The organism is Bacillus sp. BS98 (genome assembly GCF_008432245.1).
Taxonomy (GTDB): domain Bacteria; phylum Bacillota; class Bacilli; order Bacillales; family Bacillaceae_G; genus Bacillus_A; species Bacillus_A toyonensis.
This window is the reverse complement of sequence record NZ_CP043830.1, coordinates 4802856-4918198: the sequence shown is the minus strand read 5'-3', so window position 1 is coordinate 4918198 and position 115343 is coordinate 4802856. Positions and strand designations below refer to the sequence as shown.

Annotated in this window: 105 protein-coding genes, 1 tRNA gene, 1 other RNA gene and 5 pseudogenes (2 of these 112 cut by a window edge); 84 read left to right on the top strand and 28 right to left on the bottom strand. The window is 36.7% G+C overall.

Going from position 1 to position 115343, the window contains the following annotated elements; translation table 11 throughout:
- A protein-coding gene (gene cydA / locus F0362_RS25710; RefSeq protein WP_000381963.1) for a cytochrome ubiquinol oxidase subunit I crosses the window boundary here: on the bottom strand, nt 1–1033 show its 5' portion. The gene continues 323 nt to the left of window position 1, outside the view; the window shows 1033 of its 1356 coding nt (coding positions 1–1033); its start codon is at nt 1031–1033; its stop codon lies beyond the left edge, outside the window.
- A 253-nt stretch (nt 1034–1286) separates the two neighbouring features.
- On the opposite strand from cydA, the gene F0362_RS30645 reads away from it, so the two are divergent.
- Both F0362_RS30645 and F0362_RS25705 read left to right on the top strand, forming a co-directional pair.
- Nucleotides 1287–1436 carry a hypothetical protein gene (locus tag F0362_RS30645; protein ID WP_000283176.1) on the top strand — a complete coding sequence of 50 codons (150 nt, stop codon included), beginning with the start codon at nt 1287–1289 and terminating at the stop codon, nt 1434–1436.
- A gap of 90 nt (nt 1437–1526) precedes the next feature.
- Nucleotides 1527–2612, top strand: coding sequence for a hypothetical protein (locus tag F0362_RS25705; protein ID WP_001231685.1), 1086 nt, complete (start codon nt 1527–1529; stop codon nt 2610–2612).
- 109 nt (nt 2613–2721) lie between these two features.
- Here the strand turns inward: F0362_RS25705 and F0362_RS25700 are convergent, their stop codons facing one another.
- Nucleotides 2722–3606, bottom strand: coding sequence for a LysR family transcriptional regulator (locus tag F0362_RS25700; protein WP_000421933.1), 885 nt, complete (start codon nt 3604–3606; stop codon nt 2722–2724).
- A 135-nt stretch (nt 3607–3741) separates the two neighbouring features.
- Between F0362_RS25700 and F0362_RS25695 the strand changes: the two genes are divergently transcribed.
- A complete protein-coding gene (locus tag F0362_RS25695; protein ID WP_149890026.1) occupies nt 3742–5742 on the top strand; it encodes a YhgE/Pip domain-containing protein in 2001 nt (666 codons plus the stop codon).
- Between the two features lie 40 nt (nt 5743–5782).
- Here F0362_RS25695 and F0362_RS25690 read toward each other — a convergent pair whose 3' ends face one another.
- The 3 genes from F0362_RS25690 to F0362_RS25680 form a co-directional block, all read right to left on the bottom strand.
- Nucleotides 5783–6163 carry a VOC family protein gene (locus F0362_RS25690; RefSeq protein WP_000609842.1) on the bottom strand — a complete coding sequence of 127 codons (381 nt, stop codon included), beginning with the start codon at nt 6161–6163 and terminating at the stop codon, nt 5783–5785.
- 42 nt (nt 6164–6205) lie between these two features.
- Nucleotides 6206–7363 carry an acyltransferase gene (locus F0362_RS25685; RefSeq protein ID WP_000194326.1) on the bottom strand — a complete coding sequence of 386 codons (1158 nt, stop codon included), beginning with the start codon at nt 7361–7363 and terminating at the stop codon, nt 6206–6208.
- A gap of 287 nt (nt 7364–7650) precedes the next feature.
- A complete protein-coding gene (locus F0362_RS25680; RefSeq protein ID WP_000649369.1) occupies nt 7651–8868 on the bottom strand; it encodes a dicarboxylate/amino acid:cation symporter in 1218 nt (405 codons plus the stop codon).
- A gap of 223 nt (nt 8869–9091) precedes the next feature.
- Here F0362_RS25680 and F0362_RS25675 point away from each other — a divergent pair, with 223 nt between their 5' ends.
- The 3 genes from F0362_RS25675 to F0362_RS25665 are packed head-to-tail and all read left to right on the top strand — an operon-like array spanning nt 9092 to nt 11037.
- The gene (locus F0362_RS25675) at nt 9092–9394 is read left to right on the top strand and encodes a PTS sugar transporter subunit IIB (RefSeq protein WP_001023559.1); all 303 of its coding nucleotides are present in this window, start codon (nt 9092–9094) and stop codon (nt 9392–9394) included.
- 14 nt (nt 9395–9408) lie between these two features.
- Nucleotides 9409–10710, top strand: a complete 1302-nt coding sequence (gene celB, locus F0362_RS25670) for a PTS cellobiose transporter subunit IIC (RefSeq protein WP_000617765.1) — start codon at nt 9409–9411, stop codon at nt 10708–10710.
- Nucleotides 10711–10719: 9 nt separating this feature from the next.
- The gene (locus F0362_RS25665; RefSeq protein WP_000379629.1) at nt 10720–11037 is read left to right on the top strand and encodes a PTS sugar transporter subunit IIA; all 318 of its coding nucleotides are present in this window, start codon (nt 10720–10722) and stop codon (nt 11035–11037) included.
- A gap of 110 nt (nt 11038–11147) precedes the next feature.
- On the opposite strand, the gene speD is transcribed toward F0362_RS25665, so the two are convergent.
- The 3 genes and pseudogenes from speD to F0362_RS31460 form a co-directional block, all read right to left on the bottom strand.
- Nucleotides 11148–11519, bottom strand: coding sequence for an adenosylmethionine decarboxylase (gene speD / locus F0362_RS25660; RefSeq protein WP_000456812.1), 372 nt, complete (start codon nt 11517–11519; stop codon nt 11148–11150).
- Nucleotides 11520–11546: 27 nt separating this feature from the next.
- Nucleotides 11547–12698, bottom strand: a pseudogene (locus F0362_RS25655) (polyamine aminopropyltransferase); the annotation flags it as partial.
- Nucleotides 12699–13181: 483 nt separating this feature from the next.
- Nucleotides 13182–13502: pseudogene (locus tag F0362_RS31460) on the bottom strand (spermidine synthase); the annotation flags it as partial.
- Between the two features lie 400 nt (nt 13503–13902).
- On the opposite strand from F0362_RS31460, the gene F0362_RS25645 reads away from it, so the two are divergent.
- The 5 genes from F0362_RS25645 to chbG all read left to right on the top strand — a co-directional run bounded on the left by F0362_RS25645 (nt 13903) and on the right by chbG (nt 18119).
- Nucleotides 13903–14205, top strand: a complete 303-nt coding sequence (locus F0362_RS25645; RefSeq protein WP_001023563.1) for a PTS sugar transporter subunit IIB — start codon at nt 13903–13905, stop codon at nt 14203–14205.
- Between the two features lie 16 nt (nt 14206–14221).
- Complete coding sequence (celB, locus tag F0362_RS25640; protein ID WP_001168852.1) at nt 14222–15529, top strand: PTS cellobiose transporter subunit IIC; 1308 nt, start codon at nt 14222–14224, stop codon at nt 15527–15529.
- Nucleotides 15530–15711: 182 nt separating this feature from the next.
- Nucleotides 15712–16035, top strand: coding sequence for a PTS lactose/cellobiose transporter subunit IIA (locus tag F0362_RS25635; RefSeq protein ID WP_000989050.1), 324 nt, complete (start codon nt 15712–15714; stop codon nt 16033–16035).
- Nucleotides 16036–16038: 3 nt separating this feature from the next.
- A complete protein-coding gene (celF, locus tag F0362_RS25630) occupies nt 16039–17364 on the top strand; it encodes a 6-phospho-beta-glucosidase (protein WP_000145770.1) in 1326 nt (441 codons plus the stop codon).
- Between the two features lie 50 nt (nt 17365–17414).
- Nucleotides 17415–18119: a chitin disaccharide deacetylase gene (gene chbG / locus F0362_RS25625; protein ID WP_149890025.1), complete on the top strand. Its 705-nt coding sequence runs from the start codon at nt 17415–17417 to the stop codon at nt 18117–18119.
- Nucleotides 18120–18157: 38 nt separating this feature from the next.
- On the opposite strand, the gene F0362_RS25620 is transcribed toward chbG, so the two are convergent.
- Nucleotides 18158–19339, bottom strand: coding sequence for a chromate transporter (locus tag F0362_RS25620; protein ID WP_000794690.1), 1182 nt, complete (start codon nt 19337–19339; stop codon nt 18158–18160).
- Nucleotides 19340–19528: 189 nt separating this feature from the next.
- On the opposite strand from F0362_RS25620, the gene exsM reads away from it, so the two are divergent.
- Complete coding sequence (gene exsM, locus F0362_RS25615; protein WP_000207040.1) at nt 19529–19942, top strand: exosporium regulatory protein ExsM; 414 nt, start codon at nt 19529–19531, stop codon at nt 19940–19942.
- A 170-nt stretch (nt 19943–20112) separates the two neighbouring features.
- Here exsM and F0362_RS25610 read toward each other — a convergent pair whose 3' ends face one another.
- From F0362_RS25610 to F0362_RS25600, 3 genes are all read right to left on the bottom strand, one after another.
- Nucleotides 20113–22788 carry a sigma-54-dependent transcriptional regulator gene (locus F0362_RS25610; RefSeq protein WP_000820945.1) on the bottom strand — a complete coding sequence of 892 codons (2676 nt, stop codon included), beginning with the start codon at nt 22786–22788 and terminating at the stop codon, nt 20113–20115.
- Between the two features lie 104 nt (nt 22789–22892).
- The gene (locus tag F0362_RS25605; RefSeq protein ID WP_000597144.1) at nt 22893–23630 is read right to left on the bottom strand and encodes a polysaccharide deacetylase family protein; all 738 of its coding nucleotides are present in this window, start codon (nt 23628–23630) and stop codon (nt 22893–22895) included.
- A gap of 208 nt (nt 23631–23838) precedes the next feature.
- Nucleotides 23839–24912: a glycosyltransferase family 4 protein gene (locus F0362_RS25600; RefSeq protein ID WP_000378305.1), complete on the bottom strand. Its 1074-nt coding sequence runs from the start codon at nt 24910–24912 to the stop codon at nt 23839–23841.
- 435 nt (nt 24913–25347) lie between these two features.
- Between F0362_RS25600 and F0362_RS25595 the strand changes: the two genes are divergently transcribed.
- Together F0362_RS25595 and wecB are read left to right on the top strand one after the other, a co-directional pair.
- Nucleotides 25348–26718: a UDP-glucose dehydrogenase family protein gene (locus F0362_RS25595; RefSeq protein ID WP_000287620.1), complete on the top strand. Its 1371-nt coding sequence runs from the start codon at nt 25348–25350 to the stop codon at nt 26716–26718.
- 74 nt (nt 26719–26792) lie between these two features.
- Entirely contained in the window at nt 26793–27908 is a 1116-nt protein-coding gene (gene wecB / locus F0362_RS25590) for a non-hydrolyzing UDP-N-acetylglucosamine 2-epimerase (protein ID WP_000140136.1), read from the top strand.
- Nucleotides 27909–27948: 40 nt separating this feature from the next.
- Here the strand turns inward: wecB and F0362_RS25585 are convergent, their stop codons facing one another.
- Complete coding sequence (locus F0362_RS25585; RefSeq protein WP_000392748.1) at nt 27949–29073, bottom strand: LCP family protein; 1125 nt, start codon at nt 29071–29073, stop codon at nt 27949–27951.
- Nucleotides 29074–29146: 73 nt separating this feature from the next.
- Nucleotides 29147–29782, bottom strand: coding sequence for a YigZ family protein (locus F0362_RS25580; protein WP_053446249.1), 636 nt, complete (start codon nt 29780–29782; stop codon nt 29147–29149).
- Nucleotides 29783–30020: 238 nt separating this feature from the next.
- On the opposite strand from F0362_RS25580, the gene F0362_RS25575 reads away from it, so the two are divergent.
- The 16 genes and pseudogenes from F0362_RS25575 (at nt 30021) to F0362_RS25500 (ending at nt 48227) form a co-directional block, all read left to right on the top strand.
- On the top strand, nt 30021–30863 hold the full coding sequence (locus F0362_RS25575; RefSeq protein ID WP_053446248.1) for a DegV family protein: 843 nt from the start codon (nt 30021–30023) through the stop codon (nt 30861–30863).
- Nucleotides 30864–31034: 171 nt separating this feature from the next.
- Nucleotides 31035–31349 (top strand): winged helix-turn-helix transcriptional regulator, encoded by a 315-nt coding sequence (locus F0362_RS25570; RefSeq protein ID WP_000400852.1) that lies wholly within the window; start codon nt 31035–31037, stop codon nt 31347–31349.
- Between the two features lie 160 nt (nt 31350–31509).
- Nucleotides 31510–32905: pseudogene (locus tag F0362_RS25565) on the top strand (NlpC/P60 family protein).
- 126 nt (nt 32906–33031) lie between these two features.
- The gene (comFA, locus tag F0362_RS25560) at nt 33032–34381 is read left to right on the top strand and encodes an ATP-dependent helicase ComFA (protein ID WP_149890023.1); all 1350 of its coding nucleotides are present in this window, start codon (nt 33032–33034) and stop codon (nt 34379–34381) included.
- A complete protein-coding gene (locus F0362_RS25555) occupies nt 34381–35085 on the top strand; it encodes a ComFC family protein (protein ID WP_000543523.1) in 705 nt (234 codons plus the stop codon). Before comFA ends, F0362_RS25555 begins: the two co-directional genes overlap by 1 nt.
- 126 nt (nt 35086–35211) lie before the next feature.
- Nucleotides 35212–35409: a cold shock protein CspC gene (gene cspC, locus F0362_RS25550; protein ID WP_002045823.1), complete on the top strand. Its 198-nt coding sequence runs from the start codon at nt 35212–35214 to the stop codon at nt 35407–35409.
- Between the two features lie 318 nt (nt 35410–35727).
- Nucleotides 35728–36270 (top strand): ribosome hibernation-promoting factor, HPF/YfiA family, encoded by a 543-nt coding sequence (gene raiA / locus F0362_RS25545; RefSeq protein ID WP_000671188.1) that lies wholly within the window; start codon nt 35728–35730, stop codon nt 36268–36270.
- Between the two features lie 274 nt (nt 36271–36544).
- A complete protein-coding gene (gene secA / locus F0362_RS25540) occupies nt 36545–39052 on the top strand; it encodes a preprotein translocase subunit SecA (RefSeq protein WP_000579396.1) in 2508 nt (835 codons plus the stop codon).
- Between the two features lie 134 nt (nt 39053–39186).
- Nucleotides 39187–40285 (top strand): peptide chain release factor 2 gene (gene prfB, locus F0362_RS25535; protein ID WP_096001583.1). Its coding sequence is split into 2 segments (ribosomal slippage): nt 39187–39258 and nt 39260–40285, totalling 1098 coding nucleotides; the frame shifts between segments, so codons are not numbered across the junction.
- 564 nt (nt 40286–40849) lie between these two features.
- Nucleotides 40850–41173: a cytochrome c551 gene (gene cccB / locus F0362_RS25530; RefSeq protein ID WP_000727967.1), complete on the top strand. Its 324-nt coding sequence runs from the start codon at nt 40850–40852 to the stop codon at nt 41171–41173.
- Between the two features lie 320 nt (nt 41174–41493).
- A complete protein-coding gene (gene ftsE, locus F0362_RS25525) occupies nt 41494–42180 on the top strand; it encodes a cell division ATP-binding protein FtsE (RefSeq protein WP_000594334.1) in 687 nt (228 codons plus the stop codon).
- Nucleotides 42170–43063: a permease-like cell division protein FtsX gene (gene ftsX / locus F0362_RS25520; protein WP_000645031.1), complete on the top strand. Its 894-nt coding sequence runs from the start codon at nt 42170–42172 to the stop codon at nt 43061–43063. Before ftsE ends, ftsX begins: the two co-directional genes overlap by 11 nt.
- Before the next feature lie 70 nt (nt 43064–43133).
- Nucleotides 43134–44618 carry a S41 family peptidase gene (locus tag F0362_RS25515; RefSeq protein WP_002039941.1) on the top strand — a complete coding sequence of 495 codons (1485 nt, stop codon included), beginning with the start codon at nt 43134–43136 and terminating at the stop codon, nt 44616–44618.
- 109 nt (nt 44619–44727) lie between these two features.
- A complete protein-coding gene (locus F0362_RS25510) occupies nt 44728–45912 on the top strand; it encodes a PDZ domain-containing protein (protein ID WP_000388629.1) in 1185 nt (394 codons plus the stop codon).
- Nucleotides 45913–46134: 222 nt separating this feature from the next.
- Complete coding sequence (locus F0362_RS25505; RefSeq protein WP_000944601.1) at nt 46135–47850, top strand: ABC transporter ATP-binding protein; 1716 nt, start codon at nt 46135–46137, stop codon at nt 47848–47850.
- A 65-nt stretch (nt 47851–47915) separates the two neighbouring features.
- Nucleotides 47916–48227: a heavy metal-binding domain-containing protein gene (locus F0362_RS25500; protein WP_000637523.1), complete on the top strand. Its 312-nt coding sequence runs from the start codon at nt 47916–47918 to the stop codon at nt 48225–48227.
- A 205-nt stretch (nt 48228–48432) separates the two neighbouring features.
- Here the strand turns inward: F0362_RS25500 and abc-f are convergent, their stop codons facing one another.
- The 4 genes from abc-f to F0362_RS25480 form a co-directional block, all read right to left on the bottom strand.
- The gene (gene abc-f, locus F0362_RS25495; RefSeq protein WP_097859567.1) at nt 48433–50067 is read right to left on the bottom strand and encodes a ribosomal protection-like ABC-F family protein; all 1635 of its coding nucleotides are present in this window, start codon (nt 50065–50067) and stop codon (nt 48433–48435) included.
- A 273-nt stretch (nt 50068–50340) separates the two neighbouring features.
- Nucleotides 50341–50877, bottom strand: a complete 537-nt coding sequence (locus tag F0362_RS25490; protein ID WP_000497639.1) for a flavodoxin family protein — start codon at nt 50875–50877, stop codon at nt 50341–50343.
- A 4-nt stretch (nt 50878–50881) separates the two neighbouring features.
- Entirely contained in the window at nt 50882–51250 is a 369-nt protein-coding gene (locus tag F0362_RS25485; RefSeq protein WP_001219224.1) for a MerR family transcriptional regulator, read from the bottom strand.
- A 51-nt stretch (nt 51251–51301) separates the two neighbouring features.
- On the bottom strand, nt 51302–52195 hold the full coding sequence (locus F0362_RS25480) for a LysR family transcriptional regulator (protein ID WP_001099965.1): 894 nt from the start codon (nt 52193–52195) through the stop codon (nt 51302–51304).
- A gap of 152 nt (nt 52196–52347) precedes the next feature.
- On the opposite strand from F0362_RS25480, the gene F0362_RS25475 reads away from it, so the two are divergent.
- The 21 genes and pseudogenes from F0362_RS25475 to F0362_RS25375 all read left to right on the top strand — a co-directional run bounded on the left by F0362_RS25475 (nt 52348) and on the right by F0362_RS25375 (nt 72472).
- Nucleotides 52348–53370, top strand: coding sequence for a YeiH family protein (locus F0362_RS25475; RefSeq protein ID WP_000438410.1), 1023 nt, complete (start codon nt 52348–52350; stop codon nt 53368–53370).
- Between the two features lie 252 nt (nt 53371–53622).
- Nucleotides 53623–53820, top strand: a complete 198-nt coding sequence (locus F0362_RS25470) for a helix-turn-helix transcriptional regulator (protein ID WP_097936114.1) — start codon at nt 53623–53625, stop codon at nt 53818–53820.
- 148 nt (nt 53821–53968) lie between these two features.
- Complete coding sequence (locus tag F0362_RS25465; RefSeq protein ID WP_097936106.1) at nt 53969–54199, top strand: hypothetical protein; 231 nt, start codon at nt 53969–53971, stop codon at nt 54197–54199.
- A gap of 99 nt (nt 54200–54298) precedes the next feature.
- A complete protein-coding gene (locus F0362_RS25460) occupies nt 54299–55060 on the top strand; it encodes a MerR family transcriptional regulator (protein WP_000268449.1) in 762 nt (253 codons plus the stop codon).
- Nucleotides 55057–55677, top strand: a complete 621-nt coding sequence (locus tag F0362_RS25455) for a hypothetical protein (protein ID WP_000025214.1) — start codon at nt 55057–55059, stop codon at nt 55675–55677. The genes F0362_RS25460 and F0362_RS25455 overlap by 4 nt, the downstream gene beginning before the upstream one ends.
- Before the next feature lie 240 nt (nt 55678–55917).
- Nucleotides 55918–57894 (top strand): excinuclease ABC subunit B, encoded by a 1977-nt coding sequence (gene uvrB, locus F0362_RS25450; RefSeq protein WP_000401005.1) that lies wholly within the window; start codon nt 55918–55920, stop codon nt 57892–57894.
- A gap of 11 nt (nt 57895–57905) precedes the next feature.
- A complete protein-coding gene (gene uvrA, locus F0362_RS25445) occupies nt 57906–60776 on the top strand; it encodes an excinuclease ABC subunit UvrA (RefSeq protein WP_000030986.1) in 2871 nt (956 codons plus the stop codon).
- Nucleotides 60777–60835: 59 nt separating this feature from the next.
- Nucleotides 60836–61284: pseudogene (locus F0362_RS25440) on the top strand (DUF4275 family protein).
- 114 nt (nt 61285–61398) lie between these two features.
- On the top strand, nt 61399–61779 hold the full coding sequence (locus F0362_RS25435) for a phage holin family protein (RefSeq protein ID WP_001267312.1): 381 nt from the start codon (nt 61399–61401) through the stop codon (nt 61777–61779).
- A gap of 156 nt (nt 61780–61935) precedes the next feature.
- The gene (gene hprK / locus F0362_RS25430) at nt 61936–62865 is read left to right on the top strand and encodes an HPr(Ser) kinase/phosphatase (protein ID WP_001127251.1); all 930 of its coding nucleotides are present in this window, start codon (nt 61936–61938) and stop codon (nt 62863–62865) included.
- Between the two features lie 24 nt (nt 62866–62889).
- Nucleotides 62890–63702, top strand: a complete 813-nt coding sequence (gene lgt, locus F0362_RS25425) for a prolipoprotein diacylglyceryl transferase (protein WP_000924230.1) — start codon at nt 62890–62892, stop codon at nt 63700–63702.
- A gap of 67 nt (nt 63703–63769) precedes the next feature.
- Nucleotides 63770–64420 carry a pyrophosphatase PpaX gene (gene ppaX, locus F0362_RS25420; RefSeq protein ID WP_001166732.1) on the top strand — a complete coding sequence of 217 codons (651 nt, stop codon included), beginning with the start codon at nt 63770–63772 and terminating at the stop codon, nt 64418–64420.
- A gap of 17 nt (nt 64421–64437) precedes the next feature.
- Nucleotides 64438–64944, top strand: a complete 507-nt coding sequence (locus F0362_RS25415) for an acyltransferase (RefSeq protein ID WP_001255056.1) — start codon at nt 64438–64440, stop codon at nt 64942–64944.
- A 145-nt stretch (nt 64945–65089) separates the two neighbouring features.
- Nucleotides 65090–66601, top strand: a complete 1512-nt coding sequence (locus F0362_RS25410) for a tetratricopeptide repeat protein (protein WP_000517711.1) — start codon at nt 65090–65092, stop codon at nt 66599–66601.
- 85 nt (nt 66602–66686) lie between these two features.
- Nucleotides 66687–67643, top strand: a complete 957-nt coding sequence (gene trxB, locus F0362_RS25405) for a thioredoxin-disulfide reductase (RefSeq protein WP_001288066.1) — start codon at nt 66687–66689, stop codon at nt 67641–67643.
- A gap of 162 nt (nt 67644–67805) precedes the next feature.
- Nucleotides 67806–68612 (top strand): DUF368 domain-containing protein, encoded by an 807-nt coding sequence (locus F0362_RS25400; protein ID WP_000455191.1) that lies wholly within the window; start codon nt 67806–67808, stop codon nt 68610–68612.
- 230 nt (nt 68613–68842) lie between these two features.
- Nucleotides 68843–69301: an NUDIX hydrolase gene (locus F0362_RS25395; protein ID WP_001190080.1), complete on the top strand. Its 459-nt coding sequence runs from the start codon at nt 68843–68845 to the stop codon at nt 69299–69301.
- Between the two features lie 20 nt (nt 69302–69321).
- Entirely contained in the window at nt 69322–70203 is an 882-nt protein-coding gene (gene rapZ / locus F0362_RS25390) for an RNase adapter RapZ (RefSeq protein ID WP_000138467.1), read from the top strand.
- Nucleotides 70204–70206: 3 nt separating this feature from the next.
- The gene (gene yvcK, locus F0362_RS25385; RefSeq protein WP_000712174.1) at nt 70207–71160 is read left to right on the top strand and encodes a gluconeogenesis factor YvcK family protein; all 954 of its coding nucleotides are present in this window, start codon (nt 70207–70209) and stop codon (nt 71158–71160) included.
- An 89-nt stretch (nt 71161–71249) separates the two neighbouring features.
- Nucleotides 71250–72200, top strand: a complete 951-nt coding sequence (gene whiA / locus F0362_RS25380) for a DNA-binding protein WhiA (protein ID WP_000006570.1) — start codon at nt 71250–71252, stop codon at nt 72198–72200.
- A 23-nt stretch (nt 72201–72223) separates the two neighbouring features.
- On the top strand, nt 72224–72472 hold the full coding sequence (locus tag F0362_RS25375; protein ID WP_000250298.1) for an HPr family phosphocarrier protein: 249 nt from the start codon (nt 72224–72226) through the stop codon (nt 72470–72472).
- Between the two features lie 413 nt (nt 72473–72885).
- Here F0362_RS25375 and clpP read toward each other — a convergent pair whose 3' ends face one another.
- The 8 genes from clpP to F0362_RS25335 all read right to left on the bottom strand — a co-directional run bounded on the left by clpP (nt 72886) and on the right by F0362_RS25335 (nt 77487).
- Nucleotides 72886–73467 carry an ATP-dependent Clp endopeptidase proteolytic subunit ClpP gene (gene clpP / locus F0362_RS25370; RefSeq protein ID WP_001049156.1) on the bottom strand — a complete coding sequence of 194 codons (582 nt, stop codon included), beginning with the start codon at nt 73465–73467 and terminating at the stop codon, nt 72886–72888.
- Between the two features lie 241 nt (nt 73468–73708).
- Entirely contained in the window at nt 73709–74578 is an 870-nt protein-coding gene (locus tag F0362_RS25365; protein WP_000018941.1) for a DUF421 domain-containing protein, read from the bottom strand.
- A gap of 20 nt (nt 74579–74598) precedes the next feature.
- Nucleotides 74599–74805 (bottom strand): DUF1657 domain-containing protein, encoded by a 207-nt coding sequence (locus F0362_RS25360; protein ID WP_000215895.1) that lies wholly within the window; start codon nt 74803–74805, stop codon nt 74599–74601.
- An 11-nt stretch (nt 74806–74816) separates the two neighbouring features.
- Complete coding sequence (gene spoVAE / locus F0362_RS25355) at nt 74817–75167, bottom strand: stage V sporulation protein AE (RefSeq protein WP_000575919.1); 351 nt, start codon at nt 75165–75167, stop codon at nt 74817–74819.
- A complete protein-coding gene (spoVAD, locus tag F0362_RS25350) occupies nt 75164–76180 on the bottom strand; it encodes a stage V sporulation protein AD (RefSeq protein WP_000938949.1) in 1017 nt (338 codons plus the stop codon). The genes spoVAE and spoVAD overlap by 4 nt, the downstream gene beginning before the upstream one ends.
- Nucleotides 76181–76657, bottom strand: coding sequence for a stage V sporulation protein AC (spoVAC, locus tag F0362_RS25345; protein ID WP_000095411.1), 477 nt, complete (start codon nt 76655–76657; stop codon nt 76181–76183). It abuts the gene before it with no gap.
- 28 nt (nt 76658–76685) lie between these two features.
- Entirely contained in the window at nt 76686–77174 is a 489-nt protein-coding gene (locus tag F0362_RS25340) for a YhcN/YlaJ family sporulation lipoprotein (protein ID WP_001228527.1), read from the bottom strand.
- 106 nt (nt 77175–77280) lie between these two features.
- The gene (locus tag F0362_RS25335; RefSeq protein ID WP_000216160.1) at nt 77281–77487 is read right to left on the bottom strand and encodes a DUF1657 domain-containing protein; all 207 of its coding nucleotides are present in this window, start codon (nt 77485–77487) and stop codon (nt 77281–77283) included.
- Between the two features lie 204 nt (nt 77488–77691).
- Here F0362_RS25335 and F0362_RS31020 point away from each other — a divergent pair, with 204 nt between their 5' ends.
- The 3 genes and pseudogenes from F0362_RS31020 to F0362_RS25325 all read left to right on the top strand — a co-directional run bounded on the left by F0362_RS31020 (nt 77692) and on the right by F0362_RS25325 (nt 78261).
- Nucleotides 77692–77868 carry a hypothetical protein gene (locus tag F0362_RS31020; protein WP_000522891.1) on the top strand — a complete coding sequence of 59 codons (177 nt, stop codon included), beginning with the start codon at nt 77692–77694 and terminating at the stop codon, nt 77866–77868.
- Between the two features lie 15 nt (nt 77869–77883).
- Nucleotides 77884–78030 (top strand): annotated as a pseudogene (locus F0362_RS31015) (YxeA family protein); the annotation flags it as partial.
- A gap of 155 nt (nt 78031–78185) precedes the next feature.
- Nucleotides 78186–78261, top strand: a tRNA-Arg gene (locus F0362_RS25325).
- 90 nt (nt 78262–78351) lie between these two features.
- Here the strand turns inward: F0362_RS25325 and F0362_RS25320 are convergent.
- On the bottom strand, nt 78352–79830 hold the full coding sequence (locus F0362_RS25320; protein ID WP_149890022.1) for a glycosyltransferase family 39 protein: 1479 nt from the start codon (nt 79828–79830) through the stop codon (nt 78352–78354).
- 349 nt (nt 79831–80179) lie between these two features.
- Between F0362_RS25320 and rpoN the strand changes: the two genes are divergently transcribed.
- The 8 genes from rpoN to eno all read left to right on the top strand — a co-directional run bounded on the left by rpoN (nt 80180) and on the right by eno (nt 88899).
- Complete coding sequence (gene rpoN, locus F0362_RS25315; protein ID WP_149890021.1) at nt 80180–81484, top strand: RNA polymerase factor sigma-54; 1305 nt, start codon at nt 80180–80182, stop codon at nt 81482–81484.
- A 9-nt stretch (nt 81485–81493) separates the two neighbouring features.
- On the top strand, nt 81494–81739 hold the full coding sequence (locus F0362_RS25310; RefSeq protein WP_000869744.1) for a glutaredoxin family protein: 246 nt from the start codon (nt 81494–81496) through the stop codon (nt 81737–81739).
- Nucleotides 81740–81875: 136 nt separating this feature from the next.
- Nucleotides 81876–82904 (top strand): gapA transcriptional regulator CggR, encoded by a 1029-nt coding sequence (gene cggR / locus F0362_RS25305; RefSeq protein ID WP_001258184.1) that lies wholly within the window; start codon nt 81876–81878, stop codon nt 82902–82904.
- A 26-nt stretch (nt 82905–82930) separates the two neighbouring features.
- Nucleotides 82931–83935 (top strand): type I glyceraldehyde-3-phosphate dehydrogenase, encoded by a 1005-nt coding sequence (gap, locus tag F0362_RS25300; protein WP_000161234.1) that lies wholly within the window; start codon nt 82931–82933, stop codon nt 83933–83935.
- Between the two features lie 139 nt (nt 83936–84074).
- On the top strand, nt 84075–85259 hold the full coding sequence (locus tag F0362_RS25295; RefSeq protein WP_001036333.1) for a phosphoglycerate kinase: 1185 nt from the start codon (nt 84075–84077) through the stop codon (nt 85257–85259).
- A gap of 32 nt (nt 85260–85291) precedes the next feature.
- The gene (gene tpiA, locus F0362_RS25290; RefSeq protein WP_001231042.1) at nt 85292–86047 is read left to right on the top strand and encodes a triose-phosphate isomerase; all 756 of its coding nucleotides are present in this window, start codon (nt 85292–85294) and stop codon (nt 86045–86047) included.
- Entirely contained in the window at nt 86044–87573 is a 1530-nt protein-coding gene (gene gpmI / locus F0362_RS25285; RefSeq protein ID WP_001231145.1) for a 2,3-bisphosphoglycerate-independent phosphoglycerate mutase, read from the top strand. The genes tpiA and gpmI overlap by 4 nt, the downstream gene beginning before the upstream one ends.
- Nucleotides 87574–87603: 30 nt before the next feature.
- On the top strand, nt 87604–88899 hold the full coding sequence (eno, locus tag F0362_RS25280; protein WP_000103945.1) for a phosphopyruvate hydratase: 1296 nt from the start codon (nt 87604–87606) through the stop codon (nt 88897–88899).
- 51 nt (nt 88900–88950) lie between these two features.
- Here the strand turns inward: eno and F0362_RS25275 are convergent, their stop codons facing one another.
- Nucleotides 88951–89901, bottom strand: a complete 951-nt coding sequence (locus tag F0362_RS25275) for a nucleoside hydrolase (protein ID WP_001125061.1) — start codon at nt 89899–89901, stop codon at nt 88951–88953.
- Between the two features lie 352 nt (nt 89902–90253).
- Between F0362_RS25275 and F0362_RS25270 the strand changes: the two genes are divergently transcribed.
- The 22 genes from F0362_RS25270 to F0362_RS25165 all read left to right on the top strand — a co-directional run.
- On the top strand, nt 90254–90619 hold the full coding sequence (locus F0362_RS25270; RefSeq protein WP_000673221.1) for a CidA/LrgA family holin-like protein: 366 nt from the start codon (nt 90254–90256) through the stop codon (nt 90617–90619).
- The gene (locus tag F0362_RS25265) at nt 90619–91311 is read left to right on the top strand and encodes an LrgB family protein (RefSeq protein WP_000078356.1); all 693 of its coding nucleotides are present in this window, start codon (nt 90619–90621) and stop codon (nt 91309–91311) included. The genes F0362_RS25270 and F0362_RS25265 overlap by 1 nt, the downstream gene beginning before the upstream one ends.
- 94 nt (nt 91312–91405) lie before the next feature.
- Entirely contained in the window at nt 91406–91639 is a 234-nt protein-coding gene (gene secG / locus F0362_RS25260) for a preprotein translocase subunit SecG (protein WP_000557263.1), read from the top strand.
- Between the two features lie 162 nt (nt 91640–91801).
- On the top strand, nt 91802–92542 hold the full coding sequence (estA, locus tag F0362_RS25255) for a carboxylesterase (protein WP_000761983.1): 741 nt from the start codon (nt 91802–91804) through the stop codon (nt 92540–92542).
- A gap of 144 nt (nt 92543–92686) precedes the next feature.
- Nucleotides 92687–95119, top strand: coding sequence for a ribonuclease R (gene rnr / locus F0362_RS25250; RefSeq protein WP_000391116.1), 2433 nt, complete (start codon nt 92687–92689; stop codon nt 95117–95119).
- Nucleotides 95120–95425: 306 nt separating this feature from the next.
- Nucleotides 95426–95893 carry an SsrA-binding protein gene (gene smpB / locus F0362_RS25245; protein WP_001123917.1) on the top strand — a complete coding sequence of 156 codons (468 nt, stop codon included), beginning with the start codon at nt 95426–95428 and terminating at the stop codon, nt 95891–95893.
- Between the two features lie 126 nt (nt 95894–96019).
- Nucleotides 96020–96374, top strand: a transfer-messenger RNA (tmRNA) gene (gene ssrA, locus F0362_RS25240).
- Nucleotides 96375–96806: 432 nt separating this feature from the next.
- Nucleotides 96807–97961: a zinc-ribbon domain-containing protein gene (locus F0362_RS25235; RefSeq protein WP_149890020.1), complete on the top strand. Its 1155-nt coding sequence runs from the start codon at nt 96807–96809 to the stop codon at nt 97959–97961.
- A 569-nt stretch (nt 97962–98530) separates the two neighbouring features.
- On the top strand, nt 98531–99619 hold the full coding sequence (locus tag F0362_RS25230) for a hypothetical protein (RefSeq protein ID WP_106081886.1): 1089 nt from the start codon (nt 98531–98533) through the stop codon (nt 99617–99619).
- A complete protein-coding gene (locus F0362_RS25225) occupies nt 99612–101276 on the top strand; it encodes a ThiF family adenylyltransferase (RefSeq protein WP_149890019.1) in 1665 nt (554 codons plus the stop codon). The genes F0362_RS25230 and F0362_RS25225 overlap by 8 nt, the downstream gene beginning before the upstream one ends.
- An 8-nt stretch (nt 101277–101284) precedes the next feature.
- Nucleotides 101285–101752, top strand: a complete 468-nt coding sequence (locus tag F0362_RS25220; RefSeq protein ID WP_149890018.1) for a Mov34/MPN/PAD-1 family protein — start codon at nt 101285–101287, stop codon at nt 101750–101752.
- Between the two features lie 3 nt (nt 101753–101755).
- Nucleotides 101756–102376 (top strand): Pycsar system effector family protein, encoded by a 621-nt coding sequence (locus F0362_RS25215; protein ID WP_000796956.1) that lies wholly within the window; start codon nt 101756–101758, stop codon nt 102374–102376.
- A gap of 14 nt (nt 102377–102390) precedes the next feature.
- The gene (locus tag F0362_RS25210; protein ID WP_000233468.1) at nt 102391–102765 is read left to right on the top strand and encodes a DUF3307 domain-containing protein; all 375 of its coding nucleotides are present in this window, start codon (nt 102391–102393) and stop codon (nt 102763–102765) included.
- A 221-nt stretch (nt 102766–102986) separates the two neighbouring features.
- Nucleotides 102987–103910, top strand: coding sequence for a bacteriophage abortive infection AbiH family protein (locus tag F0362_RS25205; RefSeq protein ID WP_149890017.1), 924 nt, complete (start codon nt 102987–102989; stop codon nt 103908–103910).
- A gap of 79 nt (nt 103911–103989) precedes the next feature.
- Nucleotides 103990–105153, top strand: a complete 1164-nt coding sequence (locus tag F0362_RS25200) for a hypothetical protein (protein ID WP_149890016.1) — start codon at nt 103990–103992, stop codon at nt 105151–105153.
- Between the two features lie 494 nt (nt 105154–105647).
- Nucleotides 105648–106970 (top strand): TniQ family protein, encoded by a 1323-nt coding sequence (locus tag F0362_RS25195; RefSeq protein WP_149890015.1) that lies wholly within the window; start codon nt 105648–105650, stop codon nt 106968–106970.
- Between the two features lie 10 nt (nt 106971–106980).
- The gene (locus F0362_RS25190) at nt 106981–109644 is read left to right on the top strand and encodes a TnsA endonuclease N-terminal domain-containing protein (RefSeq protein WP_149890014.1); all 2664 of its coding nucleotides are present in this window, start codon (nt 106981–106983) and stop codon (nt 109642–109644) included.
- A gap of 7 nt (nt 109645–109651) precedes the next feature.
- On the top strand, nt 109652–110797 hold the full coding sequence (locus F0362_RS25185) for an AAA family ATPase (protein ID WP_149890013.1): 1146 nt from the start codon (nt 109652–109654) through the stop codon (nt 110795–110797).
- Between the two features lie 4 nt (nt 110798–110801).
- Entirely contained in the window at nt 110802–111737 is a 936-nt protein-coding gene (locus F0362_RS25180) for a TniQ family protein (protein WP_149890012.1), read from the top strand.
- Nucleotides 111738–112329: 592 nt separating this feature from the next.
- Nucleotides 112330–113007, top strand: a complete 678-nt coding sequence (locus F0362_RS25175; RefSeq protein WP_000815822.1) for a response regulator transcription factor — start codon at nt 112330–112332, stop codon at nt 113005–113007.
- Between the two features lie 385 nt (nt 113008–113392).
- The gene (locus tag F0362_RS25170; RefSeq protein ID WP_000749444.1) at nt 113393–114409 is read left to right on the top strand and encodes a siderophore ABC transporter substrate-binding protein; all 1017 of its coding nucleotides are present in this window, start codon (nt 113393–113395) and stop codon (nt 114407–114409) included.
- Nucleotides 114410–114428: 19 nt separating this feature from the next.
- On the top strand, nt 114429–115343 hold the 5' portion of the coding sequence (locus F0362_RS25165) for an ABC transporter permease (protein ID WP_000041828.1). It continues 102 nt past the right edge of the window; only the first 915 of its 1017 coding nucleotides appear in the window; it begins with the start codon at nt 114429–114431; its stop codon lies beyond the right edge, outside the window.

Below are 115343 nucleotides of genomic sequence, written 5' to 3'. Positions count from 1 at the left end.
AATATAAGAGAGCGATTGCTGCAACTGCAAAGGTAAAGGCAGCGGTGCCGACCATTAAGTTGAACAGCGTATGTGTGTAAAATGGTGGCCATGTTTCTTGTGGGAATTCCTTTAAACCTTTTACGACGGTGCTAGGGTCTAGTCCCACTAAAAGGCTAAGCATGTTCGGAATTTCCAGCGCATAGTTTAGTTCAAGTGTGTTAGGATCCACAACCCCGCCAATTGATAAGGGAGCATGTGATGTCGTTTCAAATAAAGCTTCAGCAGATGCAAGTTTTTCAGGTGAATGCTTATGTAAGGCGATTGCTGATTCGTGCCCCGAAAGCCACATCGTAGCACCTGTAATAAATGTCACGACGAGTCCTAACAGTAGTCCCTTTTTATGATAAGCCACTTCACGCTCACTTACATTCTTCTTTAATAATTTAAATCCAGCGATAGAGGCAATGACGGCTGCTCCAGTCGCATAGGCTGTAATAACGACGTGGAATGCGCTTGTGCCAAAGCTCGGATTAAAGAAGGCTTTCCACGGATCAACGTTAAAAACCGATCCATCTGGCCCCATGGAAAAGCCTGCGGGTGTATTCATCCATGTATTTGCTGATGTAATAAGCACGGCGGATGCCGTGGCACCAATCATGACGAAAAAGAGTGAGATTAATCTCATGAATGGAGGTAATTTATCAGCCGCATATACATAAATAGACATGAATAAAGCTTCTAAAAAGAAGGCGAAAATTTCAATTTGAAAGGGAACAGAAATAACTTGCCCAACAATTTTGGCGAAACCAGGCCAAAGAAGTGAGATTTGTACACCAACAATTGTTCCAGTTGGAATTGCTACACCGAGAAGAATAGCAAAAGCCTTTGTCCATCTTTTTGCCATAATGGCATAGTCGGAATCTTTCTTCCAGTGATAGAGTATCTCACTTATAAAAATCATCAAAGATAGCCCGACTCCAAGTGTTGCAAAGATAATGTGGAATGCTAATGAAGAACCAAAAAACGCTCTTGCTAATGTTACGGTATCCATATATATACTCCTCTTCTTTTTTGCCATTATTTTCTGATTGAATTGGAAGATTTATTCAATAAACTGCCAAAAATATATATGTATTTAAAAAGTGAATATGGTAATATGATGTTTGAATATTATAAATAGAAAGAAATTAACGTTTAATAATATTTTGTTTGTTTTTTATCTAGGAATATTTTATAATCTTTTATGCGAACATAAGTTCCATTTTGTGGTTGGAGAAGTTTATGTGAAATGGAGAGGGTGTTTTATGTATCCTGAGGTCATTAAAAAGATGGCGTTTTCAAAAGAGCATAGAGATTTATTATTGAAGTTGTATAATAAAGAAATTACACGTCGTGAATATGACCGACTTGTGGAATCACTATATAGACCTTCTAAAGAGGTTTGTGAGGGGTAGAAATGCGGGAGACAATCTAATAGATTGTCTTTTTTAATTTACGTATGTTCTGGTAAAATTAAGGTTAGCCTTATTAGGGAGGTGAAAAGATTGCGGAAACGTTTATATATAGGGATTGGAGTTATTCTCTTAATCGCCTTAGGTGGAATTGTATTTTGGTCAGCCTTACAAGGAAACCGTACGGAACATTTTATTTTAAGACATATGGTGAATGAAAATGGGACACTTGCCACCTACCGTTTAGAAGATACAAAGGCAGGTACTGGGGAAGCGAAAGGCCGTGAAGCTTTATCAGAATCGGCAGGGCTATGGCTACAATATACATTGGATAAAGATGATCAAGCGTTATTTGATGAACAAGTAAAGGTCGTTCAAAATAACTTTGTACATAAGGATCGTATCGTTTTATGGAAAGTCTCTGAAAAGGGAGAAATGCAGTCAGCTACAAATGCACTTATAGATGATCTTCGTATTATAGAACAATTATATCGTGCTTATGAAATGTATAAGGAAGATCGTTATAAAAACCTTGCAGATCAATTGAGTGATGCTGTACTTCGTTACAATAAGAAAGATAATTATTACGTTGATTATTATGACGCGGATGCAGGGAAGCAAAGTGGTTTTGCAACAACATCATACATAAATCCGCATGCATTCTCGTACATGAAAAAGTATGGAAAAGTTTCTGCTGAGCAGTATCAAGAAGTGGTTCAATTTCTAGCGAATTATCCAAGGCATGGCTGGGTATTCCCGAAAGAGTATAAGGAAGATGGTACATTTACGTACGATAAAGAAGTGAATCTTATTGACCAATCATACGTTGCATATCATCGTAGTTTAGGGGGGCTTTCATCAGATGCTTATTTGGAATTCATAAAGAAGAAGTTCCAGAAGGACGGAAAGTTATACGGCCGTTATAATTTAGAAACGGGAAAACAAACTGTGGATTATGAATCACCAGCTGCCTACGGATTAACGATTTTGTACGTACTACAAACAGGTGATACAAAGTTTGCGACGGAATTGTATGAACATATGGCCACATTTCGAAATGATAATGTATTTAGTAGATATTACGGTGGGTACGTAACAGGCGAAAATAATAATACGCATATTTTTGATAATGTACTACCACTTTTAGCTGAAATGGAATTAGAGAAGAGTAAGAAATAGAAGGTGCCACCCTATGGGGGTGGCACCTTCTATTTGTGTCGTTATTTGTTGATAAATCAATATTTCTTGGCGAAACGTCGATATATTTGAAGTTATGATCGATATAATTTTATGACCTAATATTGGAGAAGTAGTCAATCACGAATTCACGGAATTGCTGGGCAGTTTTTGATAGATAGCGTTTCTTCGACCAACTTAAGCCGATGGTTCGCTCGCAATTCGGTTCAATAATACGTAATTTATTTAATGCTAAAGTAGAGTTTTTTAATAAAGTTAAACTTGGGACAAAAGCGATGCCGAGACCTTGCTTAATAAGGTCGCTAATCACGGTTGGTTCATCTACTTCAAAAGCGATATGTGGAGTGAAGCCAGCTTCTTTACAAAATTCATCTGTTAAGTGTCGAAATCCATAACCAGTGTTCATACTAATAAACGGTTCGTCCTTTACTTCATGAAGATAGATACTCTCACGTCCTGATAAACGGTGGCCTGAAGGGACGACTAAGAAAATTTCTTCTGTAATAAGTGGTTCCCAAATAATCTCCTCGCCTTCAATTGGCACAGAAGAAATGCAAAAGTCAATTTCTATATTATCTAGTTGTCGTTTCATAGAAGGAGTAGATGCGAGAAACTGCTGGAATCTAACATTAGGATGTTCTAGTAAAAAAGAACCGAGTAGTTCTGGTAATATTCTTGGAATAGAAACGGCCAGCGTAATAGAGCTTTGTTGTAAGTTAGCTAAATCTTTAATTTCTCGTTCGCCTTCACTTAATTCATGAAAAATGCGCTCTACTCGTTTTAAGAATACTTTCCCGAAAGAGTTTAATGTAATTTGTCGACCTTGGCGATCAAATAACGGAACGCCTAAGTCTTTTTCTAGTCTAGCAATTGTTTTGCTGAGCGAAGGCTGTGCGATATGCAATTCTTCAGCGGCTTTTGTCATATGTTCTAATCGTGCAACTGTTTGAAAGTATTTTAGTTGAAGAAGTTCCATTTTGACTCTCCTTTCTATAGACCAAAAGGAATGGATTGATAATTAAAGATGTATTATACAGTATGAAAATGGACGTGTATAGTAAATCTGTTAAACCATTCTAATGGTGTTAAATTCGGAGAAGGAGTATGTTTCATGAAGGGAATTCAACTTGTATTTAAAGATTGGAAAGCGATGTGGCACCATAAACATGGACGTATCGCTTTAATTTTTTTGTTAATCGTTCCTTTAATTTATTCGGGATTCTTTTTAGTTGGATATTGGGATCCATACGGACGATTAGATAAATTACCTGTTGCAGTTGTGAATTTAGATAAAGGTGCTGCAATGGATGAAAAAACAATTCATGCAGGAGACGACTTTGTTAAAAATTTAAAAGAGAATAAGGAACTGGCTTTTCATTTCGTATCAGAAAAAAATGCTGATGAAGGGTTAAAAGAAGATAAGTATTATATGGTTGTTACGATTCCGGAAGATTTCTCTAAAAAAGTAAGTACACTTATGGATGAGAAACCAGAACCGGCACAATTGCATTACAAAGTAAATCCAGGTAAAAACTTTGTAGCAGCTCAAATTGGAACGACAGCTGTGGAAAATATGAAAACAAAAATCTCAAACAGTATTACGAAATCTTATACAGAAGGTGTCTTTTCAAAGTTTCAAGATTTGGCACAAGGATTGAGTGATGCAAGTAATGGGGCTGAGAAGTTACATGAAGGAACGACCGATGCAAAAAATGGAGCAAATCGGCTTGCGGATGGTATTGATCGTTTAAGTGACGGGACATCGAAATTGAAAGAGGGAAGTGACAAGCTTGCATCCAGTCAATCTGCTTTAACCGGGGGAGCAAATGAGCTAAGTCAAGGAGCGACATCACTTCATAGTGGTTTGGAATTACTAGCGCAAGGTGAAGGAACTTTACAATCAGGAGTTAGTGAATTAAGTGTTGGTACAAATGAATGGGTGAACGGAAGCGAGAAACTTGCTGAGGGACAAGTGAAAGCGGATGATGCGGCAAGTAGTGTGAAGAAGCAATTAGAGGAGTACATGAAAAGTCATCCAGAAGCACAGCAAGATCCTGCTTTTCAAAAAATCGTTGCTACTTCTAATGGGTTAGCTAAAGCAACAAATACTTTAAATAATGGCCAACAACAATTGACACAAGGCGCGAAGAGGCTTGCTGACGGTCAGCTTAAAGTTGAAGAAGGCATGAATACATTCGGAGTTAAGTTAAATGAAGCTACTGCTGGAACGAAAAAGATAGCAGATGGTGCGGCAAATCTAGCTGATGGATTTACGAAGTGGGGCAATGGATTTACATCATTACAAGAAGGTGTAAATCAGCTTGCGAGTGGTGGAACAGAGCTGAATAATGGCGCTGGCAAGTTAGTGAATGGCCTTGTTAAACTTGACGACGGTGCGAAAGAACTTGCTATGAAATTAGGAGAGGGCGCAGAGAAGATAGCGGATGTTCGCAATGATGATGCACGCAATACGATGTTCTCGGAGCCAGTTCAATTAGTGAAGTCAACAGTTTCTGACGTACCTAACTACGGTTCAGGTATTGCACCATATTTCTTATCACTTGCATTTTATGTCGGCGGAATTATGGCATCAAATATTTTACCGCTTGGCCGTAGACAAAATATGAAGGTAAGTGGAACGGTACACTTTATTAATAAACTAGGATTAGTATATTTAATTGGGCTCATTCAAGCGCTACTTGTAGATGTTGTTGTGCTAGGAGCCATGAAATTAGAAGTTGCAAGTGTACCGCTCTTTGTTTTATCAAGTATTGTTATTTCCTTTACGTTCATGACGTTTATTCTTATGTTAGTAACGGTATTTGGTCTTGTTGGGAAATTCGCGGCAGTAACACTTCTCGTCTTGCAATTAGCGACGAGTGGGGGGACTTTCCCAGGAGAATTAAACGTAGCTGTTCTTAGCAAAATCGGACAGTTTCTTCCAATGTCACATTCTCTTAGAGGATTACAAGATGTTATTTCTTTAGGGGATTGGTCGCAATTACGAATGCAAATTTTAATATTGTTATGTTACCTCGTTGTTGCTGGTGGAATTGCTTGGATTACGAGTCATATACAGCATAGAGAAACGAATACAGAACAAGTTTCTTAAAATGAAAGAAGCTATCCGATTTTTTCGGATAGCTTCTTTTTTATTTTCGTTCCATTACCGCAAAGTAATTATTTTCATTATCAGCAAAATTAAATGCTTTACCAGTAGGTAAATTTACAACTTGTCCAACTGTGACATTTTTCTCAGAAAGGTCTTTATATAGACGGTCTAAGTTATTTGAGAAGAACATAAGTGAAGGTGTATTAAGATTTAGTTCAGGTTGCATCTTCGCGATTAACGCTTTATCGTGAAGGACGATGCTTGTTCCTGCTTCTTTCGCCGGTGCAATTTCAATCCAGCGGAATCCTTTTCCGTTATTTTCTTCCGCAATAATTTGGAATCCTACTGTCTCAGTCCAAAATTGTACGGCTTCATCTTGATTATTTACATATAACATAATTTGTCCAATTTGATTAATCATAGGTGTATCCTACTTTCTTTTCTTGTATGGAATTCTATTATATCAAAGATATGGTTTGCATACTTTTTCGTGATTTTTCCGAAGTATGATCTTCGCCCACTTTATATTTGTTGTAGGAGAAGGTCCTGTAATCCACGTATGAAGTGGTAGTGTACTGCAAATGGCCATTGCTGAAATCGAGATTGTAGCCGTTATTGTAAATAATAATAGGCTATATAATATTGTGTTTTCTTGCAGTGTGAATAAAGAAAGGAATTTTGTACATAGTTGCAAGAAGAAAAAGTGAGCTAAATAAGCACCATACGTGTAATTTCCGATAAATCGTAAAGCTTTATATAAGAAACCGCGTCGCTGTACGATTGTAATAGATAGCACGTACAGTATCATAATTTCACAAACGATATATAAAAACATAGACGGTTTTAAATAAGTAGAAACGGTTAAATGAATAGAGTTTGCTCCGTAAAAACTAAATAACTCATAATTGATGAATAAAAATAAGATGAAAAATAATATTGTGATAAGCGGGATATGTTTCATGACAAATATACGCCAAGTTTTTAATGATACAGCAGCGATTCCGCCCATAACGAAATAGAACGAGTAGAAGAAGAAGGAACGATCTGTATAATGTAAAATGGTTGAACTAGTCAATTTCTCTCCATTAAAAATGTAGTGAGAGGAGTACCACATTAAAAGGAAATATAGACAAGCAAAGATGGTCATATATTTATATATGTCTTTTTTATTTTCTGTTCGTTTTTGAAACCAATAAAATAGTGTGCATAGTAAAGGGAATAATAAATGAATTTGGAACATCATAATAACGTACCAAAGATGCGGTGCGGCTGTTCCGAGTAGTAAACTTTTTATCCCGCCTTGTAATGTCATAATATCGTTTGTTGTTAATAAGTAAAGAATAGACCAAAAGAAATAAGGAATGAGTAGGTGTGTGGCTTTTTCAGAAATATATTCTTTGTATACTAATTGCTTTGTATAGTGACGAATTAGGTGAAACCCAACGATAAATATGAATGCAGGTGCTGAAAACTTTGCGAGATTAAATAGCATACCCATAATGAGGGATTGTTCAAGTAAGACATTTCCTTGATTCATTGTATATAATAAGGAACTTTGCAAAACGACAGCAAGAAATGCAATGCTTTGCAAAACTTTAAATTCCGGTGCGCTTTGTGTCATTGTTTCCATCTCCTTTTCCATACATGATTATAGTACGGAGTAAGGATGAGAGGTGTGGAATATTTGTGAAGATTTTAACAAATTTGTGGCAAGAGGAGATATCAACGATTTTTCGAATATATCTATTATAACCTCAAATATATCAACGATTCTTCGAATATATCTATCATAACTTCAAATATATCAACGATTTTTTCAATATATCGACGTTTCGACAAGGGATATCGACTTATCAACAAATAACGACAAAAAGAGGATGCTCTAAACGAGCACCCTCTTTCTATTTATTAAGCAAATTTATTTTTAATCCAGTTCTTACCTTCTACAAGGCGAGCTGTCATTACGGCACAAGCATTATCTGCTGTTACGTTTAACATCGTTGCAGGAGGATCAATAATTGTACTAATTGCTGCGATAATTGGCAGTGCTTCTGGCGGGAATCCATATAGAGAAACGATTAACATTTCCCCAATCATACCTCCGCCTGGAATAGCACCCATTACTGTTCCTACTAATAGAGAAACGACAAGTGCGATTGCTAATGTTTTTGGTCCCTCAAATTCCATGTTGAAAATACCGAATAAGAAAGCAATCTTTAATACCCCGCCTAAAACAGAGCCGTCTTTATGAAGTGTAGATCCGAGAAGGACAACTGTTTCACGAACGTCTGAAGAAATACCCATTTTCTTCGTTGCTTCTAAGTTCGCTGGAATACTTGCGGCACTACTACAAGTTGCAAGAGATGTAACTGTAGGAGAGACCATGTTCTTCCAAAATATTTGAACACCTTGTTTGCGACCTGCAAGGTATGCATAGAAAGTGAAGAATACAAAGAAATAAATTAGAGATGCTGGATAGTATACCATTGCTGCTCGGAAGTAAGTTCCAAGAAGTTGTGGTCCGAATTCGCCAACTAATGCTGCGAAGTAAGCAGCAAGTCCGATTGGAGCGTAGTACATAATGAAAGATACGACTTTCATTGAAATTTCTGCACCAGCTTGTAAGAATGTAGCGAATGGTTTTCCTTTTTCACCAACTGCTGAAGTTGCAATCCCCATTAAAATAGAGAAGAAAATAAGAGCTAACATATTTTCGCGAGATAGTAACTTCGAGAAGTCAGATACTGTTAGAATACCAACGATTTGATCTGCAACACTAACTGCTTTTTCAGCTTTGTCAGGTTGTGTTAATTCTAATACAACACCTTGTGCTGGCGGGAATACTTTCACGACAATAATCATAAAAATAGCAGCTAAAATACTCGTAAATAAGAAAGTCCCAGCCATACTAGACATAATTTTACCGAAACGTTTTAATCCATCCATATTAGCAATAGATGACGCGATGCTAAAGAACACTAACGGTACAACAATCGTAAACATTAAGTTTAAGAAAATGTCACCAAGCGGCTTTAAAGCAACTGCATCGGCACCCATGAAATAACCAATGAAACCACCAATTAGGATAGAAGATAATAAAATAAGTGGAAAGCGATATGCCTTCATAAATATATCCTCCTATCAATTAAAAAAATCATACTGAATTATTATAGCGAGTTAGAGTCCCCTTTACTAGGAAAATACCGATAGATGGAATAGCGTGAAAACCGAGAAATTTTTGTTTTTAAGCTCGGCATACAGTTAGAAATCTAGACATATATATTTGTAACCTAGTGGTAGCAAGGGATGTACCATAACTTAGGTTTAGAAAAAAGGGGAGGGATGCGGGATGAATATTTTGCTTTGCTGTGCAGCGGGAATGTCTTCCAGTTTGATTGTTACAAAAATGGAGAAAGCAGCACAGGCAAAAGGGATAGAGGTAAAGATTTGGGCTGTATCAGGTTCTGAAGTGAATAGTCACATCGATGAAGCAGATGTACTTTTACTTGGACCGCAAGTACGTTATTTATTACCGAAAATGAAAGAACTATGTAAGGGGAAAGGGATACCTGTTGATGTCATTCAATCCGTCCATTACGGACTTTGTAATGGGGAGGCTATCTTGCAAGCAGCTTTGTCAATGAAACCATGAGGAGAGTGGGATAGATGATACGGTTTTTAGAAAAATATGTAATGCCAATAGCAGGAAAGGTAGCAGAGCAGAGGCATTTGCAAGCTATACGTGATGGAATTATTTTAACGATGCCTTTCTTAATTATTGGATCATTTTTTCTTATTATTAGTGCATTACCAATACCAGGTTATAATGATTTTATGGCAGGGTTGTTTGGTGAGAGTTGGCAGAAAGCTTTGGGGTATCCAGTTAGTGCAACTTTTAATATAATGGCTTTAATAGCTGTTTTTGGAATCGCTTACAGACTTGGGGAGTATTATAAAGTGGATGCTTTAGCATCCGGGGCATTGTCGCTTGTGACATTTTTACTTGCGACTCCATTTCAAGTTGCATATATTATACCAAGCACGAAGGAAAGTGTGATTGTAGATGGAGCAATCCCAGCGGCGTTAATGGGAAGCCAAGGTTTATTTGTAGCGATGATTATTGCAATTATATCTACTGAAATATACCGATTTATTGTACAGAAAAAAATGATTATAAAGATGCCTGAGACAGTTCCACCTGCAGTAACACGTTCATTTGCTGCTCTTATTCCAGGATTTATTGTTGTGACAGTTGTTTGGATCATTAGATTGATTTTTGAACACACAACTTTCGGAAGTATTCATAATGTTGTAGGGAAGCTGCTACAAGAGCCACTTAGTGTACTTGGTGCTAGTCTTTGGGGCGCTGTAATTGCAGTTATTATTGTCCATGTTCTTTGGGCGTGCGGAATTCATGGTGCTGCAATTGTTGGTGGTGTAATGAGCCCGATTTGGTTATCGTTAATGGATCAAAACCGAGTTGCTTTTCAAGCAGGGCAAGATGTACCAAATACGATTACCGCACAGTTTTTTGATTTATGGATTTATATGGGCGGTTCCGGTGCAACACTTGCTTTAGTTGTAGGAATGTTATTGTTTGCACGAAGTCAGCAATTAAAAAGTATTGGTCGATTGTCCATTGCACCTGGTATTTTTAATATTAATGAAATGGTGACGTTCGGCATGCCGATTGTAATGAATCCACTTTTACTTATTCCATTTATATTAGTTCCAGTTGTGTTAACGCTTGTTTCTTACTTTGCGATGGAATGGGGATTAGTTGCTCGTCCGAGCGGAGCGGCTGTACCTTGGACGACACCTATTCTTTTTAGTGGATATTTAGGATCGGGTGGGAAAATTTCAGGGGTTATTTTGCAACTTGTTAACTTTGCACTAGCATTCTTTATTTACTTACCATTCTTAAAAATATGGGATAAACAAAAATTAGCAGAAGAAAAGGGGGAGTAAAGAACTAAAATGGATACGATAGAGACGAAAGCTTTTCATCTAATCTTGCATGGGGGAAATGCAAGAAGTTGTTCAATGGAAGCAATTGATTGCGCGAAGCGTGGGGCGTTTACAGAAGCGGAAGCCAAATTACAAGAAGCACTAGAAGAATTAAAAGAGGCGCATCGTGTACAAACGGAGCTTATACAAAAAGAGGCTGGTGGCGAAAAGACAGAGGTTACCTTACTGATGGTGCACGCGCAAGATCATTTAATGAATGCGATTACAGTAAAGGAATTAGCGAGTGAATTTGTAGAGTTATATAGGAAGATGTCAGTGAATGAATGAACCTTGCGTATGCAAGGTTTTTTTTATGTATTTGCCCGCACCATCAGTGGGTGTTCATCCCACTGATGGTAGTTGCAATCCTCCTTTTTACGGATGAGTAAGAGAAATAGTTAATCGATAGTAACAATTTCTCCTATACCACGAATCAATTTTTTTATTTGTATCTGCTCCGGTTTTAATATATTTACGATATAATCAATCGCCATTTGTGGTTCAACAGTTGTACCGCATGTATAGCAATCAATTGCTGCAAAGTTTTTTTCTGGATAAGTGTGAATAGAAAGATGGCTCTCTGATAGTAACACTAATACTGTAACGCCATAAGGATGGAATTCTTTTGTACTTACATTTAAAACATGTGCGCCAGAATGGTCGGCAGCGACAACTAAATGGCGTTCTAAAAAGTGAATATCATCTAAGAGGGAAAAATCCACTCCCCACAAATCTACTATTATATGTTTACCGAAAGTAGAATATTCCATAGGTTAGCACTCCTTACTATAATATCGTCAAAACTCCATTTCCTTTTTGTAACATTGATGTAGGATAAGATTGGATTCTGAGTTTAGAAGAACGAGATTACGGTGATCTAAATGTTCTTCTTTAAATTGAAATAAAGGAAAAAGAAGAGAAGGTAATGTTCGAGGAGTTGGTACTACGTATAATTGCTCAATTTGATCGAGTACATAGGCAGAATTAGCTGCAATATGAAATCCCCAGTCAGTTCCGAAAGAAGGAACAATTATATGATAGCTTTTTACAATTAAGCCGGCATTTTCAATTGTATTACCGATACTCCAATATACAAGAGGTGCATCAGCAGGTGAATTAGATTGGCAGACGAAAGCACCATCTTCTGTTAAGAATGTAGCTATACGAGCAAAAAGTTCGCTTGTATATAAAGTACTTAATAACTCTGTCGCTGGATCAGGGAAATCAATGATGATTACATCGTATAAAGAGGAAGGAGAATTCAAAAACTCTTTTGCATCGCATACGTGTGCATTCACACGATTATCAAAAAATGCGCTTTTGTTCAAAGAAACTAATTCAGGAACGTTACGCGCCATATTAATCATTGCCTCGTCTAGATCAACAAGGTCTACATGTAGCACTGTTTCATATTTCAATACCTCTCGTAAGGCAAGACCATCGCCACCGCCTAATATGAGAACACGTTTTGGATCAATTACCTTTGACATAATCGGATGCACAAGTGCTTCATGATAAATTTGTTCATCAACGGAACTAAATTGTAGTTGTTTGTCCAAATAGAGGCGAACATCGCTGACTTGTACTAAATTAATATTTTGATAATTACTTTTTTCTTCAAATAAATTTGTGTGTTCCCCAGCTTGTATTTCTTTTAGAGAAATTTCATCCCATATATCTAAGCTGTGTGAATCTGTGGGTACTATGACTACATTTTCCGATTGTACTTGTTTGTCCTGTTTGTCCTGTTTGTCCTGTTTGTCCTGTTTGTCCTGTTTGTCCTGTTTGTCCTGTTTGTCCTGTTTGTCCTGTTTGTCCTGTTTGTCCTGTTTGTCCTGTTTGTCCTGTTTGTCCTGTTTGTCCTGTTTGTCCTGTTTGTCCTGTTTGTCCTGTTTGTCCTGTTTGTCCTGTTTGTCCTGTTTGTCCTGTTTGTCCTGTTTGTCCTGTTTGTCCTGTTTGTCCTGTTTGTCCTGTTTGTCCTGTTTGTCCTGTTTGTCCTGTTTGTCCTGTTTGTCCTGTTTGTCCTGTTTGTCCTGTTTGTCCTGTTTGTCCTGTTTGTCCTGTTTGTCCTGTTTGTCCTGTTTGTCCTGTTTGTCCTGTTTGTCCTGTTTGTCCTGTTTGTCCTGTTTGTCCTGTTTGTCCTGTTTGTCCTGTTTGTCCTGTTTGTCCTGTTTGTCCTGTTTGTCCTGTTTGTCCTGTTTGTCCTGTTTGTCCTGTTTGTCCTGTTTGTCCTGTTTGTCCTGTTTGTCCTGTTTGTCTTGTTTGTCCTGTTTGTCCTGTTTGTCCTGTTTGTCCTGTTTGTCTTGTTTGTCCTGTTTGTCCTGTTTGTCCTGTTTGTCCTGTTTGTCCTGTTTGTCCTGTTTGTCCTGTTTGTCCTGTTTGTCCTGTTTGTCGTGCTTATCTGGTTTACCTGGTTTACCTGGTTTACCTGGTTTATCTTGTTTGTCCTGTTTGTCCTGTTTGTCCTGTTTGTCTTGTTTGTCTTGTTTGTCTTGTTTGTCCTGTTTGTCTTGTTTGTCCTGTTTGTCCTGTTTGTCCTGTTTGTCTTGTTTGTCCTGTTTGTCCTGTTTGTCCTGTTTGTCTTGTTTGTCCTGTTTGTCTTGTTTGTCCTGTTTGTCGTGCTTGTCCTGCTTATTTTCTATTTCCTGCTGTTCTAGTTCAAATTTGTCAGAGTCTAATTCAGAGCGCTCGTCTTTTTTATAGCTTGTTATTCTATAAATCTTTATTTTGCTTTGTTTTCTATGTTTTGGCATAGGAATCCCCTTTCGAATTGTGTTATTTTATTTTATTCTATGTAATTTAGTAGAGTTTGCTTGGACAATAGATAGAAGAGTGTGTTCAAGAGAGGTTTATTTTTTTACTGGATTTTCAAGCTGAAAAATTTTTTTAGTGTTTTTTTATTTTAAATACAACTAGACAACTAAACACTAATCTATTTTCATACAGTTATGTGTTAAAAGTGTGTTGTTTTATAACACACTGTGTGTTTTTTTGGGGGACACACTAATTGAAAGCGTTAACACACAAAGAAAATGCTCGAAAAAGCGCTGATTTTAGTGGTTTTAAAAAGTTGGCACGATAATTGCATTAATAAATATCGTAAAGAAAAATAAATAACATAAACTTTTTACACTACACAAGGGGGATTTTCAAATGAATATTTTATTATGTTGCTCAGCAGGGATGTCTACAAGTTTACTAGTTACAAAAATGGAAGCGGCTGCAAAAGCTCGCGGTTTAGAAGGAAAGATTTGGGCTGTATCTGGGGATGCAGTAAAAAACAATATCGATCAAGCAGATGTACTATTATTAGGACCACAAGTTCGTTACATGCTCTCTTCAATGAAAACGCTTGCTGATGAGAAGAACGTTGGAATTGATGTTATTAATCCAATGCACTACGGCATGATGAATGGAGAAGCAGTTTTAGATCACGCACTAACACTTAAAAAATAATTAGGGGGGAAGCGAAATGCAAAAATTTATTGCATTTATGGAGAAATATTTAGTTCCAGTCGCAGGAAGAATCGGATCGCAGCGTCATTTAGTTGCAATCCGTGATGGTTTTATCGCAGTTATGCCTCTTATTTTAGTTGGATCGTTTGCAGTACTTATAAATAATCTACCAGTTGATGCATTCCAAAAACTTATGAAGGGTGCATTTGGGGATGTTTGGAAAGATATCGGCGGTGGTATGTGGACAGGGTCCTTTGCAATATTAGCTCTCATAGCCGCAGTTGGGATAAGTTATAATTTAGCGAAATCTTACGGTGTAGATGCGTTGTCAGCAGCAATTATTACATTCGGTGCATTAATTATTATATCTCCGACAACGCCAAAAGAAGGCGGTATTGATTTAGCTTGGACAGGATCACAAGGTTTATTCGTTTCTATCATTGTAGCTCTTCTTGTAACGGAGGTATTCAGGTTCTTTGTTCAAAGGGATATTACAATTAAGATGCCAGATGGTGTTCCACCAGCAGTAATGAAATCATTCGCAGCATTAGTTCCAGCATTCGTTATTTTAATCGCAACAGCAAGTATTCAATTAGCTGTGAAATTAGCGGGAACAAGTATTCATAAAATCGTATTTGAAACAATTCAATTACCATTACAAGGTTTAGCAGGTACGTTACCAAGTGCAATTATTATCGCATTACTTATTCACGTATTATGGTTCTTCGGATTACATGGTCCTAATATTATCGGTGGTATTATCGACCCAATCTATTTGCCAGCACTAGAAAAGAACATTAAATTATTTAACGATGGTATGTCTGCATATGATGTACCGCACATTTTCACAAAGCCATTCTTTGATGTATACGTATACATCGGTGGATCAGGTGCAACATTAGCATTCTTAGTAGCGGTAATGCTTGTTGCAAAAAGTGCGCAACTTCGTGGTGTAGGCCGTGTATCTATCGGTCCTGGTTTCTTCAATATTAACGAACCAGTTATTTTCGGTACACCAATTGTACTAAACCCAGCGTTAATCATTCCATTCGTACTTACACCAGTTGTATTAGTAATTACTTCTTATACAGCAATTTCTTTAGGATGGGTACCAAAAACAGTTGCTTTAGTTCCATGGACAATGCCACCAATCTTTAGTGGTTATCTTGTAGCGGGCGGAAGTATTGCTGGTGCTGTACTACAGCTTGTAAACTTTGCAATCGCGGTAGTTATTTACTATCCATTCGTATTAATGTGTGACCGTACGTATGTACAAGCTGCGAAAGCTGAAACAAAAGGAAACGACAATTCAGTATCACTTTAAAAAGTGTTGTTCTGACGAGTTTGTATAGCTCGTCAGAACAATTACCTTTATATCATGTTCAGAAAGATGAGACCCATCTACAAGAACACCAAACTATCATTAATAAAATAATAATTTAATAGAAATGTTCAAACTGAAGGGGTATTTAAATCGGTTGAACCATAATAGAGAGGGCGGTAATTATGATGACTACAGCAGAACAAATTCCATTCCAATTAATTTTAAATAGTGGTAATGCACGAAGCTTTGCAATGGAAGCACTTCAATTTGCCAAACAGGGGAAAATGGCAGAGGCTGATGAAGCGATGGTAAAGGCGAAAGAAGCGATTAATGAAGCGCATCATTTCCAAACAGAGCTCATACAATCAGAAGCAAGAGGAGAAAAAACAGAGATTAGTGTTCTTTTAATTCACGCACAAGATCATTTAATGAATGCAATTACAGTAAAAGAATTAGCAGCAGAATTTATTGACCTTTATAAAAAGTTAGAAGCGAAAGGGGAATAAAGCATGACTGGAATTAAAATTGCTACAATCGGCGGTGGATCTAGTTATACACCAGAGTTAATTGAGGGATTTATTAAACGTTATGATGAGCTTCCTGTTCGTGAAATTTGGTTAGTAGATATTGAGGCAGGAAAAGAAAAGTTAGAAATCGTTGGTAACTTAGCGAAACGTATGGTGAAAAAATCAGGTTTACCAATCGAAGTGCATTTAACACTTGATCGCCGCGAGGCATTAAAAGGTGCTGACTTCGTAACAACACAGCTTCGCGTCGGTTTATTAGAAGCACGTGCAAAAGATGAAGCAATTCCGTTAAAATATGATGTAATCGGTCAGGAAACGAATGGTCCTGGTGGTTTATTTAAAGCGCTGAGAACGATTCCTGTTATTTTAGATATTTGTAAAGATATGGAGGAACTTTGTCCAAATGCATGGTTAATTAACTTTGCTAACCCAGCTGGTATGGTAACAGAAGCTGTCCTTCGCTATACAAATGTTCAAAGAGTAGTTGGTCTATGTAACGTTCCAATCGGAATTCGCATGGGTCTTGCGAGATTACTTGAAGTAGATGCAAGTCGTGTACATGTTGATTTCGCAGGTTTAAACCATATGGTATACGGATTAGACGTATACTTAGATGGCGTAAGTGTAATGGATCGAGTGTTAGAGCTTGTAACAGATCCAGAAAAGCAAATTACGATGGAAAATATCGCTGCTCTTAATTGGGAGCCAGACTTTATTCGCGGTCTTCGCGCAATTCCATGTCCATATCATCGTTATTACTACAAAACACGTGAAATGTTAGAAGAAGAGAAAGAAGCTTCAATTGAAAAAGGTACACGTGCAGAAGTAGTAAAACAATTAGAAGATGATTTATTCGAGTTATATAAAGACCCGAATTTAGATATTAAGCCACCACAATTAGAAAAACGTGGCGGAGCTTATTACAGTGATGCAGCATGTAGCTTAATTACGTCTATTTACAATAATAAAGGTGATATCCAGCCTGTTAATACAAGAAACAACGGAACAATTGCAAGTTTACCACATGATTCTGCTGTTGAAGTGAACTGTATTATTACGAAAGAAGGTCCAAAACCAATTGCGGTCGGAGATCTTCCAGTACCAGTTCGCGGTTTAGTACAGCAAATTAAATCATTTGAGCGCACAACAATTGAAGCTGCTGTTACAGGGGATTATCATAAGGCGCTGCTTGCTATGACAATTAATCCACTTGTACCGTCAGATAAAGTTGCAAAGCAAATTTTAGATGAAATGTTGGAAGCACATAAAGAATATCTTCCACAGTTCTTTAAAAAGGTAGAGAAGTAAAAAGCGGCGCTATTTAGCCCGCTTTTTTTATTCTATTAGGAGGTATTATGATGATTAAGTTGATTGTAAATGCAGATGATTTCGGTCTTACAGAAGGTACAAATTACGGTATTATTGATGGACATATAAATGGACTTGTAAACTCAACGACAATGATGATGAATATGCCGGGAACAGAGCATGCCGTACGCTTAGCGAAAGATTATAAAACGTTAGGAGTAGGAGTGCATCTCGTATTAACGGCAGGGGAACCACTTTTAAAGGATGTACCATCCCTTGTAGGGAAAGATGGGGAGTTCCATAAACAACGTGTTGTAAGGGAAGGGAATATAAATCCTGAAGAAGTTGAGAGAGAATGGACTGCTCAAATTGAGAAATTTTTATCTTACGGATTAACACCAACTCATTTAGATAGTCATCATCATGTGCATGGATTAAAGGTTTTACACGATGTTCTTGAGATGTTAGCAAGTAAATATAACGTTCCGATTCGTCGTTGTGAGGAAGATAGAGCAGTGCGCCCATTTTCTGATGTGTTTTATAGCGGTTTTTACGCGGATGGTGTGACGGAAGATTACTTTTCCAAGTTAAAAGGGAGAGTGAAGGATAAACAAACGATAGAAATTATGGTACATCCAGCGTATATTGATCCAGAGCTTGTGAAACGTTCTTCTTACGTAATGGATCGTGTGAAAGAATTGCGTATTTTAACGGAGAGTGAGTTACCTGAAGGAATAGAGCTTGTGAAGTTTTAATAGGAAAACGACGGCTAAGTGGCCGTCGTTTTTTATATTTATAAAATAGATATAACATATCCACCAAAAGCCCCAAGTATAACGATAATCCAAGGCGGTGTTTTCCAAAAAGTTAGTAAGCCAAAAAGAAGAGATGCAAAGACAAAATCTGAAGCATTCATAATTGTACTCGTCCAAATTGGATCGTAAAAAGCGGCAATTAAAATACCGACAACTGCGGCGTTAACACCGAGTAATGCGCCTTGTATAGCGGGTACCTTTCTTACACTGTCCCAAAATGGTAAAACACCAATAACGAGCAAAAAGGCAGGAAGGAAGATAGCGATTGTTGCGATTACTGCTCCAGTGGTTCCGTTTAGCACTGCCCCTATATAAGAAGCAAATGTAAAGAGAGGTCCTGGCACCGCTTGTGTTAATCCGTATCCAGCTAAAAATTGTTCTTTTGTCATCAGCCCGTTCTGTACAAACTCACTTTCAAGAAGAGGGAGTACGACGTGCCCTCCGCCAAATACGAGAGAACCAGAACGGTAAAAGCTATCAAATAATGCGATATGAGGAGAGAGCGGTCGCAGTATTGGTAGCAATAGTAATAGTCCGAAAAATAAAATGAGACAAGAACTAGCCATCGTTTTTGAAATAGAAATTTGTATTTTATAGACTTGGGCGTTTTGAGGAGTTTTATATAAAAGCCAGCCGATCAGCCCTGAAAGTAAAATGAGAATGATTTGTGTCCAGCTACTTGGCCATAACAAGGCAATCGCGGCAGTTACAATGGCGATTGTTGCACGGTTTCGGTCCGGAGTTAGCTTTTGAGCCATTCCCCATATTGCATGAGCGACAATTGCGACTGCTACAAGTTTGAGTCCATGAATCCATCCTGTACTTCCAATTTCGAATTGATTAAGGAATGAAGCAAAAAAGACTAAAACGAGAACAGAGGGAAGGGTGAAACCAATCCAAGAGATAATTGCTCCTAATAGCCCGCCCCTTAATAATCCAACGCCCATACCGACTTGACTACTAGCGGGACCAGGAAGGAATTGACACAGTGCTACTAAGTCTCCGTAACTTTTTTCATCCATCCATTTTCTTTTTTGCACGTATTCATGATGAAAATAACCAAGATGAGCGACAGGACCGCCGAATGAAGTAAGTCCTAATTTAAATGAGACGAGAAAAATCTCGACTAATAATCGAAAAGAATAGTTGTTATTTTTCAAAGTAACCTCCTAGAAAGTTTTTTCTATGTGCATTATACAAGAGGCGGTAAAGCAAAAGAAATGATTCTTATGTAAAGATTTTGTGAATCTTTTCTTCGTAATTAAAAGTTGAAAAAGTCATAAATGATTATGTGTAAACCATAAAGTAGTAAAAGAAGTGCTGGGAAATTGATATAAGGAGAATGCCCTATGACAACACACTTTTTTGCTAGGTTAACAGGGAAGAGGGAATTGCCTCCTGTAAATACAGAAGCTTTTGGGGTAGCAGAGTTTATTTTTAGTGATGATTTAACGAAGTTGCATTACAGGGTAATATTAAAAAATATAGAAAAGGTCACATCGTGTCAAATTCATTTAGGGAAGTCCAGTCAAATTGGTCCCGTTGTTTTCTATTTATACGGTCCGCTAGAGCAAGGGATTAGTTTGAATGAGGGAAGCATTACTGGTGCCGTAAATGTGGAGGAATTCGAAGGGCCTTTACAAGGAAAATCCCTTGTTCATTTTCTCCAAGAAATTATTCAAGCTAATGTATATGTAAATATTCATACGAAATCACATAAAAAAGGAGAAATAAGAGGGCGGATTAGAAAGGTAAAGAAGTAAATGAAAAGGCTGCTCCAAAAAATTGGAACAGCCTTTTCGAATTAGATAGGATGATGTGTATTGACGATACATTCATATATTTTGAAAATCGTCGATATAAATTTATCCTGCATTAACTGCCCGTAAAAGCCTTCACTTTATTCGAAGGAGTGTCGCTAAAGGTTACTTGTTTAACTTTTAACAGGCTGATTTTTAATAAAGAAGTCCATGATATAAAATACTTCATCATCTGGTATTTGTATTTCAAATGTATTTTCAATTGGTTGTAATGCTTTTTTCACTTTCATATACATCCAGTACTCATCTTGTCTTCTTTTTTCTTTATCAGGATGAGGAAGAAGTTTTTCTCCTTTTTGAAGACGATCAACCATACAGCTCATATGCAAAATAACACCCATTAAGCTATCAGGAGTTAGCTGCAAGGAAATTAATTCTTGAATTGTATTTAGTGCGTAACGAATTGTTTTAATTAGTAATGCCCCGTCGTTACGCTGCATTTGTTGTTCAAGAATATCGGCCATTTTCGCATATGTTTCTTCATACGTAATTAATTCTTGAATTGGCTGAATCGCTGTGTAGTTCACAATATCTTGGAAATGATATGTTAAACATGGAACTTGCACATCGAAATTTGTAACGATACAAATGATATTACGCTCTTTTTTTATGTTCTCAATCATTTTCGTTAAATCTTTTTCATGGACGATACTAATTGGAATAATCTCAATTAAGTCTTTATCAAATCGTAAATAGTTCTCTAACATTTTTTGAATAGCTAAGGCACTTCCTTCACCAGTTAAACAAGCTGTTAAAATAACAGACTTCATTGGTGATAGTGGCTTTTTCTTTTCTTCTTGTACGTTTAAATAGAACGGCGTTAAGTTCTTTACTGTTTCATATAGTGCATCTAATGAATAGCCGAGCTGAGCTTTTCGAGCTGCTTCTAGTGCGTGTGGAGTACTTGTCATGGAAAGGACACGTACAGGAATTTTGAATTCAGTTTCTAATATATCACCGATATAGGCAAGAGACCCCATATCAACAAGTAAGAGAAGCCCGTTTACATTTTGAAGTGTTTTCATATACACTTTAACCCGTTCTAAAAAATCTTTCGGTGATTCATGTAGCGGCATATCAATACCGGTCAATTCATCAATACCGAGGAGTTCATTTGCAACGTTTGCCATTTCTGTTGCGATGCCATTACCGTGCGCTAATATTAATACTTTTACTTCTGTTTGGGAAGCAGGAATTGGATCAACAACGAAGAACATTGTTAAGAAGCCAGCTTCATCCATGGGCATGGTTATTTGTAATTCTTCTTCCAGTAGTTGAATGCATTGCATAGCTACGGAAAAAGCTTCTTTATATTTCGTACGAATTTGATTCAATTGTGGGTGATGAATTTGCTTCCCGCTTTGTAAACGTTGTAGAGTTGTCTGTACATGTAAACTTAATGCGAGAAAGACTTTTTCATCAAACGTCTTAGATAAATGTTTTTCAGCGAGCTCCGCAATTTTTTCACATACGGAAACGATGTTACGATCAACAATTTTAAAAACATTTTCATGACTTGTCTTTTTGGACATTTGGTTAAAATATTGTACGAAAAAGCTTTGAATATCATTTTCTATTAGTAATTCTAATTCTTCCTCTTCAATACCGCGTGCTTGAAGTTCTTCATATTTATAATCAATATAGTCGTAAATAGAAGACCGTTTTTCATCTTCTGCTTTATGTTTACTCCAACCTTCATCTCCCGTAAATACAAATGTTTCATTTGGTATTTGGTATAGATGACGGCTCTTTCTTTCAATAAATAGCCCTTCTTTCATATACCAAGGTAAATCTGTACTTGAAACATAGACAGAATCACGTTTCTTTGTTACAAAATCAGAATAAGCTTTCGCACAGGCGATTTGTACATCTGTTTTTAATTGACCGATGTTATTGGGACAATTGTAAAAGACGAAAGCACGCATTGCGTTCGGGCTAACGTGAATTTCTTTCCTTAGCCGAATTGCTTCATTTGTGAAAAATAGTTGTAGTAAAGCAAAGCGTTCTTTATGTGTACGCTCACGAAGTGGTGGAAGCGTGACAGTCATCGGTATACGTCTTGTAAATGTTTTTAATAAAAATGAATTTGGTTCTTCTGTTGTTGCAGTAATGATTAATACTTGTGCTTTACGCTCGTTTTCTGTTTCTCCTAGGCGGCGATATACTCCGCGGTCAATAAAAGTGAAGAGCATTTCCTGTCCTTCTGGAGGAAGGCGGTGTACTTCATCTAAGAAAAGAATTCCTTCATGTGCTTTTTCAATTAACCCTTTTTGATCATTCGCACCTGTGTAAGCTCCTTTTTTGATCCCAAATAACTGTCCAAGTAGTAGCTGTGGATTGTTTGCATAATCAGCACAGTTAAAGACGATAAATGGTGCCTTTTTTGGAAGCTGCTCAACTTCAATTGCATATTCGTGCATTAAAGAAGCAAACATAGATTTTCCGACTCCTGTTTCTCCTAGCAGTAAAGTATGCATACCGTTTGGAGGATAGAGAATAGAAGCTTTCGCCTTTTCAATTGCGATTTTAAGGCTCGTATTTTCAATTGCAAATGTATCTAGTGAAGTCACGTCTTTTGAATGCGTTTCCAACGAAGTGTTCGTTTCTATATAAAAACGAACAGGGCGCGTATTTGTTTTTAATAAACGTTTATCTTTTACAAGTTTGTTTAAATCGCTACTTACATTGGCACGATCTAGTTGCAACAGGGTAGCGAGTTCTAATGCGGTTATACCTTCTGTATAATTTCCTTCTTGTATTGCGTTAAAAATGAGATCTATTCGTTTCATTTCTATTCACCTCGAAACTTCATCACTATTTAAAATTTTACACAAAAATGAGAAGGGTGGGAAGAGAAAAATAAAACAGCTTTAGCATATAGGCACTAAAGCTGTTACAATCTTGTGTCTTTCCAAAAATTAACTTCGAGATGGGAAGAGGGATTATAAGGAAGAAGTTTGTATCCTTGTGACTGTAAATAATCGATTACTTTTGGCAGTATTTGTACAGTGACACTTGAATCATGCATTAAAATAACTTCGACTTGTTCATCACTTTGATTACGTACTCTTTCTAGTATGGCAGAAGGATTGTCATAGCTTTTCCAATCATATGTATCAATTGTCCAATCCCACATTTTATATCGAGCTGATACAAGAGCATCACGATAATTTTTTTTTAAGTAAGGCATGCTACCGTATGGAACGCGGACGAGGTGTGTATTTAATTTTGTAACTTGCTGGACAATGTTTTGAGTTTGTTCCATTTCTGTAATTAAAGTGGAAGGATCGCCAGTATAAAGGCGTTTTACATCGTGTGACATACTATGAAGTCCAATATAATGTCCGTCTTTAATTAATCGCTGCATCGTCTTTTGGTAATGCGGTACTTTTCCGCCAATAACAAAGAAGGTTGCTTTTCCATTCTTTTCTTTTAAAATGTTTAAAATTTGCATCGTATATTTGTTTGGTCCGTCATCAAATGTTAAATACGCAATCTTTTGTGTAGGAGAGGTCGTTTCAGCATTTGGATGATGTTCAGCAGGAATAATTGTAGTTGCTTCAGGATTAGATGACGTGTATATAGTAATTGTGAAAAATAAAATGATACATTGAAATACTCGCTTGATCATAACATTCACCCTCAGTTTGACAATCAAGATGTAAAAAATAAAATTTGATACTTTTTTTATTATGTATATCTTTCTCCAATAAAGGGACTCTCAAACAATCTATATTTTGGAAATGTCAAATAAGGAGTAAAAAAATAAAAAATAGCATCCTCTTCAAAGAAAGAGGATGCTATTTGAATATTTCATAATTGTAAAGGCTATACTACAATTAGTCTTCGCGTTTTTTCATTTTTTTATAGAAGGAAATAATTGGTTTGTAACGTTCGTGTACAAGGCCGATTATTTCAGCAATGATTTCTGTGAAGAAGATTAAAATGAAAAGAAGAATAATGGATAACCATAATGTTGCACTAGTGAAAATAATGGCATTTACACTAAAGAAGATACCGAATGCGTATATAATTAGTACCGTTTTACGATGAGAGAATCCCATTGCAAGCAAACGGTGATGTAAATGCGATTTATCTGGTGCTGAAATAGGTTTTTTATTTACGATACGGCGGATAATTGCGAATGCCGTATCAAATACAGGTACACCTAAAATGATAACTGGAACGATGAAGCTGAATAACGTTACACTTTTGTATAATCCAAGTAACGATATGACAGAAATACAGTATCCTAAAAATAGTGCTCCTGTATCTCCCATGAAAATTTTTGCTGGATGGAAGTTATAGAATAAAAATCCAAGTGTACTTGCAAGTGCAATTAGTGCTAGAGGCAAAATGATAGCTGTTCCAGTACCCCATGGGCTAGTGAAGGCCATATATGCCAGCGTTGCAAGTACGATAGATGAAATTCCAGCGGACAATCCATCTAATCCGTCAATTAAGTTGATTGCATTTGTAATACCTACAATCCAAAACACTGTAATTGGATAAGCAAGCCATCCAAGTTCAGTATCCCCGAGGATTGGAATATATAATACTTGCACTAATAATCCACTTTTTACAATCATAGCTGCAACTAATAGTTGTCCACCGAATTTTACCTTCGCAGATAGTTCGTACATATCATCTAAAATCCCGATGATTACAATGATAATCGCACCTAATGTTATCGATAACATTCTTTGTTCATATAACCCGCCAACAACAAATCCTACAGCTACACCGATAAATATTGCTAATCCGCCAAGACGAGGCATAATCTTTTGGTGTACTTTACGCGCATTTGGCTTATCTGTTGCTCCTATTTTAAAAGCTAATTTAATAACTAAAGGAGTAACGACGAGTACAGTGATGAAAGATGCCAAAATGGCATAAATCACTTGTGAGTCCATTAATACCCCACCTTTTTATAGTCTAACATAATTTTTTAGTTTATTTATCTGAAAATTATGATGTTTATTTGCAGGCTCATAACATATGGTATCACAAAAAGATTAGAATTCAATCTTTTTTTCTTTTTGTAGTAAGTGGAAGTGAATAGAAGATATGACAATTGTATATGGAATGTTAGCTCATTTAAGAAGGTTGCGTTTGTTGGTATTTATAATAGACCATTTTCGCGCCTCTCCTATAGTGAGTATTTTTATTTCAGTATTATAAGTGTTACACGTAGAAATGAGTAAGTCTCGTGTTAAAATATGGTAATTTATATTCTCTTATGTAATTTTACAAAAACTTAAAAAAGTATGGAAAAGGTAATTCATATAATAGAGAAGTAAAATGTTTTCTCATTTTTAATATGAGAGGAGGAAGCACAGGGGAATTCTATGTATTCGTATATTTTCTATTGTATATTCCTGTGCGAAGGGGAAATGAAAATTACGATAATTGGAACTGGATATGTTGGATTAATTACAGGAGTAGGTTTGGCAAAACTGGGACATTCGGTCACATGTTTTGATATAGATTATGAAAAAATTGAACGGATAAAACAAGGGGATTTACCTATTTATGAATGTGGCTTACATGAATTAATACATGATGCGTATAAGTGTGCAAAGTTAACTTTTACAACAAGTAAATTAAAAGCTTTTAAAAATGCTGAATTTATATTTATTGCGGTTGGAACACCATCATTAGCAAATGGGAGAGCTGATTTAACGTATATTAAGCGTGCGTGTGAGGATATTGGGACATACGTGCATAACGATATTATTGTTGTTACGAAAAGTACAGTTCCTGTAGGTACAAATGAAGCGATGCAGGGATGGATTGAGGCGAAGTTACAAGGGAGGCACAAATTACATGTCGTATCGAATCCAGAGTTTTTACGAGAAGGTTCCGGTATTTATGATTTCTTCCATGGTGATCGTATTGTAATTGGAGCGGATGATGAGAAAGTTGCACGGAAAGTAGAGGATTTGTACAGCGCATTATGCTTGCAAACGTATATTACAGATATTAAGAGTGCAGAGATGATTAAATACGCGTCTAATGCATTCTTGGCTACAAAAATTAGCTTTATTAATGAAATTTCAAATATATGTGAGAAGGTAGGAGCAAATGTATTAGATGTAGCAAAAGGAATGGGGATGGATAAGAGAATTGGTACCCATTTTTTACAGGCGGGCATTGGATATGGGGGATCGTGTTTTCCGAAAGATACGAAAGCACTTGTACAAATGGCAGGAAATGTTTCTCATGATTTTCGTTTGTTAAAAGCGGTCATTGAAGTGAATAATAAGCAGCAGTTGTTATTAGTTGAAAAAGCGAAAAAAGTAATAAATATGAATAAGAAACGGGTTGCAGTTCTTGGAGCAGCATTTAAACCGAATACAGACGATATTAGAGAAGCACCATCTCTTATTATCATACAAGAATTGATTAATATAGGTGCGGATGTAGTTGTATACGATCCGAAAGCAATTCAGCATGTACAACAAACATTTGGAAAGACGATACAATATGCTGAATGTATAGATGAATCGATTAGAGGCGCGAGTGCAGTTTTTATCGTAACGGAATGGGAATCTATTCGAACATATCCATTAGAAAAGTATGTACAACTTATGGGGGAGGCTATTCTATTTGATGGGAGAAATTGTTATACTAATGAGGATGCTAGAAAGCAAGGGATAGATTACTACTCAGTGGGACGAAAGAATGTTTGTAATAATCATGTTGCTACTATTCGATAAAAAGAGCAAGTTCCTTGTTTATTCTTATACGTCATAATAGAAACTGTAACTAGTGAGAGAAAAGAGGCAATAAAATGACTGAACGTTTAAAAGTAATGACAATTTTCGGGACACGTCCAGAAGCAATTAAAATGGCACCTCTTGTATTAGAGTTGCAAAAGCATCCAGAAAAAATCGAATCAATTGTGACTGTAACAGCACAACATCGTCAAATGTTAGATCAAGTATTAAGCATCTTTGGAATTACGCCAGATTTCGATTTGAATATTATGAAAGATCGTCAAACTTTAATTGATATTACAACGCGCGGTTTAGAAGGTTTAGACAAAGTAATGAAAGAAGCAAAGCCTGATATCGTCCTTGTACATGGTGATACAACAACAACATTTATTGCTAGCTTAGCTGCTTTTTATAATCAAATTCCAGTAGGTCATGTTGAAGCTGGACTTCGTACATGGGATAAGTATTCTCCATATCCAGAAGAGATGAATCGTCAATTAACAGGTGTAATGGCAGACCTTCATTTCTCACCGACAGCGAAATCAGCAACGAACTTACAGAGAGAAAATAAAGATGAGTCACGCATTTTCATAACAGGAAATACAGCGATTGACGCACTGAAAACGACTGTAAAAGAAACATACAGTCATCCGGTACTAGAGAAACTTGGAAATGATCGCCTTGTACTGATGACAGCGCATCGCCGTGAAAACTTAGGTGAACCAATGCGTAATATGTTCCGTGCAATTAAGCGCCTTGTTGATAAACATGAAGATGTGCAAGTCGTGTACCCTGTTCACATGAACCCTGTTGTTCGTGAAACAGCAAATGATATTTTAGGAGAACATAGCCGTATTCATTTAATCGAGCCGCTAGATGTAATTGATTTCCATAATGTTGCAGCTCGTTCATACTTAATGTTAACTGATTCTGGCGGTGTTCAAGAAGAAGCACCATCACTTGGCGTGCCAGTTCTTGTTCTACGTGATACAACAGAGCGCCCAGAAGGTATTGAAGCAGGTACGTTAAAATTAGCAGGAACAGATGAAGAGACAATCTTTAATCTTGCTGATGAGTTACTATCTGATAAAGAAGCTCATGATAAGATGGCGCAAGCATCTAACCCTTACGGTGATGGTCGTGCATCAGAGCGTATTGTTGAATCAATTTTACAACACTTTAATAAGTAAATAAAAAAGAGCCAAATCGTATAAGATTTGGCTCTTTTTGTTATTCCTGATTTCTCATAATCCACTCTGCATGAGCATTTGTGGAAGGGGGCGGCTCAGTTGATGTTTTGTTCGGGTTTGTTTCTTTCTTTGCTTTTTCGTTAGAGTTTGAGTCAGGATTTGATGAATCGGTTTTTGTATTTGGATTTGTTGGAGTTTTTGCTTTTTCCCCTAGTTCTTTTTCTATTTCATTACGTACCGTCTCTACACCGATTGGATCCGGAAGGAAGTAATAAATACCGCCTATTTTTTTGTCTTCTCCTTCAAGTTTTAACGTTTGTATTGTAGAAGGATCAAAACCAGAAAGTTTATTGTAAAGAGCAAGTCCGTCTGAAATAGGAATGTCGGTTTTTATATATTTTCCAACGACAGTCGTTAAATCTTTAATTTTAAATACAGTAGAGGCAGAATTCAGTTTTTGAGCAACAGCGGCTAGCAATTGTCTTTGTCTAGCGGCTCGGCCATAATCGCCGTTTGGATCCTGCTTTCGCATACGGACGTAAGCGAGTGCCTCTTCACCGTTTAAGTTTTGTTGCCCTTGCTTAAATTGGATTTTTTTGTAGTAATCCACGTCAGAGCGCTCCCAAAAATCGAAAGGGACATCAACGGTAACACCGCCAACAGCATCAACGATACCTTTAAAGCCTTGGAAATCAATTTTAATATAATGGTCTACAGGAACTTTTAGAAAACCTTCGACAGTTTTGATTGCCATTTGTTCTCCACCATAAGCATGCGCAGCGTTAATCTTATCTTCTTTGTCCTTTCCAACAATTGGAACGCGACTATCTCGAGGAATACTCATAAGTGAAATCCTTTGAGTTTTCGGATTGACTGTCGCAAACATTAATGAGTCTGTACGCCCATTTTGACCATCTGTTGCATAATCTTCTATACCCATAATGAGGATTGTAAAAGGTTCCTTTGTAATTTCTACATCTTTAGTTCTTAAATCTGATTTTTCACGACTAAATCCACTATACATCCCCATAAGAGAAGTGTAGGAATTTAATATATAGACTCCTACACTGCCAAATAAAAATGCGAAAATAAAGAAGTAGAAAAGTTTTCTTCTTCGCTTCTTTTTTATTCTGCGATTTTGGAGATGATGATAACGTTCTTCCATATATAATCTCCTTAGTTCATTGTAGAGAAGTTCTTCACTACATTAATCTTTAAAGGTGATAATTTCATTATTCTTAGATAAGATCTTGCTCTAAGTACAACATATCTCCTTCTGTAATTGTACATTTCCCATTTGTTAATTCAATCATCCAATCTGTGAATGCTTGTTTCCCATCTTCTTCTACAAACGTATCGAATGTGACATTTTCTAAATAATGTATATCTTTAATGACATATTTTGAATGGCGTAATTCATTTTCTAACTTGCCAAGTAAAGTGTAATCAATCTCGGTTTGTATAACCCGCACTAGTTTTCGTTCGACAATGCCGACGTGATTAATACCTTCGCTTGTACATTTTCCGTATGCGCGAATTAATCCACCTGCACCGAGTTTAATGCCACCAAAATAGCGTGTAGCGACAACAACAGTATCTTTTAAACCGCGTTTTTTTAATACCTCTAACATAGGTACACCAGCTGTGCCGCTCGGTTCACCGTCATCGTTCGCTTTTTGAATTTGATCTTGTTCGCCAATTAAATACGCTGAACAGTTATGTGTTGCATTCCAATGCTGTTTTTTTATTTTTTGTATAAACGCTTGCGCTTCTTCTTCAGTTGTAGCTCTATTTACATAACAAATAAATCTTGATTTTTGAATGACAATTTCGTGTTCGCCATAGTCTTTTATTGTTAAATATTGTAATAACAATGGTATACGCCCCTATCTGTCAAAATGACTAGTACTTTACATTTTAAAAGCGGGCGTTTTTATATTCAAACATTTTTTATAAATAAGCTGAAATTTTTGATGAGTATTTTATCTTTTTGTTGTAATTTGTCGAGATGCTGAGTATAATTTTCAACCGGTATTTTTATGTATGGATGCACCTTTTTTAGTTTTCGTGTAAAATTAGGGGATAAAAATTTTTTATAAGGCAGGTACGAGAATGAAAACAGCTATTGTTACTGATAGTACAGCATATATACCGAAGCATATTCGTGACGAACTAAATATATATATGATTCCATTAAACGTTGTATTTGGAACAGAATCTTATCAAGAAGAAGCTGAAATTTCAGTAGATGATTTTTATGTAAAAGTACGTGAGCAGGAAGAACTTCCGAAAACTTCGCAGCCAGCGATTGGAAAGTTTTTAGAGTTATACGAAGAATTATCTAAAGAATATGATGCAGTTATTAGTATTCATCTTTCAAGTGGAATTAGTGGTACATACCAAACAGCAACGACAGCTGGACAGATGGTAGAGGGTATTGAAGTATATACGTATGACTCTGAAATTAGTTGTGAAGTACAAGGATTTTATGTACGTGAAGGCGCGAAATTAGCAAGTGAAGGAAAAGCACCAGAAGAAATTATCGCTCGTTTTGATGAAATGAAGCAAACGATGGACGCATATTTTGTAGTGGATGATTTACATCATTTACAACGTGGTGGAAGATTAAATAGTGCGCAAGCTTTCATCGGTAGCTTGCTACAAGTGAAGCCAGTTTTATATTTTAGAGAGAAAGTCATTATTCCATTTGAAAAGATTCGTACACGTAAAAAAGCGCTAAAACGTATCGTTGAAATTTTTGATGAACAAGCAAGTAAAGGTGTACCTATGGAAGCAGTTATCATTCATGCGCAACGTGAAGAGGAAGCGAATGAATGGAAGCAAGAATTAGAAGCAAAATATCCTCATGTCGCAATTCGCACGGGTTATTTTGGTGCTGTAATTGGTACGCATTTAGGTGAAGGTGCACTTGGTCTTGGATGGTATACGAAGTAATAAGATAGAAAAGGCTCTCTTTTTGAAGAGGGTTTTTTTACGGAAATGTTACGTATAGTTGACAAGTTAATATTTGGAAATGATAAAATGTACGTAAAATAAAATATGAGGAAAGTTTTATAACTTACTTTTTACAAGAAACTATATTATAATAGAAGAGAGGTGAAACATATGGAGCATAATTCTTGTTTATGTCCAAAGTTTGAGTCAGCTTTTACTTTGCTTAGTAAAAAATGGACTGGCTTAATCATTAAATCTTTGCTAGAAGAGCCAAAACGTTTTAGAGAAATCGCAGATATTATACCGAATATGAGCGATCGTATGTTGTCAGAGCGTTTAAAGGAATTGGAAAGCGAAGGCATTGTAGTTCGTAATGTTTATCCAGAAGTACCAGTTCGAATCGAATATGGCTTAACTGACAAAGGAAAAGCGTTAGAAAGTGTTATGGATGAAGTCCAAAATTGGGCTGAGAAATGGATGAAATAGCGTTTCAATTTCATTTATATTTGCATTTGCATATTTAATAAAACGTAAGGGACACCTTGCGTTTTTTCTTTGTTTATAACATTGAGGAAAAATTAAAAAATTCTACACATACATACAAAAATATACGTATTTTGCGCTAGATACACATATAATATTACATTTGTTTTACAAAAGCGTAACATTGGTAAAAAAAAACCCGAATTATGGTATAAATTTTATAGGTTATATACGGAAAAAAAGAAAAAGAAAGCGGTGTAAAAGATAAAATGAAAAAGCTAAAAATGGCGTCTTGCGCATTAGTTGCAGGGTTAATGTTTTCAGGATTAACACCAAATGCATTTGCAGAAGATAATATTTCTGACGTAAAATCACAAATTAATACACAAAATGACACTTTACATAAACAACAACAAGAACGTGATGAATTACAAAAACAAATGAACGAATTAAATAAAACAATTCAAGGTTTAGATAAGTCTGTTCAAGAAAATTCTTCAAAGCTTGATGAAACAACGAAAAAAGTTGCTGATACTGAGCAATTAATCGAAAAGAAAAATAAAGACATTGCAGAACTACAAACGAAAATTGCAAAACGTGAAGAGTTATTAAGAAAACGTTTAGTTGCGCTTCAAGAACAGCCGAATACGAACGTTGTAACAGAAGTTCTTGTAAACTCTAAAAACGTTGCAGATTTAGTTGATCGTTTAACTTCTGTTTCTAAAATTCTTGAGTCTGACGAAGATATCATGAAAACACAACAAGAAGATCAAGCGAACGTGAAAAAGGATGTTGCAACAGTAAAAGAAAAACAAAAAGAATTAAAAGAAGCACAAGCTCAAATTGAAACTGCTAAGAAAGAACTTGACGCTGAAAAAGCGAAAAAAGAAACAGCAGTAAACGATTTAAGTGGTAAAATGGATACAGTTGTAACGACGATGACAAGTACGGAAGATCAATTGAAAGAGCTTGAAAAACAAGCATTACAATTACAACGTATGGCTGAACAGGAAGCACAAGCAAAAGCTGCACAAGAAGCCGCTGCTCAAAAACAAGCAGAACAAGCTGCTAAAGAAGTGCAAGCGCCTGCTCAACAAGTTGCACCAGCGAACAACGGTGGACAAGCTCAAAAAGAAGAGCCTAAACAAGAAGCACCTAAACAAGAAACACCTAAACAAGAGAAGAAACAACCAGAGCCAGCTCCAGCTTCAAATGCGGGTGGCGTAATTGGTAAAGCACAACAATACTTAGGTATGCCATATGTTTGGGGAAGTGCATCTCCATCAAAAGGTGGTTTTGATTGTAGTGGATTCATTTCTTACATCTTTGGTGTAGGTCGTCAAGACGTTAACGGTTACTGGAACTCAGTTTCTAAAGTAAGTAGCCCACAACCTGGAGATTTAGTATTCTTCCAAGGTACTTATAAAGCAGGTCCATCTCACATCGGTATTTACGTTGGTAATGGCCAAATGATTCATGCTAGTGATAAAGGAATTGCGTACGGTGATATTAACAGTTCATACAACAAAAAACATTTCTTAGGATACGGTCGATTCTAGGATTTATAAACGAATAAAACACGTGTATAAAGTCGATAGCTTACTATTTTATAAGTAGGTTATCGGCTTTTTTGTGTTTTTACGAAATTACGGGAAAGGTTTATAGTGTGCTAGAGGTGATGGTCCATGTTATCTGGGAAACAGTTATTATTAGAAGAACTCTCTACAGACGTACGGGATAATTTAGATGATTTGAAGAAGAAGGGAGAGGTCGTATGTGTACAAGGTGTAAAAAATAAGGCTTCTACATATATGTGTCAGCGTTGCGGAAATATAGCACAAAGACTCTTTTCGTCATTTTTGTGTAAAAGGTGTAGTAAAGTCTGCACATATTGCCGGAAGTGCATAACGATGGGGAGAGTTAGTGAATGTGCTGTACTTGTTCGCGGAATTGCCGAAAAAGAGGGAGAAATGGATGTAAATCCGCTACAGTGGAAAGGAAATTTATCTACTGGCCAGAAGTTGGCTGCGCAAGGTGTTATGGAGGCTGTTAAACAGAAAGAATCGTTTTTTATTTGGGCTGTGTGCGGCGCTGGAAAAACAGAAATGTTGTTTTATGGTATTGCAGAGGCACTTCAAAAAGGAGAAAGAGTTTGTATCGCAACGCCGAGAACGGATGTTGTACTTGAATTAGCACCGAGATTGAAAGAAGTATTTCCGAATATAAATGTAGCTGCTTTATACGGTGGGAGTTTAGATCGGGAAAAAGATGCAGCGTTAGTCGTTGCGACCACCCATCAGCTATTGCGTTATTATAGAGCGTTTCATGTCATGATTGTAGATGAAATAGATGCCTTTCCATACCATGCAGATCAAATGTTGCAGTATGCGGTAAAACAAGCGATGAAAGAGAAGGCGGCATGTATTTATTTAACTGCAACTCCAGATGAAGAGTGGAAGCGTAACCTTAGAAAGGGGAAACGAAAAGGTATCGTTGTTTCTGGACGGTATCACCGTCATCCGTTGCCAGTCCCCAAATTTTGCTGGTGCGGAAACTGGAAGAAAAGCCTCATCAATAAAAGAATTCCTCAAGTTTTACTACAATGGTTAAAAGTATACTTAAATAAAAAGCACCCCATTTTTTTATTTGTTCCCCATGTGCGATATATAGAAAAAATGAGTCGGTTATTGAAGCTGTTAGACGATAGAGTTGCCGGTGTGCATGCAGAAGATCCAATGAGAAAAGAGAAAGTTGCAGCTTTCAGAAAGGGAGAAATTCCTTTATTAGTTACAACGACGATTTTGGAGAGAGGAGTAACGGTGAAAAATTTGCAAGTTGCAGTTTTAGGGACGGAAGAAGAAATATTTTCAGAAAGTGCACTCGTACAAATTGCAGGCCGGGTAGGTCGTAGTTTTGAAGAGCCGTATGGAGAGGTCATTTATTTTCATTATGGTAAGACAGAGGCGATGGTGCGCGCGAAAAAACACATTCGAAGTATGAACAAAAATGCGAAAGAACAAGGGTTGATCGATTAATGCATTGCTTACTTTGTGATGAGGATATTTCATACGCGATTAGTTGGTACAATTTTTTTGTTAAGGCTCACAAAAAGTATATATGTGAGAGATGTGAGCAAAAGATTTCCTATATTATAGGAGAGATTTGTAGAGAGTGCGGACGGTCTTTAGATTCATTGCCAGCTGAATATAAAGAAGGTGACATTTGCAAGGATTGTGTACGTTGGATGAATGTGGAGAGTTATCGACCTTTAAAAAATCGTTCATTATACATGTACGATAATGAGATGAAAGGAATACTAGCGCAGTTTAAGTTTCGTGGTGATGCTGAGTTAGTTCGTATTTTTCATCTTCCTTTTCGAAATTTATTTCAACAGTATTTTGCTAACGTTTCAACCGTTATCGCTGTTCCGCTTAGTAAGGAAAGGGAATATGAACGTGGCTTTAATCAAGCTGAGCTATTAGCAGCTTGTTTGCCTGTAGGTCCTTCTTATCCGTCATTAAGAAGAAGGGAAACAGAAAAACAAAGTAAGAAGACGCGCAAAGAAAGGATGTTGGGAAGCAATCCTTTTTATTTTCAGGGTGAAGAGATGTTTCATGGGCAACATATTTTACTCGTTGATGATGTGTATACGACAGGTATTACAGTTAGACAAATTGGCAGTCTTTTATATGATAGAGGGGCAAATGAAGTTTCTAGTTTGACGCTCTGTAGAAGTTAATCTGTAACTGTCGAAAGAGATAATAAAAAGACGATAAGTCTTCTTTGACTTCGTAAGTTGTCATTCGTTATAGTCAGAATATGGGGCGAATGCCCTGATTTTTAGAGTGAAGGGAATGGAATGAACATGCAAGGAAAAGTGAAATGGTTCAATGCAGAAAAGGGATTTGGGTTTATTGAGCGTGAAGATGGTGAGGATGTGTTTGTTCATTTTTCTGCTATTCAACAAGATGGGTATAAGTCATTAGAAGAAGGGCAACAAGTGGAGTTTGATATTGTAGATGGAGCACGTGGACCACAAGCAGCTAATGTTGTGAAACTGTAGGGATATTGTTTTTGGGAAGAGAAAGCTGCGTTTGTGGCAACGTTATATATAGTAGAACCTCTTGTTTTTCGCAAGAGGTTTTTGTTATGGGGCGAATTGTCAAAAAGTTGTTTCTTTTCTGTAACGAATTGTCCACAGTTATATTCGTTACTCACGATGTTAATAGGATAAAATAAAGGTAGAAACGATGCATCTTTTCATTTCAACAAAAAACGATAAAAAAATCGCAATTCCACTAATTTTTTTAAAAAAGTTAGAAGGAGTTTTTAAGCCGATGTCGAAATTATAGTACATAGGCTTGAAAGGAGGAATTCATCTATGAAATTCAACATTCGTGGTGAAAATATTGAAGTAACTCCAGCATTAAAGGAATATGTAGAGAAAAAACTAAGTAAGTTAGAACGTTATTTTGATACATTCCCAGAGATTAAAGTTAATTTAAAAGTATACTCTGACAAGCAACGTGTCGAGGTAACAATTCCGTTTACTGATTTATTACTTCGTGCAGAAGAAACTAATAGCGATATGTACGCTGCTATCGATTTAGTAGTTGATAAAATTGAGCGACAAATTCGTAAACATAAAACAAAAGTAAATCGTAAGTTACGTGAGAAAGGTTCTGTGAAAACTAACTTTATTCTTCCAGAAGCAGTAGCTGTTCTGGATGAGGTAGAAGAGGATGAATTAGAACTTGTACGTACAAAACGATTCGATTTAAAACCGATGGACGTTGAAGAAGCGATCTTGCAAATGGATATGCTAGGGCATAATTTCTTCGTCTTCACAAATGCTGATACAAATGAAACTAATGTTGTATATGGCCGTAAAGACGGAAAATATGGTTTAATCGAAACTAAATAATAATTCGAAAGCGCAGCCGAAAGAGGCTGCGCTTTTTTTGCTGAAAATAGATTTTTAAAAAACTTTTCCTAATTTAGAACGAGACATTCGGCCGATTGTTGTCATAGTTATAAGACAAGTGTTACAATTATCATTAGGTATATACATTTTAGTTTTTTTAATTAGGAGAAAAATTGGCATAACATACATTTGATTTTTATAACGACTGATTGTAATAGAAAAAGAAAAAACAATCGGAAGTTTTATTTTAATAAAAAAGAGGAGCGTATTTCCTATGATCGGTATTTTAAAAAAGGTATTTGATGTAAATCAACGCCAAATTAAACGTATGCAGAAGACAGTTGAGCAAATTGATGCATTAGAATCATCTATTAAGCCACTAACAGATGAACAATTAAAAGGAAAGACGCTTGAGTTTAAAGAACGTCTAACAAAAGGTGAGACAGTAGATGATCTACTTCCTGAAGCTTTTGCGGTTGTTCGCGAAGCTGCGACTCGTGTTCTTGGAATGCGTCCGTATGGCGTGCAGTTAATGGGTGGTATTGCTTTACATGAAGGGAATATCTCTGAGATGAAAACGGGTGAAGGTAAAACGTTAACATCTACATTACCTGTATATTTAAATGCTTTAACAGGAAAAGGTGTTCACGTTGTTACAGTCAATGAATACTTAGCACAACGTGATGCGAGCGAAATGGGACAACTTCATGAGTTCCTTGGCTTAACAGTAGGAATTAACTTAAATAGTATGTCACGCGAAGAGAAGCAAGAGGCTTATGCTGCTGATATTACGTATAGCACAAATAATGAGCTTGGATTCGATTACTTACGTGACAATATGGTTTTATATAGAGAGCAGTGCGTTCAGCGTCCACTTCATTTTGCTATTATCGATGAAGTCGATTCTATTTTAGTCGATGAAGCACGTACGCCGCTTATTATTTCGGGACAAGCTCAAAAATCAACAGAGCTATACATGTTTGCAAATGCATTCGTTCGTACATTAGAAAATGAAAAAGAGTATTCATTCGATGTGAAAACGAAAAATGTAATGTTAACTGAAGATGGTATTACGAAAGCAGAGAAAGCTTTCCATATTGAAAACTTATTTGATTTAAAGCATGTTGCACTTCTTCATCATATTAATCAGGCACTTCGTGCGCATGTTGTTATGCACCGTGATACAGACTATGTTGTACAAGAAGGTGAAATCGTAATTGTAGACCAATTCACTGGTCGTCTTATGAAAGGGCGTCGTTATAGCGAAGGTTTACACCAAGCGATTGAAGCAAAAGAAGGCGTAGAAATTCAAAATGAAAGCATGACGCTTGCGACAATTACGTTCCAGAACTACTTCCGTATGTACGAAAAGTTATCTGGTATGACTGGTACAGCGAAAACGGAAGAAGAAGAATTCCGTAATATTTATAATATGAATGTTATCGTAATTCCAACGAACAAAGATATTATTCGTGATGACCGTGCTGATTTAATCTTCAAATCAATGGAAGGTAAATTCAATGCAGTTGTTGAGGATATTGTAAATCGTCATAAACAAGGACAACCTGTACTTGTTGGTACAGTTGCAATTGAAACGTCAGAGCTTATTTCAAAAATGTTAACACGTAAAGGTGTACGCCATAATATTTTAAACGCGAAAAACCATGCGCGTGAAGCAGATATCATTGCAGAAGCTGGTATTAAAGGTGCTGTAACAATTGCGACGAATATGGCTGGTCGTGGTACGGATATTAAATTAGGCGATGATATTAAAAATATCGGTCTAGCGGTTATCGGTACAGAGCGTCACGAAAGCCGTCGTATTGATAATCAGTTACGTGGTCGTGCTGGTCGTCAAGGGGACCCTGGTGTAACGCAGTTCTATTTATCAATGGAAGATGAACTAATGCGCCGCTTCGGCTCTGACAATATGAAAGCGATGATGGATCGTCTTGGTATGGATGATTCACAGCCGATTGAAAGTAAAATGGTTTCTCGTGCAGTAGAATCTGCGCAAAAACGTGTAGAAGGAAATAACTATGATGCACGTAAGCAGTTATTACAATACGATGATGTGCTTCGTCAGCAACGTGAAGTTATTTACAAACAGCGTCAAGAAGTAATGGATTCTGAGAACTTACGTAGTATTATTGAAGGTATGATGAAATCTACAGTAGAACGTGCTGTTGCGCTTCATACACAAGAGGAAATTGAAGAAGATTGGAATATTAAAGGTCTTGTTGACTACTTAAATACAAACCTTCTGCAAGAAGGCGATATAAAAGAAGAAGAATTACGTCGTCTTGCTCCAGAAGAAATGAGCGAGCCGATTATCGCGAAATTAATAGAGCGTTACAACGACAAAGAAAAGCTTATGCCAGAAGAGCAAATGCGTGAGTTCGAAAAAGTTGTTGTATTCCGTGTAGTAGATACGAAATGGACAGAGCATATTGATGCGATGGACCACCTTCGTGAAGGTATTCATTTACGTGCTTACGGTCAAATCGATCCACTTCGTGAGTATCAAATGGAAGGATTCGCAATGTTCGAGTCAATGATTGCTTCTATTGAAGAGGAAATCTCTCGTTACATTATGAAAGCTGAAATTGAACAAAACTTAGAGCGTCAAGAAGTTGTTCAAGGTGAAGCTGTTCATCCATCTAGCGATGGCGAAGAAGCGAAGAAAAAGCCTGTTGTAAAAGGTGATCAAGTGGGCCGTAACGATTTATGCAAATGTGGTAGTGGCAAGAAATATAAAAACTGCTGTGGCATTGTAAGCTAATAAAAACTGCGGCTGTTGAATTCAGCTTGTTTTGCAAATTATAATAAAAAGGATTAAACTCTCTCCCTAATAAATGGAGAGAGTTTCCCTTGTTTCCATACGAAAGTAATAGCAATTACATAGAGGTGAAGGAAATGGAATTAGTAGAAATTAGACAGGAATTAGAGAAAATGGCTAAGAGATTAGCGGCTTTTAGGGGGTCTCTTTGACCTCCCTACTAAGGAGAAACAAATTGCAGAATTAGAAGAAAAAATGATGGGCGCAGGATTTTGGGATGACCAACAAGGCGCTCAAACTGTAATTAACGAAGCAAATGCGTTAAAAGATATGGTTGGAAAGTTCCGTCAGTTAGACGAGACGTTCGAAAACTTAGAAGTAACGCATGAACTCTTAAAAGAAGAATATGATGAAGATTTACATGAGGAATTAGAATCGGAAGTAAAAGGCTTAATTCAAGAAATGAATGAGTATGAGCTTCAATTACTATTAAGTGATCCTTATGATAAAAATAATGCGATTTTAGAATTACACCCAGGTGCAGGTGGAACAGAGTCACAAGACTGGGGTTCTATGTTATTACGTATGTATACACGCTGGGCTGAAAAACGTGGATTTAAAGTAGAAACAGTTGACTACTTACCAGGTGATGAAGCCGGTATTAAGAGTGTTACTTTATTAATTAAAGGTCATAACGCTTACGGTTATTTAAAAGCAGAGAAAGGTGTACATCGTCTTGTACGTATTTCACCGTTCGATTCTTCAGGCCGTCGTCATACATCATTCGTATCTTGTGAAGTTGTACCTGAGTTCAATGATGAAGTTGAAATTGAAGTGCGTACAGAAGACTTAAAAATTGATACGTACCGTGCAAGTGGAGCTGGTGGACAGCACATTAATACGACAGATTCAGCAGTTCGTATTACGCATACACCGACAAATACGGTTGTAACGTGTCAGTCAGAGCGTTCTCAAATTAAAAACCGTGAGCATGCGATGAAAATGTTAAAAGCAAAATTATATCAAAAGAAATTAGAAGAGCAACAAGCACAATTAGATGAAATCCGCGGGGAACAAAAAGAAATTGGATGGGGCAGCCAAATTCGTTCTTACGTATTCCACCCGTATTCTCTTGTAAAAGACCATCGTACAAATACAGAAGTTGGTAACGTACAAGCAGTTATGGATGGAGAAATTGATCCATTTATTGATGCTTACTTACGTTCTCGCATCTAATAACCAGTGGGGGAATCCCCACTGATTATTAGCTTTAACAAATCTGACTTTTACGGGCAGCCCGACCCTCACCTAACTTCTTTGCTTTTGTTGAATTTTGAGGTAGGGGTCTTACTACCCAGTAAATAGTGGGATAAGAGAAAAAGCCAACAAAATTGTTGGCCCATGCTGAGAAAATAGAGGATATACAACGTTTTATTTATATGGATGAAGTACAGGGGAAGAGAAGTTGGAAACGACAACTTCTCTTTTTGATGGGGTTATATGCAGAATACAATGTTGTATATTGTTTTGTAAAAAGTAGAGAATAGTAAAACAGAGTGGCGATAGAGTAAGATTTTATAAAGAACTTTTTTGATTTGCCTTTTAAAAAGATTCTTTATAGAAGTTTTTACGTTGTTCACAGAATTGAAACAAATTATGGAAGCTTTATTTTATCAGGGTTCTCACTGTATTTTTCAAGAATATGAAATATACCTTAGTTTTTCTATATAAAGATAATGCTTATAATAAAAATGAGTGTGTTAGGAATGAAAAGAATATCAACAATGGGGAGCGATAGAATTGAAAAAGAAATTGTTGGCTATTGCACTAGGTACATCAGTCGTTTTTGCTTTAGGAGCATGTGGAAATAAAGAAGAGAGTAAGCCTTCGAAACAATCTGCAAGCACAGATAGCCCAGAGCAAATTTATCAAAAAAGTTGTATAGGCTGCCATGCGAAAGATTTATCAGGAGCAACTGGACCGGATTTACGAAAAGTAGGGCAGAAATATGATGCAGCAGAGATTGAAAAGATTATTGAAAAAGGTCGCGGTTCAATGTCACCGGGAATTATTCAAGGTGAAGATGCGAAAAAAGTAGCTGAGTGGTTAGCTGAACATAAATAAAAAGAGAAAAATGGGCGAGTTGATTATATAATCTTATCTAAAAATGACTTTGGATAAGAGTTATAACAACTCGTCTCCTTTTTCTGGGATGTAACATAACTGTAACAAAAATGTATCCGAACTGGAAACCGTTTGATGTTACAATGAGGTTTGTAGAATTTTGCTGAAATATATTACATAGAGTAGCGGTGCGAATAAAAAGCATGTAAGTAAGCTGCCTTCAACAAGAATGGTTAAATGAAAATAAAGGATTCCTTTTTATTTTCACATGTACAGAAAAGTATTTCGAAAAAAAATCATTAAGCATTGGGTGATAAATAATGATAAAAATGACGAATGTTTATAAGGAGTACCCGAATGGTATGAAAGCCGTTGCTGGTCTCACAGTTAACATTAAACAAGGTGAATTCGTATACGTAGTTGGACCGAGTGGAGCCGGAAAATCTACATTTATTAAAATGATGTATCGTGAAGAAAAGCCAACTACAGGATCTATTAATGTAAATGGACTTACTATCGAATCATTGGCAGAAAGAGATGTTCCATATTTCCGTCGTCAATTAGGCGTGATTTTCCAAGATTTTAAATTATTACCTAAATTAACGGTATATGAGAATGTTGCGTTTGCTTTAGAAGTAATTGAAGAAGAACCAGATGCGATTCGTGAGCGTGTTACTGAAGTGTTAGGACTAGTAGGTCTAGACGATCGTGCAGACGCACTTCCAAGTGAACTTTCAGGTGGAGAGCAGCAACGTGTGGCTATTGCAAGAGCGATTGTTAATAGACCAAAGGTTGTAATTGCCGATGAGCCAACTGGTAATTTAGATATTGAAACAGCTCTTGATATTATGAAGATCTTTACACGCATTAATGAGCGTGGTACAACGATTGTTATGGCGACGCATAATGCAGATATCGTAAATACAATCCGTCATCGTGTAATCGCGATTGAAGGCGGAAAAATTGTTCGAGACGAGATTGAGGGAGGATACGGATATGAAGGCTAAAACCCTTAGTCGACATTTGCGAGAAGGTGTAAAAAATCTATCCCGTAACGGATGGATGACATTTGCTTCTGTAAGTGCAGTAACAGTTACATTATTACTTGTAGGTGTCTTTTTAACAGCGATTATGAATATGAACCATTTTGCTACAAAAGTAGAGCAAGATGTAGAAATTCGTGTACACATTGATCCAGCAGCAAAAGAAGCTGATCAAAAGAAATTAGAAGAAGATATGAGTAAGGTCGCGAAAGTAGATTCTATTAAATACTCTTCTAAAGAAGAAGAATTGAAACGTTTAATTAAAAGTTTAGGCGATAGTGGAAAAACGTTCGAGTTATTTGAGCAAGATAACCCACTGAAAAACGTATTTATTGTAAAAGCGAAAGAGCCAACTGATACAGCACAAATTGCGAAAAAGATTGAAAAAATGCAGTTTGTAAGTAACGTTCAATACGGTAAAGGTCAAGTTGAAAAATTATTTGATACTGTAAAAACAGGACGTAATATCGGGATTGCATTAATTGCAGGTCTTTTATTCACAGCGATGTTCTTAATCTCTAATACAATTAAAATTACAATTTATGCTCGTAGTACTGAGATTGAAATTATGAAACTTGTAGGTGCAACAAACTGGTTTATTCGTTGGCCGTTCTTGCTAGAAGGATTATTCCTAGGAGTATTAGGATCAATTATTCCAATTGGTCTAATTCTAGTTACGTATAATTCACTGCAAAGTGTGTTTAATGAAAAACTTGGCGGAACAATTTTCGAGCTTTTACCATACAGCCCATTCGTATTCCAATTAGCTGGTTTATTAGTGTTAATCGGTGCGTTAATCGGTATGTGGGGAAGTGTAATGTCAATTCGTCGCTTCTTAAAAGTATAAAAAGTTGCAAACATAATTCGTACAAGCTTATCATATAGTAGAAATAGGTAAAGGCATCACACGCTGTGTGATGCCTTTTGCTACACCACCTGTGTGTTTTGGAAAGGGGAATTCCGCATTGAAACGTAGAGTTGCAATTATTGGAATGGTTGTTGCATTTTTAATTGGTGCTGGCGGAATGTTTGCAGGAATGTCTGTATTTGGGGTTAACCCAGCAGAAGTAACGCAAACAATTTCGAGTGGGAACGCTAGCACGACGCAAGGGAATTTGGCAAAAATTAATGAGGCATATGGACTAATTGATTCACGTTATGTGGAAGACGTGAAAGATGACAAGTTAGTTGAAGGTGCAATACAAGGCATGTTGTCTACGCTGAAGGACCCTTATTCCACGTATATGGATAAAGAAACAGCCAAACAGTTTAGTGAATCACTTGATCCTGAGTTAGAGGGGATTGGGGCTGAGGTGAACAAAACAGACGGTAAGCTTATTATCGTATCGCCAATTAAAGGTTCACCAGCAGAAAAGATTGGAATTAAGCCGAATGACCAAATTTTATCTGTAGATGGAAACAGTGTAAAAGACTTATCGCGTGAAGAAGCTGTATTAAAAATTCGTGGTAAAAAGGGAACGACTGTCGCGATTGAAATTAAACGTGCAGGAGTAACTGATCCGATTGTATTCAAAATTAAGCGTGAAAAAATCCCAATCTTCACGGTAGTTAGTACTGTGAAACAAGAGAATGGAAAAGATATCGGTTATATGCAAATTACTTCTTTTGCTGAAAATACAGCGAAAGAATTTAAGGATCAGTTAAAAGAGTTAGAGAAGAAAAACATAAAAGGTTTAGTTATTGACGTTCGTGGTAATCCTGGTGGCTATTTAAATAGTGTAGAAGATATACTAGGAGAAATTATGACGAACAAAAAGCCGATGCTACAAGTAGAGCAGCGAAATGGTGAGAAAAAGCAAATCTCTACAGAGCTGAAAGAGAGGAAGCCATATCCAATTTCAGTATTGATTGATAAAGGAAGTGCTTCTGCTTCGGAAATTTTAGCTGGCGCATTGAAAGAAGGAGAAGGTTACGATCTAATTGGTGAAACAACATTTGGTAAAGGAACTGTTCAGCAAGCCGTTCCGTTTAAAGATGGCAGTAACATTAAATTAACGATGTTCAAATGGTTAACTCCAGATGGAAACTGGATTCATAAAAAGGGAATCAAGCCAACTGTAGAAGTGAAACAACCAGATTACTACCATGCGACGCCAATTCAAATTGAAAAAACACTTTCATACAATTCAAATGATGTGCAAGTGAAGCATGCGCAAGAGATGCTGAAAAGCTTAGGTTATGTACCGGGGCGTGAAGATGGCTACTTTAGTAAAGAGACAGAATCAGCACTGAAAGCATTCCAAAATGCGAATGAGATGGAAGCGACAGGACAGCTTGATAAAAAGACAGCCGAGGCAATTCAAACTAAAATCATTGAAAAAATCCGTTCTGGAGAAAATGATCTACAATTACAGGCAGCATTAAAATTAATAGCGAAATAAGAAGAAATACAGGCATTTTATTGCCTGTATTTTTTTGTGTTAAACAAACGTTTGTCCAGTTATGATAATATAAAAAGAAAGAATGATATAAATGGTGGTGAATGAGTTCGTGGAGGCATGGATTTTTGAAATAATGCGGGCAGTTGGACGTTTTTTCTTGCACCCTGCTGTCTATGTATTTTTAATAAGTAGTATCTTCGTTGGATATTTACGTATATTACGAGAACGAAAAGATTTTTCTTTTAAAGTTTATGATATTTGGTTTGAATTGCGAACATCTCTATTTGCAGGGCTTGGATATGGATTAATCGTATCTATTGTTACGATTGGGCTTGGACTTGTTGTTTCCAAGGCGAGCTTATGGGCCATTTTATTTTGGACATTATTATTTGGATTAACTGCTATGTATCGATATTTATCGGCAGCTTATACGTTCAGTATCGCAATTGTATGTGTTTTATTATCTTCTAAGCTGCCAGTTTCCTTCTTACAGCTTGGAGAAGGTGAAGAGGGTACGATTGTATCTCTTGCTATTTTACTAGGCATCATGCTTGTTGTGGAGGGCTTATTGATTTCTAAAAACGCGGTAAGATATTCTACACCGAGGATTAGGAAGGGGAAACGTGGGCTCAAGATTGGTTTACACGAATCGAAGCGTTTATGGATCGTGCCGATTTTTATTCTTGTACCAGGTGATGCGGTAACCCAGTTTATTTCATGGTGGCCTGTCGTTTCAATAGGGGCAAATACATATTCTTTATTCCTCGTTCCATTTTTAATTGGATTTATGCGAAAGATTAGAAGTTATGAGCCGACGGAAGCTTTACTCTTTACAGGAAGACGTGTTTATGGATTAGCTGGTCTTGTACTTGTTTTAGGGGTCGCGAGTTATTGGTGGCACGTACTTGCTATTATTGCAATGGGAGTCGCAATGCTTGGACGTTTTACGATTTCGATGCAAGAAAAAATTGTAGATGAGACAAGACCAGCATATTTCGCTGCACGCAATGATGGACTTGTTGTGTTAGATACAATTCCAAATACAATTGGGGCCGAGCTGAATTTACTGCCTGGAGAAATAATTACGAAAGTAAATGGAGTCGTTCCAAGGAGTGCCGAAGAATTTTATGATGCACTTCAAACCAAAACAACAGGAGCTTTTTGTAAATTAGAAGTGGTAGATACAAATGGTGAGCTTCGTCTTGCTCAAACAGCATTATATGCTGGAGGACATCATGAGTTAGGCGTTGTATTTGTTCAGCAAGAGCACGAGTGGGATTCGGAAGCGATGTAATAAAAATGAGGGTGTTACCACTAGGTGACACCCTTTTTGTTTGATTGGGAGCAGCAGTACATGAAATTTATATCGGCGATTATTAAAATATATCGACTTTCTGGAAAAAAACAACAAATATCGCAAACCTTATTTGCAGTTTCGTAGTCGAATAACTTGAATAATTATTTGATAATGGTTATCATTTAGGGAGTCTTTTAATTTGGAAAAGGGAGGAAATATATGCTACGTAAATTTTTTTCTTACTATAAACCGTATAAAGGTTTATTTATACTCGATTTTTCTTGCGCGGTTATCGCAGGATTACTGGAACTTGGTTTCCCGCTTATCGTAAATCAATTTATTGATAAGTTATTACCAGGACAAAACTGGACGCTTATTTTATGGGCTTGTTTTGGTTTACTTGCAGTTTATATGTTAAATGCAGGTTTACAATATGTTGTTACCTACTGGGGGCATATGCTAGGAGTTAACATTGAAACAGATATGAGGCAGAAATTATTTGATCATATTCAAAAGCTATCATTCAGATTTTTTGATAATAATAAAACAGGTCATCTAATTTCACGTCTTACGAACGATTTAATGGAAATTGGAGAAATTGCTCACCACGGGCCAGAAGATTTATTCATCGCCGTAATGACTTTAGTTGGGGCATTTTCATTTATGATGATGATTAACTGGAAGTTAGCACTTCTAACATTCTTTGTAATTCCATTCCTATTATGGTTGGCGCTTTACTTCAATAAAAAAATGACGGGTACGTTTAGACGTTTATTCTCAGATGTTGCTGATTTTAATGCATGTATCGAAAATAACGTCGGTGGTATTCGCGTTGTACAAGCATTCGGAAATGAAAAGTTTGAGAAAGACCAATTCGCTGTGAACAACGCTCGTTTCCGTACAACGAAATTAATGGCGTATAAAATTATGGCGCTAAACTCATCCATTAGTTATATGCTCATGCGTCTCGTAACGCTCTTCGTATTAATATGTGGCACATGGTTTGTTCTGCAAGGTGAGTTAACGTATGGTGGATTTATCGGATTCGTCTTATTAACGAATATTTTCTTCCGACCAATTGAGAAAATTAATGCAGTTATTGAAAGTTATCCGAAAGGAATCGCAGGTTTTAAAAGGTATGTAGAACTTCTTGAAACAGAGCCTGATATTGTGGATTCTAAAGATGCGATAGAAGTAAAGCATGTACACGGTGATATTCACTATAACAACATTACGTTCGGATATGAAAATAAAGAACCGATTTTAAATGATATTAGCTTGAAAATACACGCAGGTGAAACAGTTGCGTTCGTTGGGCCATCAGGGGCAGGGAAAACAACGTTATGTAGTTTATTACCACGCTTTTATGAGCAGGAATCTGGGTCAATCCAAATTGATGGCATTGATACGAAAGAGATGACTTTATCGTCACTTCGTAAACAAATTGGAATTGTACAGCAAGATGTATTCTTATTCTCAGGAACGATTCGCGAAAATATCGCTTATGGAAATTTACAGGCTTCAGAGGCTGCAATTTGGCAGGCGGTAAAACGTGCCCAGTTGGAGGATTTAATTTACTCGCAACCAGACGGTTTAGATACAGTTATCGGTGAGCGTGGTGTGAAACTTTCCGGGGGACAGAAGCAGCGTCTAGCAATTGCTCGTATGTTCTTGAAAAACCCGCCAATTTTAATATTAGATGAAGCGACTTCTGCATTAGATACAGAGACGGAACTTGCTATTCAAAAATCACTTGCAGAACTAGCTGTCGGTCGTACAACATTAGTTATTGCTCACAGGCTTGCAACTATTAAAAATGCGGATCGTATCGTCGTTGTAAATAAAGATGGTATTGCAGAACAAGGTTCGCATGAGGAATTAATTGAGCGAGGCGGAGGGTATAGCCGATTATACGAAGCACAGTTTAGTTCGTAAATATAATTTCTGCTGAAGTCGTGCACCATAAGTAAGTGGAAATCTTATATGGGAGGCTATAAAGCATGATTGTAACAACAACATCTACAATTCAAGGGAAAGAAATTATTGAGTATATTGATATCGTGAATGGAGAAGCGATTATGGGTGCGAATATTGTTCGTGACCTTTTCGCATCTGTCCGTGACGTTGTCGGCGGCCGTGCAGGCGCTTATGAAAGCAAACTAAAAGAAGCGCGCGACATCGCAATGGAAGAGATGAAAACATTCGCAAGGCAAAAAAATGCGAATGCCATCGTTGGTATTGACGTGGATTACGAAGTAGTTCGCGAAGGAATGCTAATGGTTGCGGTGAGTGGGACTGCTGTCCGTATATAAAGTGAAACTTTAATCAGTGGGGGCATCCCGGCTAGTTATTAGCCATCACAAACTGGGCATTTAATGCCCACAAGTAGCAAGATAAAGTGAAAAGCCGTGCTGGTGCACGGCTTTTTGTTATTGTGATGTCTAATATTATCTTTATGTCGAAGCCGCGATATTTCTTGGGAAATGTGGAAGGCCCCGTCGATATATAGGGAAGACATTAGAGCGCCTCTTTACACCGCTGAATTTGAACTAATAATTTTTCATATTCTTGTTCAAGAAATGTGATGTCATCCTGATGATTGGGTATAGAAATCCGGCTGATGACTTCTGTTAATTTCGTTTGTAATCGCAATAATTCTTGTTCAGTAACGTTTACGGAAGCTTGAGTGGTTCTTTTAATGTATTGCTCGTAATTGCCATAGAATATTCTTGGTTCGCTCTCATCTACTTGTAGAATATGGTCTGCAACAGAACGAATAAAGGCACGGTCATGGCTAATGAAGAGTATAGTGCCAGGATACTCTTGTAACATGTTTTCTAATTCTTCCTGTGTTGTTAAATCTAAATAGTTCGTCGGTTCATCGAGCAGGAGCATATTATAGTTTCCTAAAAATATTTTTGCGAGTGCAACCTTCATTCGTTCACCCCCGCTTAGAACGTGCACAGGTTTATGAACATCTTCACGACGGAATAGAAGCCGGGCAAGTATTGTGCGAACGAATGCTTCTGTATAGTTGGTTTCTTCTAGAACGTTCTCTAAAATGGTTTTATCTGTTTTTAAAATGGATAGTGCTTGTTCAAAGTATCCAATTTTACAACTTTTTGAAAGCTGAATGCCACGCTCGTTTGTGAGAAGCATATTGAACAAAGTTGTTTTGCCACTTCCGTTTGCTCCTAAAATAGCTAATTTTGCACCAGGGACAATAGTTCCATTCATATTTTTAAATAGTGTGCGGTCGCCTATTTTCTTTGTTGCTTTATTGAACTGTACTGCCACTTTACTATGAATGGGTGTATGGTATTGCACGTCAAACTGAGCCTGAGAAAGATCTTTTGGCTTTTCTTTCTTTTCTAGTTTTTCGAGACGTGTTTCTAATGCTTTGGCTGCTTTGCTAACCTGTTCTTGCCCATGAGCCCCGCTTAACTTATAAAGTTTAGATTCAGATGAACTGAACCGAGTTGGGATTTTTGTCATGCTAGAAGCACGTTGTTTTTTTTGTGAAATTGATTGCTCTAAACGATTTTTTTCTTGTATATATTGCTCATACTCTGCTTGCTTTTGTATTCGTTCACGTTCTTTTTGCTTTCGATAGTTGGAATAGTTTCCTTTATACTCTTGAATCATGCCGTCTTCAATTTCAATGATTTTTGTGCATATATTATCTAAAAAATCACGATCGTGCGATATTAAAACAAGTGCCCCTTTATAAGATAAAAGTGCTTTTTCTAATTGCTCTGTACCGGCCATATCTAAGTGGCTCGTTGGTTCATCAGCGAATAAAATGCCTGCATCTTGTTCGAGAGCATGGGCAATCTTTAGGCGCATTCGTTCGCCGCCGCTCATTGAATTTGCGACGTTTGAAATACTCCATTTTCCTTTTGCAAGAGAAGAAGCGGTTTCCAGTATTGTATCGCTAAGCTGTGGAATGATGGCGATAGAACTATGATGAGTTACTGTCCCTTTGTCAGCTTCTATTTCTTTACTTAATATTTGCAACAACGTAGATTTTCCAGCTCCGTTGACTCCAACGATTCCTATGCGATCGTGTGCGTGAATTTCTAGTGATGGTAACGTAAATATGGTACGGTCACCAAAACTCTTTTCAATATTACGTGCGAATAAAATAGTCATAAAAAAACCTCCCTAGTTTCACTAGAGAGGATAAACGTCGCCCTTCAATGTAAAAATCGTACATAAATAAACGATTTTTCACATGATCGTCTCGAAAGAAAGTATCGACAAATGGACAGACTAATCCTCTGCTAGTTTTCATCATTTTTGTTCACTATTTGTGATGGATGAAATAAATAAGAGAATTAGAACTTCATTGGTCAAATTACCTTCCTTTCATAATATTATTTTTATTGTATGCGCATACAAACGGGTTTGTCAAACTTATTTCTGTTAGCTATTTTTAAATTTGCTATTATACAGTTGTGCCTTTGTAAGTGCTTCAGCATCATTTTTGATTTCATCCAATCCATTCGCATCCCCGATAATATACCCTTCAAATGATGAACCAACAAAATCAAAGATATACTGGAATTGAGCAATAAGTGGCAATGCTTTCCGTTTCGGATTGTCTCCGCCAACGATGACGACGTACATTTTTTTACCTTTCATTTTCTCTTTGAAATGAAGAGAGGTATCACGTAAGCTTTGTGACCAGCGATCAACGAAGTTTTTCATATGGCCGCTCATTCCGTACCAGTATAGTGGTGTAGCAAAGATAATCGTGTCGTGCTCTAGCATGCGTTTGGTTAATTGCTCGTAGTCATCATTTACAGGTTGAAATCCTTCAGCATCATGGCGTTGGTCTGTAATAGGATAAATGGTATGGTCACGTAAATAAATTTGTTCTGCTTTCATTCCATCAATCATCATATATGTTAAGGCTTCCGTATTCCCATTTTGTCTTGAACTGCCGTGTATAACAAACATGCAATCATCCCTTTTCTTTTTCTTGTTTTAGGAGTGAAACGTGTTTTTGTAAATTCGTTTGAATGTTAGAAAGTAATGAGATTTGCCTTGTTACTTCATTGAGCTTATCTTCGTAAAGTGCAAGGATACTGCTGCATGGATTTTCGTATAGATGTGGTTCGATTTCGAGGCAGCGCAGCATTCTTGCAGTTTCTTCTAAATTTAAGCCGAGCTGTAAGTACATTTGGATAAGCTCTACTTTTTCAATGGCACTTTTATCGAAATCACGATAGCCGTTTGTGAGGCGATTTGAAGGGAGCAATCCCTTTTCTTCATAATGTCTTAGCGATCTTTCGCTAACGCCAGTTTCTTTTGATAACTCTCCAATTCGCACTGCATTTCACTCCTTTTACATGTATTGTAAACCTTCACACTAATGTGAAGGTCAACTCTGTTTTTTCGCAAAAGAATCTACATGATTTAAAAACACTTGAATGGCTTTAGATGGAATGAAATATTTGCCACGCACGATGGAGAATGGACGAATTAGTTTTTCAGTTGGAACTTCGACGTGGAATAGTTCTTGGGCTAGTAGTTCTTTCCGCACGGTCCAATCAGAAAGTATAGCGATGCCAAGCCCGGCAGCGACGGCTTCCTTTACACTTTGAATGCTACTAAATGTAAAGAATCGTTTCATTTTTAAATGATGTTGATGAATAAAACGATCGCTATAGGCACGTGTCCCAGAGCCACTTTCTCTTAATACCCATACTTGGTCTTGGAGAGTAGCTTCGTTTATATCCTTGATGTGAAGTAATGGGTGATTTGGAGGGACGACGAGCTTCATTTCATCTTGCATAAACGCTTCAACGTCTACGTCAGCATATACGACTTGCCCCTCTACTAAGCCGATATCAATTTGATTAGAGCGAAGGCTTTGCAAAACTTCTTCTGTATTAGAGATAAGGGTATGAACTTCGACGTGCGGATTTTCATTGGCATAGTTAGCAAGTATTTTGGGAAGTAAGTATTCGCCAATTGTAAAACTAGCACCGATGCGAAGTGTTCCTGTTACAACGTTATGTAATTCGTTAATTTCCTGTTTTGCATCATCATAAAGAGAGAGCATTTGCTTTGCATGTATGTATAATATGTTTCCAGCTTCCGTAACTTGTACATGCTTTGGGGAGCGCTGAATGAGTGTAGTTCCAAATTCATTTTCCAGGTTGCGAATGTGCATGCTTACACCGGGTTGTGAAAGGTTTAAAAGTTCTGCTGCACGAGAAAAATGTTTCTGTTCAACGACAGTCACAAAGATTTTCAAAATGTCGACGTTCATTTGTTAGGCCCCTTTATTTTTGTTTTTATTTTATCATAAGTATTTCTGATGATAGGGATTAAATATTGATATTAAACTTATTATAAAAACTCTCTTATAATGTAAGTAGAAAGAACATGCATGTTCCAATACGATTATTGGGGTGGTACAAGGTGGAACAAACACTTGTTATACAAAAGAAAAAGGGCTTTGGATTTTCGCAAGGTATTGGGATTACATTATTAATCGCCATTGCTGCGAAATATTTAGCGGAGCTTCCATTTTTAAATATTATGGGACAATTAGTAATTGCTATTCTAATTGGGATGATTTGGCGCGCAGCGATTGGAGTCCCTCCAGAAGCGATAGCGGGAACGAACTTTGCGAGTAAGAAGTTGCTTCGCTTTGGGATTATCTTACTTGGAATGCGATTAAATCTGGTTGATATTGCGAAGGCTGGGCCGAAAGTATTGGTCATCGCAGCGGTAGTTATTACATTCACCATTTTCGTTGTATATGGATTGACAAAAGTATTTAAAGTAGAAAAGAAACTTGGGATTTTAACGGCGTGTGGAACGGCGATTTGTGGTGCGGCAGCGGTCGTGGCAATTGCACCACAAGTGAAAGCAAAGGACGATGAAACGGCGGTTGGTGCCGCAATTATTGCTATTTTAGGCACGATATTTACGCTTATTTATACATTATTATATCCAGTGCTTGGCTTATCTCCGTACGGTTACGGTGTATTCTCGGGAGCGACGCTGCATGAAATTGCTCACGTAATTGCGGCTGCGGCACCAGGCGGTAGCACGGCTGTCGACATCGCAGTTATCGTGAAATTAACGCGCGTTGCGATGCTTGTACCAGTAGCGATTTTAATTGGGTTATGGTTTGGTAAGAGCGAGGGAAGCGAAGAAAAGAAATCGTGGAAGGAGCTTCCGATTCCTTGGTTTATATTCGGATTTTTAGCGATGAGTGCGGTGCATTCACTCGGGATTATCCCCGAAGTTGTTGCCGGCTATATTGTAATAATTGCGTACATGCTTATCGCAATGGCGATGGCAGGTCTCGGTTTAAATGTAGAGTTTAAAACGTTCCGTAAGTTAGGAAGCAAAGCATTCGTGGCGGGGCTGATTGGCTCGGTTTGTCTTTCTATTCTTGGATATGTTCTTGTATGGGTATTAGGATTTATGTAGTAGAGGAGAAAGCTGTTCCAAAAGATATTTTGGGACAGCTTTTTCTTATGATTATAGCGCTATGGATTTCAGTATTTGTTAGTAAGTCGATATATTGGGAGAATCGCCGATATAAACTTAACTACTATCGTACTTTGTTAGAGAAGGTGTTCAGTGGAATGTTTTTCTAAAATTTGTAAAATAATCTTTACTTGTAATTGGAAAATATTTATAATTCAAGTAAAGATATCTTTACTTTTGAAGGTGGATCCTATGGGTGTGAAAAATAAAATTAAAGAATTAAGAAAGCAAAATCATATAACACAAGTTGAAATGGCAAAGGTGATGCAGGTAACGCGTCAGACGATTATAGCGATTGAAAATCACCATTACAATCCGAGTCTAGAGTTATCCCTAAAAATCGCCAAATATTTTGGGGTGAAGGTGGAGGAAATCTTTACGCTGGAGTAAGGGGAGAGGAAATACATGATAAGTTTGAGAGATTTCAATTAGATTAAACGTTTAAATATATAAGGACTGGTTTTGGGGTATTAATTAGTATGTTATCAATGAGCGTATTAACAAAGACTAGCAAATAGATATATAAAGGGGAAGCGGAATGGGATTACCGGTGTTATGTGTCGCTACAGCTATTTTTGCACTTCTTTGGGGAATGCAAAATTTCTCTCGTAATCCAGTGCCAAGTATTTGTATTATGATTGGTACTGTTGGTTTATCGTATTATTTATTAGTTTCAACTCATTACCATAAAACAGCAACAAGTGTTGTTGTTGTTGGAGCGCTTATTTTATTTTGTGGGCGCGCTGTACAAAAAGGATTATTTCCGTAAAAGCTGTTTATACAATGAGTATAAACAGCTTTTTGTATTTTTTTACAAAAGTCTTGAAAGTTACGTAACGTCATCTTTTATAATGAAGGGGAAGAGGTGATGGCAGTGATTTCAATACAAGAATTGACGAGAGAGACAGGGGTAACAGTACGTACATTACGTTATTATGATCAAATAGATTTATTAAAGCCGAGCGGGAAAACAGAAGGCGGGCATCGTTTATATAGTGAAGCTGACGTAATACGTCTCCAACAAATTTTATTTTTAAAAGAAATGGGATTTTCACTAAAAGAGTCTGCGAATATGTTAGTAAAAGGTGAGCTTAACTTAAAGGATTCGCTTGAAAAACAACTTCGGTTTGTACAGGAAGAACAAAAGAAATTCAATCGAATGGAGCGCGTTTTACAAGCAGTTGTTTATTCGGTGGATGTGGAGGGAGAGCTCGATTGGAAAGTTATGTTTGAACTGATCCAGCTTTCGAAACAGTCTTCTCGTATACGTGAAATATTTCAAAATGAAGTATTTTCAAAGGAAGAACAAAAGTTGCTTCATAATTTGCCAAATATGAGTGAGGAAGATCCCAATGTGTTAGAGTGGGTAGATTTATTAAAGCAATTACGCACTTTTATGAAAGACGGTAAAGAAACTGCAAGTGATGAGGTGCAAGGGGCAATGAAGAGATTAATGCAGAAGTGTTTAGAAATGGCCAATGGTGATGAAGCGTTTTTAGATAAGTTATGGGAAGTTAGAAAATCGAAGGAAGATTCACAGAAAATGAGCATGTATCCAATCGAAGAAGAATTTTTATTATATATGGATGAAGCTTTTCGTATATATGATGAAAAGGAGAAGGATAAATGAGTATACTCGCAGAATATCGTTGGTACTTTTTAATTGGGGCAGAGATTGTATTTTGGTTATCGGCTATCGGTTTCTTTTTACTTCGTTACGGATTCCGTTTGAAGAAGGCAAGCTTTATTATGGGGATTGTACTACTCGTAAATGAAGTGTTCATTTTAACCTTAGGGGTAGTGGACTATTATCAAACAGGAAAGTTTTCTAACTTTCAGATTATTACCGTGATCATTTTATTGTATGCGGTCTTCTACGGGAAAAAGGATTTGAAGAAGCTTGATATATTTGTGCAAAAGTTAGCTGCGAAATGGCGGAATGAACCAGCGCCTGTTATTGAAGAACATATAGAATTAACAGGTATGGCCTATGCAAAGCAGGAAATAAAAAATTGGGTATTACATCTTGTTTTATTCGTTGTTGTGCATACTTTCTTTTTCTTCGCGTATGGGCTTATTCCATTTGAACAATGGGGCAATTGGTTAGAGTCAGGAATCGTTTTAAATAAAACTGCGAGTCGAGTGAGCCAAGTGTGGGCAATTATATTTTTAGTTGATACAGCAATTTCATTTTCATATGTTATTTTTCCGAAGAAGGAGGAAGGGAAAGAAAAGCTACTTTCATAGAGGAAGGTAGCTTTTTCTGGTATACCAATAGTTTGTATAGGAGAGGATGACAGTAGGAAAAGAGCTAGTTTTATATGTCTCTTTAAAATGAGGTTTTAATGAGGGAGTTAGTGTAAATCCTTCCTTTTTCCATATATATTGTCGAAAATTTTACCGAATATCTGTTCGTTTTTTTAGGTTTTTTATGGGCATTCGTGGTAAAATAATAATACAGATTTTTATGAGGAGGTCGGATTTTACTTGGAACATCAATTTGAAATTATCTCAGCGTATTCCCCGCAAGGTGATCAGCCGGTAGCTATAGAGAAGCTTGTAGAGGGACTTAATAGTGGAAAGAAAAAGCAAGTGTTGCTTGGAGCGACAGGGACGGGTAAGACATTTACGATTTCAAATGTCATTAAAGAAGTACAGAAGCCAACACTTGTGATGGCTCATAATAAAACGTTAGCAGGACAATTATATAGTGAGCTGAAAGATTTTTTTCCGAATAATGCAGTTGAATATTTTGTTAGTTATTACGATTATTATCAGCCAGAAGCGTATGTACCGCAAACGGATACTTTTATAGAAAAGGATGCGCAAATTAATGATGAAATCGATAAATTGCGTCACTCAGCAACGTCTGCATTATTTGAACGGGACGATGTAATTATCGTTGCGAGTGTTTCGTGTATATATGGTTTAGGTTCTCCGGAAGAATACCGCGAGTTAGTTGTTTCACTTCGAGTTGGTATGGAAAAGGATCGCAATCAATTGCTTCGTGAACTTGTTGATGTACAGTACGGACGTAATGATATTGATTTCAAGCGTGGGACATTCCGTGTGCGCGGAGATGTAGTTGAAATCTTCCCGGCATCACTTGACGAGCATTGTATTCGAATTGAATTTTTCGGTGATGAAATCGATCGTATTCGTGAAGTAAATGCGTTAACAGGTGAAGTATTAGCAGAACGTGATCATGTAGCAATCTTCCCAGCATCTCACTTCGTTACACGTGAAGAAAAAATGAAGGTTGCTATTGAAAATATAGAAAAAGAATTAGAAGAGCGTTTAAAAGAATTAAATGATAATGGTAAGTTGTTAGAAGCGCAGCGTATAGAGCAACGTACACGTTATGATTTAGAAATGATGCGCGAGATGGGCTTTTGTTCAGGGATTGAAAACTATTCCCGTCATTTAACACTTCGTCCAGCGGGTGCAACGCCGTATACGTTATTAGACTATTTTCCGAAGGATTTCTTAATTGTTATGGATGAGTCGCACGTATCAGTGCCGCAAGTAAGAGCAATGTATAACGGGGACCAAGCACGTAAGCAAGTACTTGTGGATCATGGATTCCGTCTGCCATCAGCTTTAGATAATAGACCGCTCACGTTCGATGAGTTTGAAGAGAAAACGAATCAAGTTATTTACGTTTCGGCAACGCCAGGACCATACGAATTAGAGCAGTCACCGGAGGTAATAGAACAAATTATTCGTCCAACAGGGCTTTTAGATCCACCAATTGATATACGACCAATTGAAGGTCAAATTGACGATTTATTAGGAGAAATTCAAGATCGCATTGCAAAAAATGAACGTGTATTAATTACGACTTTAACGAAAAAAATGTCAGAGGATTTAACGGATTACTTAAAAGATGTAGGAATTAAAGTGAACTATCTTCACTCTGAAATTAAAACGTTAGAACGTATTGAAATTATCCGTGACCTTCGCCTTGGTAAGTTTGATGTACTTGTCGGTATTAACTTATTACGAGAAGGATTAGATATTCCAGAAGTATCACTTGTAGCTATTTTAGATGCAGATAAGGAAGGATTCTTGCGTTCAGAACGTTCGTTAATTCAAACGATTGGTCGTGCGGCGCGTAATGAAAACGGCCGCGTTATTATGTACGCAGATCGCATAACGAGATCGATGGGAATTGCAATTGAAGAAACGCAGCGTCGTCGTACTATACAAGAAGCTTACAATGAAGAGCATGGTATCACGCCGAAAACGATTCAAAAAGGCGTTCGTGATGTAATCCGTGCAACGACAGCGGCCGAAGAACCGGAAACATATGAAGCAACTCCTGCTAAGAAGATGACGAAGAAAGAACGTGAGAAAACAATCGCTAAGATCGAAGCAGAGATGAAAGAAGCAGCAAAAGCGTTAGACTTCGAGCGTGCAGCTGAATTAAGAGATTTACTATTAGAATTAAAAGCGGAAGGGTGAAAAGAGTGAGCATGAGCAAGGATTTTATCGTTGTAAAAGGTGCTAGAGCACATAACTTAAAAAATATTGATGTAACCATTCCGAGAAATCAGCTTGTTGTTGTAACGGGATTGTCTGGTTCAGGGAAATCATCATTAGCGTTTGATACAATTTATGCAGAAGGGCAGCGCAGATATGTAGAATCGTTATCTGCGTATGCACGCCAATTTTTAGGACAAATGGATAAACCGGATGTCGATACGATTGAAGGGTTGTCACCAGCGATTTCGATTGATCAAAAAACAACGAGTCGTAATCCACGTTCAACTGTCGGGACAGTGACGGAGATTTATGATTATTTACGTTTATTATTCGCACGAATTGGTACGCCGATTTGTCCAAATCACGGAATTGAAATTACATCACAAACAGTGGAACAGATGGTAGACCGTGTTCTTGAATATCCTGAACGTACGAAATTACAAGTGTTAGCTCCTATCGTGTCTGGACGTAAAGGTGCACATGTGAAAGTACTTGAAGATATTAAGAAGCAAGGGTATGTTCGTGTACGTGTTGATGGTGAAATGCTAGATGTGTCAGAAGAGATTACGTTAGATAAAAATAAAAAGCATTCTATTGAAGTTGTAATTGACCGTATTGTTGTAAAGGAAGGAATTGCGAGTCGTCTTGCGGATTCTCTTGAAAGTGCATTAAAGCTTGGCGGGGGACGAGTGTTAATCGATGTTATGGGAGAAGAGGAACTTCTATTTAGTGAACATCATGCATGTCCGCATTGTGGTTTTTCAATTGGTGAATTAGAGCCACGTATGTTCTCATTCAACAGTCCGTTCGGTGCATGTCCTTCTTGTGATGGACTTGGCTCAAAGTTAGAGGTAGATTTAGAGCTTGTCATTCCGAACTGGGATTTAACATTAAATGAACATGCGATTGCTCCTTGGGAACCGACAAGTTCACAATATTACCCACAACTTTTACAATCTGTGTGTAATCATTACGGCGTTGACATGGATATGTCTGTGAAAGATATACCGAAAGATTTATTTGATAAAGTGTTGTACGGGAGCGGTGAAGAGAAAGTTTATTTCCGCTATGTAAATGAATTTGGTCAAGTAAAGGAAAATGAGATTTTATTTGAAGGTGTTATTCCGAATATAGAGCGTCGTTATCGTGAGACGAGTTCTGATTATGTTCGTGAACAAATGGAGAAATATATGGCGGAGCAAGCTTGTCCGAAGTGTAAAGGCGGACGCTTAAAGCCTGAGAGTTTAGCTGTTTTCGTTGGTGATAAAACGATTGCTGACGTAACGAAATATTCTGTTCAAGAAGTACAGGAATTCTTCTCAAATGTTGAGTTAACGGAGAAACAACAAAAAATTGCTCATTTAATTTTAAGAGAAATTCAAGAACGTGTAGGTTTCTTAGTAAACGTTGGCTTAGATTATTTAACGTTAAGTCGTGCGGCTGGTACTTTATCAGGTGGTGAGGCACAACGTATTCGCCTAGCAACACAAATTGGTTCTCGACTCACTGGCGTACTTTACATCCTTGATGAGCCTTCTATCGGTTTACATCAGCGCGATAATGATCGTCTTATTCGTACATTGCAGGAAATGCGTGACTTAGGAAATACGTTAATTGTTGTTGAGCATGATGAAGATACGATGATGGCTGCTGATTATTTACTTGATATCGGACCTGGTGCAGGTATTCATGGTGGTCAAGTTGTATCAGCAGGTACACCAGCTGAAGTTATGCAAGATGAGAATTCGTTAACAGGAAAATATTTAAGCGGTAAAGAGTTTATTCCAGTTCCACTTGAAAGACGTAAAGGTGACGGACGTAAAGTGGAGATTGTCGGTGCAAAAGAGAATAACTTAAAGAATGCGAAGATGTCATTCCCACTTGGTACGTTTGTAGCGGTAACGGGTGTATCTGGATCAGGTAAAAGTACGATGATTAATGAAGTACTATATAAATCGTTAGCGCAAAAGTTATATAAAGCGAAAGCGAAGCCAGGTACTCATAAAGAGATTAAAGGTCTTGAGCATTTAGATAAAGTAATTGATATTGATCAATCGCCAATCGGTCGTACACCACGTTCTAACCCAGCGACGTATACAGGTGTATTCGATGATATTCGTGATGTGTTTGCTCAAACGAATGAAGCGAAAGTGCGCGGATATCAAAAAGGACGTTTTAGCTTTAATGTGAAAGGCGGACGTTGTGAAGCGTGCCGTGGTGATGGAATTATTAAAATCGAAATGCACTTCTTACCAGATGTATACGTGCCGTGTGAAGTTTGTCATGGTAAACGTTACAACCGTGAAACGTTAGAAGTGAAATATAAAGATAAGAACATTTCTGAAGTATTAGGAATGACAATTGAAGATGGGGTAGAGTTCTTCGCTAATATCCCAAAAATTAAGCGTAAACTTCAAACGCTTGTAGACGTTGGGCTAGGTTATATGAAATTAGGACAGCCGGCAACGACGTTATCAGGTGGTGAAGCACAGCGCGTGAAATTAGCCTCTGAATTACACCGTCGTTCTACAGGGCGTACGTTATACATTTTAGACGAACCAACGACGGGTTTACATGCACATGATATTGCACGTCTTCTAGAAGTGTTGCAACGTCTTGTAGAGAGTGGTGAGACGGTACTTGTAATTGAACATAATTTAGATGTGATTAAAACAGCTGATTATATCGTTGACCTTGGACCAGAGGGCGGGGACAAAGGTGGACAAATCGTCGCTTCTGGAACGCCAGAGCAAGTAGTAAAAGAAGAACGCTCGTATACAGGTAAGTATTTAAAAGAGATATTAAATCGTGATAAAGCAAGAATGAAAGAGAAAATAAAAGAAGTAGAGCTATCGCAATAAGTTTATTACGAAAAACCGAGTGGAAATGACACTCGGTTTTTCGTTCATAGGGGGAGAAAATGGAGTTTATAGATATTTTAAGAAAGAAAAATATGAAGGTAAGAGAGTTTCAAAATTGGGGTGTTTATTTTCGCAAGCGCTGGGAGGAGCATTTTGCAAACCATTTAAGTGATGAAGAAAAAGAAGACATTTTCCTTTATGGAGATAAGTATGGCTGTGGGTATCTTGGCACATATTTAGTTATGAGAAGAAGAAGTGTTTAGAGGGGAAAGAAGCGGAGAACGCGTTTCATAATGAAGTGAAAAAGGAGTGCTGTATCTTCTATCAACACTGTAATGATGTACTACTAATAAAAGATGCGAGTTTATTAAGTATGGATGATATATTACGTGAAACAGATGATATGTATAAAGGTGATATATATATTGTAGATAAAGATTTCACTTGGACTTTTGTAAAAACTCATGAACATAGATGGTGTGGTCCTTATTTTACTAGGAGATGTTAGTAGGTATACAAGCATGAAGGGGAGAATAAGTTGATATACGTGTTTGTATGATACTTGCGTTTATTGTCTATTAGCGTATGATGAAATATATATGTCAAAAGGATGTGTAAGAAAATGAGATGGATTGTATCACTTCTTGTAAATAGCGTTGTGTTAATCGCTGTATCGGGACTTTTAAAAGGGATTGCACCAGACGCGTTTTACGTAGCAAATATACAAACTGCAATTATTGCGAGTATTATATTGGCGGTTTTAAATGTGTTTGTAAAACCATTTTTAATTTTAATTACGCTACCAATTACTGTTGTAACGTTCGGGTTCTTCTTAATTGTTATTAATGCGATTACGTTAAAAATAACAGATTCATTATTAGGAGATGCTTTTAATATAACAGGGTTTGGCGTAGCAATTATTGCGGCAATTTGTATTTCTATTTTTAATATGATAATTGAAAAGGCAATTGTTGAACCGTTATATGAAAAAAAGAGAAAATGACAAAAAGAAAAACATTTCATCATTCGTATGAAATGTTTTTTTCTATTTATGAGAAACCGTATTTCTTGTTTCCAGAAAAAAATGGTACAATATCCGGTAGAATGGAATTTTACATCAAACGAGACTGAACCCGCAGCGGAGTGGAGGTTTATACATATGCCAAAAGTAAGGACAAAAGATTTAATTGAACAATTTCAATTGGAGTTAATAAGTGGTGAAGAAGGAATTCATCGTCCGATTGATACAAGTGATTTATCACGACCTGGAATTGAAATGGCAGGATTCTTTACATATTATCCAGCTGATCGCGTGCAGCTTCTTGGAAAAACGGAGCTTACGTTCTTTGATACGTTAACGACAGAGCAAAAACAAGAGAGAATGAAAGCGCTTTGTACCGAGGAGACACCATGTATTATTATAACTCGTAATCAAGATGTACCAGATGAGTTATTACAAGCATCACGTGAATCAGGCATGCCTTTATTACGTTCTTCTCAAACGACAACGAGATTATCAAGTCGTTTAACAAATTATTTAGAAGGTAAGTTAGCACCAACAACTGCTGTTCATGGTGTATTAGTAGATATTTACGGTGTTGGTGTTTTAATTACAGGTCAAAGTGGTGTTGGTAAAAGTGAGACAGCTCTTGAACTTGTGAAGCGTGGCCATCGCCTTGTTGCGGATGATAGTGTAGAAATTCGCCAAGAAGATGAAGACACATTAGTAGGAAGCTCACCAGATTTAATTGAGCATTTATTAGAAATTCGTGGTCTAGGCATTATTAACGTTATGACGTTATTCGGTGCAGGGGCAGTGCGAAATTATAAGCGTATTACACTTGTTATTAATCTTGAAATTTGGGATCAAAAGAAAAATTATGATCGCTTAGGTCTTGATGAAGAGAAGATGAAGATTATTGATACAGAACTTACGAAGATTACACTTCCAGTTCGCCCTGGTCGAAACTTGGCTGTTATTATTGAAGTAGCAGCAATGAACTTCCGTTTAAAACGTATGGGAGTGAATGCGGCACAACAGTTTTCTGAACGATTAATGAGTGCGATTGAGTTAGGGAATCAGGAGTAAACATTGGAGAGGGAGGTCATACATATGCTGTTAGGTTCTGTACCACAGCTTGACCGCGTAGCCATCCAACTTGGGCCGTTTCCTGTTTATTGGTATGGGATTATTATCGGTACAGGTGTGCTATTAGGTCTTTGGCTAGCAACTCGTGAGGGAGAAAGGCTAGGTATTCCAAAAGATACATTTGTTGACCTTGTATTAATTGCAGTACCGATCGCTATTCTATTTGCGAGAATGTACTATGTTATTTTTGAATGGGAATATTACGCGCAAAATCCGAGTCAAATTATTAATATTCGTCAAGGTGGCTTGGCGATTCATGGTGGTTTAATCGGGGCTGTTATTACAGGTATTCTTTTTGCAAAACGACGCGGGCTTTCATTCTGGAAGTTGGCGGATATTGCTGCGCCGAGTATTTTATTAGGACAAGCAATTGGCCGATGGGGAAACTTTATGAACCAAGAGGCGCATGGTGATGAAGTAACGAGACAGTTTTTAGAAGGTCTTCATTTACCAGATTTCATTATTAATCAAATGTATATCGAGGGTGTGTATTATCACCCGACGTTTTTATATGAATCATTATGGAATTTTGCAGGTGTCATTTTATTACTCGCACTACGAAAAGTGAATTTACGACGCGGGGAATTATTCTTTACATATTTAATTTGGTATTCAGTAGGGCGCTTCTTCGTAGAAGGCTTACGTACAGATAGTTTAATGCTAGGACCACTTCGTATTGCACAAGTAATGTCAATTGGACTTGTTGTTATTTCTATTATTTTCATTATTGTGAGACGAAAAATGGGGCAAGCTGATAAAAGATATTCAGAAAATTAGAGACAAGTAGCATCTTATTATAAGATGCTGCTTCTTTCATATTCAGGAAAGCGAAAGGACTAGGGCGATGCAAATAAATACAGTGTTATTTGATTTAGATGGAACTTTAATTAATACAAACGAACTTATTATTTCTTCTTTTTTACACACTTTAAATACATATTATCCAGATCAATATAAGCGTGAAGATGTGCTGCCATTTATCGGTCCATCTTTGCATGATACTTTCAGCAAGATTGATGAAAATAAAGTTGAAGAGATGATTACATGTTATCGTCAATTTAACCATGAGCATCATGATGAATTAGTAGAAGAATATGAAACTGTATACGAAACAGTTCAAGAGTTGAAAAAACAAGGTTATAAAGTTGGTATTGTTACAACGAAAGCGAGACAAACCGTTGAGATGGGATTAAAGTTGTCAAAGCTTGATGAGTTTTTTGATGTTGTCGTGACAATTGATGATGTGGAACATGTGAAGCCACATCCAGAACCACTTCAAAAAGCGCTCGAGTTATTAAATGCGAAACCAGGAGAAACAGTGATGGTTGGGGATAATCACCATGATATTGTCGGCGGACAAAATGCGGGTACGAAAACAGCTGCGGTTTCATGGACGTTGAAAGGTAGAGCGTATCTAGAATCTTACAAACCAGACTTTATGCTAGATAAAATGAGTGATTTACTGCCGATTTTGTCCGGTATTAACCGATCATAAGTAGAGGAGAGGATTAAGTGCGACGGACAACGCGCTATCCTGTTTCAGGAGAGAATTCATTATGGAATGTGTATAAAACCGTGTCTTTTTGGAAGGTAATGAAAAACTTTATTATTATTCAAATTGCACGTTACACACCATTTTTATCTGTGAAGAATTGGTTATATCGTACGTTTTTAGGAATGAAAGTAGGAGAAAAAACATCATTTGCACTTATGGTTATGCCCGATATTATGTTTCCCGAAAAAATCACTGTGGGTGACAATTCAATTATCGGATACAATACAACGCTTTTAGCGCATGAATATTTGATTCGTGAATATCGACTTGGAGAGATTGTCATAGGAAATGAAGTGATGATTGGAGCGAACACGACAATCTTACCGGGGGTAAGGATTGGAGATAGCGCCATTGTTTCGGCTGGAACACTTGTCCATAAAGATGTACCGAGCGGCGCTTTCGTAGGTGGAAATCCAATGCGTATTATTTATACGAAAGAGGAAATGGCGGCTCGAGAAGGTTGATGCTATAAATGTAACATTTCTTTTCTTTTTTTATGAATAAAAAGGAAATAATTGAGTATAATATACTGTTTTGTTTTTTACGGAATCGTTTATACTTATAGATAGAAGAATGTGTGAGCGAAGAAAACAAAAAACTGGAGGATATATGGGGAAAAATCAAAGGATATATAAGGAGAACGGACAAGTTATCTCTTTTAACCAATTAGCGGACTTCTTTTATAAAAAAGGGATGAGGGCTTACAAAGGGCAAAAATTGCAAGATGCAATTAAATATTTTCGAAGAGCGGCACAAAGCGAGAAGGAGCCGTTTATTTTATGCCAATTAGCAATAGCATTATCTGAGGCTGGTGAATACCAAGAGTCGAATCAGATATTTCTAAAGCTTGCTAGATCCAACCCTGAACTTGAACAATGCTATTATTTTATTGCAAATAATTATGCATATATGGGTTTATTTCAACAAGCGAAGAAGTATGCGGATCGATATTTAGAAGTTGCGAAAGAGAAGGAATTTGTAGAAGATACATTAGAATTGCTTGAGATTATGGAAGAAGAAGCAATGGGTGCGGAAGAGATTGAGGATGAAGATGATTTAATTGTTATGCAAGAAGAGGCAAATCGTTATATTCGTAATGGACAATTAGAAGAAGCAATTGCTACATTAGAAATTGTTACGAAAGATTATCCGGAATTTTGGTCGGGTCATAATAATTTAGCCATCGCACATTTTCAATCTGGTAATGTAGACAAAGCGTTGAAATTAACGGAAATGATTTTAGAGAAAAATCCTGGTAATATACATGCGCTTTGTAATACGCTTATTTTTCTATATTCAATTGGGGAACATAAACAAGTAGAAGCATTAGCGGGACAGCTAGTTTCAGTATATCCGATTTCATTTGAACATCGTTTGAAACTTGGAACGACCCTTGCAACAATTGGTTATTTCGAGCATGCATATAAGTGGTTCAAAGTATTAAAGCGTCAAGGATATGAGGGAGACGTAAGTTTTTATTATTGGTTTGCGTATTCTGCGTATATGGTGAAAAATCAGCAAGTAGCTGAAAAAATGTGGCAACATGTAGTAGAATTGCACCCTGATAAAAAAGGAAAAGAGCCGTGGAACGCACTAAATTTAGCGGATGAAGGGCAAAACGTGTTGTTTGAAGAATTACAAAAGTCATTTCAGCAAAGTGCGACGCTAGAGGAGCAAATGCTAGCTTTATATTTAATGAATGAATTGTCAACACCAGAGAAGGTCGGATTCTTTTTTGATGTAACGCAAGTGAAAAATGGTGTTCCAATTGTATCGCAACTTGCAAAGTATTTCTTTTTACTTAATAGTCATAAAGGTATTCCTGCTGATTTACAGCAATTTGAACAATGCGCGCGAATCGCGGACGCATTATATAATTATACGAAAAAGGACGATGAACTAATCGAAGAGTGTTTACACTTTTGGTTTTGTACGTTCATACGTTTATATACATCCGGGTCTGTTTTTACAAACGTGTACGGTTGGTCGGCGGCAATTGAATATATTGTGCGCGGCGAACAAGGAAATAAGATGACACAGTCGGAGCTTGGAGATGTATATAATGTATCTGTAGCGACTGTTCGAAAGTATGTGCAAGCTGTTAAGCGTACGCACACATAGTATAAGCAAATCATTGGGAAAAAAATGATGCTAACAGTATAATGAGGGTAACTTAATTGTGTAGGAATGGATAGGAGTGAATGGTGTGTCAGAAGAAAAAATTTATGATGTCATTATTATTGGTGCAGGACCAGCTGGTATGACAGCTGCAGTATATACATCTCGTGCGAATTTAAGCACATTAATGCTTGAGCGTGGTATTCCAGGTGGCCAAATGGCAAACACAGAAGATGTAGAAAATTATCCAGGTTATGAGTCTATTTTAGGACCGGACTTATCAAATAAAATGTTCGAGCATGCGAAGAAATTTGGTGCTGAATATGCATATGGTGATGTGAAAGCAGTCATCGATGGTAAAGAATATAAAACAATTATTGCTGGTAAAAAAGAATATAAAGCACGTGCAATTATCGTTGCAAGCGGTGCAGAATATAAAAAAATTGGTGTGCCAGGTGAAACAGAGCTTGGCGGCCGCGGTGTATCATATTGTGCAGTATGTGATGGGGCATTCTTTAAAGGAAAAGAACTCGTTGTTATTGGAGGCGGAGATTCAGCTGTTGAAGAGGGTGTGTTCTTAACGCGCTTCGCATCAAAAGTAACAATCGTTCACCGTCGTGATACTCTTCGTGCACAGAAAATTTTACAAGATCGTGCATTCCAAAACGAGAAAGTGGATTTCATTTGGAATCACACTATAAAAGAAATTAATGATGCAAATGGTAAAGTAGGAAGTGTAACACTTGTAGACGTAAATAGTGGAGAAGAGAAAGAAGTAAAAACTGATGGCGTTTTCGTATACATCGGTATGTTACCTTTATCAAAACCATTTGTTGAACTAGGTATTACAAATGAAAATGGTTACCTTGAAACGAACGAGCGTATGGAAACGAAAGTTCCTGGTATTTTCGCAGCAGGTGATGTTCGTGAAAAAATGCTTCGTCAAATTGTAACGGCAACAGGTGACGGTAGTATTGCTGCACAAAGTGCACAACATTACGTAGAAGAATTATTAGAGGAATTAAAAACTGTAACAGAAAAATAAGGGGTAATACTCCTTTTGAGAAGAAAGCTACCGATAGGAGCTTTCTTTTTTTATGTAAAAATGTCAAAGTTTTGTCAAAAACAATTAGGATTATAAGCTTTCTTATTGATATACTGGACTTTACGGAAAAAATCACTATAAGAAATGAGGAATTTATTCAGTATGGAATGGCGTAATATATATCGTGGATTTTGTATGGGAGTTAGTGATTTAATTCCTGGTGTGAGCGGCGGTACAATCGCTGTAGTGTTAGGGATTTATGAACAATTGCTTGCGGCAATTAGCGGGTTCTTTAGTCGTGAATGGAAAAAACATTTAGGATTTTTAATTCCCCTTGCAGCTGGTGTGGCGGCAGCGTTTTTAACGTTAAGTCACGTTATTAAATATTTACTTGCAAATCATTATGAACCGACTCAATTTTTCTTCCTCGGTTTAATTATTAGTATATTACCGATGTTAATGAGAGAAGCTGATGCAAAGGCGACGTTTAAAGGTAAGCACATCGCTTTATTAATAATTGCAGCTATTCTTGTTGCGATAACAGCGTTCTTTAAGCCAGATAAGGCAGCAGATCCAATTACGACGTTAACAATTTTAAATGCAATCGGTTTATTTTTCGCAGGATGGATGGCTAGTATGGCTATGCTCCTTCCTGGAATTAGCGGATCGTTTATTTTATTAATTATTGGTGTTTATCCAACGGCAATTAACGCTTTAACTACACTTAATTTACCATTAATTATGGTTATTGGTGCTGGTGTTATGGTCGGATTTGTTGTAAGTAGTAAAGGAATTAGCTTTTTATTAGATCGTTATAAAAATATGACATTTGCAGTAATTATTGGACTTGTTATCGGTTCGATTGTAATTGTTTTCCCTGGTATTCCAACTGGCGGATTTTCAATTGTAAGTTCGATCATTACCTTCATTTTAGGATTTACGATTGTTACTTATTTCGGTAAGAAATAAAGAATGTAATCCCCTTAGCGATAAAAATCGTTAAGGGGATTTTTATGTGTGATTCATTGTAATTGCAAGCATTTAGATTGCTTGTTATAGAAAGCTTTTTTACAATTGTTGAGGACTATGTGTTTAGCGAAAGAGGACTGGCTCCTTCGTTGTAGCAAACTGTTTTTGATAGTATAATGAAATGAGTATGCAGTGATAAATTTTGCTGCAAGTAGCTGAGGTGAAGAAACATGCAAAGAGTGACAAACTGTGTGTTAATTAGAGATAATGAAGTACTCTTACTCCAAAAACCTCGCCGAAATTGGTGGGTTGCACCAGGCGGGAAGATGGAGCGTGGTGAGACAGTAAGAGATTCCGTTGTTCGCGAGTATCGTGAAGAAACAGGTATTTATTTAAAGAACCCAGCGTTAAAAGGGGTCTTCACCTTTGTCATCCAAGAAGGTGATAAAGTTGTTTCTGAATGGATGATGTTCTCCTTTTTAGCGACAGATTTTGCAGGAGAAAACAAACTAGAGAGCGAAGAAGGCATCATTGGTTGGCATACATTTGATAAGATTGATGATTTAGCAATGGCGCCAGGAGATTATCACATTATTGATTATTTAATTAAAGGGAATGGTATAATCTACGGTACATTTGTATATACCCCAGATTTTGAGCTGCTTTCATATCGATTAGATCCGAGTTAAATTGCCAAGGAGAGGATACGATGACAGAGAATAATGATATAAAAATGGTGATTATTACAGGAATGTCTGGAGCCGGAAAAACAGTAGCTTTACAAAGTTTTGAAGATTTAGGATATTTTTGTGTAGATAATTTACCGCCGATGTTATTGCCGAAGTTTATTGAGCTTATGTCGGATTCAAAAGGGAAAATGAATAAAGTAGCGCTTGGCGTTGATTTACGTGGCCGAGAGTTTTTCGAACATTTATGGGGAGCGCTTGATGATTTATCAGAACGTACATGGATTATTCCTCATATTTTATTTTTAGATGCGAAAGATAGTACGCTTGTAACTCGTTATAAAGAAACGAGACGTTCGCATCCGCTTGCGCCGACTGGTTTGCCGTTAAAGGGAATCGAAGCGGAGCGTAGTTTATTAACAGATATGAAGGCACGAGCGAATATTGTGCTTGATACATCGGATTTAAAACCGAAAGAATTACGTGAAAAAATTGTTCATTTGTTTTCTACTGAAACTGAGCAAGCATTTCGTGTAAATGTTATGTCCTTTGGATTTAAGTACGGTATTCCAATTGATGCAGATTTAGTATTTGATGTTCGTTTTTTACCAAATCCATATTACATTCCACATATGAAGCCATTAACAGGACTAGATGAAGAAGTTTCGTCGTATGTACTGAAATTTAATGAGACACATAAGTTTTTAGAGAAACTGATAGATCTCATTACTTTCATGCTGCCTCATTATAAAAGAGAAGGCAAAAGTCAACTTGTAATTGCAATTGGATGTACAGGTGGACAGCATCGTTCTGTTACGCTTACAGAGTACCTTGGGAAACATTTGAAACCAGAGTATAGCGTTCATGTATCTCATCGTGATGTGGAGAAGAGAAAGGGCCATTAGGGGATGAAAAAAGAGAGAAAACCTAAAATTGTCATCATGGGAGGAGGAACTGGACTCTCTGTTTTATTAAGAGGATTAAAGCAATATCCTGTTGATATTACAGCAGTTGTTACAATCGCTGATGATGGTGGCAGTTCAGGTAGATTACGTGATGAGCTAGAAATTCCACCCCCAGGTGACATTCGTAACGTACTTGTTGCACTGTCGGATGTAGAGCCCCTGGTGGAAGCTTTATTTCAGCATCGTTTCACAACGGGAGACGGACTGAAAGGTCATGCGTTAGGAAATCTGTTATTGGCAGGTATGACCTCGATTACAGGAGACTTTTTCCATGCAATTACAGAAACGAGTAAAGTATTAAATGTCAGAGGACGTGTATTACCAGCAGCGAATCAAAGTGCAGTACTGCATGCAGAACTAGAGGATGGAGAAATTGTAACAGGTGAATCAAAGATTCCGTATTTCGGAAAGAAGATTAACCGTGTCTTTTTAACTCCAGAAGATGTAGAGCCGTTACATGAAACGTTAGCTGAGATTAAACGAGCTGATTTACTTGTTTTCGGTCCAGGAAGTTTGTATACGAGTATATTGCCGAATTTAGTTGTTAATAAAATTGGGGACGCTGTTCTTGCTGCAAAAGCAAAGAAGGTATATGTATGTAATGTTATGACACAAGCGGGTGAAACGATGGGGTATACTGCGTTTGATCATGTGCAGGCGTTACATGATCATTTAGGGCAACCATTTATCGATACTGCAATTGTAAATAATCGTGATATTCCTTGTGAATTACGCAAGTTATATGAGGAAGAAATGTCGACACCAGTTGTAGTGGATGAAGAGCGTTTTACTGAAAATAATATTGATGTCATTCAAGATAGATTAGCGAAGTATGATGAGCGTGTTGTAAGGCATGATACGTTAAAGTTAGCTTCTATTTTATATTCACTGTTATAAATGTGCGTTACCTCGTTTTGAGGTAACGCTCCTCATTCATATAGGACAAGATTTTTGTTCCATAATAATCGTATAAGGAGGTGTTGACTGTGTCATTTGCATCGGAAACAAAGAAAGAGTTGACGAATCTTGAGGTGAAGGAATGCTGTGAGAAAGTAGAATTATCAGCATTACTTCGAATGAACGGGTCGCTTTCTTTTTCAAATCGTCGTCTATCTATCGATATTCAAACGGAAAATGCGGCAATTGCAAGAAGGATTTATACGCTTTTGAAAAAAGGATATGACGTAACGGTAGAATTACTTGTTCGTAAAAAAATGCGATTGAAGAAAAATAATGTATATATTGTGCGGCTTGTTGAGAAGTCTCGTGAAATATTAGCAGATCTCCATATTGTCCGGGACGACTTTTCATTTATTCGAAATATATCACAAGAATTAATTGAGAAGAAATGTTGTAAACGATCGTATTTACGAGGTGCATTTTTAGCAGGTGGTTCAGTAAATAACCCAGAAACATCATCTTATCATTTAGAAATCTTTTCGTTATATAAGGAACATAATGATGCTATATGTGAACTAATGAACGGATTTGATTTAAATAGTAAGACGTTGGAAAGAAGAAAAGGGTACATTACGTATTTGAAAGAAGCAGAAAAAATTACGGAATTTTTAAATATTATAGGTGCTCATAACGCACTTTTAAGATTTGAAGATATTCGAATTGTTCGTGATATGCGTAATTCAGTGAATCGACTAGTGAACTGCGAAACAGCTAATTTAAATAAAACAATTGGTGCAGCGCTAAGGCAGATTGAAAATATCCGCTATATTGATGAGTCAGTTGGTCTAGATATTTTGCCAGATAAACTAAGAGAAATTGCGCAACTACGAAGAGATTATCAAGATGTAACATTGAAAGAGTTAGGTGAGATGGTATCCGGGGGGAAAATTAGTAAATCGGGTATTAATCATCGTTTGCGTAAAATCGATGATATTGCAGAGAAATTACGCGCGGGGGAAACGATAGCAAAAAAATAAGAGGTTAAAGGAGAAATGGAGCTGTGGTTCAAAAACAGGTTAAAGTTTCATTAAAAAACGGCTTGCAAGCACGTCCGGCTGCGTTGTTTGTACAAGAGGCAAATCGCTTTCATGCAGATATCTTTATCGAGAAAGATGGAAAGACAGTAAATGCAAAGAGCATAATGGGGATTATGAGCTTAGCAATCGGAACTGGTAGCATGATAACAATTACAACAGAAGGTTCAGATGCAGAAGAGGCTTTAGAAGCATTAGCTGCATATGTACAATAAAATGGCTATCGCGCATGTGCGATAGCTTTTTTGTTTTTGCTGTTTACTTAAGGGGATTTTGCGGGATAGGGGGTATGTAGCTGGTTTGTCCTTGTCGTAGATTGTCGGTAAATCGATATGTTGTGTCGAACCGTTGATATATTAAAAAAATCGTTGATATAATTTGAGTTTTGTTCGATATAATTGAAAAATCGTTGATATATTTAGGGGAATACCAGGATGGGTATACAGACGGAGGGCATGATAATAAAAAAGCGCCCTGTAATAGGGCGCTTCTGCTTTTAAGTGTATCCAGCTCCGGCGGCTAGCTCTTCGTGTCTAAGAACCTTCCGCATAAGAAGGCAAAAAGCGCCTTTTACGCGAAAGAACCTTAGCCAGTCAGAGCTAAACGAGCCGCTTCCGCTTTAAATCTATTAACGATTTGTAAAGATCTTATCAATTAAGCCGTATTCTAAAGCTCTTTCTGCTGTCATGAAGTTGTCGCGGTCTGTGTCGCGTTGTAGTACTTCAAGTGGTTGACCTGTGCGGTCAGCAAGAATTTGGTTTAATTTTTCACGTAAGAATAGGATACGTTTTGCAGCGATTTCGATTTCAGTCGCTTGACCTTGTGCTCCGCCAAGTGGTTGGTGAATCATTACTTCACTGTTAGGAAGAGCGAAACGTTTTCCTTTTTCACCTGCTGCAAGTAAGAATGCACCCATAGATGCAGCCATACCGATACAGATTGTTGATACTTGTGGTTTAATAAACTGCATTGTATCGTAAATTGCCATACCTGCTGTGATAGAACCACCAGGGCTATTGATGTAGATGTGAATATCTTTTTCTGGATCTTGAGATTCCAAGAATAAAAGCTGGGAAACAATTGAGTTAGCTACGTTGTCATCAATTGCACTACCAAGCATAATGATGCGGTCTTTTAATAGTCGAGAGTAAATATCGTAAGCGCGTTCTCCACGATTTGTTTGTTCAATTACTGTAGGAATTAAATTCATCTGTTATTTCCTCCTTCTAAAGCTTTCTTAGTCTTATAATACAATTATGGTCAATAAAGGTCAAACGAAACCACTTTAAATCAAAAAAATATGTAGTTGTACCATGAAATATTCGCTATGTTTTTGAAATTCCCTGCTTATGTATCTTCAACATCATAACCGAATTACATAAATTTAAACGTCATGAAAACTGTAGAAAAAAAGAAAAGAACGCCTTTTGATTGAAGCGTTCTTTCGATATTTATTCTTTTAAAAGATAGGTTACTCTATTTAAAATCTTTTCGATTTGTTTCGCGTTTTTACTATACATTTCGCTTGCTGATTTCGATTTTGTTTCTAAAGAAAATAGCTCAAGATCAGCATGACATTTTTTTAAAGATGCCAATAATAAAGGTTTGTTTTGAGGAGAAGGCATTTGGAGTTTGTCATTATAAATGTCGATAGTAAGTTGCCCGTACGAGTCAACTTGACCGAGAAAAACATTTTCAATGACAACGCCGAGCTTTTCTAATTCTGAATGTAGCCAAGCGCGGTTATGCCCGCTTGATGACAGAGGTTCATCTAGTACATTTCCATCCATAATAACAGTTTGTGGTTCCTTCTCGTTTGGTACTTTTAAACCTACGTCTTTTGCTGTAAGTGGTTGGCGATCTTTCTTTAATAATACATTTAATTCACCGCTCGGTTCTAGTACAGCAAATTCAACATCCGCTACGCTGAATGCATTTTTTCCTCGGAGTAGTTCAAGTAATTCGTCACTTGTATATTTTTCTTTCTTTAAGTTATCTTCAAGTATTTTTCCATCTTTTATTAATACGGTAGACTTCCCTTCAAAAAAATCTCGAGCTGTTTTGTTCTTTAAAGAGAGGATTCCTGTGAAAAAGGGTACCGCAGCAAAAATGAGTATCGCAAAGACGCCATGGAAAAACTTTTGATCGAGCCCTGTAGATACTTGGGCAGCGATGTCACCAATCGTCATTCCAGCTATGTATTCAAAAAAGGAAAGTTGGGAGATTTGTCTTTTCCCTAACCATTTTGTAATAGCGAATAACATGATTAATATAAAAACAGAACGGAGAATGACAAGTGTCCATTCAGGTAGGTGAGACATAGCGATTTCCTCCAGTCTGCTTAAAACCCTTTATATTGAGGTTCTTCACGTTCTAATACTGAAACTCTATCCTTAACATCAGCGATGACGCTGTCCATTTCTAACATACATTCATGAAATACGCGTTTTGATTCTTCATCCTGTGAATTTAATGAAAGGGAACTTAAACTTGCTTGAGCACCCCTTAAACTAGCAAGACAAGTTTTTACGCTAGCGATAACAGTCATGCAAACACCTCTTATCCTTTCGGTTTAAATAGTAATGCTCCAATGAAGCCGAAAATAATCGCTGCGGATACACCTGCGCTCGTTACTTTAAACATACCAGTAATTACGCCGACGATTCCATGTTTTGCAGCTTCTTCCATCGCGCCGTGAACGAGGGCGTTTCCGAAACTTGTAATAGGTACAGTTGCCCCAGCTCCGGCGAAATCGATTAGTGGTTCATACAAATTGAATCCGTCTAATATAGCTCCAGCAACAACGAGTGTTGCCATTGTATGAGCTGGTGTTAGTTTGCCGACATCAAACATAAGTTGTCCAATTACACATATAAGTCCACCGATTACAAAAGCCCAGAAGAAAATCATTGCGTTGCACCTCCAAATTCAATCGAAACGGCGTGGGCGATACACGGAATCGTTTCTTCTTGTTGGAATGTAAGTGGAGATAGTAAAGCGCCTGTCGCAACGACAAGTATTTTTTTGAATTCTCCTCTTTTCATTCGGTTTAATAAGTGACCGTATACGACTGTCGCTGAACAGCCTGGACCACTTCCGCCGGCTATTACAGGTTGACCTTCTCTATAAATGAGTAGTCCGCAGTCTTGAAATTGTTCACTCGTTACTTTTGTCCCATGTTTATGTAGTAAGTCATAAGCAATTTCGCGTCCAACATGTCCGAGGTCGCCTGTTACGATTAAATCATAGTGAGATGCATCAAGATTTCTTTCTCTTAAATGAGCTTCAATTGTATCGACAGCAGCAGGGGCCATTGCACCTCCCATATTAAATGGATCAGTTAATCCCATATCAACAATGCGCCCAATTGTGGCGGAAGTTACTCTTGGGCCATGTCCTGTATCGCTTAAAATAGCTGCGCCCGCACCAGTTACTGTCCACTGGGCCGTAGGAGGTTTTTGACCACCATATTCAGTTGGATAACGAAATTGTTTTTCCACGGCAGCGTTATGGCTTGAAGCTCCAGTTAATAAATATTTTGCGCCTTTTGCATTTACGATACTTGCACCGAGCGCTAAACCTTCCATAGAAGTAGAGCAAGCGCCAAATAATCCGAGATAAGGTGTGCCAAGTGTGCGGCATGCAAAGCTAGTAGGCGTAATTTGGTTAATTAAATCTCCAGCGAGAACGAATTGAATATCATCTTTCCTAAGTCTCGCTTTTTCTGTAGCACGGCTACAAGCTTCTTCAAACAAAATTTTATGTGCTTTTTCGTAGGAATCTTGTCCGAGCCATAAATCTCCATGGAGGGTATCGAAGTCTTCAGGGATTTTTCCCTTTGCCTCAAAGGGGCCACCGATTACACCTGTTGAAATAATAACTGGTTTGTTTTCGAATACCCATGTTCGGTGTCCTTGTAACATTTATAACCCTCCCCATTGAACGAGAATCGTTTTAATAAGTGCGATGACGAAAGCGGAAAATACGCCAAATAAGATGACTGATCCTGCTAGTTTAAACATGTTACCACCAACGCCGAGAACGAATCCTTCTGTACGGTGTTCAATACATGCGGCAATAACAGAATTACCAAATCCAGTGACGGGAACTGCGGTACCAGCACCAGCAAATTGTCCAAGGCGATCGTAGACGCCAAATCCCGTAAGTAGCATGGAGATAAAAATAAGAGTTGCAACGGTAGGGTTCCCGGCAGAGCGCTCAGTGAAATCAAAATACGTAATATAAAAGGTAGAAATCAGTTGGCCTATTAGACAAATGAATCCGCCGACGAAAAAAGCTTTTATACAATTTTTTAAAACGGGGCGCTTCGGTTCGCGCTGTTGTTCGAATTTTTTATATTCTTGTTGTACAGGTGTTAAGTTTTTATCTTTACTAGACATTTGAATCCTTCCTTCTCTATTAGAAAGCTTAAATATTAGATCCCATTTCTGATTGAATGAGCTTTAATTGTTTTTTGATGCCGTCGTTACTTACTTTCTTTTTCTTAATTTTGTTTTCAAGTTCTTCTATGAGCATAAAGATCTTTTTGTCTGTACTTACATGAATATCAAAAGTAGGATTTTCATCACTTAGTTTCTTTTTTAATTTACTTCGTAAAGGTTTTAAACCAAATCTTTCGTGATGTTCAGGTTTGATGGCTATGTAAAGATCTAAATTTGTATTAACTGCGGTAGCTTCTATAATTCCCTCCATAGCAAGAGCTCTTTTCTTAGCGTCTTGCGATATAGATTGATTAAAGGATTCTGTACTCATTTTTGTTAATTTAGGACCTTTTTTCTCATCTGCTCGCTTCGCTTCTTCTTTCTTTACCTTTTTATCTAACGGGCTATTATCACATCCGGTAAGTGAACCGAATAGCAGCATAAATAACGCGGTTATGATTCCGAGTTTTCGCATTATAATCATTCCATTTCTATCTGCATTATGTAATGTGAGAAAAAGGATGATTGCATATCACCCTTTTTCTCACATTGTGTACCATTAGATAAAATGGTACTTTCGGTTATTGCTGTGAATATTGTGGTTCTTCTTGTTGGACTTCTTCAACGCGTGGGTTTAAAGAATCAATAATAGTTTGCGTTTGCTCTGCAGCTGTTTGGAAAAGTTGCTTTGCTTGTTGGTTATCCGTATCAAGAGCGAATCCCTCTAAGCTAGCTTGTGCACTTTTTAATCCAGAAACAGTTTGCTTTAGTTTTGTAATTACAGTCATTGAATGAAGCCCCCTTTGGAATATCAATTCAAAGATTATAATTTGTGAGTTGAGGTGAATTTATGATTGGAAAATTTAGGTGTATTACACGTGTGGATTACAATTTTATAATGAATATGTAAGGGTAAGCGATAGTGGAAAAAACTTTTTCTCCTAGAATAAAGAGCGTAAAGCAAGTTAAAAGGATATGTTAAGGAGAGTGAAATGGGTTTAATTGGAGTTTTTATATTAGTTATTGGTGTGGCAAGCTTTTCTCATAATGAGGTGACTGATACATATAATCCGCTTGTGAAAGAAGACTTTGTATATGTAAAAGCGAAAGAATCCGGCCGATTATCCACAGTTGGAGAGGTAGCTGGAGACTATAAATTTACTGGTTAATCCGCTTCGGGTGAAGAAAGAGATGTTAAGTTTTATGCGCCGCGTGGACTTAGAGAAGGGGCATATGTAAAGGTTAAAACAAAAGGTAAATATATTGAAACATACCAAGAAGTACAGCCAAATGAAATTCCAAAAGGGATTAAAAAGAAATTAGATAAATAAGATGGTTAAGAACTGCCTCCTAAATGTAGAAATTAGGGGGCGTTTTTATGCAGGAAAAAGCGTACGTACAATGTGCTATCAAAGAGTTTTTATTGATTTAAATGGTTTTTATTGCTATTATTATGAAGAGAAAATGAAGTATATTTTATAATCATGCGCCCATAGCTCAGTCGGATAGAGCGGTGGTTTCCGGTACCACGTCTGCCGGGGGTTCGAATCCCTCTGGGCGCGTTAAAAATCCCTAACTTACATCGTTGTGAGTTAGGGGTTTTTTTATTCATAATTGTATTGTTTGTCCCGTAAATACCAGATTGGTAAGGGTTATGAATCAGTGTATGCCGTTGAACCAGCTTGCGCTTTATTCATTTTAAATAATGATAAATTCATTATATATTGCAAAGTAAAGGCTGCAAGTATAATGAAGATCGGGAAGAAGAAATAGCGATAACGAATTTGAACTTCAGTCACTAAGTAAATGAGAAAAGCACCGATAATCAGAATTTGAAAATACTTCATGTTTAAATTTTTAAATGGAGAACTGAAAAGAAAAATAAAGACAGAACCCATGCTCAGCAACATAATCGATACATAGTGTATAAAGTCTAGTTTTATAAATGAAACATCGTTGATAGTATTTCTGGCGATATCATTTATAGGGATATATGCATAAGAATCTGTTGGACTACCCCACATAATAATATTTTTTTTGTTCATAAGAGGGATAAGGTCGGTTAGATTTTCGGTTCTTTCTTTAATTAATTGTTTTTGAATTCGATTATGTTCCTCTATATCAAAATCGACAATACTTTGTCTTAATTTAGCGAAGTCCTCTAAGGAATATTGGCCGTTAGATTCTTTATTCAAGCCTATAACAAATTTCCAGCCAGAATCCGCATTGGTTATTGGGTTATGTGAAATATTAAGCATTACAGGAATATAGGCTAAAGTATATAAGATAACTAAGTATGTAGAAATAAATGTTATAGAAGAAATGAAATTCCTTTTTAAAATATTGCTGTGAAAGAATAAAAGGAAAAGCCCGGCAGCTATTAAAAATAGGATCCCAATAGGATAAATAATATTTCCTAAAGCGAATAGCAGACCACCAAAAACCATATTTATGTAATTTTTATTTTCATCGCGTGCTAATAGGTGATACGTTCCCCAAGAAAACAACATCATAGAAAGATGCTGATTTGTGAGCACAGGGACTAGTAAAAATAAGTTAATAGATGTTACGTATAAAATGAAACCAAATCGCCCGAAGGTTTCATTGTTTAATCGGTGTTTAGCTATGTAAAAAATAGCTAAACCTGTTAGCAATGTATACACAATATTCAAGAACTGTAAGGCAAAGTAACTATGTGAGGTTAATGTAAGAACAAGTGCCTCGTAAATTGTAAAGCCCAACTGAGTAGTATTCCAAAAGAAGTACTGATTATCCTTAATGGCTTTCATGTTGCCAGCGGCTAATTCTTTAGCTCCATCCAACATGTACTGAAAATCAGAAATTGGAGACGAAGGGACTAATTTAATAATTATGATAGATATCAGTAGATAAACGATGCTTATCGTATAGACGTATTTTTTTGTGCTTATATTTCTTGTTAAGAAAACGAGGGCATATATGAAAATGATGAAAGTACATATCCCAAAGATGATAAAAGGACTAAATGCCAAATCTTGTTGTTGAAAGATACTCCAACACATGATTAGCAGAATGATACATGATGCCAGGTTAACTCCTAATGAAGGTATACTTCGAAGTGTTTTTTTGCATGATTCATCTCCCGTTCTAATTGTTGTATATAATGGAAAATTTTACGTTATAAATTTAGTTCTTTCAATATTTATAGTTAAAGGTTTGTTGTTTTCTATGAAATTTTATTGTTTTATACACGAGAAGATAGAGTTTTATTCTATCTTCTTTTTTATTTCTCTATTGTTATATCTAGTGATAAGATTTACTATTAGTATGTGGTTCTAATTTTTGCGCACTATTATTTTCTTTCAATATTATTCAAATTTCGGTTGTAAGTTGTAAATCTCATTAATACATATAAATTAATAATATTTTGGAATGGGTGTCTGCGATAGGATTCTCCTTTTACCAAACTTATTGTACAATAGAAACAAGGGGGAGATTAGTTTGAAGGCAAGTCTTTTACAAGAACAAAGCTTACGTTTGGCAATGACACAAGAGTTAAGGCAAGCGATTACAATGCTTCAGTATAATGTACAAGAATTATCGGAGTTTTTGTATGAGCAATCGTTAGAGAATCCCCTTATTGAGTTAGGTGGTTTTGAGAGGGAGAAGAAGAGCTCTAACAAAAGTAAAAGTACCAGCAAACAAGTCGAGAATCAGATGGAAATCTACAGTGTGGATTCCATGACGATTCAGCAACATTTATTAAATCAAATACAGTATTATAAAATAGAAGAAGAAGAGCGAAAAGTAGCTTCTTTCATTATTATGAACATGGATGGAAATGGGTATTTACAAGAAACGAATGAAGAGTTAGCAGATCTCCTTTCTGCACCGCTTCATGTAGTCGATCGCTCTGTAGAGATTGTCCAATCACTTGAGCCGGCAGGGGTAGGAGCACGTAATATTCAGGAATGTCTAATTTTACAATTGAAGCGCTTACAAAGAAGGGATGGATTAGCGGAAGATATTGTAGAGGAGCACTTTGCTTATTTCGTGAAGAAGGATTGGCGAAAGCTCGTTCATGTGCTGAAGTGTAGTAATGAAGAATTACAATCGGCGGTGAACTGTATTACATCATTGCAGCCGAAACCAGGCCTTGCGTATTCTTCGGATAAACCACTGTATATTGTGCCTGACATGGCAGTGAAAAAAGAAGGCGATCGCCTCGTTTTACAGATGAATGAGAGAAATATGCCGAGAATTGAAATTCATTCTGAGTACAGTGCACTTCTTAATAATAGTGAAAGTGAAGTAGCATCTTACGTTTCAGAAAAGTATCAGCATGTGCAATGGATTATGCGCAGTTTGAAACAGAGAAAACAAACACTTCTGCAAGTGATGACGATTATTATGGAAAAACAACGTGATTTCTTTTTGGAAGGTCCAGCGTATTTGAAGCCACTCGCTTTAAAAGAGGTGGCGGAAGAGCTAAGTGTGCATGAGTCTACGATTAGTCGTGCAACAAGAAATAAGTATGTGCAAACACCACACGGTTTATTTGAGATGAAATCGTTCTTTAGTAATGCAGTTTCGACGACAGAGGATGAGGCAGTTTCAACGAAGCGAGTGAAACAGTTTATTCAAACGCTTGTTGAAGCAGAGAACAAGAAAAAGCCACTCTCAGATCAAAAGATTTCAAAATTATTAGAAGAAGAGCATGAAATTGTTATTTCTCGAAGAACAGTGGCGAAGTATAGAGAACAAATGCATATCCCAGCTTCATCATTACGAAAAACGATCGGATAGGTGAAGAAGATGAAAGTTGTACTATATACAAAAGTAGATTGTGGTCTTTGCGTGCAGGCGAAACAAGTTTTACAAGAAGTACAATGTGAATATTCTTTTCAAATCGAGGAAATAGATATATATGAAGATAATGACCTTTTAGAAAAATATCATTTAATGATTCCGGTTGTAGAAATAGGCGGAAAACAAGTAGAATATGGTAACATTCACAAAGGTGTCATAATAAACTATATAAAGAATGCAGTTAAGAGTTGAATAAGTTTCTATCTCCTGTTACAATAATACACGTAGCAGGGATTATTTTTTTAACCTATGTGGGACACAAAATGTCACTACGGGACGTAAAGTGACCACGAGGGAAAAATGAACCAATGTAGTGAGGAGAAAAGATATGCGCTCATGGATTCAGAACACAAAAAAATTATTACCTGATCTGCTACCTGTTATGCAAACGAGAATGCAAATTCTTCAATACATTAGGCTCATGCAGCCGATTGGAAGAAGAAACTTATCAGCAAGTCTCGGTATGACAGAACGAGTATTGCGAAGTGAAGTTCAAGTTTTGAAAGAACAAAACTTAGTTCACGTCGCTTCTTCTGGAATGACTTTGACAGAAGAAGGAACAGCTTTAGTTCTTGCTTTGGAAGACTTTATGAAAGAAATTTCCGGGTTAAAGGTTTTAGAAAAGCAACTTAAGGAAACATTAGACTTGGATGAAGTTTTCGTTGTCCCTGGTGATAGTGATGAATCGCCGTGGGTCAAACTGGAGATGGGCCGTGCTTGTGTGACTTGTATAAAAGACCGTCTGACAGCGAATAATATCGTTGCTGTGGCTGGAGGAACTACGCTAGCTGCTGCTGCGGACATGATGCAACTTGATTGCAAAGATTTACATATGCTATTTGTCCCAGCACGTGGTGGAATTGGAGAAGGTGTTGAATTAGAAGCCAATACCATTTGTGCCAAGATGGCGCAAAATACGATGAGTAATTATCGCTTATTGTATGTTCCAGACCATGTTAGTAGCGAAGCATATGCGTCTATTGTGACAGAGCCCTCCGTGAAAGAAGTTCTTGAGTTGATTCGATCTTCCAATATCGTCATTCATGGAATCGGTGATGCGTTAACAATGGCACGTCGCAGAAGTACTTCGGAAGCAGATTGGTTAAAGATTCAAGCAAACGAAGCAGTTGGCGAAGCTTTCGGTTACTACTTTAATGAACAAGGAAATGTTGTTCATAAAGTAAGAACAGTTGGTATGCAACTTGAAGATTTACAAAATGTATCTCACGTTGTTGCAGTCGCTGGAGGTTCTTCAAAGGCAAAGGCAATACAGGCTGTAATAAAGCAAGGGCACACTTCAATTCTAATTACAGATGAAGGTGCAGCAAAACAATTAACAAAGGGTATTACCCTTTAATATAATCCCCCAAGGAGGAAATTCAAATGACTAAAATTGGTATTAATGGATTTGGACGTATCGGACGTAACGTATTCCGCGCAGCTCTTAACAACTCTGAGGTAGAAGTAGTAGCAATCAACGACTTAACAGATGCTAAAACATTAGCTCACCTTTTAAAATATGACACAGTTCACGGAACTTTAAATGCAGAAGTATCTGCTAACGAAAACAGCATCGTTGTTAACGGTAAAGAAATTAAAGTTATCGCTGAGCGTGACCCAGCTCAATTACCATGGAGCGACTACGGAGTAGAAGTAGTAGTAGAATCTACTGGCCGTTTCACTAAAAAATCAGACGCTGAGAAACACTTAGGTGGATCAGTTAAGAAAGTTATCATCTCAGCTCCAGCTTCTGACGAAGATATCACTGTAGTTATGGGTGTTAACCACGAACAATACGATGCAGCTAACCACAATGTAGTATCTAACGCTTCTTGTACTACAAACTGTCTAGCTCCATTCGCTAAAGTATTAAACGAAAAATTCGGCGTAAAACGCGGAATGATGACAACAATTCACTCTTACACTAACGACCAACAAATCTTAGACTTACCACACAAAGATTTACGTCGTGCTCGTGCAGCAGCTGAAAACATGATCCCAACATCTACTGGTGCTGCTAAAGCTGTAGCATTAGTATTACCAGAACTTAAAGGTAAATTAAACGGTGGCGCTGTACGTGTTCCAACTGCTAACGTTTCTCTTGTTGACTTAGTTGTTGAACTTGACAAAGAAGTAACAGTTGAAGATGTAAACGCAGCATTCAAAGCAGCAGCTGAAGGCGAATTAAAAGGTATCCTTGGATACAGCGAAGAGCCATTAGTATCTATCGACTATAACGGATGTACAGCTTCTTCTACAATCGATGCATTATCTACAATGGTAATGGAAGGTAACATGGTTAAAGTACTTTCTTGGTACGATAACGAAACTGGTTACTCTAACCGCGTAGTAGACCTAGCTGCATACATGACTTCTAAAGGTCTTTAATTCTTAAGTATATAAGCAATCAATGACAAAACGAGGGAGAGGGTTTGTTCCCTCTCTCTCTTCTTTCGTTTTAGAAGCAAATGTGTTAAGCTTTTGAATGGGTTTTGTCAATCCTAACTAGTAGTCGGAGGGAAATCCAATGAACAAAAAATCAATTCGTGACGTAGATTTAAAAGGTAAGCGTGTATTTTGCCGCGTTGATTTCAACGTACCTATGAAAGAAGGCAAAATTACAGATGAAACTCGTATCCGTGCAGCTCTTCCTACAATTCAATATTTAGTAGAGCAAGGTGCGAAAGTTATTTTAGCAAGCCACTTAGGCCGTCCAAAAGGTCAAGCAGTAGAAGAATTACGTCTTACTCCAGTAGCAGCACGTTTAGGCGAGCTTCTTGGTAAAGATGTTAAAAAAGCAGACGAAGCATTCGGACCAGTTGCACAAGAAATGGTTGCAGCAATGAACGAAGGCGACGTATTAGTTCTTGAAAACGTACGTTTCTATGCCGGCGAAGAAAAGAACGATGCAGAACTTGCGAAAGAATTTGCAGCTCTTGCTGACATCTTCGTAAACGATGCATTCGGTGCAGCTCACCGTGCTCACGCTTCTACAGCAGGAATCGCAGACTACCTACCAGCAGTATCTGGTTTATTAATGGAAAAAGAGTTAGATGTACTTGGTAAAGCACTTTCTAACCCAGAACGTCCATTCACAGCTATCATTGGTGGTGCGAAAGTAAAAGATAAAATCGGTGTAATTCGTCATCTATTAGACAAAGTAGATAACTTAATCATCGGTGGCGGACTTGCTTACACATTCGTTAAAGCTTTAGGTCATGAAATTGGTCTATCTCTATGTGAAGACGACAAGATCGAACTAGCTAAAGAATTTATGCAACTTGCAAAAGAAAAAGGCGTAAACTTCTACATGCCAGTTGATGTTGTAATCACAGAGGAATTCTCTGAAACTGCAACAACTCAAATCGTTGGTATCGACTCTATTCCTTCTACATGGGAAGGTGTGGACATCGGTCCTAAAACACGTGAAATTTATGCAGATGTAATTAAAAACTCTAAGCTTGTTGTATGGAATGGACCAATGGGTGTATTCGAAATGACTCCATTCGCAGAAGGTACAAAAGCAGTAGGACAAGCATTAGCAGATGCAGAAGATACATACTCTGTTATCGGCGGTGGTGACTCTGCAGCAGCTGTTGAAAAATTCGGTATGGCTGATAAAATGAGCCACATTTCTACTGGCGGCGGTGCGTCATTAGAATTCATGGAAGGTAAAGAGCTTCCAGGTGTAGTTTGTCTTAACGACAAATAAGTAGCAGCCAAAGAAAAAGGACGGTGCAAAGCATGCGTAAACCAATTATCGCAGGTAACTGGAAAATGAATAAAACTCTATCTGAAGCAGTTAGCTTCGTAGAGGAAGTTAAAGGTCAAATCCCAGCAGCTTCAGCTGTTGATGCAGTAGTTTGCTCTCCAGCTCTATTCTTAGAGCGCTTAGTAGCAGCAACTGAAGGAACTGACTTACAAGTAGGTGCACAAAACATGCACTTCGAAAAAAATGGTGCATTCACTGGCGAAATTAGCCCAGTAGCACTTAGCGACTTAAAAGTAGGCTACGTAGTACTTGGCCACTCTGAGCGTCGTGAAATGTTTGCTGAAACAGACGAATCAGTAAACAAAAAGACTCTTGCAGCATTTGAACATGGTTTAACACCAATCGTATGTTGTGGTGAGACTTTAGAAGAGCGCGAAAGCGGAAAAACATTTGATCTAGTAGCAGGTCAAGTGACAAAAGCACTTGCAGGTTTAACAGAAGAGCAAGTTAAAGCAACTGTTATCGCTTATGAGCCAATATGGGCTATCGGTACAGGTAAATCATCTTCTTCTGCAGATGCAAACGAAGTATGTGCGCACATCCGTAAAGTTGTTGCAGAAGCTGTTTCTCCAGAAGCTGCAGAAGCTGTTCGTATTCAATACGGCGGTAGCGTAAAACCAGAAAACATTAAAGAGTATATGGCACAATCTGACATCGACGGCGCTTTAGTTGGCGGTGCTAGCTTAGAGCCTGCTTCGTTCTTAGGTCTTCTGGGGGCGGTAAAATGAGAAAGCCAACAGCTTTAATCATTCTTGACGGTTTCGGACTTCGTGAAGAAACTCATGGGAATGCTGTAGCACAAGCTAAGAAACCTAATTTTGATGGTTACTGGAACAAATTCCCTCATACAACGCTTACAGCTTGTGGTGAGGAAGTAGGTCTTCCAGAAGGTCAAATGGGTAACTCTGAGGTTGGTCACTTAAATATCGGTGCTGGCCGCATCGTATACCAAAGCTTAACACGCGTAAACGTTGCAATTCGTGAAGGTGAGTTCGATCAGAACGAAACATTCCAAAATGCAATTAAAAGCGTGAAAGAAAAAGGTACTGCTCTTCATTTATTCGGTTTACTTTCTGACGGTGGTGTGCACAGTCACATGAACCATATGTTTGCTCTTCTTCGCTTAGCAGCAAAAGAAGGCGTGGAGAAAGTTTATATCCATGCGTTCTTAGATGGCCGCGATGTTGGACCACAAACAGCAAAAGGTTATATCGATGCAACAAATGAAGTAATTAAAGAAACAGGTGTAGGACAATTCGCGACTATCTCTGGTCGTTATTACTCCATGGACCGTGACAAGCGTTGGGATCGCGTAGAAAAATGTTACAGTGCTATGGTGAATGGTGAAGGCCCTACTTATAAATCAGCAGAAGAGTGTGTAGAAGACTCTTATGCGAACGGTATCTATGATGAATTCGTATTGCCGTCTGTAATTGTTAACGAAGATAACACGCCAGTTGCAACAATCAATGATGATGATGCAGTTATTTTCTATAACTTCCGTCCAGACCGTGCAATTCAAATTGCTCGTGTATTTACAAACGAAGACTTCCGTGAGTTCGATCGTGGTGAAAAAGTACCTCACATTCCTGAATTCGTTTGTATGACACACTTCAGTGAAACTGTAGATGGTTACGTGGCATTTAAGCCAATGAACCTTGATAACACTTTAGGTGAAGTTGTTGCGCAAGCGGGATTAAAGCAACTTCGCATCGCGGAAACTGAAAAGTATCCGCACGTTACATTCTTCTTTAGCGGTGGTCGTGAGGCTGAATTCCCAGGAGAAGAGCGTATCTTAATTAACTCACCAAAGGTTGCAACGTATGATTTGAAACCTGAAATGAGCATTTACGAAGTAACGGACGCTTTAGTAAATGAAATCGAAAATGATAAACATGATGTTATCATTCTTAACTTTGCGAACTGTGATATGGTTGGCCATTCTGGGATGATGGAACCAACAATTAAAGCAGTAGAAGCAACTGACGAATGTTTAGGAAAAGTTGTAGAAGCGATTCTTGCAAAAGATGGTGTAGCACTTATTACTGCTGACCATGGTAATGCTGATCAGGAGTTAACTGCTGATGGCGGGCCTATGACAGCTCATACAACTAACCCGGTTCCTTTCATCGTTACAAAAAATGATGTAGAGCTTCGTGAAGGTGGTATTTTAGGAGATATCGCCCCAACAATGCTTACACTTTTAAATGTGGAACAACCGAAAGAAATGACAGGTAAAACAATTATTAAATAATTTGCTTATATAAAAAGGAGAGAATTTATTATGTCAACAATTATTGATGTTTATGCTCGCGAAGTCCTTGACTCTCGTGGTAACCCAACTGTAGAAGTAGAAGTTTACACAGAAAGCGGCGCTTTCGGACGCGCTATCGTACCAAGTGGTGCATCTACTGGTGAGCACGAAGCAGTAGAATTACGTGACGGTGACAAATCTCGTTACCTTGGTAAAGGTGTTATTAACGCAGTAAACAACGTTAACGAAATTATCGCTCCAGAAATCGCTGGTTTCGATGTAACTGACCAAGCTGGTATCGACCGTGCTATGATCGAATTAGATGGCACTCCAAACAAAGGTAAACTAGGCGCTAACGCTATCCTTGGTGTATCTATGGCAGTAGCTCATGCAGCAGCTGACTTCGTAGGTCTTCCATTATACCGTTACCTTGGTGGATTCAATGCAAAACAATTACCAACTCCAATGATGAACATCATCAACGGTGGTTCTCACGCTGATAACAACGTAGACTTCCAAGAGTTCATGATCTTACCAGTTGGTGCTCCAACATTCAAAGAATCAATCCGTATGGGTGCTGAAGTATTCCATGCACTTAAAGCTGTATTACATGACAAAGGTCTTAATACGGCAGTAGGTGACGAAGGTGGATTCGCTCCAAACCTTGGTTCTAACCGTGAAGCTCTAGAAGTAATCATCGAAGCTATCGAAAAAGCTGGTTACAAAGCTGGCGAGAACGTATTCTTAGGAATGGACGTTGCTTCTTCTGAGTTCTACAACAAAGAAACTGGTAAATATGACCTTGCAGGCGAAGGCCGTACTGGCTTAACTTCTGCAGAAATGGTTGATTTCTACGAAGAGCTTTGCAAAGACTTCCCAATCATCTCTATCGAAGATGGTTTAGACGAAAACGACTGGGATGGTCACAAATTATTAACTGAGCGTATCGGTGATAAAGTACAATTAGTTGGTGACGATTTATTCGTAACTAACACTCAAAAACTTGCTGAAGGTATCGAAAAAGGTATCTCTAACTCAATCTTAATTAAAGTTAACCAAATCGGTACTTTAACTGAGACTTTCGAAGCTATCGAAATGGCTAAACGTGCTGGTTACACAGCAGTTGTATCTCACCGTTCTGGTGAAACTGAAGATGCTACAATCGCTGACATCGCAGTTGCAACTAACGCTGGCCAAATCAAAACTGGTTCTATGAGCCGTACTGACCGTATTGCTAAGTACAACCAATTATTACGCATCGAAGACGAATTAGGCGAAATCGCTGTTTACGATGGTATCAAATCTTTCTATAACATCAAACGATAATTGTAGAAAATAAACGACAGACCGTGAGAAATCACGGTCTGTTTTTTTATGCTAAAATTGTTCGCCCGTCATAAATGACATGAAATGTTTGAAGAAGCGATTATAATCAAAATCAATTGCTATTTGATGACTCGGCCAATCAATAAATGGTTTAGATTCTCCTAAAGAGCGAAATTCTCCAATACTTGCCCCCTGTGCATAAGATTCTGTCATGACAACGATAGGTGATTTGTGATATGTAAACATAGCGTTATCAAGTAAAGCGAGTATTGGTATTGTGTCATGGAAGGGGCTGCCCTTTAAATGTGGTAGGGCGTCTTTATAATATCCGTAGTAATAGTGATCGAATAACGGTTTGACAAGTGGAGCTTTTCCTTTTGCCTCGATGTATTCGGCCATTTCTGGTGTAATGATGGAGTATTGGGTGACGTTTAATGGGTATATGTACATGTTAGTTGCGGATTGAAGGACTATATTAGCGGCAGTAGGATCGCCATAAAAGTTTGCTTCGGAAATAGGGGTAACATTACCAGGATGGAGAAAAGCACCGCCCATTACGTAGAAAGATTTAATTTGCTCCATTAATTGTTTACATACGATAAATAAAATTGCTAGGGAGGTAAGTCTTCCTAAACTTACGATGATTAATTCATCTTTATACTGTTCAATAAGAGGAATAACTTCAAAAAAATTCTCCATTTCTTCGTTAGTCACATTCTCCTTTGGAATAATTGGGCCGAGTCCCTGTTTCCCGTGTACATCTGTAAAAAAAGCAGGAGGGGCACCAGTAATTGGCCGTTCTGATCCACCAAAGATTTTGATATTTCTACCCTCTACTTCGTTTGTAAGAAAATGAGCATTTTCTACGGCCATTTTTTTTGGAACATTGCCGTAATCAGCAACGATACCGACTATTTCTATTTCATCGATAAAGAATGCTAAGAGGAGAGCCATCGTATCATCGATTCCAGGATCACAAAAAATAAGAACTTTTTTGGGCATATGTTCACCACCTATCTTGTTTATCCCGTACAAACTTGCTTGGTGAGGGCTAATAATCAATAGGGATGAGGACACCCTCATTGATTAAAGTTTCACTTTATATATATGTAAGTTTAAGGATAAAAAGATTATTTTATTGAAATAATAGTATCGGAAATTCAGAAAATAAAAACTTTTTATATTAGGTCAATGTTTTTGACGTAATTTTTGTTTGGAAATGCAGTCATATCAAGGTTGTAAGCGTATAACATAGGCTGTTTTTGCTGTCAAGTTGATAAATTGCAGCTTTTTACAATTTATACTATGATAAAGATATTAACAGAAGATCGTATAAACATGAGGGATGATGAACATGAAATTTACAAAGATCCTTGTCCAAATTGCTGCTCTTTATGTGTTTTATATGGTTGGAACTTGGGTGCAAGAAATGTTGAATATTCCAATTCCAGGAAGCTTGATTGGGATGTTTCTTTTACTTGTTTTACTTAGCCTAAAAGTACTTCCAGTGAAATGGTTTGATTTAGGAGCGGAAACACTCGTCGCTATTATGCCGTTTTTATTAATTCCGCCAACGCTTGGCTTAATGAATTACGGTGCTTTTTTTATGAGTAAAGGAATTTCTCTTTTCATTACAGTTGTAGCGAGTACGTTTTTAATTATCATTGTCGCAGGACATACAGGGCAATATCTTGCGAATAGAAAGGAAAGAGAGTCGTGATGAGTCAAATATTAACCGGAATCGGTTGGGTTCTTTTTACGGTGCTATTATATCAATTATCTAAAAAAATCTATCAATTATTTCCAACACCATTTACTATTCCAATGCTTGTAGCGACAGGATTAATGGCTTTCTTATTTATTGTGCTTGATATACCATATCAACATTATATGGAAAGCGGTGGTGGCTGGATTGCGAAGTTACTTGGACCAGGTGTTGTAGCATTTGCAATCCCGCTTTACAAACAACGTCATGTGCTGCAAAAATATGTTGTACCGATTGCGGGCGGAGTATTAGTAGGTACAACAGTTGCGATTGCGAGTGATTTTGCTATTGCCTCACTTATGGGAACAGATAAAAGTTTAATTTTATCTTCATTACCAAAATCAGTGACAATGCCGGTTGCGATGAGCGTTTCTGAACAAGTTGGTGGTGTTCCATCCTTAACAGCGGCATTCGTAGTTATCGCAGGTATTACTGGAACGATTACAGGTCCAATTTTATTAAAATGGAGCCGCGTTACAAACTCGGTTGGTAAAGGTATCGGATTTGGATGTGCTTCTCATATTATGGGTGTTATGAGAGCAATGAAAAATAACGAACATGAAGGTGTTATTGGATCGGTAACAATGACATTAACAGCAATTTTGACATGTTTGCTCGGACCGTTATTTGCAATGATGTTTATGTAATAGAAGAAAAGCGAGAGCGACTCTATAGCTCTCGCTTTTCTATAGGATTTATGCTACAGTTAAAATAACTGAATCTTTGTAGGAGGTACGCCAAGTGCATACGTTATTATCCGTTTTACTTATTATTGTATCGATTTTAATGATTGTTATGGTACTTATGCAGTCTAGTAATAGCTCAGGCCTTTCAGGTGCAATTTCCGGCGGTGCAGAGCAATTATTTGGTAAGCAAAAAGCACGTGGAATTGAAGCGGTATTAAACCGTATTACAATTGTTTTAGCTGTATTGTTCTTTGTATTAACAATTGCTGTTACGTACTTAAACTTATAGAATTGAAAGAAGAAGCGTTAGTAGTTTGTACTAATGGTTCTTCTTTTTTTATTTTGTTATTTGAAAAAAGTTTCTAATTAGATTATAGAAATATAAATATGGTACACTAAGATATAGAAAGAATACGACTAGATTACAGAAGAGAAAGAGGAGAAGTACATGATGAAATTAGCATCTCCGAAACCATTTACATTTGAGGGTGGAGACCGCGCTGTTTTATTACTACATGGATTCACAGGAAACTCAGCTGATGTACGTATGTTAGGGCGTTTCTTAGAAAAGAAAGGCTATACTTGTCATGCGCCAATTTATAAAGGACACGGCGTACCACCAGAAGAACTTGTTCATACAGGTCCTACAGATTGGTGGCAAGATGTAACGGAGGCATATCAGCTTTTAAAAGATAAAGGCTTTGAGAAAATTGCTGTCGTTGGTTTGTCACTAGGCGGAGTATTTTCTCTGAAATTAGCATATACAATCCCTGTTTTAGGTGTGGTACCAATGTGTGCACCGATGTATATTAAGAGTGAAGAAACAATGTACCAAGGTATATTGGCATATGCTCGCGAATATAAAAAGCGTGAGCAAAAATCACCAGAGCAAATTGAACAAGAAATGTTGGAATTCCAACAGACACCGATGAATACATTAAAAGCATTACAAGAGCTAATTGCTGATGTACGTAATAATGTTGATATGATTTATGCACCGACGTTTGTTGTACAAGCGCGTCATGATGAAATGATTAATACGGATAGTGCTAACATTATTTATAACGGTGTAGAATCAACGTTAAAGGACATTAAATGGTATGAAGACTCTACGCATGTCATTACACTTGATAAGCAACGTGACGAGCTACATGAGGATGTATATAACTTCTTGGAGCAACTAGATTGGTAAGATCTAGTTGCCTCTTTTTTTCATAAGGAAATTTTTATGGAAACTGTAAAAAAATCATTAGGGGAGTATTGAATTTTCGCTTTATACATCCCCCATCTTTCGGATACACTAAATAATATAAGGGTTTAAAGGAGGTATTTTTGCTTGGAAGAAATCATACAAGAAAATATTGATAAGTTGTTATTATTTATGAGAGAAGAAGCGTATAAACCGTTAACGATACAAGAGTTAGAAGAGGCATTTGGAATTGAAGGTTCTGAGGGCTTTAAAGATTTTGTAAAGGCACTTGTAATGATGGAAGAGAAGGGACTTGTTATTCGTACACGTAGCAATCGTTATGGTCTTCCTGAAAAGATGAATTTAGTGCGTGGTAAGTTAATTGGACATGCGCGTGGCTTTGCTTTCGTTGTGCCAGAAGAGAAGAAAACGGGAGATGATGATCTTTTCATTCCTCCTACAGAATTAAACGGTGCACTTCACGGTGATACAGTATTAGCACGCCTAAGTTCACAATCAAGTGGTTCACGTCAAGAAGGTTCAATTGTACGCATTTTAGAACGTGGAACGAAAGAACTAGTTGGTACATATACAGAATCGAAAAACTTTGGGTTTGTTATACCTGACAATAAGCGTTGGACAAGTGATATTTTCATCTTGAAAAGCGCATCCATGGGTGCTGTAGAAGGCCATAAAGTAGTTGTTAAAATTACGAGCTATCCAGAGAATCGTTTAAGTGCGGAAGGTGAAGTTATTCAAATTTTAGGTCATAAAAATGATCCAGGAGTAGATATTTTATCGGTCATCCATAAACATCATTTACCTTTAGCATTTCCTGAGGAAGTGATGGAGCATGCAAACAGTGTACCAGAAACGATTTCAGAAGAAGACTTGAAAGATCGCCGTGATTTACGTGACCAAATGATTGTAACGATTGATGGTGCAGACGCGAAGGACTTAGATGATGCTGTTACAGTAACGAAGCTTGAGAACGGTAATTACAAGCTTGGTGTTCATATTGCGGATGTAAGTCATTACGTTGAAGAAGGTTCTCCAATTGATGTTGAAGCAGCGGAAAGAGCGACGAGTGTATATCTTGTTGATCGTGTAATTCCAATGATTCCACATCGTCTATCTAACGGTATTTGTTCATTAAATCCGAAAGTAGACCGTCTGACACTGTCTTGTGAAATGGAAATCAACAACTTAGGTGATGTTGTCAAACACGAGATTTTCCAAAGTGTGATTAAAACGACAGAGCGTATGACATATGCTGACGTAAGAAGCATTTTAGAAGATGAGGACGAAGAGTTAATCAAGCGCTATGAACCGTTAGTACCAATGTTTAAAGAGATGGGCCAATTGGCACAAATTTTACGTGAAAAGCGTATGCGCCGTGGTGCAATCGACTTTGACTTTAAAGAAGCAAAAGTATTAGTAGATGAAGAAGGAAAACCGACTGATGTTGTAATGCGTGATCGTTCTGTATCAGAAAAGTTAATTGAAGAATTTATGCTTGTTGCGAACGAAACCGTAGCAGAACACTTCCACTGGATGAACGTACCATTCATGTACCGTGTCCATGAAGATCCGAAAGAAGATAAGTTAGAGCGATTCTTCGAGTTTGTAACGAACTTCGGATATGCGGTAAAAGGACGTGCGAATGAAGTACATCCTCGTGCATTGCAACAAATTCTTGAAATGGTTCAAGGACAGCCTGAAGAAGTAGTAATTTCAACGGTTATGCTTCGTTCTATGAAGCAAGCACGTTACGATTCGGAAAGCTTAGGACATTTCGGCTTATCAACTGAGTTCTACACGCATTTCACATCGCCGATTCGTCGTTATCCAGATACGATCGTTCATAGATTGATTCGTGAATACGTCATTAACGGTAAAGTCGACAGTGAAACACAAGCGAAATGGCGTGAAAACTTACCAGAGATTGCAGAGCACTCTTCTAATATGGAACGTCGTGCTGTTGAAGCAGAGCGTGAAACAGACGAAATGAAAAAAGCAGAGTATATGGTCGATAAGATCGGTGAAGAGTATGACGGTATGATTAGCTCTGTAACAAACTTCGGTTTATTCGTAGAGCTTCCAAATACAATTGAAGGTCTTGTACATGTTAGTTACTTAACGGATGATTACTACCGTTACGACGAGAAGCATTTCGCAATGATCGGAGAACGTACAGGTAACGTATTCCGCATCGGTGACGAAATTACAATTCGTGTTATTAACGTAAACAAAGACGAGCGCGCAATTGACTTTGAAATCGTTGGCATGAAAGGTACACCTCGCCGTAAGTTCAAAGATCGTCCAGTCGTTATCGAACAGCCAAGAACAGGCAGAAAGAAACGGGGTGGACGTAGCGAGCGCAGTAATGAGCGCGGCGGCGAACGCGGTACAGGTAGAAAATTTGACCGTGGTGGCAAAGGTAACAGCACAGGAAGAGGATCCGCATCAGCATCCACGTCCGCTAGTCAGCCAGGGAAAAAAGATGGTAATGGCAAGAAGAAAAAAGGATTCTTTGAAAACGTACCAGGATTCAAGAAGAAAAAGAAAAAGCGTAAGTAAGAAAAGAGTGGCTTCGCTTTGATGAAAAGCGGGGCCGTTTTTCTTTTTATTGTCATTTCACTCCCTCGAACGAAGCAAAAAGCGCTTCTCTGTCGGGAGTTCCAATGTCCAAAGATTCTGAGCGAGCTACTTTCGCTTTTTGTGTAATCCAGCTACAGTGGCTAGAATGTTTGGCGACTTCGCTTCTTCCCCAGAGGCAAAGGGCGCCTCAAGGTCAGAAGCTCCATCCACCTCACATTCTGAACGAGCCACTTTCGCTTTTTGTTTACATTTGTTACAATAGTAAAAATAGAGGAGGGACGTTATATGCCAAAAGGTACAGGTAAGGTTATTGCACAAAATAAAAAAGCATTTCATGATTATTTCATCGAAGAAACATACGAAGCAGGGCTTGTCCTTCAAGGAACGGAAATTAAGTCGATTCGCGCTGGTCGCGTGAACTTGAAAGATGCGTTTGCACGTATACATAATGGTGAAGTATGGGTTCATAATATGCATATTAATACGTACGAGCAAGGGAATCGTTTCAACCATGATCCGCTTCGCACGAGAAAATTACTTCTTCATAAAAAAGAAATTGATAAACTAGCGGGAGCTGCAAAAGAAACAGGTTACGCATTAGTTCCACTTAGAATCTATTTGAAAAATGGATTTGCAAAGATGGCACTTGGTTTAGCAAAAGGTAAGAAACAATATGATAAACGTCATGATTTAAAAGAGAAAGAAGCGAAACGTGAAATTGCACGCGTGTTCCGTGATCGCCAAAAGATGTAATACAGATATTTACATTTGTAAAACGGCGCGCGTATGATATAATAACTTATGTAAGGTTATTGCACATTGAAAAACAGCTCTTAGTAGCTATCACGATATTTTCTTCGTATGCTCCATTTTTATCATGGGGACGTTACGGATTCGACAGGGATAGTTCGAGCTTAGGTTGCGAGTCGAGGGGATCGGCCTCGTTAAAACGTCAAAGCCTATAATTGGCAAACAAAACAATCTTTCTTTAGCTGCTTAATTGCACTAAAGGTTCCTCCCTCCATCGTCCATGTGGTAGGGTAAGGGACTCAAACTAAGTGGACTACGCCGGAGTTCGCCGTCTGAGGGCGAAGGAAGAGAACAATCAGACTAGCAACTTGGAAGCCTGTCGATAGGCCGAAGAGTTTGCGAAATGCTAATATATCGACTACACTCGTAGAAGCTTAAGTGCCGATATTTTTGGACGTGGGTTCGACTCCCACCGTCTCCACCAATACATATTTGGTGGTTTTTTTATTTTTGTATAACAAGAAGCATAAGATGGCCGTTTTGGCCAACTTATGCTTCTTTTAGTTTACGGCCAACTTATGCTTCCTTTAACGGTAGCTTTATGGGTAAGGTCACAAAGGGTGTTTCTTGAAACAAAGAAACAGCCGTCCGTATAAATCAGCTTTTTTTCGTCATAAAATTATTTAGCAGGCAACCATTAAATAATTAGACCAAAAAATCTATACAACATCTTTGAAAGATTACAGGAATATCAACGAAAAGCGTGATTCATTTCTACCTCGATTAGAGTTGAGCTTTGTATTGGTCACAATATAGGGAAACGTTATTCTCCATGAGAACTATCGTATAATGTAAGTAGTTATGAAATGGTGATATATTTGCTTTAAATACATAATTAAATATAGGAGTATTTGAAATGGGAAAAGGTAAAACGCACGAGGAATATCTTGCGGAACTATTAGAAAAACGCGGGGACGAATTCGAGGTTATCGAAAACTATGAAACAAATGCTAAAAAAATAATGCATCGTTGTAGAAAATGTTCGCATGAATGGCCTGTAAGACCTATAAACCTTTTAAGAGGTAGCGGTTGCCCTGGATGTAGAAATAAAAACTTAAGTAAAGAACGAAAAAAGACAAAAAAACAATATGCAGCAGAAATTTTAAGAGTTCATGGTGGTAATATCAAAGTTATAGGTACATACAATGGCGCTAGAAATACCACAGACCACCAATGTAATGTATGTAAAAATATTTGGAGCGCAGCACCAACAAATATCTTAAAAGGAAGAGGTTGCCCAAAATGTGTAGGTAAGAACAAAACGCAAGATGATTATATAAACTGCGTTTATAAAGTTCATGGCGATAATATCCGTGTTATAGGAATGTATAAAGGAGCACGCGAAAAAACAAAACATAAATGTAAGTGTGGCCACGAATGGAATCCAATGCCGACAGATATTTTAGGAGGAAAAGGTTGCATAGTATGTGGTGGGAAAATGAAGCGTACACATGAAAGATATGTTAGAGAAGTTTTTGAAGTACACAGCGATAAGATTGAGGTTATAGGAACATACGTAAATGCTAAGACAAAAATAATGCATCGTTGCAAGGCGTATGGCCACGAATGGGATGCAGCACCTTTAAATGTTGTAAATAAAAGCTCAGCTTGTCCAAAATGTAATGAGTCGACAGGCGAAAAACTTGTAACTGAAATTTTAGAATCACATAATGTTTTATTTGATACACAGGTTTCGTTTGGAGACCTGGGATTCAAGAAACATACTAGATTAAGACCAGACTTTGTTTTATACAGCAACGAGAAACCGACGCTTGTTATCGAATATAATGGGATACAACATTATAGACCGGTGGATATATTCGACGGTGAAAAAGGCTTTAAAATAACGGTGAAACGTGACAATATCAAACGTGAGATGTTAAATAAAGCAGGTATACATATATTAGAAATCCCATACTACAAAACGGATGTAGAAGTTAGGGAAATGATAGAGGAAGCTATTGAACGTTTTGGAATAGAAAAAGAGTATGATTTCATGGATCGTGCTTAATTAGAAGAACAAACTCTATTCAATCCATAAATTTAACATAAATAATAAGCGTCTTAAAGAAGTTTATTAGATTTTTACGATTATGATGAACAAAAAGGATTAATGCAGTTATAAATTTTGCAAAAGACAATGACGATAAAGTAATTAGTTCTAAGAATGATTAGTTTTAATTAAATAATTTAAGAGCGTGTTTTGATTAATCTTTTTCAAAACACGCTCTTTCTTTTTACTCGTTTATTAAAGGTATTGGTATGCAACTTTATGGGTAAAGACATATAATCAATTTTTTTTATAAAAAAAGAAAGTTTATAATAAAAGAGAAAGCTTTTAATTAAACTAAATTTAAAATCTACATTAAGTCCGGTCGCGAAATTAAATAAATTTTCAAAAATATGATGCTTGTAAATTGTGTTTAATGATTGTTCGTAATACAATATATAGTAGTTATGGTTTTGTTTACTAAAAGATGAAATTTTAGAAGGGTTAAATTTCATGAAAATGATTATAAAAACCCAGAGGAATTTTAGGATGTTTAGAAGGTAGATAAAACCAAGGGGAGGAATCTTAGCGTGAATAGTAAAGGGACAAAATACCGGTCAATTATTTCTACAGATAAAAGATATAGAATCCAGCAAAATCCGTTATACTTTATTTTAAATGAAAACCAAAGCATCTTTAAAAGTGCAGAATATAGAGCTTCCGAACAAGAAGTCCAAAGGATTATTGAGCTAGAATTAGAACAGGATTTTAAAATTGGTGGGCACGTAGATTTTGACTATTTACTTGATAATATAAAAGAATACGATGACTTTAATAAGGAATCGAATCAGAAAGCGAATGTTAAATTGTGTTCCCTCTTTGTAGACTTGCGAAATTTTACAAGAAGAGCTTTGTTTGTAAATGAACCGGGTATAGAATCAATTCAAGAGATTGCCAGTTTAAAACAAAAAGCGATCTCCACATGGATTAAATTAGCTAGATTTTACCAAGCTCATATTCATTCTATTACTGGGGACGGCTTGATGATCCTTATCGGTGGAACCCAACCAGAAGATGCGGATGACTGGACATTAGGAGCAAGAGCTTACCTTTTGGCATTGCGTATTTTGGAAAGCACAGATACTTTGAATGAGGAATTAAAACAGATTTTAATTGAAAAAGGTAAGCCAACGCATGCAACCAACCATAATAACCTATTAGATATAAAAGTAGGCGTTGAATTTTCAAGTGAAACACTTATGAATCCGCAAGGCGTTGTCGTTAACGTGGATGGAGTAAAAAAAGCTGTTGGTGAGATTAAAGCTACTGCTTTTGAAATTGATTTCTCCGCAAAATTGCTTGGGCATTATAATAGTATTAAGACGAATAAAATTGAAGGAACCCCTAAATATGGGAGAGTTTTATTGATGGGGGAGAGATATAAGGAGCTAATGAATTTCATAGATGAAACTTCTATTGTTCATTATGCAAATTATGAAAAACAGATGTTTGATGTAAAGCAATCCAGAAAAGTTTTATATAGGGATTGTAAGGACCATAAAGGTTCAATCATCACAATTGAAGAAGTAGCAGCACTTTGTAACGTCCACGATATTTCTGAACAAGCAAGAATGGCAAGTATTCATATAGCTAGGGAGGAAAAAACTCAGCATGGATAAACAAATAAGTGATGTGAAAACCGAGTTGGAAAAACTCGGTTTTCATTTTCCTAAGGAAAATATTGCTGTTGGAAGAGTTCCACAGGATAGCGATATATCTGGCTTTTTCATTAAAGTGGAGATTAACCTGGACAATTTCCCGATAAAACAGCCATCAATAAAATTAATTAGTATAAACGATAAGGAAGATTTATATAAAAGTATCCCTGTTTACTGGAGACATGTGGACGAGTTCGTTGGCTCAAATCCAAAAAACTCCCAATTTCATATATGTTGTTTACATAATTGGAGTGCGAAACAAGAATACAATGGTGTGTTCATATACCAAAGAATATTAGATTGGTTAAAATCTAATATAGATGAAAAGTGGAACCCAGAAGAAGATTTAATTACGTGGCGCATTTTACCGCAATTTAGCCAATCAGTTATTTATATTCCACAAACTTTTATTAAAGAGTTAGAGAAAAGCGAAGTAAGAACTCTTTTTAAAGTTGATATATGTCATCAGCCCTTCACTTTTAAAACAGGGGCTCAAGCTTCTCTCAAAAATAGGGGTGAAACATATTCATACAGTCAAATTGATTATAATCAATCTTATCATTTTTTTCCGGAAATCAAGGGTGATGTGGAACATGTTCTGCTAAAAGATTTGATGATTAAAGAAAAGCATTCAAAATCGAGATTACATATTATTAGACTTCCTAGCCGTTCTGCATTTAAAACGTTTTATCAGTTGCTTATCTATATAAGAAACAACACTGAATTAACAAAAATCGAAAAAAGTGTAAAAAATATCGTTTTATTTGTTATGTTTAAAGGTGATAGCGGAAAAATGGAGTACATCTCTTTTATTGTTGGGAGAGAATTCTTGGATAGAAAGAAAGATTTCCAAACAACAATTTTAAAAATAGAAAGCATTGCCCAAAGGGAAAGTGCTGTAGACTTGGCAGTTGGATTATTGGGAGTGGGCTCTTTAGGAAGCCAAGTGGCACGAGTATTGGTTGAAAAGGATGTAAAGAAATTGATACTTGCTGATTATGATAGATTTTCACTTGAAAACCTTGGCCGTCATGTATTAGGGTCCGTACATTTAGGATTGAGTAAATCAGTTGCCTTGAAAAATTTTTTATCAATGTATTATTTAAAAAATAATATTATTGGAGTGGGTAGTAATCAAGATATTGAAGTTGCTGAACATGCGGATTTACTTGTAGTGACTGTAGGAGATACCCAAGCATACGATAAGCTGGCATTCCAAAAATTACTAAATTATGACAAGCCAATAATCTGGGCATGGACTTCTGAAAATAATATTTTACAGGAGATCGTTATTACAACAAAATCGACAGGTTGTTTAAATTGTTACTACAGAAGAATTATAGAGGATGATGAACTTAAGCAACTGCAGAAGCTAGCCAAACAGGAAATAGCAAAATACCCTAAAGCTGAAATCGATGTTTGCGGAAATCCGCATACAGCCTCATTAATGGAGCGTATGGTATTTTTAGCTTCACAAATTGTTTCGATTATATCTTATTATTCTAAACATAAAAGTTTTAAGTTCGATTATGTAAACTACTATTGGGGAATGGATGACATTATTCCAACACCTTTGGTAGGGTATCTTGAAAAGAATCAATCATGCTTTTGTAATTAGGAGAATATATGAAAAAAAGAAAAATATTAATTTCAAAATATGTCTTAAAAAAAATGGAACTTTTAACAATGAAATATGATAGGGTAGAAAATGGTGGATTGATATACGGCAGGATGAATCCGGAGTGGATTCAAATTAACGATGTATCAGATGCTGGCGAAAAAGCTAAAAGGACATATTCAGGTGTTGAGTTCGATAGTGAATATTTATCGAAGTATACAGAACAAAAATTACTTGAAGAGCAGTTTGTAGTTGGTACATGGCATTCCCATCCTAAGGGATATGACATTGTTCCCTCCGCCATTGATCGGACTACGATGAGTCGTTTATTTCGATATTACGATGAATCGCATTATCCTGTTTTTATCATAACAAAGTTTGAAAAAAACAAGTTTTTTTTCGCACTTTATAAAATTGAAGAAGATGGCTCAGTTACAAATCTGGTTGATTATGAGGTGTTTGAGGAGGAGACATAGCATTTGGCTGAAGAGAAAAAGGATAATAAAAATCGGTTAGATTTCTTATATAAAGCAATCGATGATACACAAAACACCATTCGCTTTACAGATACAAAGGCTGGTGCCGTAGTTGTTTTTTGGACTTTGGTATTGAATATTATTTTGCGTAAAGATTTCAATTGGTACTTAAGCGTACTAACCACTAATAATTGGGTTGAACAATTAGTGGTAGTAATTTTAACTGCAACCTTAATTTACTTTTTTGCAAAAAGTGTATGGATGGTATATATGACATTGGTACCCCGTATTAATCCAAGGGAACATATTGATACTACGGATTTTGATGCACAGCATTTATTTTTCTTATCAGAGACAGTCCCTGGGATAGAGGGGAAGTATCTTTATAGTAATTACGGGAATCCTAAAATGAAAATAAGTGCTAAAGAATATTATGATAAATTAACTAATTTAGATTCCGAAGGTGTTGAAAAAGAATTAATTATTGAGTTACAAAAGGTGTCCTATATACGTAATGTAAAACTAGCAAGGGCCAATGTGGCAATAACAGCTGTGGTATATTCCTTAATTACAGTAACATTGTTAGTGCTGTACCTTACGGGCAATAAATTTTTCACACAATAAGGAGGAGGATTGATATGGTTCATTTAGAACTAAATGTTTCCTTATTTATAGTGTTATATATTGGACATAAAATTGGTGATTACTTGCTTCAAACAGATTACCAAGCAGTAAATAAGAAAGATAATTGGATAGCTTTAATTAGTCATTGCTTTATTTATACTTTAGCTGTATCTATAATGGCGTATGTGTTCGTCGGTTTCTTCAACTGGACTGCTATCTTTATATTATTTATTAGCCACATAATTATTGATAGAAAAATTTTTTTAAATTGGTGGGCAAAAAATATAAAAAGAATTAGAGATACCGAAGAACCAGCTGTTCAACCGGGATTAATTGAATTAGACCAGGCATTTCACTATATTATATTATTTATAATCAGTTTTTTATAAGGTGAATGTAAAAATATTGATACAGAAGAAGTAAAAGGACAGATGGATAGCGAAATCTGTCCTTTTATTTATAAAAAAGTTGCACTGTTTTTCCCCTTTTCGATTACAGAATTCTAAATGATTATTAATAAAACTAGTGGTTTTATTCCGCTATATTGTATATAAAGATATAATATAATGGGAACAATCAAAAAATATGTTTTTTATAAGGGGATGAAAGGATGAGTAACTTATTTATTATTGGTAATGGATTTGACTTATCACATGAGTTACCTACAATGTATAAGGATTTTTATAAATACTTAATAGAAAACTACCCTAATGCAATGGATATGAATCTAACGTTTAATATTGATGGTTCATCAATGCCTGATGGTTCAATAGAATTTGATAAAGATGAGGTAGTAGCTTTTCTTATCGATTTGATCTCTAGAGCTGAGAGAAACGGAGAAGACTGGTGCGATATCGAAACAAGTTTAGGGCGTTTGGATTATGATCAGTACTTTGATGAAATGTCTTATCTATATGATGAGGATGAGGATGAATTTAGAATAGCAAACATATATGAAGATGTTGCATCAAATTTTTATTTAGTCACTATACAGATTAAAGAATTGTTTGCAGAGTGGATTAACACTATTGATATATCCCAAGTTGAATTTAAAGATTCTTTTTATGAATACTTAGATCCAGAGAGAGATTCTTTTTTAACCTTTAACTATACATCCGTTCTAGAAGAGGTGTATGGTGCTATGTATGTAGAACATATACATGGAATGCAAAAAAGAGATATAATAATTGGTCATGAAGGTGGAGACAGGGATTTCCAAAATGGCCCTATAGGTACAGAGTGGCCGTTGTCACAAATACATGATTCTTTAAGAAAAGATACACAAAAGATTATAGAACAGGAACAGGATTTTTTTAATTACTTACCACCTATAGAAAAGATATATTCATATGGTTTTTCTTTTTCAAATGTAGACTTACCTTATATAAAAGAAATCTGTAATAAATTAGATACTATAAATATTACTTGGTTTCTACATGACTACCACGAAAAAGAAGTTAGGGATAGGTACAGAAAGATTATTAGGGAATGTGGGTTTAAAGGGGATTTTGAAGTGTTTAGTGTAAATGAATAAGATGTGAATTTAAAGTAGAGTCTTACTACTTAGAAAAGAAAGGTCCGTTTGATAATGAAAGCCCCAGGAGGACTAAATTATGTTGGATATATTTGATGGGAATTCTAAAATCTATAAAGAAATTGTCCATGAAGTGTTAGATATTGTTGTTGAACATTTCATGGAAGTGGGAAGTAACCTTGAATACGATGAAATATACGGAAGCGTATTTCCACTACATAAGCAAGATGAAGAAGATAGAGAAAATCAAGGTTTAGCTTTTCTAAAAAAATTGCATAGAGAAATCATTGATAACTTTTTGCATGAATTTTCTCCTTTTAAAGAATATGTTTTATACCATATTCTGTTGTTTGTTCATGAAGGTTCAGAAGGAACCTTTTTACTTTCCGACACGATTCAAAAATCCTTAAAGAAAAGAGAGACAAGCAGCCTGGATGAAGATGAATTAAATGTACTAAATTCTATTAAAACGCTTGAAGATTTAATTGGAGTTTGTTTTGAGGATTTAGATTTCCTTGGTGTTGAAAAGATATTTAACATATACAAAACAAACCCAAAAATTGTAACTGATTTTCTTCATATCGATTTAGAATATTATAAAGAGTTGCTACCTGATGATATCTTATCTGAGTACAATCAAATTCAAGAATACCTTAATCTTAAAGAAAGGAGCACTAAACAGGATATAGATGTTAAGGAAGTATCAGAAATTGTAAATGAAAAAGATGATTTTTATAAAAAAGTGGAAGATTTAATTGCTACGTTCAAGCATTATATTGAACACAAGAAGGTACATATTCTTTTTAATAATAAAATGGGACAAGCTAAAGAAAAACAGGTTCAAGTAGCATTCGGTATGGTGGCTAATCTAGCTCTAAAAGGATCTGGAATTGTAATCTCACCGGAAGTAGACACAGGGAGAGGAATCGTTGATTTTCAACTTTCAAAAGGCGTGGATTTCCAAGTGCTCATAGAATTTAAGTTAGGAAATCACGGAAGGTATGAGGATGGATTAACTTACCAGTTACCTACCTACTTATCGGCTGAACAAGTTGACCACGGTTTTTTTGTTTTGGTTTGTTATACGCAGGAAGTCTATGAAGAGGCGCAATCTTTGTACTACAAAGCTGAAGAACTAAGTCAAAAATACAACAAGAAAATCCAATTCGAGAGAATCGATGCCAGTGGAACATTAGAATCCGCATCAAAAATCCGAACAGAGAAATACATGGGCTTTAACTAGAATCTCTTCTTGAAAAAGTAGTAACAAAACATGAGAATCAGGATAGATTTTATCCAAAATGTTATGCCTATATGAGTAAATTATGAAGAAGTGTATTTAAACTAACAGATAGTGTTAGTGAAAAAAGGACTACTATATTTCTTATAACAATTTTGTAGTTCTAATCTTTAGTAATTAGGTGCTTTAATTGAATATAGAAAAAGCGTGTTTTGATCAATCTTTTATTCAAAACACGCTTTTTTATTTATTCTATTATCAAGGTTTATTAAGTTAATTTAATCAAATTTTATTCAAAGATTACAATAGTACAACTCCTTGTAAAGAATATAACAATTTAATGACTTTAAAATGATCCAGTCCATTTAATTATATAACGCCGCTAGTTTTTATAACAAGGATTAATAAATATTCAATTTAGAAAAATCAGTAGTTTATATAAATATATTAGTGTCCATATTTGTAATAGGATATTTTAAAAAAGTGCGGTGTTAAAAATGGGATATATCTATTCGCAAAGGAGTCAGCTATATGGTTTAAAACCTATTGGTATAAAGACTCCTTATGTTGAATCTTTAACAAGTTACTTGATTAGGTTATCAGAAGCACATCAAGTTTTTCCCTCATCATTAATCTCTTACGTTATTGCTCCAATATTGAATAAAGAATTTCTTATCTATAGTACAACTAGAGGTGGAAATAGATTTTATGACGGTGCAAAGACAATGAATGGTTTTGGAAACAATGCGTTAGATATGGTAGGTGCTTTAGAGAAACTAACAAAGATACAGCAATTAGGTATATTGACGTTGGCATCTATAAAGGAAGTAATACCATTACGTTATTTATTAAAAAATCATCTCTCATGGTGTCCAACATGCTACGAAGAACAACTTAATACTGGGAATGCCATTTATAATCCTCTGTTGTGGGGCCTTGAAATGGTTAATATATGTTCAAAGCATAAATGTAAGTTAGAAACTGAGTGTTTTTTATGCCATAAAAGGATTCCGATTTTACACAGGAAAAGTCAAAATGGATATTGTCCTTATTGCAACGAGTGGCTTGGAAGAGAAACAGGCCTTAGTAAACATTCAGACGAAAATGATTTTGATTATAAAATAACTTTAATGGCAGAACAAATTATAAAGCATAAAGAACAAATCGAAATTTCAGCGAGTAAGCACCAAGTCATTAGAAACTTAAATCATCTTGTTAATATTTATACAGAGGGAAATATGCAAGAGTTTGCAAGAAAATTAAACTTAGCAAAGACGACCTTGTGGGATTGGTGTAATGGAAAAGCTTTACCTCCATTGTCTAGGGTATTGGGAATATGTTACTTATTTAATATTTCGTCAGTTAGTTTTTATATCGAAGATATAAGTGTAAAGAAAGAGCAAATAGCTTTCAATGCAGAGGCTTATGCGAAAGATACTAAAAAAAGAGGAATAAAATTTGATTATGATACAGCTTTATCTATACTCCAAAAATATGCTCACCACTCAGACACCAACATATCAATGAATGTACTAGCTAAACAGTTAGGATACTCCAAAAGAACGCTTTACAAGCACTTCCCCAATTTGTGTAAAGCCATTTCAGCAAAGAACGCAGGTGTTATTAAAGAAAGGGCGACTCAAGTTTACGTTAGTAATTGCCTGATAATTGATCAACATGTTGAAAACCTTATACAACAAGGTGTATACCCTAGTAGACGAAGAATTGAAGAAATGGCAAATAAGCCAGGGTTACTAAAGGACAAGAAGCTAAGGGATTATTTTAAGGAATTGATAGAAGATAAAACTTGCTCAGGATAGGAGGTAGATTATGCTAAGTGAACAGGAATTTCAAAGTTGGTGTACACTGATGGATTTCACGAAAGAAACGATTGAAACTGTCCAAAAGATTAGAACATCTCCTCCCTCTCGAAGCGTAAGAAGCTCAAAATATAATGTAGCTGGAAGATATCCTAGTAAAAAAATGGGGATGTCGATTCAATTTGAAAGTCACACCGTGGAGTTAGCTGCTATTTATTTAGCAGAGTATGATGACGATGTACTCGAATATTATGACCAGCCTATTACTTTAAAGTTAGATTATACTCGTGAGAATGGGCGTAGAATATCGTTTTTTTATACTCCGGATTTTTTAGTATTAAGAAGAGATGGTGTGCAGATTGAGGAATGGAAAACAGAAGAACAACTAATCAAGCTGTCACAAAAAGATCCAGTTAGGTATTTTAAGGATGAGGAAGGGCGTTGGCGATGTCCGCCAGCTGAAGTGGCAGCCAGCCAAATCGGCTTGGAATTTTGTGTGAGAACATCGGCTGAAGTGAATTTAAACTTATACAGGAATCTTATATTTCTAGAAGATTATTTGAAGAATGAAAGTTATACAGTATCTGAAGAAAAGAAAAGTGAAATAAGAAATATTCTTTCTTCCGAATTAGGAATGAAACTAGCAGAATTGCTTGTCTCCCTAAAAACAACAGATGCTGATGATGTATATACTTTGGTAGCTACAAATGAATTGTATATAGATTTAGAGCAATACATCATTGCTAAGTCCAGTGATGTCCCGGTCTTTTTAAGTGAACAGCATAGTACAGCTTTTAAAAGTATCTGTTCAACAAAACCTGAAAACACTTATCCAGTAACAGCCCTTACTGTAAATATTAACTCAACTGTTATGTGGGATGGAGTTACATGGATAGTTATAAATATGGGTTTCAAATCGGTTTATCTTTATTCAGATGAAAATAGTTTTTTAGAACTACCAAAAATGTATTTTGTTGAATTACTTAATGATGGCAAGGTAGTGCCCGAAGATAAGAAGAGCGGAAGTCGAAAGTATGCACCCTATCTGGACATTTTATTAGAAGCGGGACCAGAAGAGCTAGCAATAGCTAATAACAGAATGGATTTAGTTAAGCGAAAGCTAAATGAAGAAAAGATATCTAGTAACGAAACTTCTGAACGGACTCTTAGGCGTTGGATAAAAGATTATAAAGAGGGACAGCAATTATATGGAAGTGGATATATAGGTTTACTTCCAAAGCACCAGCAGAAGGGGAATAGAGATCAAAGGCTTCCGGCAGAAACCATAACCTTAATGGAAGAGGTAATTGAAAATGAGTATGAAAACCTTAAACAAAAAAATAAGATTATTGTATACGGACAATTAGTTAATCTCTGTGAAAGTAAAAACATCCTAGTGCCTAGTTATAAGACTTTTTGTGCAACAGTTCAGAATAGAAATCGCTATGAACAAGTCAAAAAGAGGCAAGGAGATCGGGCGGCTTATAAACATGAATCATTTTATTGGAACTTGGATCATAGTGTTCCACGACATGGGGATAGGCCATTTGAGATAACTCATATAGATCATACTCAGCTAGATGTACAGCTCGCATGCTCTAAAACCGGTAAAGTATTAGGGAGACCATGGCTGACATTCTTAGTAGACGCCTATTCCAGAACTATTCTGTCATATCATATTTCATTTGAATCGGCCAGCTATAGATCGGTTATGATGACTCTAAGAGAATGTGTACGTAAGTATCATCGATTACCACAATCTATTGTAGTGGATGGAGGAAAAGAATTCCATAGTATTTACTTTGATACATTTACAGCTATGTATGAAATTAATAAAAAGGTAAGGCCGCCAGCCAAATCTAGATTTGGTAATGTAATTGAGAGATTATTTGGAACTTCAAACTCTAATTTTATTCATAACTTACAAGGGAACACTAAAATCACAAAAAATGTTCGCCAAGTCACTAAAAAAGTGAATCCAGTGAATCATGCCGTGTGGAGCTTGGAAGCCCTATATGAAGCTTTAGAAGGATGGATAACAGCGGTATATAGCGATAATGTACATCCAGGTTTGGAAGGACAGACTCCTGACGAAGCGTTTAATGAGGGAATATATAGAACAGGAGAAAGAAAATTGGAGTTCATTGCGTATGATGAAAATTTTATAGTCACGACTTTGCCGTCTACAAGGAATGGAGTCGCTAAAGTGAATTCTCGCACGGGTGTGAAAGTCAATTATATAAATTATTGGAATCCCTCATTTAATAGTCCGGTATTGGAAAACCAAAGTGTACCTGTGAGGTATGATCCATTTGATATAGGTATGGCGTATGCTTATGTAAATAAAAAATGGATAACTTGTACATCAGAGTATTACCATGTGCTAAAAGGAAAAACAGAGCGAGAGCTAAAACTGGCTATGGAAGAGATTAAGAAAAGAAAGCAAAATCATGCAAAGGGCTATACTGTTACAGCTAAAAAAATTGCTGAATTTATTAATAGTATTGAGGAAAAAGAGAAACTAATGGCAGAAAATATGAAGAGAGAATTGTCTTCTAAGAGGGATCAGAACGAATTTAAAGAACAATCCCCTTCTTCTATTTCATCAAAAGCCAAAGAGTTATTGGAAGATATGGAGTTTCAAGAGTTTGATATATATAAGAAAGGAGGGTGAAATTAAGATGGACAAATATGAAGATAATCGGAAAGAGTCTTCATTGATTGAACAAGATAAAAAGCTAAAGCAATTTGAAAGTCTTGTGGTAGAACATACTATAATTAAACAAGTCAAAGAACAGCTTATATCTTGTATCCTTAATCCAGCAGGAACCTTTATCTTTTTAGTTCTTGGGCCAAGTGGAGTAGGAAAAACAACTTTAGCTCAAGTGTTAGAAGACTATTTTATTGAACAAATGAAGGAAGAATTAGTAAAGGATGGAGGGAGAATCCCTATAGTAAGAACTGAAGTTGTTGGATTTGATTCTGGGAAATTTACTTGGAAAGATTATTATTATCGAACTTTAGAGGCATTACAGGAACCTCTTATAAATCATAAGGTTATTATCGAAAATCAAAAGGAGAAGGTGCAAAATCCTACAGTTAACTATCATAGAAAATCTACTTGGTATGCGTTAAGAAGCTCTCTTGAGAATGCATTTAAGTTTCGAAGACCTGTAGCTTGTATATTGGATGAAGCGCAACACTTGTTAAAAGTATCAGGTTCTAAAAGTTTACAAAATCAACTAGATACTATTAAGTCTTTGGCAAATCAAACAAAAGTACCTCATATATTAGTCGGTACATATGAATTAAAAGAATTTTTTAATTTAAGTGCTCAACTTAGTCGGAGGACAATTAGTATACACTTCCCAAGATATAAGGCAAATAATGAAGATGAATACCGTACATTTCTATCGGTGATTCGTATGTTGCAAAAAAACATGCCTTTAGAAGAAGAGCCTAATTTACTACAGCATGCAGATTTTATTTATGAGCGTACATTGGGGTGTGTGGGTATATTAAAGGATTGGTTAACCCGTTGTCTGGGTGATGCTCTTCATAATCAAAAAAGCACTATTACAAAAGAAATACTACATAAATATGCTATGCCAATCCAGGCTTTAGAAATGTTGTATGGGGAAATTGAACAAGGTGAAGCTTTATTTGCTGAAAATGAACAACATAGAATAAATTTATTATATAAAATAGGATTAAAAGAGAGAGAGGAAAAGGAAGTGAGAAAAACAGTTGCAACTAGAGCACGTAAGGTAGGAATACGTAATCCAAAAAGAGATCCTGTAGGCAAACAAGATTACATGGAAGGATAAAAATATGGATATATCTAAAAAGCCAACAGCTAGTTATTTCTATTCTATAAAACCTATAAATATTGGTACTCCAATGGTTGAATGTTTAAATAGTTATCTTAAAAGACTTGCGGAGGCACATAATGTTAGATTAAGAACTCTTGTTTCTCATATTATTTCTTTACATAAAGAGAAGTGCAGCTTACCTTCTAAAGGATTTCCACAGACAAAATTTGTGAATCATGGTATGGCAGGAAACACTTATTATAGTATGGCTCCAAATACGTCGATAATCGCCGAATCTTTGGAACCATTAACGTTACAAAAAGGTTTTAAGTATATGACGATGCTGACTTGGAAAGGAGTTATACATTCCAGAGGATTATATAAATCTTATAAGAAGTGGTGTCCTCAATGTTTGGATGAATGGAAGAAGGATGATGAAGAAATATATGAACCATATATTTGGTATTTAGATTGTGCCACTGTATGTTTGAAGCATAAAAGAAAATTAGAAGTGTTGTGTCCTAACCCAGCATGTAAATTGGAACAAGTGGCAATTAAACATTCTCGAGGTTATTGTTATGCATGTGATAATTGGTTAGGGCAAAAAGAATATAATTCCTCGGAAAAGCAATATGAGATAACTCAACGGGATGAGTGGATGAATAAAAGTATAGGCGAATTGTTACAAGTAGCCCCATATATTGTTCCGCCGACAATAGAAGAAATTTCTTTAATGCTTGAACAGTGTGTAACGTTTTTTTTTCAAAGTGATCCTCATCTGTTTTGTAAAGAGGTAGGAATACATCATATGACTCTAAATGCAATTATACTTAGAAGACAAAGGATATCACTACCAGCACTATTATCATTAAGCGCATATACTAAAACGCCATTGCTAAAGTTATTAAATTTATCGTATAAAAGTTCTAATGAGCAAAATACCTCATGCTGCTAAGAGGTATTTTTTATTTGCTGTTTGTAGAATTTACGGTCAGCTTATGGGTTAATAATTAACTTACGGCCAATATATGCTTCCCATTCTGTTGAATAAATAGAAAATCATCTACAAAAATAAGTGTTTTCTGGCCAACTTATGCTTCCAACTGCGGCCAACTTATAGGTAAAGTGACATTTTGTGATATGAACCATAATTTTGCCAGGTTGGCGAGGTTATGGTTCTTTTTGTTTGTGGCAAAGTTATGGTTCTAAAAATAGAATGTATCTAATTTCTTGGTTCTTTCAATTACATCATCAATGCATCTTGTGTGTTATCCCTTAACTATCACAATTTTATCCAGTAAAAGCCTGATTGGTGAGGACTCATAAGCAGTGGGGGATGAACATCTCTATTTAATTAACACTTCGCTTTATTTGAATCTTCATATGTTTTGTGTTTTTATCCATACCTATTGTAAGATTATATAGAGTTCTCCTAATAAACTGTTTTAGTGGATTAATTAGGGGTTTTAAATTTATAAATCTTAAATTGTTTTTTGGGGATAATTTTTTATCTAAATAAGTTATATTGAAGTAGAGGTGAACCATCGGTGAAGCAGGTGTTGGTGATTAAAAATGAACGGTCTTCAGCAAAGAAAATTGTAAGCGGTCTAACGCAAGAAGGCTATTTCATTTTAAAACTTCACAATGAAAACCAAGGTTTAAATATAATATATGAACAAGATTGGGATATTATCATATTGGATTGGGACTCATTAAGTATATCGGGACCAGAAATTTGCAGACAAATACGACTTGTTAAAACGACACCGATCATTATTGTGACCGACAATATTTCTAGTAAGGATTGCATAGCAGGGCTACAAGCAGGAGCAGATGATTATATAAGAAAACCATTTGTGAAAGAAGAATTAGTAGCAAGGGTTCAAGCAATTTTAAGGAGAAGTGACTATATCCAGCAAAATGAGATGAATTTTTTTCAGTTTAAAGATCTCTTTGTTGATGCATCTAGCAATATTGTGAAAAAAGGTGGCGAAAATCTCTCACTTACTAAGCGCGAGTATGATTTACTTGTATTTTTAATTAAAAACAAAAACACAATATTGAGCCGTGAGATGCTTTTGAATCAAGTTTGGGGATATAACGTAGTAGTAAATCCAAATGTAGTAGATTTATATATTGGGTATGTAAGAAAAAAGTTAAAGTGCGAGAAGAAAGACAGATATATTCAAACGATACATGGCAGAGGCTATTCAATGATTGACTGATAAAAATAAGATAATAAAAAACGAGTAAAACTATTTCATTCCGTTTTACTCGTTTTTTTATTAAATGTGATAATCAAATAGTTTCTTAGAAGTATTAAAAGACGTAAAAAAATGGATTATGAAAATATTAGCTATTAATGAGCGTGTTTTGTAGAGGAAATCATGGTTAATCAACACGCCTGACGTCACATATTACTTTTTATGCCTGATTTTATGAATTCACACCATTCACAAGATTTTCACAGAATTAATGACTATACTAATTAACAGGATGTTCAAATGAAAATGATTATCAATAGCGATTCAATTGAATAAAAGTTACCTTCTAATTCAATCTATGGATGTCATCATTTTCGAAATAAATCACACTATAAGGAGTATACATATGAAAAAATCTATGCTTTTAAAATTAGTGAGTATTCTAGCAGTTTTCACTTTAATGTTAGTAGCTTGCTCAGATTCAAGTAAAGAAACTTCGAAGGCTAATAATAAAGATAATGGTAGTGATAAGCCAAAAACGGTTGAAATCACTGATGCTCATGGAACTGTTAAAGTCCCTGTAAACCCAAAGAATGTAGTTGCTTTGGATAACAGAACTTTTGAAACTTTATCTGATTGGGGAATTAAATTAGCGGCTGCTCCAAAGGATATCATGCCTGCTGATTCAGCATATAAAAAGGATGAAAAAGTTCAAAATATTGGGAATCACCGTGAACCAAATCTAGAAATTATTGCAGCTGCAAACCCTGACCTTGTAATCGTTGGTCAAAGATTTGCTGATCATTACGAAGAGATCAAAAAATTAGTGCCAAAAGCAGCTGTTATTGATCTTAATTTTGATGTTTCTGAGAAATCTACTACGCCTGGGAAAAACTTAGTAAAAGGACTTAAAGATTCTACAATTACTTTAGGGAAAATCTTTGATAAAGATAAAGAAGCTAAAAAATTAGTGGCTGATTTTGATAAATCTATTGAAACTGCAAAATCTGCTTATAACGGGAAAGATAAAGTTATGAGTGTTATCGTTACTGGTGGGAATATTGGTTTTGCTGCTCCACATTCTGGTCGTGTTTGGGGACCAATGTATGAAATTTTCGGTTGGGTTCCAGCACTAGAAGTTTCAAATTCTACTGCAGGTCATAAAGGTGATGACGTTTCTGTTGAAGCTATTGCACAAACAAATCCTGATTGGCTTTTCGTATTAGATCGTGATGCTGCAACATCTGATGCAGCTACTTCAACACCTGCTAAGGATGTTATTTCTAAATCACCAGCTCTTCAAAACACAACTGCTGTTTCTAAAAAACAAGTTGTTTATGCACCAGAAGATACTTACACAAATGAATCAATTCAGACTTATATAGAGTTGTTTGGAAATCTTGCAAAAACTTTAGCTAAGTAGTGTAAAGGAGTACGAAACAGTGTCAAAAAATATAATTTCTAGGGTTGAGAATATTTCTCAACCCCAGTTTTATAATCACAATAAATTATGGACAAAATCTTTTATAATAGCGATTATAGTTGTTATAATTTTAGGGATTATATCACTGTTTACTGGAGTTTATGATATACGTGGACAAGAGGACGGAATGGAGATGTTTTTCATAACTCGTGTTCCGAGAACAGTTGCATTAATGCTTACTGGAGCTGCAATGGCGATGGCAGGGCTCGTCATGCAACTTATTACACAGAATCGTTTTGTTGAACCTACTACAACGGGGACTATTGAATGGTCAGGCTTAGGCCTGCTTTTTGTATATTTATTATTCCCTGCCCCGACTTTAGTGCAAAGAATGACTGGTGCAATCATTTTTTCTTTTATAGGAACTATGATTTTCTTTTTATTTTTAAGAAGAGTTAAACTTCGTTCGTCTTTAATTGTCCCGATTATTGGATTGATGCTTGGAGCAGTTATTTCTGCAGTGTCTACTTTTTTGGGACTCCTTTTTCAAAAGACACAAAGTATTGAAACTTGGTTCGTAGGTTCATTTGCTAACATTCAGGTGGGAAGATATGAATATTTATGGCTGATTGTTATCATTACTTTTCTTATTTTTATGTATGCTAATAGATTGACTTTAGCTGGACTAGGAGAAGATGTCGCAACAAGCCTTGGAGTTAATTACAATAGAATTGTTCTTTTTGGGACTGGTCTTATCTCTGTTGCAGTTGGAATTGTTGCAGCTGTTATTGGACACTTACCTTTCTTAGGATTAATTGTGCCAAATATCGTTTCAATGTTTAGAGGTGATGATCTTAGGAGTAATTTACCTTGGGTTTGTGTGATCGGAATGGGATCAATAACTGCCTGTGACATCATTTCTCGAACAATTATA

Bases quoted from the DNA above. Each gene is read 5' to 3' on its own strand.
- F0362_RS25235 (WP_149890020.1), top strand. From the start codon at position 96,807: ATGGGAAAAGGTAAAACGCACGAGGAATATCTTGCGGAACTATTAGAA.
- F0362_RS25185 (WP_149890013.1), top strand. From the start codon at position 109,652: ATGGACAAATATGAAGATAATCGGAAAGAGTCTTCATTGATTGAACAA.
- F0362_RS25555 (WP_000543523.1), top strand. From the start codon at position 34,381: ATGCATTGCTTACTTTGTGATGAGGATATTTCATACGCGATTAGTTGG.
- eno (WP_000103945.1), top strand. From the start codon at position 87,604: ATGTCAACAATTATTGATGTTTATGCTCGCGAAGTCCTTGACTCTCGT.
- rapZ (WP_000138467.1), top strand. From the start codon at position 69,322: ATGACAGAGAATAATGATATAAAAATGGTGATTATTACAGGAATGTCT.
- F0362_RS25695 (WP_149890026.1), top strand. From the start codon at position 3,742: ATGAAGGGAATTCAACTTGTATTTAAAGATTGGAAAGCGATGTGGCAC.
- celB (WP_001168852.1), top strand. From the start codon at position 14,222: ATGCAAAAATTTATTGCATTTATGGAGAAATATTTAGTTCCAGTCGCA.
- F0362_RS25685 (WP_000194326.1), bottom strand. From the start codon at position 7,363: ATGACACAAAGCGCACCGGAATTTAAAGTTTTGCAAAGCATTGCATTT.
- F0362_RS25275 (WP_001125061.1), bottom strand. From the start codon at position 89,901: ATGCCCAAAAAAGTTCTTATTTTTTGTGATCCTGGAATCGATGATACG.
- F0362_RS25505 (WP_000944601.1), top strand. From the start codon at position 46,135: ATGCTACGTAAATTTTTTTCTTACTATAAACCGTATAAAGGTTTATTT.
- F0362_RS25575 (WP_053446248.1), top strand. From the start codon at position 30,021: ATGAAAACAGCTATTGTTACTGATAGTACAGCATATATACCGAAGCAT.
- speD (WP_000456812.1), bottom strand. From the start codon at position 11,519: ATGGAATATTCTACTTTCGGTAAACATATAATAGTAGATTTGTGGGGA.
- F0362_RS25595 (WP_000287620.1), top strand. From the start codon at position 25,348: ATGTATTCGTATATTTTCTATTGTATATTCCTGTGCGAAGGGGAAATG.
- wecB (WP_000140136.1), top strand. From the start codon at position 26,793: ATGACTGAACGTTTAAAAGTAATGACAATTTTCGGGACACGTCCAGAA.
- F0362_RS25480 (WP_001099965.1), bottom strand. From the start codon at position 52,195: ATGAACGTCGACATTTTGAAAATCTTTGTGACTGTCGTTGAACAGAAA.
- F0362_RS25645 (WP_001023563.1), top strand. From the start codon at position 13,903: ATGAATATTTTATTATGTTGCTCAGCAGGGATGTCTACAAGTTTACTA.
- F0362_RS25340 (WP_001228527.1), bottom strand. From the start codon at position 77,174: ATGCGAAAACTCGGAATCATAACCGCGTTATTTATGCTGCTATTCGGT.
- F0362_RS25170 (WP_000749444.1), top strand. From the start codon at position 113,393: ATGAAAAAATCTATGCTTTTAAAATTAGTGAGTATTCTAGCAGTTTTC.
- F0362_RS25635 (WP_000989050.1), top strand. From the start codon at position 15,712: ATGATGACTACAGCAGAACAAATTCCATTCCAATTAATTTTAAATAGT.
- F0362_RS25270 (WP_000673221.1), top strand. From the start codon at position 90,254: ATGAAATTTACAAAGATCCTTGTCCAAATTGCTGCTCTTTATGTGTTT.
- F0362_RS25295 (WP_001036333.1), top strand. From the start codon at position 84,075: ATGAACAAAAAATCAATTCGTGACGTAGATTTAAAAGGTAAGCGTGTA.
- F0362_RS25365 (WP_000018941.1), bottom strand. From the start codon at position 74,578: ATGTCTCACCTACCTGAATGGACACTTGTCATTCTCCGTTCTGTTTTT.
- F0362_RS25585 (WP_000392748.1), bottom strand. From the start codon at position 29,073: ATGGAAGAACGTTATCATCATCTCCAAAATCGCAGAATAAAAAAGAAG.
- spoVAC (WP_000095411.1), bottom strand. From the start codon at position 76,657: ATGTCTAGTAAAGATAAAAACTTAACACCTGTACAACAAGAATATAAA.
- F0362_RS25225 (WP_149890019.1), top strand. From the start codon at position 99,612: ATGGATAAACAAATAAGTGATGTGAAAACCGAGTTGGAAAAACTCGGT.
- F0362_RS25680 (WP_000649369.1), bottom strand. From the start codon at position 8,868: ATGAAGGCATATCGCTTTCCACTTATTTTATTATCTTCTATCCTAATT.
- ppaX (WP_001166732.1), top strand. From the start codon at position 63,770: ATGCAAATAAATACAGTGTTATTTGATTTAGATGGAACTTTAATTAAT.
- celF (WP_000145770.1), top strand. From the start codon at position 16,039: ATGACTGGAATTAAAATTGCTACAATCGGCGGTGGATCTAGTTATACA.
- F0362_RS25360 (WP_000215895.1), bottom strand. From the start codon at position 74,805: ATGACTGTTATCGCTAGCGTAAAAACTTGTCTTGCTAGTTTAAGGGGT.
- gap (WP_000161234.1), top strand. From the start codon at position 82,931: ATGACTAAAATTGGTATTAATGGATTTGGACGTATCGGACGTAACGTA.
- F0362_RS25335 (WP_000216160.1), bottom strand. From the start codon at position 77,487: ATGACTGTAATTACAAAACTAAAGCAAACTGTTTCTGGATTAAAAAGT.
- F0362_RS25570 (WP_000400852.1), top strand. From the start codon at position 31,035: ATGGAGCATAATTCTTGTTTATGTCCAAAGTTTGAGTCAGCTTTTACT.
- estA (WP_000761983.1), top strand. From the start codon at position 91,802: ATGAAATTAGCATCTCCGAAACCATTTACATTTGAGGGTGGAGACCGC.
- F0362_RS25500 (WP_000637523.1), top strand. From the start codon at position 47,916: ATGATTGTAACAACAACATCTACAATTCAAGGGAAAGAAATTATTGAG.
- F0362_RS25460 (WP_000268449.1), top strand. From the start codon at position 54,299: ATGGCAGTGATTTCAATACAAGAATTGACGAGAGAGACAGGGGTAACA.
- F0362_RS25220 (WP_149890018.1), top strand. From the start codon at position 101,285: ATGAAAAAAAGAAAAATATTAATTTCAAAATATGTCTTAAAAAAAATG.
- exsM (WP_000207040.1), top strand. From the start codon at position 19,529: ATGACAACACACTTTTTTGCTAGGTTAACAGGGAAGAGGGAATTGCCT.
- ftsX (WP_000645031.1), top strand. From the start codon at position 42,170: ATGAAGGCTAAAACCCTTAGTCGACATTTGCGAGAAGGTGTAAAAAAT.
- F0362_RS25690 (WP_000609842.1), bottom strand. From the start codon at position 6,163: ATGATTAATCAAATTGGACAAATTATGTTATATGTAAATAATCAAGAT.
- F0362_RS25190 (WP_149890014.1), top strand. From the start codon at position 106,981: ATGCTAAGTGAACAGGAATTTCAAAGTTGGTGTACACTGATGGATTTC.
- F0362_RS25515 (WP_002039941.1), top strand. From the start codon at position 43,134: ATGCCTTTTGCTACACCACCTGTGTGTTTTGGAAAGGGGAATTCCGCA.
- F0362_RS25205 (WP_149890017.1), top strand. From the start codon at position 102,987: ATGAGTAACTTATTTATTATTGGTAATGGATTTGACTTATCACATGAG.
- smpB (WP_001123917.1), top strand. From the start codon at position 95,426: ATGCCAAAAGGTACAGGTAAGGTTATTGCACAAAATAAAAAAGCATTT.
- F0362_RS25665 (WP_000379629.1), top strand. From the start codon at position 10,720: ATGGATACGATAGAGACGAAAGCTTTTCATCTAATCTTGCATGGGGGA.
- F0362_RS25465 (WP_097936106.1), top strand. From the start codon at position 53,969: ATGGGATTACCGGTGTTATGTGTCGCTACAGCTATTTTTGCACTTCTT.
- lgt (WP_000924230.1), top strand. From the start codon at position 62,890: ATGCTGTTAGGTTCTGTACCACAGCTTGACCGCGTAGCCATCCAACTT.
- F0362_RS25470 (WP_097936114.1), top strand. From the start codon at position 53,623: ATGGGTGTGAAAAATAAAATTAAAGAATTAAGAAAGCAAAATCATATA.
- hprK (WP_001127251.1), top strand. From the start codon at position 61,936: ATGCCAAAAGTAAGGACAAAAGATTTAATTGAACAATTTCAATTGGAG.
- F0362_RS25600 (WP_000378305.1), bottom strand. From the start codon at position 24,912: ATGGACTCACAAGTGATTTATGCCATTTTGGCATCTTTCATCACTGTA.
- F0362_RS25675 (WP_001023559.1), top strand. From the start codon at position 9,092: ATGAATATTTTGCTTTGCTGTGCAGCGGGAATGTCTTCCAGTTTGATT.
- secA (WP_000579396.1), top strand. From the start codon at position 36,545: ATGATCGGTATTTTAAAAAAGGTATTTGATGTAAATCAACGCCAAATT.
- F0362_RS25455 (WP_000025214.1), top strand. From the start codon at position 55,057: ATGAGTATACTCGCAGAATATCGTTGGTACTTTTTAATTGGGGCAGAG.
- F0362_RS25265 (WP_000078356.1), top strand. From the start codon at position 90,619: ATGAGTCAAATATTAACCGGAATCGGTTGGGTTCTTTTTACGGTGCTA.
- gpmI (WP_001231145.1), top strand. From the start codon at position 86,044: ATGAGAAAGCCAACAGCTTTAATCATTCTTGACGGTTTCGGACTTCGT.
- chbG (WP_149890025.1), top strand. From the start codon at position 17,415: ATGATTAAGTTGATTGTAAATGCAGATGATTTCGGTCTTACAGAAGGT.
- F0362_RS25395 (WP_001190080.1), top strand. From the start codon at position 68,843: ATGCAAAGAGTGACAAACTGTGTGTTAATTAGAGATAATGAAGTACTC.
- F0362_RS25410 (WP_000517711.1), top strand. From the start codon at position 65,090: ATGGGGAAAAATCAAAGGATATATAAGGAGAACGGACAAGTTATCTCT.
- F0362_RS30645 (WP_000283176.1), top strand. From the start codon at position 1,287: ATGTATCCTGAGGTCATTAAAAAGATGGCGTTTTCAAAAGAGCATAGA.
- clpP (WP_001049156.1), bottom strand. From the start codon at position 73,467: ATGAATTTAATTCCTACAGTAATTGAACAAACAAATCGTGGAGAACGC.
- F0362_RS25435 (WP_001267312.1), top strand. From the start codon at position 61,399: ATGAGATGGATTGTATCACTTCTTGTAAATAGCGTTGTGTTAATCGCT.
- tpiA (WP_001231042.1), top strand. From the start codon at position 85,292: ATGCGTAAACCAATTATCGCAGGTAACTGGAAAATGAATAAAACTCTA.
- F0362_RS25180 (WP_149890012.1), top strand. From the start codon at position 110,802: ATGGATATATCTAAAAAGCCAACAGCTAGTTATTTCTATTCTATAAAA.
- F0362_RS25210 (WP_000233468.1), top strand. From the start codon at position 102,391: ATGGTTCATTTAGAACTAAATGTTTCCTTATTTATAGTGTTATATATT.
- celB (WP_000617765.1), top strand. From the start codon at position 9,409: ATGATACGGTTTTTAGAAAAATATGTAATGCCAATAGCAGGAAAGGTA.
- F0362_RS25310 (WP_000869744.1), top strand. From the start codon at position 81,494: ATGAAAGTTGTACTATATACAAAAGTAGATTGTGGTCTTTGCGTGCAG.
- abc-f (WP_097859567.1), bottom strand. From the start codon at position 50,067: ATGACTATTTTATTCGCACGTAATATTGAAAAGAGTTTTGGTGACCGT.
- cspC (WP_002045823.1), top strand. From the start codon at position 35,212: ATGCAAGGAAAAGTGAAATGGTTCAATGCAGAAAAGGGATTTGGGTTT.
- F0362_RS25605 (WP_000597144.1), bottom strand. From the start codon at position 23,630: ATGATCAAGCGAGTATTTCAATGTATCATTTTATTTTTCACAATTACT.
- cggR (WP_001258184.1), top strand. From the start codon at position 81,876: ATGCGCTCATGGATTCAGAACACAAAAAAATTATTACCTGATCTGCTA.
- uvrA (WP_000030986.1), top strand. From the start codon at position 57,906: ATGAGCAAGGATTTTATCGTTGTAAAAGGTGCTAGAGCACATAACTTA.
- F0362_RS25195 (WP_149890015.1), top strand. From the start codon at position 105,648: ATGGGATATATCTATTCGCAAAGGAGTCAGCTATATGGTTTAAAACCT.
- F0362_RS25200 (WP_149890016.1), top strand. From the start codon at position 103,990: ATGTTGGATATATTTGATGGGAATTCTAAAATCTATAAAGAAATTGTC.
- F0362_RS25700 (WP_000421933.1), bottom strand. From the start codon at position 3,606: ATGGAACTTCTTCAACTAAAATACTTTCAAACAGTTGCACGATTAGAA.
- F0362_RS31020 (WP_000522891.1), top strand. From the start codon at position 77,692: ATGGGTTTAATTGGAGTTTTTATATTAGTTATTGGTGTGGCAAGCTTT.
- F0362_RS25610 (WP_000820945.1), bottom strand. From the start codon at position 22,788: ATGAAACGAATAGATCTCATTTTTAACGCAATACAAGAAGGAAATTAT.
- raiA (WP_000671188.1), top strand. From the start codon at position 35,728: ATGAAATTCAACATTCGTGGTGAAAATATTGAAGTAACTCCAGCATTA.
- spoVAE (WP_000575919.1), bottom strand. From the start codon at position 75,167: ATGATTTTCTTCTGGGCTTTTGTAATCGGTGGACTTATATGTGTAATT.
- F0362_RS25400 (WP_000455191.1), top strand. From the start codon at position 67,806: ATGGAATGGCGTAATATATATCGTGGATTTTGTATGGGAGTTAGTGAT.
- ftsE (WP_000594334.1), top strand. From the start codon at position 41,494: ATGATAAAAATGACGAATGTTTATAAGGAGTACCCGAATGGTATGAAA.
- F0362_RS25490 (WP_000497639.1), bottom strand. From the start codon at position 50,877: ATGTTTGTTATACACGGCAGTTCAAGACAAAATGGGAATACGGAAGCC.
- comFA (WP_149890023.1), top strand. From the start codon at position 33,032: ATGTTATCTGGGAAACAGTTATTATTAGAAGAACTCTCTACAGACGTA.
- spoVAD (WP_000938949.1), bottom strand. From the start codon at position 76,180: ATGTTACAAGGACACCGAACATGGGTATTCGAAAACAAACCAGTTATT.
- yvcK (WP_000712174.1), top strand. From the start codon at position 70,207: ATGAAAAAAGAGAGAAAACCTAAAATTGTCATCATGGGAGGAGGAACT.